This window comes from Mycolicibacterium sp. XJ879 (assembly GCF_053483935.1).
In genome coordinates, this window is the sequence record NZ_JBEFTH010000001.1 from 1 (window position 1) to 115,343 (window position 115,343).

A 115,343-nucleotide genomic window follows, 5' to 3' on the forward strand; every position below is an offset into this window, starting at 1 on the left:
CGTGCCGACCTTTCTGAGTTCCTTACCGTATGGGCAACAGTTTAGCCGCGACTACGTTGCCGCGACGGACAACGCCGTTGACCGGCGCCATGGTCGGCTCGTCGAGTACGACCGCAAGACACGACGGCGGATCGCCGTCGTCGCTGGCATGATGTCCTTTGCCAGATCTCGGTTAGCCGTGCAGGGGGACGAAGATGAGCGCCGACACCGCCAACTCCGATCTGGTCGGCGGCATCCCGCGTCGACGCATCGTCGTCGCCTCGATGGTGGGCACCACCATCGAGTTCTACGACTTCTATATCTATGCCACCGCAGCCGTCTCGGTCTTTCCGCACCTGTTCTTCCCGAAGGGGGATCCGACGACGGCGCTCTTGGCATCGCTGGCCACCTTTGGGCTCGCCTTTGTCGCCCGGCCGGTGGGTTCGGTCCTGTTCGGCCACTTCGGTGATCGCGTGGGACGCAAGGTGACGTTGGTGGCCTCCCTGCTGGTGATGGGAATTGCGACGTTTGTCATCGGGCTCTTACCGACCTACCACCAGGCGGGCATCTTCGCCCCCGCGTTGTTGGCGATCATGCGCTTCGCGCAGGGTCTGGCGCTGGGCGGCGAATGGAGCGGAGCGGCGCTGCTGGCCACCGAGACTGCCAAACCGGGTAAACGCGCTTGGGCCGCGATGTGGCCACAACTCGGAGCGCCCATCGGGTTTCTGTTGGCCAACGGCGCCTTCGTGTTGCTGCTGCTGTGGATTGGACACAGCAATGTCACGCCGGACCTTGACGGGCCGTTCTTGACGTGGGGCTGGCGAATTCCGTTCCTGCTGAGCGCGGTGATGGTGGCGATCGGACTCTATGTGCGGTTGCGCCTTATCGAGACGCCGGTCTTCACCCGCGCCATGGCCCGCGGTGAGAAGGTGAAAGTGCCTCTGGCCGAGCTGTTTAGAACCAGCTGGCGCCCGTTGATCATCGGCACTTTCGTGATGTTGGCGACCTACACGATGTTCTACCTGATGACGACGTGGGCGTTGAGCTATGGGACGGCGAAGCGACCACCGGACGGCAGCGGACTCGGGTTCGCTTACGTCGACTTTCTGCAACTACAGCTGATCGCCGTGTTGTTCTTCGCCGCGACGCTGCCGCTGTCGGGTGTGCTGTCCGATCGCTTCGGCCGCCGCCTACCCCTGCTGTGCGTCACCGCGGCGATCATGGTCTTCAGCGTGGTTTTCATTCCGGCGCTCGGCGCTAGTGACGCGTCACATGGCACCATGCTGCTGTTCTTAATAGTCGGAATGACGTTGATGGGTTTGACCTTTGGGCCGATGAGCGCGGTCCTGCCCGAACTGTTTCCGACGAATGTGCGCTACACCGGGTCAGGAGTTTCCTACAACGTCGCGAGCATTCTGGGTGCTGCGGTAGCGCCGTTCATCGCCACGTGGCTGGCGACGCAATACGGTGTTGCGTGGGTAGGGCTGTATCTGTTCATCGCGGCGTCGCTGAGCTTCATCGCGATACTGATCATGTCGGAGACCAAGGACACCTCGTTGGACAGTATCGAGGGGCCGACTCCGGACCGTTTGATCGGCTGACGTTTGCTCCCAAGTCATTCGGTGCGTTGATAGATGGCGCGCACGGTGTCCACGGTGTCGGCCTCGGCCGGGCCCTTGTCGTCGCGGTAGCGCAACACCCGGGCGAACCGCAGCGCCATCCCGGCTGGATACCGCGATGACGTCTGTACTCCGTCGAGCGCGATCTCGACGACCTGCTCGGGACGCACCTTGACGACGTAATCGTCGGTCGGGCCGTCGGCCAGTTCGAGAAACCGGTTGGTCTGCCACTGCAGCATTGCGTCAGTCATGCCCTTGAACGTCTTTCCGAGCATGACGAATCCGCCGGTCGCGGGATCTCTGGCGCCGAGATGGATGTTCGAGAGCTTGCCGGTGCGCCGGCCCGAGCCCCATTCCACAGCCAGCACCACCAGGTCGAGGGTGTGCACCGGTTTGACCTTCAGCCAGCCGGCGCCGCGGCGGCCGGCCTCATACGATGCCGTCGGCGACTTAGCCATGACGCCTTCGTGACCGGCGGCCAACGTCGCGTCGAGGAACTCCTGGGCGGTGTCGACGTCGTCGGTGACCAGACGATCGACCCGCTGGTCCTCGGGAACGATGGCGTCCAGCGCCGCGACGCGCTCGCTGGTCGGTCGGTCCAGCAGGTCGACGCCGTCGAGGTGCAGCACGTCGAACACGAAGACCGACAAGGGCTGTGCCGCGCGGGCGGCCTCGATGTCGACCGACTTCCCGAACCGCGACGCGGTGACCTGAAACCGGTGCGGGCGGTTGTTGTCCGGTCGCAGCGCGATCGCCTCGGCGTCGGCGATAAGGTCGGTCACCGGCCAGGCCAGTGCGGCGTCGACGACCTCGGGTAGGCGGGCGGTGACGTCGTCGAGGCTGCGGGTGTAGATCGACACCGTGTTGCCGGCACGGTGGATCTGCACCCGGGCGCCGTCGAGCTTGGCTTCGAAAACCGCTGCGCCGCTGAGGCGTTCGAGCGCCTCGGCGACACCGCTAGCGGTCTGTGCCAGCATCGGCCCGACCGGCCTGCCGACCTTGAGGGTGAACTGCGCCAACCCCGCCTCGCCGTCGGTCAGCGCGGCGGCCGCGACGGCGGGTAGTGCGCCGCCGAGCATGGCGGCGCGTCGCACCGCGGCCGCGGGTACGCCCGCGGCCTTGGCCACGGCGTCGGCCATCACCCCGATCAGGGCGCCCTGACGTAGCTCACCGCTGAGCAGCCGACGCAGGAAAGTCTGCTCGGCGTCGGTGGCGCGGCCGAACAGGTCGGCGAGCAGCCCGGCCCGTCGCGCTTGGGAACCCTTGCCGGCCACCTGCCCGATCTCGGTGAACCGCGCGTCGACCTCCAGCACCGTCAGCGACGGTTCTGCTGCCGGGGCCGGCACTGAACGCAGCGCCGCCCACCCCACGCCGATCTGGCGTTGCGGCAACACACCCGACAACCACGACACCGTCACCGCGACCAGTCGCGCGTCGCCGCCGTCGCTGGCGCGTCGTAGCAGCTCGGCGATCCGGGCGATCTTGGCCAGCCGCGACGACGAGGCGCCCACCTCGGCCGACGCGGCGGCGACGTCAGACAGCAGCACCAGACCAGCCTGTCACGGCCCTCACCACCGCGCGAGCGTGCGTGAACTCGGGTCAGTTCTCGGCGTGCCGCCCTCGCCGGAACTGCGGGGTGGTCTAGGTGACGGTGAACGACACCGCATGCCAGCCGGACGCGCCGTCGGGCACCGGAGGGGCCACGTCCGCGGTCTGCACCGCGCCGGTGTTGTCGATGGCCCGCACGGTGATCGTGTGCGGACCGGGTTCGCCTTGCCACGCAAAGCTCCAGAGCCGCCAGGTGTCGGCGGAGTAGCTCGCGCCGAGGTCGGCCGGTCGCCAGTCGCCGGTGCCGTCGGGGCCGTCGATGCGGACCTCGACGCCGCGCACGCCACGGGGTTGCGCCCACGCGACGCCGCCGAACGTCACCGGGCCTGCCGCGACGGCCGCTCCGCTGCGGGGCACGTCGATGCGCGACTGGGTCTTGATGGGTCCGCGCGCCGACCAACCCAGCTTGGTCCAGTACGCCTCGGCGCGGTCGAACCGGGTGACCTCGAGGTCGACGACCCATTTGGTGGCCGACACGTAGCCGTAGAGGCCGGGCACGACGAGGCGGGCGGGATATCCGTGTTCGGTGGGTAGCGGCTCGCCGTTCATCCCGACCGCCAACAACGCCTCGGCGTCCCCGGTGAGCGCCTCGACGGGCGTGCCCGCGGTGAACCCGTCGACCGACATTGACAGCACCATGTCGGCGTCCGCGTGAATCCCCGCCCCGGCCAACAGATCCCGCACCCGGTAGCCGATCCACGCGGCGTTGCCGATGAGGTCGCCGCCGACCGGGTTGGACACACACGTCAACGTCACGAGCTTCTCGACGGTCTCGAAACGTTCGAGATCCTCGAAACGGTAGGTGATTTCGCGGTCGACCATGCCGTGAATCCGAAGCTGCCAGTCCCCGCGGCTGAGCTGCGGCACCGTCAAGGCGGTGTCGATCCGGTAGAACTCGTCGTTGCCGGTGATAAACGACGTCAGGCCAACGTCTTTAGGCTGCACAGCGGGGTCGGCCGGTGGCGCGGCGACGTCAGGACGCGGCAGCGCGAACGCGTCGCGGTCCGACGCCACCGACGACGTCAGCCGCGACAGCACCACACCAACCACCCCGGTGGCCGCGCCCGCCGTCATCAACCCGAGCGCCAGCAGCGACAATCGCCTGCCGGGCTCGGCCCGGTCCTCGGGCGGCGGGTCCGTGACGCGCCCGGAGACGAGCAGGCGCAGCACGGCCACGCCACACGCGGTCCCGACCAGCGTGGGCACGACGTCGGCGAGCGTCGCACCCGCGCGCGACAACACTGCCGCGCACCCCGCGGTGCCGCCCAGCACGATCGCGATGCTTCCCACCGGGACCCGGCGCGTCTCCAGCGCCGCCGTCAACGCGGCGATGAGCGCGATCGCCCCCAACACCGCCACGGTGAGGAAGAGCTTGTCGGCCATGCCGAACGTCGCGATCGCCCATTCTTTGACCGGGCCCGGTGTCAGGTCGATGACCACCGAGCCGACGGCGGTGCGCGCGTCGGCCTGCGGGCCGAACGCGACGGCCAGCAGTTGCGTCACGCCCAGCGCTACCGCCGCGGCGGCAAGACCCGCCAGCATCCGCGTTTCCCGGGCGGGTACGGCCATGGTGCCAAGGTACTGCCCCGAACGGACCCGAACCGCCGACCGGACGAGGCCGTCGGCTAAGTTGCTTTACGATTCGACGAAATTTTGGAAAGGCGGCTAGATGGAGATCGAGGGCAAGAAGGCCATCATCGTCGGGGGGGCGTCCGGTTTCGGCAAGGCGACCGCCGAATTGCTGGCCAAGCGCGGCGCGAGCGTGGCAGTGCTGGACCGCCCGCAGTCCAAAGGCAAGGAAGTTGCCGACGCGATCGGCGGCTCCTTCTTCGAGGTCGACGTCACCGACTTCGAGGGCACCGAGAAGGTGCTGCAGCAGGCGATCGACGAGCTCGGCGGGCTGCACATCATCGTGACCACCGCCGGTGGCGGCGCGGCCGAGCGCACCGTCAAGAAGGACGGCCCGCACAGCCTGGAGACCTTCCGCAAGAGCGTGGACCTCAACCTCATCGGCACCTTCAACATCAGCAGGTTGGCGGGCTGGCAGATGAGCAAGCAGGAGCCGGTCGACGACGAGAAAGAAGAGCGCGGCGTCATCATCAACACCGCCTCGATCGCCGCGTTCGAGGGCCAGATCGGGCAGGTGGCCTACACGGCGTCCAAGGCCGCTATCGCCGGCATGTGCCTGACGATGGCGCGTGACATGGGCAGCCTGGGCATCCGCGCGCTCGCGATCGCCCCGAGCCTGTTCGCGACCGGCCTGACCGAGGGCATACCCGACGAGTTCGCCAAGGCGCTGACCAAGGATGCGGCGTTTCCCAAGCGGCTCGGCAAGCCCGAGGAATACGCGAAGCTGGTGGCCGCGATCGTCGAGATCCCGATGCTCAACGGCCAGTGCCTGCGCCTGGACGCCGGCCAGCGCTTCGCCCCCAAGTAAGTCCGTGATTTCGGCGCGCTTATGCCCCGTGAGGGTGCGTAAGCGCGCCGAAATCGCACTAGGGTGAGCGGGTGGCGACCGTCGCCGAACACCTCATCGACGCTCTGCGGGTCAGCGGCGTGCGCCGCGTGTACGGGCTGCCCGGCGACAGCCTCAACGGGTTCACCGACGCGATCCGCCGATCGGGCGAGATCAGCTGGGAACATGTCCGCCACGAAGAGACCGCGGCTTTCGCGGCGGCCGCCGACGCGGCACTCACCGGCGGGCTGGCGGTCTGCGCCGGCAGTTGCGGCCCCGGCAACCTGCATCTGATCAACGGCCTGTTCGACGCGCAACGCAGCCGGGTGCCCGTGCTCGCGATCGCCGCGCACATACCGCGCACCGAAATCGGTTCGGACTACTTCCAGGAGACCCATCCGCAGGAACTGTTCCGCGAGTGCAGCGTCTACTGCGAACTCATCAGCACCCCGGAGATGGCGCCGCGAATCCTCGAGATGGCGATGCGGGCCGCCGTCGAGGACAGCGGGGTAGCGGTGGTGGTCATCCCAGGGGAGATCTTTCTGCAACGCGCCGACGCGTCGGCCTGGAACGCGCGGCCGATCACCGCGACGCGCTCGGTCGTGCGCCCCGACGACGAGTCGCTGCGGCGCGCCGCCGCCATCCTCAACGACGCGCGCGCCGTAACGATCCTGGGCGGCGCCGGGGTGGCCGGCGCGCATGACGCGCTGATCGAGCTGGCCGGCACCCTCAACGCGCCGGTTGTACATGCGTTGCGCGGCAAGGAGTTCATCGAGTACGACAACCCGTTCGACGTCGGCATGACGGGCCTGCTCGGGTTCGCTTCCGGCTACAAAGCCATCAAAGAGGCCGACGCGTTGCTGATGCTGGGCACCGACTTCCCTTATCCGCAGTTCTATCCCGACGACGCGAAGGTCATCCAAGTCGACATCCGCGGCCGCCACCTCGGCCGGCGCACGCCGATCGATCTCGGGTTGGTGGGTACCGTCGCCGACACGGTCGCCGCGCTGCTTCCGCTGCTGCGGCCCAAGACCGACCGTGACCACCTCGACCGTTCGCTGCGTCACTACCGCAAGACCCGCAAGTCGATGGACGAGCTGGCCGTCAACGACCGCGACCGCACCCCCATCCGACCGGAATACGTTGCGGGCCTCACTGATCAGCTTGCCGCCGACGACGCGGTGTTCACCGTCGACGTCGGCTCACCGGTGGTGTGGGCGTCGCGCTACCTCACGATGAACGGCCGGCGCCGGCTGATCGGCTCGTTCAACCACGGCACGATGGCCTGCGCGCTACCGCACGCGATCGGTGCGCAGACCGCACAGCCCGACCGGCAGGTCGTCGCGCTGGCCGGTGACGGCGGGCTGACGATGCTGTTCGGTGAGCTGGTCACCCTGATCCAGAAGCAGCTGCCGGTCAAGGTGATCGTCTTCAACAACTCGTCGCTGAATTTCGTTGAGCTCGAAATGAAAGCCGCCGGAATCGTCAACTTCGGCACCGACCTCGTCAACCCAGACTTCGCCGCCGTCGCGCAGGCGATGGGCATCTTCGGCAGGCGAGTCGAGCAACCGGGCGATCTGCATCAGGCCCTCGTCGACGCGTTCGCCGTCGACGGGCCCGCCGTGATCGATGTGGTGACCGCCCGCCAGGTGCTGTCGATCCCGCCGGCCATCACCGTCGAACAAGCCAAAGGCTTCTCGCTGTACGCGATTCGAACGATCATGGCCGGGCGGGCCGACGAACTTCTCGATCTGGTCACCACCAACGTGGCGCGCCGCATCCTGGACTGAACGCTCACGCCGGCCGGGGTACCGCCGACAGCAGCGACTGGCCGATCCACGTCGGAACCGAGCGGCGCACCTCGGCCGGCCCGGACACCGCGACGCTGCCGTCGAGCAGCGCGTGTTGCCACGTCACGTCGCCGCGCCAGATCCGGGTGAGCGTTCGCAGGCTCGTTTCGACGGTGCCGGCCACCTCGTAGCCGGGATCGAAATCGCACACATCGGCCTGCCCGTCGGCGACCACCAGCCACCACCGCGCGGCTTTCGGCGCCACCTCGGTCAGCCGAAACGCCAACGTCGTCCGTTTGCGAGGCCATTCGGCGATCGGGATGGTGCGCCGGATATCCCACATCAGCAGGTGCGGGTCGAGGTCCTCCTCGCCGAGTTCGCCGATCCACCGCACGCCCCACGCGCCGAGCGCGTCGACCACCTCGGCGAGTTCCTTACCGCATGCGGTGAGCGTGTAGGTGGTGCGGCCGTCGACGTCGGCGCGTTCCACCACGCCGGCCCGTGCCAGCGACTTCAGCCGCTTGGACAACAGTGCCGGTGACATCTTCGGCACTCCGCGACGCAGATCGTTGAAGTGGCGGCTGCCGAGCAGCAGCTCACGCACGACGAGCATGGTCCATCGTTCGTCGAGCAGCTCCATCGCCTTGGCGACGGGACAGAACTGGCCGTATCCGGGCATGTGCGTACCTCCGGGCCGCAACGCGCAGTACAGATATCGAACCAGGGCGGGTACAGATTTGGAACTGGAATGCGGTGATTGGCGTGCGCGACGATATCCGCACCGAGCAGGAAGGAACTGCGATGAAGGACTCCGCCACCGCCGTCGACGACGGCCAGATCGCCGCCAAACACCGGGTCATGTGGGCCTCCGGCGACTATCCGAAGCTCGCGGCCGAGATCGTCTCACCGCTGGGTCCCATCCTGGTGCAGGCTGCCGGGATCGGCCCCGGCGACCGTGTGCTCGACATCGCTGCGGGCACCGGCAACGCGGCCATCCCGGCTGCGCTCGCGGGCGCCAGCGTCGTCGCCAGCGACCTGTGTCCGGAACTGCTCGAGCACGGCAGTCAGCGGGCTGTCGAGCGCGGTGTCACGCTTGAATGGCGCGAGGCCGACGCACACGAATTACCTTTCGGTGACGCCGAATTCGATGTAGTGATGTCTTGTATCGGGGTGATGTTCGCGCCGTTTCACCAACGTGCGGCCGACGAACTGGTGCGGGTGTGCAGACCGGGCGGCCGGGTCGCGCTGCTGAGCTGGACTCCGGAAGGCCAGATCGGTGAGCTGTTCGCCACCATGAAGCCCTACGTCGCGGCGCCGCCGCCCGGCGCTCAACCGCCGCCGCTGTGGGGCAGTGCGGACCATGTCCGCACCTTGCTCGGCGACCGCGTCACCGACGTCGTTACCGAACGACGCACGCTGAGCGTCGGGCACTTCGGGAACGGCGCCGCATTCCGCGACTACTTCAGGTCGATGTACGGGCCGACGATCGCGGCGTACCGCAACATCGAGGCCGATCCGGACCGGGTCGCCGAACTCGACGCCGACCTGGCCCGCCTCGGCGACGGCTTCTTGCGGGGCGGTTCCACGATGGATTGGGAGTACCTGCTGCTGACCGCGCGCAGAGCCTGACACCATGGCGGTATGTCCGATGCCGCACCGCAGCTACCCACCCTGTCCGCAGACGACCAGAAGGCGCTGCAGCGCTGGGTGCGAGAACAACGCCTGGGCTCGACCGTCACCGACGTCGAACCGCTGACCGGCGGCACCCAGAACATCGTCGTACGGATCCGGGTGGACGGGCGGCCGATGGTGTTGCGGCGGCCGCCTCTTCACCCGCGGCCGACAAGCGACAAGACGATGCTGCGCGAGATCGCGGCGCTGCGCACCCTGGCCGGAACCGACGTCCCGCACCCGGGGTTCATCGCCGGATGCGACGACCTCGAGGTGCTCGGGGTGGTCTTCTACTTGATGGAAGAGGTCGACGGGTTTAACCCCGGCAGCGAGGTCGATGAGGCCTACGTGCGCGATCCGGGCATGCGCCACCAGGTCGGCCTGTCCTACGCGGCCAGCCTGGCCCAACTCGGCAACGTGTCATGGGAAGGCAGTCCGCTCGCCGAACTCAAACGGCCGGGTTCCTTTCTGGAGCGCCAGGTTCCGCAGTTCTTGCGGCTGCTGGAAAGCTACCGTCACGACCGGTACGACCCCGCCTCGCTGGCCGTCACCGAGCTGGCCGAATGGCTGGAGACCAACCGCCCACCCGACGGGCAACCCGGAATCCTGCACGGCGACCCGCATTTGAGCAATGTGATGCTGCGCCGGGAGAAGCCGGAACTGGCGGCGTTCGTCGACTGGGAGATGTGCACGATCGGCGACCCGCTGCTCGACCTCGGTTGGATGCTGATCTGTTGGCCGCTGGAGACCAACACGATCACCGCGGGCGCAGCACTGGCCGACCTCGGCGGGCTCGCAAGCCGGCGTGAACTGCTGGATGCCTATCTCGGTGCCGGAGGCCGCGAAACCTCAAGGCTGGACTGGTATGTCGCGATGGCGTGCTTCAAGCTCGGGATCGTGATCGAAGGTACGTGGTCGCGATTCCTGGTCGGCCAGGCCAGCAGGGACGCGGGGGAGCGCTTGCACGCCAACGCGCAGAACCTGATCGACATCGGCACTCGAGTCGCCAAGGGCGACAGCCCGTTCGGGATCTGACACGTTCTCAGCCGTAGGTGTCGAGGGCGAGCTGGACCGTCACCGCCAGACCGGCCACGCCGATCAACACCCGCATCGGACCGGCGGGGGTGTGGCGGACCACGATGGGTCCCAGACGTGAGCCGATGAGGCAGCCGAGTCCGAGTGGCACCACGGCCCACCACTGCACCGGTGCGATAAGCGCGAACACCGCCGCGGCGACGACGTTGGCAATGCCGAGCAGGAAGTTTTTGCTCGCGTTGGCGCGCGCGAGCGTCGTGTGGCCGATACGCAACAGCAGCGCCAGCAGTAGCACGCCGGCGGCCGCGCCGAAGTAGCCGCCGTAGATAGCGATCAGGAAAATCGCCCCGGCTTCGAAAGCCGTCCTCGCGGTACGACGGCGCCCCTTCGCGGTCGCCACGTCTGCGTTGCTGCTCCGCGGAAGCAAGATCGCCAGCGACGCCACCCCCAACAGCACCGGCACCAACTGCTCGAAGCTCCCTGGCGGCGTCGACAGCAGTAGCAGCGCGCCCATCGCGCCGGCGAGCGCGGCCAGCGGCATCATCCGCAACAACCACCGGCCCTGGCCGCGAAGCTCGAGTCGGGAGCCGAGCACCGAGCCGACGCCGTTGAACACCAACGCCACCGTGTTGGTGACGTTGGCGGTGACGGGCGGTAACCCCGCGACGAGTAACGCCGGGTACGTGGCTACCGACGCGAGTCCCGCGATGCTGCCGGTGAGCCCGCCGATCACACCCGCCGCGAATAGCAACGCCCAGTTCATCGGCGGCTCACGTTACGTCCTGCGCGCGCTGCGGGCACATTGCAAGCCCCGACGCGCCCGCAGGAAAAAGCAATTGCACACCCGCTCGCCGAGCGGCTAGCATCGGCACCGTGCCAAGGCGACTCGTAGTAGTAACCCGCAGCGGGGTCTGATCGCGACCGACCCCTCGCTGTGGGTCGAAGCTGCTACTACGTCGGTCACTCCTTTAAGCAGAAGACCGGCACATGTCCCTTGCAGTCACCACACGACCCACCTTCACCGGGGCGGCGCCCTTCCATATCCCGTTGCCTCGCGGCCTACGTGAGGAGGCCGATGCAATGTCGTATGAATCATTTGTCAGCGAGTACGCGCCCAACTCCGGCCCGCTGCAGTTGCGCACCTGGTCCTGCGCCGACGGCCACCGTCGCGCGACGCGGCTGGGCCCGCAGGCCCGGTCCTACCAGGCGACCCTGGCCATCGGTGAGCGGATCAGCACGTCGTCGGCGGCGGCGTCAGGTCCGGTGGCCGCCTTGACGGCGATGCTGTACGACGACCTTGGCATCGCGGTCGAGACCACCGCGTTTCACCAGGTGCCTGCCGGTGAGCGCACGGCGACGTTCATCCGGGGTTCCGACGGCGCGCGCTCCGAGTGGGCGATGGGCCTGTCGGACGACCCGACCCGGTCGGCGCTCGACGCGGTGATCGCCTGCGCCAACCGGCTGATCACGGCCTGATTCGCGCGAGCTGCTTTCTTGCACGGCGTTACTCGTACTTTCGCCGCTGAAATGCAGTTTCTCGGCAGTAGTGCCTAGCTCAGCGGGCGCAACACGATCGGCATACCGTCCATCGGCATGGGCATACCGGCGTAGTCGTAGCGCGGCTTGTAGCCCGGCCGCGGCAGCTCGAGGCGGTACTTGCGCAGCAGCCGGTGCATCACGGTCTTGATCTCGAGCTGACCGAACACCATGCCGATGCACTTGTGCGCACCGCCGCCGAACGGGGCGAACGCATAACGGTGCTTCTTGTGCTCCGCGCGAGGTTCGGCGAACCGGTCGGGATCGAACTTCTCGGGGTTCGTCCACAGCTCCGGCAGCCGGTGGTTCATTCCCGGCCACGTCACGACGTTGGTGCCGGCCGGAATGTAGTGACCCAGCAGATCGGTGTCGCGCACGGTCTGGCGCACGTTGAACGGCAGCGGGGTAACCAGCCGCAGCGATTCGTTGATTACCAGGTCGAGGGTTTCCAGCTTCTCCAGCGCCTCGATGTCCAGCGGCCCGTCACCCAGCCGAGCCGACTCGTCGCGGCAGCGCTCCTGCCAGTCGGGGTTGGCGGCGAGGTGGTAGCCCATCGTGGTCAACGTCGATGTCGATGTGTCGTGGGCGGCCATCATCAAAAAGATCATGTGGTTGACGATGTCTTCGTCGGTGAAGCTGTTGCCGTCCTCATCCTCGGCATGGCACAGCACGGAGAGCATGTCGGTGCCCCCGGCGTGGCGGCGCTCCTTGACCCGCTCCTCGAAGTAGTCCTCGAGCACCTTGCGGGCGCGCAGCCCGCGCCACCACTTGAACGGCGGAACACTGGTGCGGATGATCGCACCACCTGCGCGGGTGGTGATGGTGAACGCCTCGTTGACCTTGGTGACCAGTTCCTGGTCGGTGCCGGGCTCATGTCCCATGAACACCACCGAGGCAATGTCGAGGGTGAGTTCCTTCAGCGCCGGATGCAGCAGGAACCGCGCGTCGTTGGCCACCCAGTCCTCGGCGACCACCTTTGACGCCACCTTGTCGATGTGTTCGACGTAGCCGGTCAACCGCGTGCGCGTGAACGCCTCCTGCATGATCCGGCGGTGGAACATGTGCTCTTCGAAATCGAGCATCATCAGGCCGCGGTTGAAGAACGGGCCGATGACCGGATGCCAGCCCTTCTGCGAGTAGTCCTTGTTCTTGTTGGAGAACACGGCCTGGGTGGCGTCGGGCCCCAACGCCGACACCGATGCCAGGGCCGGGGAGTGGGCGTAGTGCACCGGGCCGTATTTGCGGTAAACCTGCAGCACGTAGTCCGGTCCGCCGCGGAACGCCTCGATCATGTGCCCCAAGATCGGCAGGCCTGAATCACCCATTACCGGTTTGAGCCCGCTGCCCGCCGGCGGCTCCGCCAGCACGAACTGCGGCCACTCCCGGTTGTTCAGCCGCCGCTCGAGAGGACCGAGCGGCAGGTTGTTCAACGTCGGGGTCAACCGGCGTTTCGCCTGGTCGATGAGGTAATCCTTGGTGCTGATGGTCGGCATCGGACACTCCTGAAAACGGCAAGCTGTGGTGGATGTCACCTGGCACCCATCCTGGTATTCTCTCTTGACGCCTGTCAAGTTTGGGCATAGGTGCGTCGCGATGAAAAGGTCATAAGCCATGACGGCTGAAGTGAAGGAGACACGTCGGAGCCGCGGTGATCGTCAGCGCGATGCGATCGTGCGCGCGGTGCGCGAACTGCTTCAGGAACGATCGTTCGCCGACCTGTCGGTGAGCACCATCAGCGAGCGCGCCGGAGTGGCCAGGTCCGGCTTCTACTTCTACTTCGACTCCAAGTACGCGGTGCTGGCGGTGATCCTCGCCGACGCCGGCGAAGAACTCGACAAGCTCACGCACAACTTCGCGCCCCGGGAGCCGGGCGAGACCCTGTCGGATTACGCCAAGCGGATGGTCGGCAGCGCGGCGGCGGTCTATGCGACCAATGACCCGATCATGCACGCCTGCGCGGTGGCCAGAAACACCGACGCGCAGATCCGGGAAATGATGGACGATTTCGCCGACGGCATCATCGACAAGATCGTCAGCCTGGTCGAGCAGGACGCCGACGCGCGCCCCATTTCCGACGATCTGCCCGCCCTGGTGCGCACGCTGGCGGCGACGACGACGATGACGCTCACCCACGACAGCGCGTTCATCGGCCGCGGGCGCGATCCGGCGCGGGCCATCGAGATCGTCGAGCGATTGTGGCTGTACGGGCTGTGGGGCGGGTCGGACCTGCGCGAGAACCAGCGCGACGGGTAGGTATTCTCACCGCCATGGCGCAGCGAGGCGGCTTCACCGGTAAGCGTTGTTTTCTGACCGGGGCCGCCAGCGGCATCGGCCGTGCGACGGCGTTGAAACTGGCGGCCGAGGGCGCCGAGCTTTTCCTCACCGACCGTGACGCCAATGGCCTGGAGACCACTGTTGCCGACGCGAAGGCGCTGGGCGGCCACGTGGCCCAGTACCGGGCCGTGGACATCTCCGACTACGACGCGGTGGCAGCCTTCGCCGCCGATATCCACGCCGAGCATCCCGCGATGGACGTCGTGATGAACATCGCCGGGGTGTCGGCGTGGGGGACCGTGTCGACCCTGACGCATCAGCACTGGAAGTCGATGGTCGACATCAACCTGATGGGCCCGATTCACGTCATCGAGGAGTTCGTTCCGCCGATGGTCGCGGCGGGCCAGGGCGGGCATCTGGTCAACGTGTCCTCGGCGGCCGGACTGGTGGCGTTGCCGTGGCACGCGGCCTACAGCGCAAGCAAATACGGGCTGCGCGGCATGTCCGAGGTGTTGCGGTTCGACCTCGCCCGCCACCGCATCGGGGTGTCGGTGGTAGTGCCGGGTGCGGTGAAAACGCCTCTGGTGCAGACGGTTCAGATTGCCGGCGTGGATCGCGAGGATCCCCGCGTCAAGAAGTGGACCGACAGGTTCAGCGGGCATGCGGTGTCACCGGAACACGCCGCCGACAAGATCCTCAAGGGCGTGCGCCGCAACCGGTTCCTGATCTACACCTCGGCCGACATCCGGGCGCTGTACTTGTTCAAGCGGGTCGCGTGGTGGCCCTACAGCGTCGCGATGCGTCAGGCCAATGTGTTGTTCACCCGGGCATTGCGGCCCGACGCACGGCGCCGCTAGCGGTCGCCCCAGTCCCACGGCGGCGCGGTCAGCAGGCCGAGGCCTTCGACGCGGGTTTCACCGAGATCCTTGTACAGCCCGATCTCCACTGCGGCGCCGCTGCTCTCGTCCGCCTCGCCGACGGGCACGGTGCCCAGGAACTCCAGCAGCGCCTTCGAGTGCGTGACGACGACGACCTGGGTGGTGGTTGCCGCCGCGCGGATCAACGTCGCCAGCGGGCGCACCAACTCGGGGTGCAGCGAGGTCTCCGGTTCGTTGAGCACCATCAGCGAGGGCGGTCGTGGGCTCGACAGTGCGGCGGCCCACAGCAGGAACCGCAGTGTGCCGTCGGATAATTCGGCGGCACGCAGCGGTCGCAGCATGCCTTGTTGGTGTAGCTGAAGGTCGAACAGGCCGTCGTTCACGGCCACCGACACGGTGGCTCCTTCGAACGCCTCCGCGACGGCGCGCTGCAGATCGTCGAACCCGCCCTCGATGGCGGTCTGGATGGCCGCGGCCAGATCGGCACCGTCGTCGGACAGCACGGGCGTGCGGGTGCCGACCTGGCGCTGGCGCGACGGTGCGGCCGCGTCCACCCGGAAACCGTCATAGAACCGCCAGTCCCGCAGTCGGTCTCGTACGGCGGCGAGTTCGGGATGCGCGCCGGGATGGGCGTACTCGGCGAGCACACTGCGGTACGGCGGCAGCGCCTGCGACAGCTTGTCGAAACCCCGACCGGATTCCGCGCGCGCCTCGGCGTAGTCGCGGGTGCGACGCACCAGCGTCGAGGCGGTACGCATCACCGGGCCGACGAACACCGCCTCGCGTTTGATCTCCGGGTCCCGGGCGAACAGTGAGTTGTGTCCGGCCATCTGGGGCAGCCCGAGATCGACCAGATAGCCGAAATCATCTGAGGCAAAACCTAATTCCAGCGACACGGGCGCGGAGCGGGTGGTGCCCTCGACGCGTCCGCCGCGCCGCGCGGCGCCGAGCTGCTCGGGACCGGCCCACAGCACCGACTCCAGCCCACCCTCGCGGGCCAGCGAGCCGATCACCTCGCCGCGCCCGCAGTCGGCCAGCAGCCGAAGCGCACGGTACAGCGACGACTTGCCGGTGCCGTTGGCGCCGGTGACCACGGTGAGCGCGGCCAGCGGCAACACGATGTCGCGCAGGGACCGATAGCCGCGGATCGCGACGGTTTGCAGCACTTGTCAGTACCCGCCCGGCGGTGCGGTGGCACGGATCCCGGCAAGCACCACGTCGACGATGCGCTCCGCGTCCTCGCGAGTGAACGGGCGGGCGCCGCGATTGATGATGAGGCGTACCGGACCGGCCATCATCTCGCCGAGGAAAACGCTGTCAACTGCCGGCAGCTCACCACGGTCCTCGGCGAGGTCTACCCGATGTCGTAAGGCAGCTCCCCGCTCGTTCAGGATCATGGTCACAGTCTGTCGGACGGCAGGGTTATCGTCGGTGAGCTTCATTGCTTGCTCGAGTGCTCGGCCGAACGAGGTCTGCAGGCCAGATGCGATTCCCATCAGGTAGTCCACCAGATCTTTGCGGAGGTCACCGCTGTCGGTGATGGATGCGAGTTGCTCGGCGTATTGCAGCAGTGCGGCCGCGACCAGCTTCTCGCGGTCGGGCCAGTTGCGGTACACGCTGGTCCTGTGTACGCCGGCGAGCTCGGCGACTTCGTCGTAGCGAAAACCGGCAATTCCCTGGCGCGCGACGAGTTCGGCTGTCGCGCTGAGGATCTGATCGCGCACGCGGGCGTTGCGACCGCCGGGGCGTCGGCCCGACGACCCGTCTGCGGTGCCGTGGACCATTCTTCTGCCCCTGTCTTTGTGCGCGTCGGGTGTCGATTCTCGTCAGGTTCGATGTTGCGGTGCAAGCGTGTCTACGTCTAGTGTGCATTAAAGCGATGATTTGTCGATTTTAGAGTTCCCCGGATCGGCGGTTCGCCGCGACGAAAGACCCGTCATCTTCAGGTGCCGTAGCCGGTTCTTGCGCCGCGCAAGCCATTTGGGAGCTGCCTTCCGTTGCCGGAGCGCGATGTCGATGGAGTCCTGCGCAACCGACCATTGGGAGGACCGCTCTTGAACGACAGCTCAGATGCGCCAGCGTCGGCGTCGCGGGAACACAAGTGGAGTGGGCGGCTACTGCTGTGGACGATAGTCCTGGTCGGCGCCAACGTTCTCGCCGATGTCGTCGTCGGTTCGCCCATGATGGTGCTGCCGCAACTGCTCGATCATTTCGACACCGACCAGGCCGCTTGGTTGAACGCCAGCGCCATGCTGGCCGGAGCCATCTGGTCGCCACTGCTCGCCAAGAGTTCCGACGTCTTCGGCAAACGCCGAATCTTGATCGGCACCCTGCTATTGGCGTGCGCCGGGGCGCTGATCTGCCTTGCTGCCCCCACCGTCTGGATCTTCCTCGTAGGACGTTTTCTCCAAGGTGCGGCGTTCGGCGCGGTTTTCCTCACAGTGGCGCTCGTTCGCCAGATCTGCTCTCCCCGCACGGCGATGACTCTGGTCGGGCTCTTGACCTCAGGATCGGCGATCGTCGGAGTCGTCGAGCCCTTCCTGATGAAGCCGGTGATTCACGCGTTCGGTTTTCGGGGAGTGTTCTTCGTGGCGGCGCTGCTCGCCGCGACGGCCGCGCTGTGTGTCCGCACCTTCATTCCGGAGTCCCCGATCCGCGGCGCCGGACGCGTCGACGTGGCCGGCGCGCTTCTGCTCGGCGGCGGACTCGGCGCGGTCTTGGCGTACGCCAGCCTCGGACGAGACCTCGGCTGGTTGTCCGGGGGCATGCCCGCGCTGCTGGTCGTTGGTTGCGGTGCGTTGAGCTGCTGGGGGTTCAGGACGCTTCGCGTCGATGAACCGATCATCGACATCCGTGGCCTGACCCGGCCAATCCTGTTGACGCTGCTGGCTTTGGGACTGGCCGCGGGCGCCTTCAGGAGCATGCTGCAACTGATCGGTCTCGTCGCGCAGGTGCCACCCCACCTCGGGCTCGGCTACGGGCTCGGCAGCGGAGAGGCGGTCGCCATGCTGCTCGCCGCTCCCAACCTCGGCATCGTGATCGGCGGTGTCAGCGCCGGCTGGATCGCCGGGCGCTTCGGCCCTGAACTGACGCTGCTCGGCGGCGTGGCACTCGGCATAACGGGAACGTTCGCCATGTTGGCAGCGGTGTCAGTTGTCCCGCTCGCCGTCGTCTGCGGAGGCGTCCTCGGTATGGCCGCCGGGGCGATCGGTGCCTCCGGCTACAACCTGGCGACGAGCCTCGAAGCGCCGGAGAGGCAGGGTACGACCGCCGGTCTGGTCTCGGTCGTGCTCGCTCTGGGCTCGGTGATCTTCAATGTCGCCGGTGGCGAGATCCTCAGGGCCACTCCAGCGGGCGGGCGCTCTGGCGGAGACGCCGTGAGCACCGCGACCGGCGTCTACCTCTACATCCTCATGGCGGGCACCGTGATGGCGCTGGCAGCGGTGCCTACGACCGCACTGATCCGAAACCGATGGGCGCCATACAAGGGATACGCGCGGCAATAGCTCGGACCGCAACGGTTTACAGCGCTGTCAACACCCTCATTGACGCGTGGGTACCCTCAGCGATCGACAAGCACCACGTCGAGCCTGCGCGGGCCGTGCACCCCTTCTACTCGGTTCAGTTCAATGTCGCTTGTCGCGCTGGGCCCTGAGATCAAGGTAAGAGCGGCAGAAGGATTGAGCGCAGCGAACGCCTGCGGAACCGTGTCGACGACCTGGCGGGCGAACACCACGCAGATGTGGTGGTCCGGCACGAGGCTCAACGCACGTCTGCCCTGGGCCACTCCGGCGTCGAGCACTACGGTCCCAGTCGCTGCGATTCCCAGGGCGCATCCCGTCACCACTGCGCCGGCATGATCGAGCTGTTGCACCGTCAGGGGCGCTCCTCTCGCGTCGACCAAAGGGTGAATCTGGGCAATCCAGTGTTTCGGTACATCGGCGGGCACGACGACGCGTTCCCGCGTTTCGACCAGGTTCGCGATGGTCTCCGGAATCGTGGTCGCCTCGCCGATGCGATGCACACCGGCGCTGTATGCGGCGACCGCGTCGGCGAAGCGGTCCGCGTCGCCTGTGCCCGAAAACGGTGAGCGTTCATAGTCACGCGGCACCTCGACCGGCTCGGCCGGGGCCACGGCCAATGCCGAGCGGATTCGCGCCAGCATCGTGGTGCGGGCGTTCGGGCTACTCACCGCGCGCCTGCTCGTGTGTTCGCATCCACCACTGGCGAAACGTCTCGCCCGGCGGCCGCGGCACGTCCCGGCTCGAGGTCCATCGCGATCCCGGCCACGGCAGGGCACTGATCTGGCGATCCCTGCCCGTGAGTATTCGCGCTGTACCCAAGGCTTTTTCGGCGAACGCGAAGCGGCGGGGTGAGGTCATCATCCAGGCAGCGGCTTTCATCGCCAGATCCTGACCCCCGGGGAGTCCGCCGCGCGTCGAGTCCACGTGCGCGGCGCGAAGGTGCACCAGGATGCTCGGAATGTCGATGAGAACCGGGCACGCGTCGAAACACGCCCCGCATAGTGAAGATGCGTACGGCAGGGATGTATTGGGGTCGTGATGGCCTTGGCTGCCCGTGAGCTGGGGGCTGAGGATCGCGCCGATGGGTCCCGGATATGTCGACCCGTAGGCGTGACCGCCGGTGCGCTCGTAGACTGGGCAGACATTCAGGCAGGCGCTGCACCGAATGCAGTGCAACGCTGCGCGTCCGTCGGGATCGGCCAACACCCGGCTGCGCCCGTTGTCCAGCAGCACCAGGTGAAACCGCTGCGGTCCGTCGTCGGCGTGCACACCGGTCCACATCGACGTGTACGGGTTCATCCGCTCGGCGGTCGAGGACCGCGGAAGCAGCTGCATGAACACTTCGAGATCGGTGAACCGGGGGATGAGCTTTTCAATGCCCATTACCGTGATGAGTGTTTCGGGCAGGGTCAGGCACATCCGCCCGTTCCCTTCGGACTCGACCACCACCAGGGTCCCCGTGTCGGCGACGCCGAAGTTGGCACCGCTGACGGCCACTTTGGCGGACAGAAACTTGCGACGCAGGTGGGTTCGTGCGGCCATGGCGAGGTCGCGCGGGTCATCGCTCAACCGCCCTGCATCAGGCATCTCGCGCAGAAAGATCTCTCGGATTTCTGCTCTGTTGCGGTGGATCGCGGGTACCAGGATGTGGCTGGGCTTGTCTCGGCCCAGCTGGACGATCAGTTCGGCGAGGTCGGTTTCGACCGCGCAGATGCCGTGCGCCTCCAAATGCTCGTTGAGCCCGATCTCCTGCGTCGCCATGGACTTGACCTTGACGACCTCGTCGGTTCCGCAGCTGCGCACGATGGCGGTGATGATCTGGTTGGCCTCGGCCGCGTCGCGGGCCCAGTGCACTGTTCCGCCACGGGCGATGACGTTGCGCTCGAACTGCTCCAGCAGTTCTGGTAGGCGAGCCAGCACGTCGCGTTTGAGCGCGCTGCCCGCGGCGCGCAGTTCTTCCCAGTCTGCGCATTCCTGCACCGCGGCATCGCGTTTCGCCCTAATGGTTCTGGTCGCATGGCCGACATTGCGCCGCATCTGGGTACGCTGAAGCTCTCGGCGAGCGGCGGCAGGAAACGGGCGGGTTCCTCGGAGGTTGCCGAAGCCCGGTGTGCCCAGGAACGTCGTCATCGCGGCGCGAGCTCCCCACGGACGTCGGCTTCGGTTGATGCCAGGATTTCTGCGAGGTGCACGGTGCGTACCGATGCGCGCATCCGGCTGAGCCCGCCGGCGATGTGCATGAGGCACGAGGAATCACTTGCGGTGCAGACCTCTGCTCCAGTGCCGAGGATGCAGGCGAGCTTGTCGACCAGCATCGCCGTGGAGGTGTCGGCGTTCTTGAGCGCAAAGGTGCCGCCGAAACCGCAACAGGTATCGGCGTTGGGCAAGTCCACCACGGTCAAACCCCGTACATTGCGCAGTAATTCGAGCGGCTTGTCGCCCACCCGCAATGCGCGCAACGAGTGACATGTCGGATGGTAGGTGACTCGGTGTGGGTAATACGCGCCGACGTCTGATGTGCCGAGCACGTCGATCAACAACTCGGAGAGCTCGTATGTGCGCGCGGCCACCTGCTCGGCCCGCTGCGCCAACCGCTCGTCGCCTGCCCGGCGGGCGACCCAGGCGTGCTGGTGACGTATCGAACCCACGCACGATCCCGACGGCGCGACGATCACTTCACACTCGCAGCGCTCGAACACCTCGACGTGATGATGCACCAGCGCGGCGGCTTCTCCGAGATATCCGGTGTTGGTGTGCATTTGGCCGCAGCACGTCTGCTGTGCGGGGAAGACGACCTCATGGCCGAGGCGCTCGAGCAACTCGACGACCGCAATGGCCGCCCGCGGAAACAGCGCGTCGGCAAGGCAAGTCGCCAGCAGGGCGATACGCAATACGGCTCCAGACTTGTCGTCGACGGGCGCACCCGCGGTGCGCGCCCTCACTGGGAGTAACTGGTCCCCGAGGCAGAAAGCGTAGCTCCTGCACCGTCGACCGGTGATCCGTAAAGCTACGGATCACCCTGCGGCCGGCTGCACGGAATCGCCGCAAGCCAGACACAGTCCGTACGCCTACTGATGTAGCGAACCCCAATCGCTGTTACATCTGTGGGCGCGCCGCCTCGGCACTGGTGGCCGTACGCATGGTGTGAACCGAAGATGTTGTGCACGTGAGGATTGAGATACGAACTTGACCATCACAACTGGCTGGGCAGACCTGGAGAAGACTTCGTCGAGCGATCTGCGGCTTCAGGTTCGGCGTTGGCTCGACCGCGAACTTCCTCCTGAGCACCGCACTTGCCTGGGCATGTCTGGCGGTCACAACCCACAGTTCTCCAGACGCCTCGGCGAAGGGGGGTGGTTGGGGTTATCGGTGCCCTCGAAGTACGGTGGCCGCAACGGCACCGCCGTTCAACGCTTCATCGTGACCGAGGAACTGCTGGCGGCCCAAGCCCCCGTCGGAGCCCACTGGTTGGCCGATCGTCAAGTCGCGCCGTCGATCCTTCGAATCGGAACAGAAGAGCAGCGCGTTACCTTCCTCCCCAAAATCGTGCGGGGCGAGTGCTATTTCTCCATCGGCTTGAGCGAACCGGACGCCGGCAGCGATCTGGCGGCGGTACGAACACAGGCCCGCCGAGTGAAGGGAGGATGGCGCGTATCCGGCACGAAAATATGGACTACTTTCGCCCAGCACAACCACTATCTGCTGACGCTGTGCCGAACGCAGCCCCGCGGCGAGGACCGTCACGGCGGTCTGTCGCAACTGATTGTGTCGCTGAGATCAGACGGCGTACTGGTTCGTCCGATACGCACCATGGACGGTAACGAGGAGTTCTGCGAAGTCAGCATGGATGACGTGTTCGTGCCCGACCACCGGCTCCTTGGATCCGAAGGACATGGATGGGCCCAGGCGGGGGCCGAACTGGCACTGGAACGTTACGGGCCAGAACGCTGGCTGTCGGCATGGGGATGCCTGACCGGTGTGGTGGATCGGCTGAGCGGCACCCTTGACCGCTCCGTGTCGGCTGACATCGGCCGGCTGATGGCGAAGTACCGCACTGTCCGCCGAGTGTCCCTGAACGTCGCCCGTAGCATTGACGCCGGTTCAACGCCGACCGTACAAGCCGCCGTGGCAAAGGATCTTGCGACCGCGCTCGAGCAAGACACCGTCGAAGTGGTACGCCGTCTGTGGGCGAGCGAGCTGACGACGTCAACCTCGGATCGTTTCGAGTCGTCACTTGCCCGTGCCGTGCTCACGTCACCGACCTTCACCATCCGGGGCGGAGCCACCGAGGTGTTGCGAGGTCTCATCGCGCGCGCGGACCGTACGGCGCCGGCGGCCGGGTCTCCTGAACCCGCGAGCGTGCGGTGACCACGGGGCGCAGCGCGATTGCCGTGGCTGTCGCGAATCTCTTTTCGCGATCCAGCGATTCGGTCTTGGCTTCGTCGGTGAGTGACGAAGCATGGCACGCATTCGTAGCGGCCGGCTTCCCGTGGGCGGCGATACCCGAACAGCGCGGCGGTCCTGGCGGAACGGTGCACGACGCGGCCGACATCGTTCGTGAGATCGGGCGCGCCGCCGTCGCCGTTCCCGCCGGTGATTCGGACCTGTTGGGTGACTGGCTGCTACAACAGGCCAACCTGCCTGCAGTGTCCGATCTCATCGCCGTCGCGCCCGGCAACGCATCGGATGATCTGCGTCTGATTCGCGAGGGCGGCAAGACGATATTGACCGGCAGTGCGACCCGCGTGGCGTGGGCGTCACGAAGCGACCTCTTGGTGGCGTTGGTGAGCGACGGACACGCCAATCATGTTGTGTGCGTGCCCATCGAACAACTGACAACCACGCGGGGTGAGTCGCTGGCGGGTGAGTCGCGTGATGTCGTCACCGCCGATGGGATAACTCTCGCGGCCGAGCAGATCGGCGCTGCGCCAACACTGGACGTGGTTGGGGTTCGGGCGAGGGGAGCGGCGATACGCACCCTGTTGATCCAGGGCGCTGTGGAAGCCGTCGTCGAATTGACGATGTCGTACTGCTCAGTGCGCCGGCAGTTCGGGCGGTACCTGAGGGACTTTCAGGCGGTCGGCCAGCAGCTGGCGCTGATGCGCGAGTGGGCCACACTGGTAGGGGTCGCGGCAGATTTCGCCCTGTCTGTGTTGGAGGGCTGTGGTTCATCCGAGGACGCGGCAACGGCCAAGATCGTCGCCGGTGAGGTAGCGAGCAAGGTCGCGGCGACGGCTCATCAACTGCATGGAGCCATCGGGGTGTCGGAGGAGTACGTGCTGCACCGCTACACACGACGGCTGTGGGCGTGGAGGGACGAGTACGGCGCTGAGCACGAGTGGGCCACCCGACTCGGGTCTTCGCTCGTCGAACGCGGCCCCGGGGACCTGTGGCCGTGGATGACTTCGTCGTAGTCGACATTATGAGAATGCCTTGTCAAGCACGGTATGTCATGAAGACACCGCCGCGTCGGTGCGGCACGCCGTCTTACTGGAGAGTGGGGAGATGAACGTGAGCAGTGCGGCTGATGTCGGGTTGCTAGTCCTGCGCTGCGGCCTAGGTGTTGTGTTCATCGCGCATGGCTACAACCATATCTTCGGGTCCGGCAAGATTGCCGGCACGGCACGGTGGTTCGACAGTCTGGGCATGCGGCCCGGGATTGTGCACGCGTGGCTGGCGAGTTTGACCGAGCTCGGTGCCGGGGTATTGCTGGTTGCCGGTCTCGCAACGCCGTTGGCGTGTGCCGGCGTCGTCGCGACCATGGTCGTGGCCTGGATCACCAATCATCGCGGCAACGGATTCTTCATCTTCAGGCCGGGAGAAGGTTACGAGTACGTAATGATGCTGGCGTTGACCGGGGTTTGCCTTGCAGCAATCGGGCCCGGCAGATGGTCGCTCGACTATGTCATGCAACTGATCTATCCGCCCGGGTGGACGGGCTTGGCGATCACCGCGGTCGGCGGGCTGCTGACGAGTGCAGTGCTGCTGGCAGCGTGCTGGCGGCCCCGCGGGGAAGGACAGACACCTGTCGAATCCTCGCGCGCGGATCGGTAGCAGTACGGATCATCGAGTGCCGCCGCGGTGACATGATCTGCGGAATGGTGGAGGTCCAAACCAGAACCGGTGCGGTGCGGGGTGCCGTGCGCAACGGGATAGCGACGTTTCGCGGTGTGCCCTACGCCGCCCCGCCGATCGGCGCACTCCGCTTCTGTCCACCACAGCAGGCTGAGCCGTGGAGCGGAACCCTTGATGCCACAGGGCAAGCGGCCGCATGCCCTCAGCCGAAGCTTCCGCGGTTGTTCGACAAACTCGACTCGGTCGATTCTGCGACCAAGTTCGTCGAGAGATACGACGAGGACTGCCTGACTGTCAATGTCTTCACGCCAGGAGCGGATTCCGCCGATCGCCCCGTCATGGTGTGGCTGCACGGCGGGTGGTTCTCGGTCGGGTCAGGCAACGAGCCGTGCTACGACGGCAGCAATCTCTGCCGATTGGGTGACATCGTCGTCGTCACGGTCAACCACCGCCTTGGCGCTTTGGGGTTTCTCTCGTTGGCCGGGCACGGCGAAGGGTACGAATCCTCGGGCAACAACGGGCTTCTCGACATCGTCGCGGCGCTGCAGTGGGTTCGCGACAACATCGCCGCGTTCGGTGGCGATCCCCGCCGCGTCACGCTGTTCGGCGAGTCCGGCGGCGCCGCGAAGATCAGCATGCTGCTCGGAGTCGAGCTTGCCCGCGGCCTGTTTCATCGCGCCATCGTCCAAAGCGGACCGATGTTGCGTGCCGTCGAACCCGAGCGCGCCCGCGCGACAACGGCGGCTCTCTTCGCCGAGCTCGGTATCACCTCGATCCGGGAATTGTGTGAGGTGCCCGTATCGACTCTCAACGACGCGCAATGCGCTGTGCTCGGGGGACCCATGGGGGGAATGTACGGGGACGGGCACCGATTGGCGCCGACCGTCGATGGCCGGATCATCGAACAGCACCCTTTCGACCCGGTCGCGTCACCGCCCAACCATGGCGTGCCCCTGCTGATCGGATCGTGTCGCGACGAAGCCGGGATGCTGGTGGCCACCGTGCCCGGTATCCACACGCTGGCACCGGAACAGCAGGCAAAGGTGCTGGCCGACAATGTGTTCGGTCATGCGCTCGATGACCTCGCCGAGCATTACGCCACGACCAGGCCGGCGTCCTCGGCGGTGGAGTGTTTCCTGGCCGCTGCCAGCGATCAGATCCGCGTCGGCGGAATCACCATTGCCGAGCGGGCCACCGCCGCCGGCGCTGACGTCTATATGTACCGGGTCGACCACGTCCCCTCGGTGTATGGGGGAAAGCTGGGGGCACTACACACCATCGACGTCGGCTTTGCCTTCGCGAACACCGACGCGGGTGCAGGTGTCACGTCACCGAACCGCGGGCTGTACCAGGATCACCACGTGCCGCGGCTGACCGACGAGATCAGCGGGGCCTGGATCGCGTTCGCCCGCACCGGTGATCCGAGTCATCACGGAATCGGAAGCTGGCCGGCTTACGAGGTGAGCCGGCGTTCGACGATGATCTTCGGCCCGAAGTCGGGCATTGTCGACGACCCGGACGCTGAAGAACGACAGATCTGGCGTGGCCGAGACGGGGGAATGTAGGCGAACGATTGCGTACCGCTACGGATACCGCGCACATGCCGAGGCAATAACGTCCTGGCTGTGACCGTCCGCGGAGGTGGCGCGAAGTGAGCGCACCCATCATCGTCTCACGATCCGACGGTGTGGTTCGTGTGGCGTTGAACAGACCCGCCCGCAAGAACGCCATGCTTCCCGAGATGTGGAGCCAGCTCGCCGACATCATCATCGACGTCGAGAGCCGTTCCGGTGACCGCGTTCTCGTGCTGACCGGTGAAGGTGGCTGCTTTTGTTCGGGAGCCGACATCGCCGCACGCTCCGAATCCCCTGCCCGTGCGGCCACGTTGACTTCTGAGGCAGTGCTCGCCGACATCAAGCGGTGCGTGCTGACCCTGACCGGCATGTCGAAGCCGAGCGTGGCGGCTGTCGATGGCATGGCCGCTGGTGGGGGATGCAACCTCGCACTCGCCTGTGACCTCGTCATCGCCAGCGAACGGGCCCGGTTCAGTGAGATCTTCGTACGCCGGGGGCTCACCGTGGACACGGGCGGTTCCTGGATACTGCCACGTCTCGTCGGGTCGTCCATGGCGCGCCGTTTGGTGCTGCTCGGCGAGGTGATCGACGCCGACCTCGCTTACCAAATGGGTCTTGTGACGCACGTGGTCCCGGTTGACGGCTTCCCCGGCGAGGTCGAATCCGTCGCGAGACGGCTCTCAGAGGCTTCTGGGATCACGCTCGCCGCTGACAAGCGCCTACTCGCCGAGTCGCAGGCTCTGACGTTGGCCGAGGCCCTTGATCGCGAAACGGCAAGCCAACTCGACATGTTGAGCCGTCCGCACGTGGCAGACGCGCGCCGGGAATTCCTGGCACGGAAGCGTTCTGCCGGTTCGACCGCACGTCAATAGGAGGACCAAGAGTTCAGTGAGGCATAACGGGAAACTAGTCGGATCGCCATTAGTCACGCCGATTCGGCGCGGTACGCATCGAGATCGCTCATGAGCGCCGTGGTCGGCTACGGAGCCTATGTCCCGTATTGGCGCCTCACCGATGCCAGCATCCGCGCCGTGCTGGGCGACAGCGGCGGCAAGGGCACCCGCGCCGTCGCGGCCTTCGACGAAGACACCACCACGATGGGCGTTGAAGCCGCGCGCAACGCGTTGGCAGGGGCGCCCGAGGGCTACGTGCCCGAGGCGGTCTATTTCGCGACCACCAGTCCCGCCTACGTCGACAAGACCAACGCAGCCGCCATCCACGCCGCGCTCGGCCTGCCGCAACACATCGGTGCATACGATTTCGGCGGAGCGAGTCGATCCGGCTGCGGGGTACTGGATTTGGCGCAGGCAAGTAGCAGACCGGCAATCGTCGTCACGTCCGATATGCGCACCGGCCTGCCTGGAAGCGCTGACGAGGCGACCGGCGGAGACGGAGCCGCGTGCTTGCTCTTGGGAGACCCCGATGATGCGCTTGTCGAAGTGCTGGCGTCGGCGTCGGTGACCGAGGAATTCCTCGACCGCTGGCGCACGCCAGGACAGGATGCGTCCTGCGTATGGGAAGACCGCTTCGGTCAATCGGCATACGAACCCTTGGCACGTGCGTCCTTCACCGATGCGCTGAAGAAGGCTGGCCTCAGCGTCGATGACATCGACCACCTCACCGTCACCGGATCGCACACCCGCGCGGTCAAAGCGTTCAGGAAGTGGAGCGGAGTGCGCCCAGAGGCGCAGGCTGACGATCTGACACCGCGGATCGGAAACACCGGCGCGGCCGCCCATGGCATCGCTTTAGCGCATGTCCTCGACGCCGCCGAGCCCGGCGCGGTGATCGCGACCGTGGCGCTGGCCGACGGCGCCGACGTGATGGTGCTGCGGGCCACCGAGCGCGTCGCGTCAGCGCGTGCGCAGCGTCGGCGTGGCGTCGCGCAACAGATCGACGGTGCATCTGGACAGCTCAAGTACGGTTCGTTCTTGACGTGGCGGGGGCGGCTGGATCGCGAACCGCCACGACGGCCGAATCCGCCGTCCCCCGCGGCCGGTCCGTCGTTGCGGCGCAAAGATTGGAAATACGGGCTGACGGCCAGCCGCTGCGAGAACTGCGGCACTCGCCACCTGCCTGCGGCCCGGGTCTGCGTTCAGTGCCACGCCACTGATCACATGGTTGCCGAACGGGTTGCCGATGAACACGCAACCGTGGCCACCTACACCGTCGACCGGCTGGCGTACTCACCGTCACCTCCGCTGATCGCGGCGATGGTCGACTACGACGGCGGCGGACGCGCCGGCGTCGAAATCGCCGATGCCGGACCCGATGACATCGCGATCGGCACGCGAGTCGAAATGACCTTCCGCCGCTTGTACACCGCTGAAAACGGTGTGCGCAACTACTTCTGGAAAGCTCGTCCGATCCGAGAGGCAGGCGAATAGATGGGTTCGGTAGGAATCCGCGACCGGGTGGCGATCGTGGGCATGGGGTGCACACCATTCGGCGAGCATTGGGACAAGAGCGCCGACGACCTGCTAATCGACGCCGTCAACGAGGCATGTACCTCCAGCGGAATCAACAGGGAAGACATCGACGCGTACTGGCTCGGCACGATGCTGTCGGGGTTCGGCGGCACGACGTTGTCGGTGCCGCTCAAGCTCCCGTACAAGCCCGTGACGCGGGTCGAGAACTACTGTGCCACCGGCTCGGAATCATTCCGCAATGCCTGCTACGCGGTGGCTTCGGGTGCGTACGACCTGGTGATGGCCACCGGCGTCGAAAAGCTCAAGGACTCAGGCTATTCCGGCCTGGCCTACGCCAACCGCCCCGACGATGGAACCGAAGAGGCCATCTCCGCTCCCGCGGTGTTCTCGTATCTCGAGCCGGCTTACGCCGCCAAGTACGCGGTGTCCCGCGACGTGATGAAGGACGTCATGACCCACATCGCGTGGAAGAATCATCAGAACGGCGCGCTCAACCCGCGGGCGCAATTCCAATCGGGCGTGAGCAAGGAAACGATCTCTTCGGCACCCTTGATCGCGGGCTCCCTGGGCATCTTCGACTGCTCCGGTGTGTCCGACGGAGGGGCAGCGGCGATCTTGTGCCGCGCTGAGGACGCACACAAGTACACGGATCGCCCGTTGTATGTGAAGGGTCTTGCACTTGCGGCCGGGTCAGGTGCCGGGGTGTTGTCGCCGTCCTATGACTACACGAGCTTCGACGAGGTGACCCGGTCGGCCGCCGATGCCTACCAGCAGGCGGGTATTGGTGACCCCCGCGCGCAACTGGCGATGGCCGAGGTACATGACTGCTTCACGCCCACCGAATTGGTCTTGATGGAAGACTTGGGGTTCGCGCCACGCGGGCAGGCGTGGAAAGAGGTATTGGGTGGCACGTTCGACCGCGATGGGCAGCTGCCGGTGAATCCTGACGGCGGGTTGAAGTCGTTCGGGCACCCGATCGGAGCGTCTGGTTTACGAATGCTCTTCGAGTGTTGGCTACAACTACGCGGTGAAGCCGGAACTCGGCAGATTGACACCGATCGGACACTTGCGCTGACCCACAACCTCGGGGGCCGGCCCGGCCGCTGCGTGAGTTTCGTCAGTGTGGTCGGCAGCCAAGCCGATGAGTGAGGGGACACGAATGCCAAGCGACGTTTCTGGCGAGAGGTAGGCGATGAAGGCCGCGTTCTTTGCCGAACAGGGCAGCCCGACGTTGGTCGAAGAGGTAAGTCCCCGCCCGCCGGGACCACGCGACGTCGTGGTTCAGGTCCGCGCGGCCGGGGTATGCCACACCGACGTGTTCGTGGCGTCGGGTGGGACACCTTGTCCGCCAGCGATTCTCGGACACGAGGGATGTGGAATCGTGGACTGGGTGGGCTCGGAAGTGACCGACTTTCGGGTGGGTGACCGCGTGGTGGGTTTGACGATTCCGCGTTGTGGAGCGTGTGAGCAGTGCCGCCACGGCAGGTCGTTTCTGTGTGACGCCGCAGCCCTGTACGGTGCGCAACGCGCCGACCGCGCCGACGGCACTCCGTTGGTCGCCACCAATGGGTTGGGCACGTTCGCCGAGGCGATGACCGTCGACCGGGGGAGCGTTATCCGGGTCGACAGCGAGCTGCCCGATGATCACCTCGCGCTGGTCGGTTGCGCATTCACGACTGGATACGGCGCGGTCTTCAACACCGCGCAGGTCAGACCTGGCGCAACCGTGCTCGTCGTGGGATGCGGTGGCGTCGGCCAGGCCGTGATCCAGGCGGGTCGGGTCGCCGGGGCCGCACGGATCATCGCCGTCGATCCCATAGCGAAGAAGCGCGACGTGTCAGCGCAATTGGGTGCTACCGATGCCTACGATCCGGAAAGCGCCTCGTTGCGGGAAATCGTCGACGCGGCCGGGCTGGACGGCGTCGACTACGTTTTCGATACCGTCGGCGCACCCCAGACCATCCAGGATTCCTACCTGGCCCTGAAACGCGGGGGCACCGTCGTGGTGATCGGCGTCGGAGCTGTCCGATCCGAAATCCGGCTGCCGGGCATGCTGGTCGTCGACGCCAAGTGCGTGGTGGGGTGCGTTTTCGGCAGCGCCGAAGTCGATCGCGACTTCCCGCAGATCATAGAGCTGGCGCAGCGGGGGGAGCTCGACATCGCCTCCGTGATCACCGACACGGTCGCGCTCGACGACGTTGAGGCCGCGATGACTGCGTTGGAGGCCGGCGCGGCCTTACGCACGGTGATCACATTCGGGTGAGCGAAACGCATCGTCCCGGATGCAGGCGACCGGGTGCTATAGCGCGAATTCGACTGCGCGCCTGACAAGTTCGATGCGTGACCGGATACCGAGCTTCCGGTACCCGTTGCTGATGTGGGATTCCACGGTGCGCTCGCTGATGAACAGTTGTTGGCCGATCTCCCGCGCGGAGTCACCTCGACAGGCCATGGAGAGTACTTGCCGTTCGCGTTCGGTGAGCGGCTCGATGTATACCGGTCTGTGGGTGTCGCTGGAGATGTCGGTGCGGGCGTCCTGGCGACGGATGATCAACGTCTTGGACGAGTTCCACAGCTTTTCGCTGAGATTACTCCAGATATCGATGAGCAGGGCGGCAGGAAAATCGACGAGCACGATCGTCGACACGTCCGGGTTCGCGATGTGGTCGCACACCGCGGACAGGGCATCGTGTTGTCTGACGTGCAAGGGTGCTCGACGGAACTCAATCGGCGTCACCCAACCGACGCCACCGTCGATGCGCGTCTTATAGGAGCGGCTCTGCTCAACAGTCGTCATATGTCCACCTCGTTACACAAAGCGGGCTGCATGTGTAGTGGAGCCGAAGTTACACTAGTTTGCACATTTGTGTAAAGTATTCGTCGGTTTGTTGCAAAACCCCAGCTAGGACGTGAATGACATGGTGAACATCCCCGCCCGCGAGGAGGCGCGAGAGGCCGGGGTGCGCCGACGGATCCTGAATGTGGCCGCGGCGATCTTCGAGCAGCGTGGCTTGAACCGCGCCACCATGGAGGAGATAGCCGAGGCCGCAGGGGTCGCTCGCAAGACGGTGTACAACCATTTCGAGAACAAGCCCAAACTCCTCGGCGAGGTCATCGAAGAGGCGAGTGCGGCCGCTGCGGCGTCTGCATTGGAGTCATTGGACCTGACGGCGGCGCCCGAGGACCTCATCGTCGATGCGGTCATGGCACTGCTGGAGCACGCCCGCAACAGCCCGTACAAGAACGTGGTGGAGATGCTGCTGCGTCCCGACGCGCTGCCAATTGCTGCCGAGACCGTTGAGCAGTCCGAACGGATCGCCCGCGTGGAGCGTCGGTTCTGGGCGCCCATCTTGGAACCACTGCGTGATGCCGGGCGGTTGCGTGTGACCGATGTGGACGAGGCGGTTGAATGGCTGACCTTCATTCACTTGGTGTTTCTCATCCGTCCTGCCACGTTTGAGGGCGACCCCGAGGTAACGCGGCGGATGTTACACACGTATCTCGTACCCGCCCTTCTTCATCCAGCCGGTACAGCTGCGGGTACGGACTCGGGCACGACTTAGTACAAGTACCGAGGTAGGTTGAGCAGTCAGCCATTAGCGTAAGTCGCATAATGGATGTCGAGGTTCATCAGCACCGGTTGGTCAGGTCCCGTGGAATCTGATCTTGCCGTCTGGATCGCACAGCTTCCGGACTTCAAACTTCGCCGCCCTTGCGGGGGTGATGGTGGTGGCGACGGTTGCTTTCCGCTCGCAAATCCGAGTGAGCTCTCTGGTTCGGAGGTCACGGTCTTCGATCACCTGCGGCCCGACAGCTTTGTCCGCCTCGTCGAGTTCCCTGCGCTCGCGTGCCGCGACATGCCGGCTGTGGCCGCAGCGACCCAGGGCCAAGTAGTTGGCCGGGTGCTACGGTCCGACCCTGCGCGGCCGTGGCCACAGCCGCCGTGGCGGCGACGCACCAGAGGTTTCCGACTCAACCTTCTTGTCGCCGGTACCGCGTGGTTCGATCTGGATGGAATCGGCGAGGAGTCATTCAGTGCCAACGACTCTTGGTGCCTGCCAGGCGGTATCGACTACGCATTGCTGGAGGCATCCACGGACTTCGAGTTACTCGAAATCGAGTTTCTCGGCGCGCCCGGGTATCGCACAACGGCGATTCCTGAGATGGTGACGCTGTTCGCGACCTACAGCTATCGACAGCCAACAATTTTCGGCGAACGGACTGAGGTAACCGAGAGCCCCTCTGCTGCAGCTCCATTGGTCAAGCTCGATGACAGGGCCCACGACGGCTGGGCGCGCCCATGGCATCTGCAGGAACAAGGCATTCAATGTGCGTACCTCACCCGCGGTGCAGCGAAGCTCGAACTCAAAGGTCGCAGCGCCGTTGACGCGCGTGCCGGCACATTTTGGGTGCAGCAGGCGAGAAGCGCAGTCTCTGAGTCACGGCAGAAGATCAGCTGAAAACTCTTGTGGTAGCGGTAGTTGGCGATCAGGTCGCCCACATCTGTTCGCTCAGCCGGTGGTCGGCAATAACGAACGAAGCGCGCTACCGAGCAGCAAAACCCTGACAGCCGAGGTCTTTTCAGTGCAGCTGTGCGTCGAGAACCACGAGCGCGCCGGAAGCGCCCAACGACGAATCCGTACTGGTACTGACGCTGCAGGAGACGTCGGCTCGTAGCGTAGGCACCGTCACTTGACGGGCTTTGACCAATGGCATCGGTGCCGCCCTGTCCCAGGGTTTGGTGAGCAAGGCCCGCCGGAAGGAGCTGGGCTTCCATGACGGCTGCAGATGTTGCCGAAGGATTGATCGCCGACGCGGTGCGGTTCTTGTCCGATCCGGTATTTCGGGAGTCCCCCGAACGGTTCTACGAGCAATTGCTGGATGGTCACCGGGTGTTGCCCCTGGGTAACGGCACGTGGTTGGTGGCCGGACATGCCGAGGTGCGCAGCGTGTTGCGCGACACCCGCTTCAGCCGCGCGGCGCGCGCAGGTCTGGAGATGGAGTATCTGTCCGCCGATCCGCGGCCGCAGGTTCAACAGATGGCCGCCTGCCAGGCGGCGATGATGTTGTTCACCGATCCCCCCGAGCACACGCGTCTGCGCAAGTTCCATCGGCCACCCTTCATGCCGCGAGAAGTGGGTCGCTGGGCCGGCTATGTCGATGACCTGGCCGACGAGTTGGCTCGCGGCCTACCTCGTGGCGGCGAATTCGATCTGAAACAGTGCTTTGCGTTGCCGGTCCCGGAACGAGCGATCTGTCGCATTCTCGGTGTGCCGGCCGAAGATCACCAGAAGTGGGAACGTTGGAGCGATGCGGTGCTCAACATGGATCGCACCGGACATGGCGGAGGTAGCAGCGCCGCGGAAGCCGGCGAAGCGATGCGTTCGTTCGGGGAGTATTTCGCAGAGCTCATCGAAGCGCGGCGCGCCGATCCCGCCGACGACCTGATCAGCGAGTTGGTTACCGCAGACGACGAAGGTGACCACCTCAGCGACGCCGAACTCATCGGCAATCTGATCCTGCTGATCATGGCTGGCCATGAGACGACCGCCAATTCGATCGCCACCACGGTGGTGTTGTTGATGTCGCACCGCGACCAATGGGATCGCCTGATCGCCGACCCGTCACTGGCCGCGGGCGCGGTCGAAGAAGTGTTGCGTCTCGACGGTGCTCAGCGCTTCGTGGTTCCGCGCATTGCACTCGAAGACGTGCAGGTCGGAGAGCACCGCGTTACCGCGGGCGATCAGGTGATCTGTGTGTTACACGCCGCCAACCGCGATCCGCAGGTTTTCGATCACCCACAGCGTTTCGACATCACCCGCGACTCCTCGGCGCATTTGGCCTTCGGCCCTGGCACTCACCTGTGTCTGGGTATGCACTTGGCCAGGATGGAGATGGTTTCCGCTCTGACGGCACTCGTCCGCCATCACCCCCGGCTGCAACTCACGGTGCCGGTCGATCAATTGCCATCCGCTCCCTCGCCCACCGTTCGCGGATGGCGAGCACTGCCCTGTATCTCCCCTTAACCATCCGTGACCCTTAACCAACCCTGAAACGAAAGCACCCAGCATGCCAATCGATCTCAACGACCGTCTCGACGAGCAACACAATGCAGGCCGAGTGGTTCGCCGTCAGCGCACGCTCGTCCCGGACCCGGAGCCTCGAGCTGTCTACCTGCCGTTGATTTCTGTCGACGACCACCTCATGGAGCCGCGCGAAACGTTCGTCGGCCGGATGCCATCGAAGTTCACCGAGCAGACGCCCCGCGTCGTCGAAGGCGATGAAGGCATGGAGTGGTGGCAGTTCGAGGACGAGCGGGTGATGAACTCTGGTGCCAACGCAATGTCGAGCTGGCCCGCAGCTGAGCGCACCGGCGGGCCGGTACGTTTCGACGAGGTGCGGCCCGGCACCTACGATGTGCACGCTCGGGTGCAGGACATGAACGTCAACGGCGTCGCCGCGTCGCTGTGCTTCCCGTCGATGGTGTTCGGATTCTGCGGTCAGCGGTTCACCAAGTTCTCCGACCCCGAACTGGGATTCGCGGCCATGCGCGCGTACAACGACTGGATCATCGAAGATTGGGTCGGCGCCTACCCCGAACGATTCATCGCACAGCAGGTGACCTGGTTGCCCGATCCCCAAATCGCGGCCGACGAAATCCGGCGTAATGCCGAGCGCGGCTTCAAGGCTGTCAGCTTCAGCGAAAACCCCGAAGCGCTCGGCTTCGACTCGTTGTATTCGGGAAAATGGGATCCCTTCTTCGCCGCATGTGCCGAGACCAACACGGTGATCAACCTCCACGTCGGCTCGTCGTCACAGACCATGGTGCCGTCGAAGGATTCACCGCCACCCGTCATCGCGGCGCTGTTCGAAATCAACGCCTTCGCCGCCGCTACGGATTGGCTCTTCGCGGGGGTGGCGTCCAAATTCCCAGAACTAAAGATCGTGTTGTCGGAGAGCGGCATCGCATGGGTGCCCATGCTTGTCGACAGGCTCTCCTTCCTGGAGAGTCGGTTCAACAAAGACAACGATGGCGGCATGCACTCGACGTGGTCAGACACCTTGACACCCAAGGAAGTACTGGCCCGAAACTTCTGGTACACATCGTTCTTCGATCCGACCGCGTACCGACTTCTCGATGTCATCGGTGAGAGCCGCGTCATGATGGAGGTCGACTATCCACATTCGGACTCCACATGGCCCGACACCCAGGAGTTCATCGAGTACCAGATCGGCGGACTCGACATGAATGTGCAGAAGCGTCTCACATCGGGCACCGCGTCAGAGGTGTACCGCCATCCACTCGTGGCTCTGCCCGAAACCTGAGGCACGGTTCACATCAGGTCCGTCGGTCGACATACATCAGAGAATAAGGATGGTTGTGACATCACTTGAGGGGCGCGCGGCAATCGTGACCGGAGCCGGGCGTGGGCTGGGTAGAGCCCATGCATTGCTGCTTTCGGAGCTGGGTGCGTGTGTGGTCGTCAATGACACAGGCGGCGGACTGCGCGGCGATGGCAGCGAGAGCGGCACAGCCGACGAGGTCGTCGCCGAGATCGAGGCGGCAGGCGGTCGGGCGGTGGCGCACTGCGGAAGCGTCAGCGATTGGAACGCGGCCCATGACATGGTCGAGTTGGCGGTACAGACCTTCGGCGGCCTGGACATTCTGGTGAACAACGCCGGCATCCTCCGAGACCGCATGCTGGTCAACATGTCCGAGGCCGACTGGGATTCGGTGGTCGACGTACACCTGAAGGGCCATTTCTGTCCCTTGCACCATGCTGCGGTCTATTGGCGCTCCGAGACCAAGGCCGGCCGACCGGTAAACGCCTCGGTGATCAACACCTCCTCGGGATCTGGTCTACGCGGTAACCCCGGCCAGATCAACTACGCCTCGGCGAAAGCGGGTATCGCGGCGATGACCCTCGTGACGGCACGGGAATTGGCGCGATACGGCGTGCGGGTCAACGCGATCGCCCCTGTCGCACGCACCAGGTTGACCGAGAACACCCCTGGCCTGGGCGATCGTATCGGCCAAGAGGAGGGGTTCGACAAATGGGCTCCCGAGAACGTGTCTCCGATCGTCGCCTGGCTGGCCTCACCGGAATGCAAACTGTCCGGAGAGGTGTTCGGCGTCGTCGGCGGCCGCATCGCCCGCCAGCAGTGCTGGAGTGAACAAGAGGTGTTCGAGATCGACCGGCGTTGGGCCGTCGACGAGTTGGGTACTGCCCTTGGGCAGCTACCCGCCGGACCAGCCGAATTCGTGTTTTCGGCATGATCGCTGCTGCGACAGTCACACCGGAGGAGGTCGAATGATCCCGACACGCCCCTCTTGGGCCGTCGATGAATTCGCCGATCTTTACGACATGGCATGGGAATTTCTCTCCGCCGAGGTCGAGCAGCACAGCGAGAAGTGGATTCGTAACCACTGCGTGGACCGCGAGTTCTGGTTGCGCGCTGGAAAGCTTGGCTTACTCTGCGCCACGGTGCCCGAGAAGTACGGCGGGGGAGGAGGCGGGTTTCTGCACCATGCGGCGATCGCCTCGGCCTACGCCCGTACCGGGGACAAGTCATGGGGCAACGCGATTCACAGTGGCGTCGTGGCCGACTACCTCGTTTCGTACGGGACGGAAGAGCAGAAGCTGCAGTGGTTACCGCGGATGGCGACAGGCGAGGCTGTGGCGGCTCTAGGGATGTCAGAACCGGGAGCCGGTACCGATCTCAAGAGCATCCGGACTACCGCGGTACGCGACGGTGATCACTATGTCCTGAACGGTGCAAAGACCTTCATCACCAACGGGTCTACGGCCGACCTCGTGGTCGTGGCGGCCAAGACCGGCCCCTCCGCTGGTGGGCGCGGCATCTCGCTGTTGATCGTCGACACGACCGTTCCAGGCTTTTCCGTCGGACGGGTGTTGGACAAGATCGGCCAAGAGGGGTCCGACACCGCGGAGTTGTCCTTTGACAACGTCAGGGTCCCCGCTGATCAGCTGCTCGGTGTCGAGGGCCGCGGGTTCCCGCAGATGATGGCCCAACTGCCTCAAGAACGCCTGATCATCGGGATCAACGCCGTTGGCGCCACCGAACTCGCGGTCGAGTACACCGTGCGTTATGCCAAAGAACGGGAAGTGTTCGGCGCACCATTGATGGAGATGCAGAACACGAGGTTCGAACTCGCCGAATGCGCCACGTTGGCCCGTATCGCACGCGAGTTCCTCGACAACTGCATTGTGCGTCATGTCAATGAGGGTGTGGATACGGCCACCGCGGCCATGTGCAAATGGTGGCTTACCCATGTGCAATGCGAGGTCATCGATCGTTGCCTGCAATTGTTCGGTGGCTATGGCTACATGCGTGAGTACCCGATCGCCCGGCTGTACTGCGATGCGCGCGCTCAGAAAATATACGGCGGCTCCAACGAAATTCAGAAGGAGCTCATCGCCCGCTCGTTGTGAGCGGTGCGTCATCTCGACTCACCCGGAAGGTTTCCGATGTCCGACTACACCTGCCTCGCACCGCATGTCCTGGTTGAAGCGCATGACTCTGTTCGGGTGATCACCCTCAACGCACCCGATCGCTACAACTCTGTGGACGACGACATGCACCAGGCGCTGGTCAACGCGTGGCGATACCTGGATTCCGACGACGACGCCTGCGCAGTGGTGATCACCGGCGCCGGGACAGCCTTCAGTGCTGGGGGTGACATGACCCATTTGCGGAAGGTGCACAACGATCCGGTGCTGCGGCGACGCACGATTCGCACCGCTGAACGACTGATACATGCCGCCATTTCGTGTGAGCTGCCAGTCGTCGCGGCGGTGAACGGTCCGGCAGTGGGCATAGGCGCAACGCTGGCGGTGCTGTCTGACCTCGTTGTCATCGCCGATGACACCTATATTGCCGATCCTCATGTGTCTGTCGGTGTGGTCGCCGGTGACGGTGGGGCGTCGCTCTGGCCGTCCTACATGAGTATGCTCCGCGCCAAAGAGCATCTGCTCCTGGGAACCCGCGTGACGGCCGAGGAATGTCTGCGGTTGGGGATCGCCAACCGCGTCGTGCCAGGTTCGCAGGTCATGACGGTGGCACTCGAGCTTGGCTCACGGCTTGCCAGTCAACCTCGTCAAGCCGTCCGTGACACAAAGCGGGCACTGAATCTGCACCTACGCCAGGCCGTCGACCGCACAATAGATTTCGCGTTGGCGGCCGAGGGGGAATCGATGGCCGGCGAGGACGTCATGGCCACTGTTGAGAGGTTCACCGCTCGCGCACGGTGACGCGTGGCCCGATGGGCACCAGAAGTTGGCAGGGCCCCGGTCAGACCTGCGAGGTCAGACCTGCGGTTGCCTGTGGATGTCGGATGGATGGCGGATTTTCTTCTCAGCCAGCTGCGCGGCGAACACGGCCATTTCATTCGCATCGCGGAAGCCGAAGATGTGAGCCACCATGTCGAACTCACGGCGACTCCATTTCCGCGTCGCGTGTCTGCGCGTGTTGCACTGCGCGGATTGAGTCCGTGACGACCTGTCGGGGGAAGTGAGCTCTGAACAGTGCGAGCGCCGCTCATGAGGATTCGGTTCCATCATGGCCTTTCCGCCGTTTTCATCGGGATTGCCCTTCCGGCCCACGACCGCAGGATGCTGTCTTCGTCGGCATTGAGCCTCGGAGCTGCCGCGCCGTCGGCGCCCGGCCGCCAACTCTCGTCGGCGAAGCACACCGGGTCGGCGATGAACGGCAGAGACGTCTCCGGTGACGTTCCCACGAGCCGCCGGGCGGCAAGGTGGGGGTGCTCGAGCACCTGCTCTTCGGTCAGCAGCGCGCATCCCGCCACACCCCACTCGGTGAAGCGACGTGTCCACTCCGCACCGGGGGCACTGGCGATGATGGCTGCTATCTCCTCGCGCAGCTCCCTGTCGCCGGGCCACTCGGTCTCGTCGATGTAGTCACGCGGCTTCCAATTGTCGGCGAGGTCTTCGCGGCCCAAGGCGTTCCAGAAGTTTCGCCACAATCGCTGCTCGGTGGCCATGATCTGGACGAATGCGCCGTCCTGGGCCCGATAGATGCTCTGCATCGGCGAGTGCGAACCCGTCAAGCCGGGAATCGGCTGTCCGGACAGCATCGGGTACAGGTTCAGCCGGTGCGCTTCAACGCCTGCGTCCCAACAAGATACGTCCAGCCATGCACCTTGACCGGTAGCTTTAGCGCGAAGCAATGCGGCCAATACTGCGGCTGCGCCGTTCAGCGCACCAAGCTCGACGCCGTACGAAACGTCGGTCGTCAACCGGTAGTCGCCCTCGTCACCCGTCACAGCCAAGCTGGCAGAGAGAAAGTCGATGTTCAGTCCATGAGCCGGTAGATGGGCAAGCGGCCCCTCTTGGCCGAATCCGGAGATCGAGCACACCACCAGTTCGGGCCGCCGCGCCCGAGCCTTTTCAAGATCGACACCCAAAGCCGTCAGCGCGCCAACCCGGTAGCCCTCGACCACGACGTCGGCGACATCGACGAGGCGATCCAACTTCACGAGATCCTCCTTTTCCCGGAGGTCGAACACGACGCTGCGTTTTCCCCTGTTGACTGCCTCAAACATGACCGAGCGCTCGTTGACGATGGGCGGAAACAACCGCATCGGGTCTCCGCGGGGCGGTTCGACCTTGACGACTTGCGCCCCGAGATCGCCAAGCTTCCTGGCCAACAGGGGGCCCGGCAACAGTTGCGCGAGTTCGAGAACCTTAATGCCCGCGAGGGGAAGGTTGATCTGGGTGTTATCCATGCGCGTCGACGACCGGGCTGACAGGATGACGGAGGCCCAAAATGCGTGCGGCATTTCCGCTGAGGACCGCCGCCTTATCGGAATCGCTGAGTGAAGAGGCGAGAATCTCGGCCGACAGTTCCGAGACGGCGGGTATTCCGCTGGTACCGGAATGAAGGTCGCTGCCGTACATCACCCGGTCGGCCCCGCACCGCGAAATCAGGTACTGCACCACGCCGAACCCATGCGCCAGTGCGGTATCGAACATCAACTGCGGCCGTCGTTCAGCGACATGGGGTGCGAACAGCGATTGCTCAAACGTGGAGAACGCATCCAAGACGACGATCGGGAGATCCGGGAAGTCGCCGGCGAGTACATCGATCTTCCACAGGGATTCTGACGAGGACTCGCCAATCGCGTGCAAGAACGGAACCAGCCCCAACTCGCCCATGCGACTGAGGTATTCGCGCACCCATCTGCTGTCGAGCGATACACCCTGCAGCCTGGTGTGGAAGCTGATGCCGTGCAGACCGAGTTCGTTCTTGCACCGATCGAGTTCCTCCAGCCCACGGGACCCGTGGAGGGGTTCGACGATGCCGACTGCGGCGGGAAACAGGTCCGGTCGACGCGCGCGAACCATCGCGATGTCGTCGTTGACCCTGCGGTTATCGGCGATTCCGTCTGGCCGGAGGTAGTCGTGGCTCGCGATGGCCACCGCCTGGGTCACACCCCTATTGGCGAGGGTGGCGCACCGAGCCGCCAGCTCCTTGTCCATGTCGATGGTATCGCCACGGCTCGACGTCACCGACGGCGAGCCGATGTGATTGTGGACGTCGATTACATGCGGCCGATGCTGCATAACAGAACACGGTGCCACGTCGAGCGCGTCATGACCTCCGTACAGCTCCGGATGGCCGGCGAGCTGCACCGTGGTAGGCATGGGCAGACGACCAGGCGTTGATGGACCTGAAATGAGGAGAAATGGCGACTTTTCCACTCGGTGTCACCTACGAGATCGACCCCCTGCCGCTGGTGAAGGATGACACACAGTTCGTTTCGGCAGGCGCGGTAACCATCGGGGTCGAGTTCCGCCAGGTCGATCTCGAAACCCTCACGACGGGGTTCGGCGAAGACATTGTGGCTGCGGAGAAACCGACGATTGACGCAGAAGGGGTCTCGCTGCACGTACTCGGCTCGCAGGACAACAAGGAGTACCTGCGCTTTGACTGCTTCGACGACGATCCGCACTACCACTACATCGAATGGGGTGTGCGCCAGACGATCGTGCCTTTTGACGAGGCGGCCAGCGGGGACATGCTCACATGGGCGCTGGCTGCGATCGAAAACCGCGTCGATGCGATGCTGCAGCTCGCCGGGGCGGACGAGCTCGCGAAGGCGGTCGACATGGATGAGATCCGCAAGGCCATGGCCGAGGTCACCCCGCTGGCACGGGAAGCGCAGCGGGCACAACGCAAATCATCGGCCTGATCCCGCTCTCCGTACCGGTACGGAGTTCAGTTGGTGCCCGGGTGGATACTTTACCGGCAATTGACGACGAAGTCAGAAGGGGGCTTTTGCCGGATGAGGACACGACAGGTAATTTCGGGCGACGACCGCACTGCGCGAGCGCACACCGGTGATGAGTCGAGCGCTGTTTCGGATCGTCTCCGCCGCAGCATCGATGCGTGGGCGAGATCGCTTCGCGTAGGAACCGTTGCGTTCGGGCTGGGCGTGGCCCTCACGACGGGCCATGGAATCGCTTCCGCTGAGCCGTCGGATACCGGGTTCGGATCGTCTGATAGTTCGAATGCGGTCGACAGCGCTGAATCAAAAGGCTCCGATTCGGGCACCGCGAGTTCTGATTCGACCGTCGACCGTCCGACCTCGCGGGTGTCCGCACAGCAGGTCGACACATCTCGCACTGATGAGGAAAGTTCCGATCCCCCAGTCGATCTGGGTGACGAGTCCGAAGACGCAGCCGAGGACGTCGTCTCCGACGATGACGCCGAGGGTGCGGTTGAGGACCCCTCTTCCGGTGATGATGCCGACGGTGCAGTTGCGGGCGGCGACTCCGACGATGATGCCGAAGAGTCCCAAACCGACGCCGTGACACCAGAACCCGCGCGACGAGCACCCGCCACGGTGGCGTCGCAGCAGGACGGCGATTTCGGCGACATCCCAGAAAGCCCCGCGGCGCCGGCACCGGTTTCCTTGGCGTGGTCGGAACTTGACGGGAAGGCGGCCGCCGCCCTGATGGACTCGCTGACCGACTTGTCTTCGCTGGCGACGCATGATGTCAGCGCCGCAGCGAGGCGCGGCCCCTCACTGCCTCTGATCGGCAATGCGATGCTCGCACCGATCAACGCCATGTTCGCCGTCGGTGGGCGCTGCGGATTGATCTGTAACGGCGCCGACGGCAACGCGGGAAATCCCAACGGTGTCGGCGGGGGTTGGTTGTTCGGCAACGGCGGCGACGGCTGGTCGAGCGTCGTGGACGGTGTTGCCGGCGGTAACGGCGGCGTGGGGGGCCTGCTGTTCGGTAACGGCGGTGTCGGCGGTTCCGGCGGCGCCGGCGCGGCCGGCGGTGCGGGCGGCAACGCCGGTCTGCTGGTCGGCAACGGCGGCGCTGGAGGCGCCGGTGGCGCCGGGAGGAACGGCGGCGTCGGTGTGACAGGGGTCAACGGTGGCCGCGGTATCGACGGGATGGACGGCGGAGATGGTGGCGCCGGTGGCAACGCTGCGCTGTTGTTCGGCCGGGCCGGCTACGGCGGTGACGGTGGTGCCGGCGGTGCGGGCGGTGCCGGCGCGCACGGTGTCGACGCGGTCGTCGACAGTGATGAGGATGGCGGAGCCGGCGGTGGTGGTGGTGTCGGCGGTGACGGTGGCGCGGGTGGCGCCGGTGGTAAGGCTTCATTGTTCGGGCGTGGCGGCGACGGCGGTGCTGGTGGCGCGGCCGGTCTCGGTGGTGCCGGTGGCTACGGCGGCACTGGCGGCGCGTACGTGATCACGCTGCCCGACGGGGACCTGGTCGACAGCAACGCCGTCGGCGGCGCGGGTGGTGTCGGTGGCGCGGCCGGACAGCCCGGCATCGGCGGAAGCGGCGGTGCCGGTGGCTTGTTCGGTCAGGCCGGCAGCGACGGCGCCGCGGGCGCAGGTGCGACGAGCGGTGTGGACGGCGGCCAAGGCGGAGCCGGTGGGCTCAGTGGCCGGCTGCCGTACCTGGATATGGATTCCGCCAGCCCGCAGCAACAGGAACTCGCCGAGATAATGAAAATCCTTGCCGCCCAATATCAGGCGCAGACGGGTATCCGGTTCCTGGACGCGAACGGACAGCCGATCGGCCCGTTCAACCCCTACCTGTACAACCCGGTGATCGGAACGGCGCTCTTTGACCTCGCCAACGCCATCGCGTCATCAAGCCTTCCGCCGAGGATCAAGGAGATCACCACCCTCTCAGTTGGCGGGCTGTGGGGCTCCGAATACGAGCTGTACGCGCACAAGCGCATTGCCGAGCTGATCGGCGTGCCCGCCGACACCATCGAATCATTGGCCAACGGGCAAGCGCCGGTGGGAATCTCCGGTGACGAGCTGATCGCCGCCCAGTTCGCACAGGAGCTGGTATCGAGCCATCGCGTCAGCGACGCCACCTACCAGGCCGCTTTGGCGGCGTTCGGGCAGGACGGCCTCGTCGATATGGTCAACCTGATAGGCACTTATCTCGCGGGCTCAGCGATGTTCAACGCTTTCCAGATCCAAGGGCCAGAGCAGTTCTCGGCGCCGGTACCGCCGGAAGCCCCGGCCCCCGTTCCCGGCAGCCACGACTACGGTCTGGGCGGCCGCCTGCCGCTGCTCGATCTGGATACCGCAACACCCGAGCAAACCGAACTCGCCGCGGTGATGAAAGAGCTCGCTGTCCAATATCAGGCGCAGACGGGTATCCAGTTCCTCACCGAGGACGGGCAACTCATCGGCCCGTTCAACAACTACCTGTACAACCCGGTGGTGGGCACGGCGCTCTTCAAGCTTGCCAACGCCGTCGCCGGATCAAGCCTGTCACCCAGAATCAGGGAGGTCGCAACGCTCGCGGTCGGGGGACAGTGGGGTGCGGAGTACGAGAACTATGCGCACCGGATCATGGCGAGCCTGATCGGCCTTCCCGACGAAGCCATCGACTCGTTGGCCAACGGGCAGTCACCCGTCGGTCTCGAGGGTGACGAACTGGTTGCCGCCCAGTTCGTCCAGGAACTGGTCTCGACGTATCAAGTCAGCGATGAGACCTACCATGCCGCTGAAGCGGCATTCGGACGAGAAGGTGTGGTCGACCTCGTCAACCTTGTGGGTGCCTACCTCGGCGCGTCAGCGATGTTCAACGCGTTCGCAGTACCCGCACCGACGACCGGGCCATAGCCACCTCGAGGATCACCGAGTGTGCCCGGGTCGGTTCCGGCATGGCCGGCCGACCCGGGCAACTCGCCTGAGCGGTCGGCCGGCCGCTGCCTCGCAAAGATGTGTTTGCCCTTCGTAATTCCGCTTTCCCAGTGCACGGCCCGCTCGAGGCGTCGGCGGACGGTGTCACACGGTGGTGTGCGACCCATTCCGTACGGGTACGGAGGTCCGCGGTGGCCCCGACGCCTACGTTGGCTGGCAACAGAATTTAAGCCAGAAAGGTGCGTGTGACGTGAGGACTGATTGGTTGGTGTCGGTCGATGACCACATCGTTGAGGCACCGGACGTGTGGACCAAGCGGCTACCCGCCAAGTTCCAAGACACCGCGCCCAGAGTGATTCGTATGCCCGACGGTCAGGATGTCTGGGCGTACGAGGATGCCCGCTGGGGTGTCGCCGGCGTTTCGGCGGTCATCGGTCGTGAAAAGGAGGACTGGAGTTTAGCGCCGGTCAATTACGACTCGGTGCATCCCTCATGCTACGACCCGACCGCCCGGATCGAAGCGATGAACATCGCGGGCATCTTGACGCAGACGAATTTCCCGACCTTCCCGCGCTTTTGCGGTCAAGCGTTCGCCGAGGCCAAGGACAAAGAACTCGCGCTGCTGTGCGTGCAGGCCTGGAACGACCACATCCTCGAGGATTGGTGCGGGCAGTACCCGGGCCGGTTCCTGCCATTGGCGTTGATCCCGATGTGGGATGCCCACCTGGCCGCCGCAGAAGCGCGTCGCGCGATCGAGAAGGGCGCCCGCGGCATCATCTTCTCGGAGAACGCCGCCACACTCGGGCTGCCCTCCATCCACAACAAGGACGGATACTGGGAGCCGCTGTTCGAGGTGGCCAATGAGACCGGGCTGCCGATCTGTATGCACATCGGGTCGTCGTCGAAGATACCGACCACGGCTGATGATGCACCGTCGATCATTCAGGTCGGCGGTGGTCCGGTCATCAACGCCATTCAGTGTCTGTGGGATTGGATGTTCAGCGGCCTGTTCTTCCAGTACGACAACCTCAAGATCGTGTTGTCCGAAGGACAGGTCGGCTGGATGCCTTACATGCTCGAGTGGATGGACCACGCCCTCGATCGGCAGCGTTGGGCTCGCGAGGGTGATTACACCGCCGATTACGCTTCCGGCAAGTACACCAAGCGGGAAATGAGCCGCAAGATCGTCGACCCGGATGTGGAGCCTTCGGAGCTGTTCCGCAAGCACGTTTTCGGCTGCATCATGGACGATCCGGTCGGCATCGCCAACATCGACCGGATCGGTATCGACAACGTCATGATGGAAACCGATTTTCCGCATTCCGACGGCTCCTGGCCGGACTCACTAAAGCTTTGCCACAGTCAGCTCGCTCCGCTGGGTGAGGAGGGGATGTACAAGGTGATGGTGGGCAATGCCGCGCGGGTGTTCCAGTTCACGCCCGCGGAGCCGCCCGTCCTGACTGCCAACTGACGACAGTGGTTGAGGCTCCGCACCCGTTGCCACCACTGGACGGCCTCAAAGTTGTCGAGCTGTCGACCGGTATCGCCGGGGCCTATTGCACCAAACTCCTTGTCGATGCCGGCGCGCAGGTCGTCAAGCTCGAGGACCCCACCGGTGATCCGCTGCGGCGATGGTCGGCATCGGGAAAGCCGGTCGCCGAAGGTACGGACGGTGCACTGTTTCAGTACCTGTCGGCGTCCAAGGCCAGCGTCGCGCTTGATCCCGCCGCGAACAGCGACATCGATCGGGCCCGTGACATCATCGACAGCGCGGATGCGGTGGTGTGGTCACCCGGTTCCGGGCTGGCCGCGCACCCGCTGCTGACACCCAAGCGACTGCATGACGAGGCACCGCACCTCATCGTCACCGCGATCACCCCGTTCGGATTGGCTGGTCCGTGGGCTGATCGGCCGGCTTCGGACTTGACCCTGCAAGCATGGTCCGGCGGGATCTGGGCAAGGGGACTGCCGGAGCGACCACCGGTCTACGTCGGTGGCCGACAGGATCAATGGGCGGCCGGAATCGTCAGCGGGGTCGCGACTCTCGTTGCCAGGTTCACCCAGCTGCGTGCGGGTCACGGCCAACTCGTCGACGTGTCCACCCTGGAAGCGTTGTGCCAGTGGTTGTTCGGCTATGCACCGGTTACGTGGTTCGATGTCACGGGAACGCCGTTGAAGGCCAAGCGCTCGGTGCACGTCCCCGGCGTCGAGGAGACAAGCGACGGTTACGTGGGCACGATGGTCGGCACCGGCCAACAATGGCTCGACTTCTGCGCCATGGTCGAACATCCGGAGTGGGCCGACGATCCTTCCCTGTCTCGAGTGGACAATCGGTCCGAGAACGGATCCGCGATCTCGTCGTTGATCACCAAGTGGACCTCGGCTCGCACGACCGCTGAGGTACGAGAGCTTGCCAGCGCATTCCTGATACCGAACGCACCCGTCGGAAATGGCGCGACGATCCCGAAATTCGACCACTTTGTGGCGCGGCAAGCCTTCGTCGAGAATCCCACCGGTCGGTTTCTTCAGCCCGCACCGCCCTACACGCTGCACGGTGTCCCCATGCGGGACTTCAAAACGTCGCCGGCTCTCGGCGGGTGCGGGGCACCTGAATTCGCCTCCGGCCGACACGGTGACAAGCCGGCCCCGAAGAAGGATGCGCCCGCCGAGCTCCCATTGTCAGGTATCCGTGTTCTCGATCTCACATCACTTTTCGCCGGTCCGTTTTTCACCCGGCTGCTGGGAATGTTCGGCGCGGAAGTCATCCATTTGGAGTCGGTCGGTCGGCCCGACCTGTACCGGATGTACTCGACGCGGCAAGTCGGGAAAGAACCGCAATGGCAGGAATGGGTACCGCATTTCGCCGCCATCAACACCAACAAGCTGGGACTCACCCTGGACCTTCGCGCCGGCCGGGGACGCGAGCTCTTTCTCGATCTGGTGGCGACATGTGACGTGGTGGTCGAAAACTTCAGCGCCAGGGTCATGGACAACCTCGGCCTGGGCTACCAGGAATTGCGTTCGCGGTGCCCAGATCTGATCATGGTGCGCATGCCGGGGTTCGGGCTGACCGGACCGTGGCGCGACGTCCCGGCGTTCGCGCCCATCATCGAGGACGCCTCGGGGATAACCTGGCTGACGGGTTATCCCGACGACAGACCACAGGAGGCACAGTCTGTCGGCGATCCCAATGCCGCGCTACATGCGTTGGCGGGCACGCTCATAGCATTGCTCCACCGCGACCGTACAGGCGACGGGACGCTGGTCGAGGCGCCGATGATCGGCGCCGCACTCAATATCGCCGCCGAGCAGGTCATTGAGTACAGCGCAACCGGACACCTGATGATGCGCGATGGCAACCGCGGCATTACCGCCGCACCCCAAGGGCTTTACCGGAGTGCGAGCATCGACGAATTCGATCGCCCGGACTGCTGGGTGGCGATCTCCGTGGAGACCGACCAACAGTGGTGCGCACTGCGTGGGGTCATCCCGGACGTCGACCGTGCCGGCGAGTTCAATGATGTGTCAGCCCGACGGGAGAATCATGATGCCATCGACGCGGCGATCAGCAGCTGGTGTGCGACGCGCAGCTCGGATGACATCGTCGAGCAGCTGTGGGGTGTGGGGGTACCCGTCGGCAAGGTAATCCCTCCGCACCGCCAGCCGGAGCTGGAGCAGCTTCAGGCGCGTGACTTCTTCGAGACCATTGACCACCCGGTCATCGGGCGAGCGCGGTATGACACCTTCCCGGCGCGCTTCTCTGCCGGTCCCACGCAGTACAACCGTACGTCCGCGCCAACGCTCGGCCAGCACAACGCGGAGATTCTTTCGGCCATTGGATGCGCGTTCGATGAGCTGCACGACCTCGAAGAGCAGGGCGTGATCGGCTCAGAGCCGAAAATGGGCTGAACACGCTGGGACCGAGGTCGTGGTGATCTCGAGGCTTTTGCCCACGCGAGGCTCCTCAACGATTTAGATCAGTAGAACTACGGATTGTCCGCAGGTTTGCCGCTCGTAAGCTGCTCCTGCAACTGGCGAGTGGAGGGCAGATCGGATGACCGCTGTGAACATTGCTGAAGCTAAGGATCATTTTGATCAAACCGCTGCTGGCTTCTCCGAGCGGGCGCTGAGCACGTATCGCGTGCTGCGTGATAAGTGTCCGATCACCCGCTCAGACAAGCTGGGCGGATTCTGGGTGGTCAGCAAGTACGACACGATCGTCAAGATCCTGCGCCAGCCCGAAGTGTTTGCATCGGGTGACGGTGTCGTACTGCCGCCGTTGGCGTTTCCCGGACGCGGAATTCCGACGGAATCGGACCCACCCGAGCACACCGACTACCGAAGCGTGTTCATGCCGTTCCTGACCCCCAAGGCGGTAGCCGGCTATGAACCTCTCGTCCGGGAGCGGGTCGGTGCGCTCATCGACTCCTTCATCGCTGACGGCAAGGCCGATTTCGTCACCCAGTTCGCGGCCCGACTACCCGGCCAGGTTGTCGCGGAGTTCTTCGGGTTCGACCTGCACGACGGAGAACGGTGCTATGCGTGGCTGGACACCATGATGGCTCCCCCCGACGGAGACCCTGCAACGGCTGCATCTGCCGGCCAGGAATTGTTCGGGTTCATCGTCGGCGTCCTGGAAACGGCCAGGGCGGAGCCGAAGAACACCCTCATCTCATCGATCGCCACCCATGTGACGAAAGCGGGCACTCGCTTTTCCGATGAGGAGTGTATTGGCCTGGTGTTCACCGCAATCGGTGGCGCACTGGAGACCACGGTTGCCGCCCTCACCGCGAGTGTGGTGTTCCTGGACCAGTATCCCGCCGCGCGCGCCCAACTCGTCGCTGACCCGGGTCTTGTCGGTCACGCCACGCAAGAGGTCCTGCGTATGTCCTCGCCAGCACATTGCCCGGCCCGCACGGTGCGGCGTGAGGTGGAACTGGACGGAGTCACGTTCAAACCCGGGGACCGCGTGCTGTTGCTTTTTGGTTCTGCCAACAACGACGAAGAACGATTCACAGATCCCGAAACGTTCCGGTTGGACCGCGGCAGAAACCCTCACATCACGTTTGGTCACGGCATCCACAGGTGCGTCGGCGCGCCTCTCGCCGAACTCGAAATTCGGGTGACGATAGAGGAAATCATCAAGCGGATGCCCGACATCCGAGTCCTGCACCAGTCCGGACCCACGATCCGCAATGGCGGAACGTTGAGCTACGAATCATTGGGTGTGGAATTCACGCCCGGCAGCACCACTGCGACAACGGCCTAACGTGTCGCGAACACTCTCAAGGAGGCAATCGTGAAAGTCTGGCGCATCGCAGAGGACAACTACTGGCAGGTGGCTCCCGCCGGCACCTCGTGGGCGGCCACGGTCGTCGCGGCCGGTGAAGCGCAGGGGATGAGGACCGCGATACACGCTCTGGGAGATCCCGCCGACGAAAACACTGCCGTCGTCGTCGTCATCCAGTTCCCGCCAAACTATGTCCTGGCGCGGCACAGCCACCAAAGCGACCGGCTGGAACTTGTCGTCGCCGGCTCGGTCGAGGTCGACGGCTATTGGCTGGGGCCCGGCGACATCTGGAGCTCTCGAGCGGGCGAGTTCTACGGACCGCACAAGATGGGGCCCGAGGGTTGCACCACGATGGAACTGGCCACCATCGCCGGGGCTCACCAGCTCACCTTCGACGTGGACGGCGCTGAGATCCCTGTCGACTTCAGTGATCCTGGCGCGCTGGCCGGGCTCGCCGGCTTTCTGAAATGACGGGTTGATTACGTCGGTCGGGCTGGGGCTCCAACGTCGACGATCAGAAACCGAACTGTGTTGCACGCCTGATGAGTTCGATACGCGACCGGATGCCGAGTTTACGGTAGGCGTTGCTGACATGTGACTCGACGGTGCGCTCGCTGATGAACAAGCGCTCGCCGATTTCGCGAGCAGAGGCTCCCTCGCATGCCAACGCCAGGACTTCCAGTTCGCGTTCGGTGAGCGGTTCGATGTAGGCGGGTTGCTCACTCGTCGCGGTTGGGGCGGCACCCTCGACATGTCGGCGGATGACGAGGGTTTTCGACGAATTCCACAGCTGCCGGTCGATTTGACGGAACTTCTCCGCAAGATCGACATCCACCGAATCGGATTCGCCGTGCGGGCATCTGGTCAGTACCGCAAGTGGCAGGCCGGCGACGATGATCGTTCGGACCGCGGGATCGCCGAGAAGTTCGGCAAGCGCTTCCAAAGTGTCGCGCTGAACGATCTTCAGATCGCAACACCTGGCCACCGTCGAGGTCACCCATCCAACACCTGCTGCATCGACCCGCGTCTGCACAACGCTGCACCGGTCGGTGATGTTCACTGGCCACTCCTTGACGCACGTGCAGGTTCGGCACGGTCCTCGGCTCTCGGGGTCAGGCGGGACACGATATCGTCTGTAACTCAACATAATTCGTCAGCCCCTCCGGCCCAGCCTCGCGACCGACACCGCTTTGCTTGAAACCGCCGAACGGTGCGGTGATGTCGCTGCCGGCGCCATTGATGCTCATCTGTCCCGTGCGGACACGGCGGGCGAGTTCTGCCCCGCGGTCGACGTTGGATGTCCACACGCCGCCGCCGAGCCCGTAGCGTGAATCGTTCGCGAGCCGCACGGCGTGGTCGTCGTTCTCGTAGGCCAGCACGGCAACGACAGGACCGAAGATCTCTTCCTGGGCGATCGTCATGCGGTTGTCGACATCGCAGAACACTGTGGGTTCGATGAACCAGCCTGACGGCTGAGAGCTCGGCCGTCCGCCGCCACAGGCGATCGTGGCGCCCTGCTCTACGCCGATACCGATGTAGCGCTCGACACGGTCCCGCTGCCGTTGCGACACAAGCGGTCCGATCTCGGTGACCGGATCGAGCGGATCACCGACCGTCATCCCGGATACCATCTCGCACAGCGCGTCGACCACCTCGGTGTAGCGCCCCTTGGGCGCAAGTATCCGGGTCTGATTCGTGCAGACCTGACCGCTGTTGAGGAACGACGCGAACCGCAAACCCTGGGCCACGGAGGCCATGTCGGCATCGTCGAGAATGATCGCCGCCGACTTACCACCCAGTTCCAGCGAGAACCTGCGGATGGCCCCACCGCAGATTGCGCCGATGCGCATTCCCGCAGCCGTCGATCCGGTGAACGTGACCTTGTCGACCCCTGGGTGACTCACGAGGTGCTCACCCGACTCCGCGCCCGCCGGAACGACGTTGAGCACACCTTCGGGGATTTCGGCTTCAGCGAAGATCTCGGCGAGCACAAGACCGTCCAACGCTGTCTCCGGGGACGGCTTGGCGACCACCGTACAGCCGCTGAGAAGTGCCGGCGCCAACTTCACCATGAACGCGCTGTGCGGCGTGTTCCACGGCACGATTGCAGCCACCACACCGACCGGAACCTGGCGGACAGTCGAGTTGCCTCGTCGTTGCTCGAACTCCCAACCGTCCGCCAATTGGAGGTAGTAGTCGAGGATCTGCTGGGGATAGCCCACCTGGAGCAGTCCCGCAATCGAGGACGGACAGCCCATTTCAGCGGTTATCAGCGCGGCGATGTCATCGGCGCGGGCCGCATAGATCTTTCGGGCACGCTCGAGAGTCGAGATCCGTTGTCGGGTAGACATTCGCGGCCACGGGCCTTCGTCAAACGCCTTCCGGGCCGCGGCGACCGCCCGGTCGATGTCGGCAGCCGATGCCGCCGGCGCCGTACCCAGGTGGCGCTCGGTCATGGGGGAAATCTGTTCGATGACACCGTCGACCATCGGTGCGGTCCAGCGTCCACCGATATACAGGGCATCGAACTGGGGAATCGTCGGTTCCATCGCGTGTCGTTCCACCTTCTTGCAGTGTGATCCGGTTTTTTCTGCCGCTGTCTTCAGCCGGCAGGGGTTATTCGTAGCGCAGCACCCCGCGGATGTTGCTGCCCGCCCGCATCGCCTCATATCCCTCGTTGACGCCTTCCAGCGGATAGACGTTGGTGACGAGGGCGTCCAGTTCGATCTGGCCCTGGCGGTAGAGGTCTATCAGCTTGGGGATGTCAGAGCGCGGATTACCGGAGCCGAAAACCGCCCCCACCACCTGCTTTTCCATCAGCGTCAGGTCGAGCAGGCTCAACGCCGCCGAATACTCCGTCGCGGGATGGATGTTGGTGACCACGACCCGACCCCGCTTCGCCGCCAACGCCAACGCCGAACCGAGAACCTGGCCGGAACCGACACCCATCGTCATGATCACCTTGTTGGCCATTCGGCCCCTGGTCAGTTCCTGGACGGCGGGTATCGCTTCGTCGATCGAGCTGAAGACATGCCCCGCACCGAACTTCATCGCCATGTCCCTCTTGTAGTCGACAGGGTCTATGGCGACGATGTTGTGTGCGCCCGCAAGTTTTGCCCCCTGCAGCGCGTTCGCCCCGATTCCGCCGACCCCGACCACCACGACGGTGTCACCCGGCATCACCTCGGCGGCGTAGACGGCCGATCCCCACCCGGTGACCACACCACAGCCCAGCAGGCATGCGAGTTCGAGCGGAACGTCGGGATCGATCTTGACGCAACTCGCCTCGTTCACCACGGTGTGGTGGGCAAAGGAGCCGAGAAGACACATGATCTTCAGATCCTCACCCCGGGCGTGGTGCCGGCTTGTCCCGTCGCTGACCTGCATGCCGTCTCCGAGCAGCGCACCGAGGTCGCACAGATTCTGGTGTCCGGTCGAACAACTCGGGCACCGCCCGCATGCCGGAATGAAGCTGAAGACGACGTGGTCGCCGGCTTCTATCCAGCTGACGCCTTCGCCGACCTGTTCGACCACACCTGCGCCTTCGTGACCGCCGACGATCGGCAATGCGAACGGGATATCGCCTGTCACGAGGTGTTCGTCGCTGTGGCATAACCCGCTGGCGGCGAGTTTGACCAGCACCTCTCCGCGCCCCGGCGGGTCGAGCTCGATTTCTTCGATGCTCCAGGGGGTGTTCGGCTGCCACAAGACAGCGGCTTTTGTTTTCATGCCGGTTTCATCCTTGTCGGGTTGGGTGCAGGCGCTGGCATACGCCGTTGTCTGCGGAGAACAATCACTCGCTCCCAAGCAGGCTGATGGCTTGCTCGGGACAGCCTTCGACGGCCATCTGCGCTACGTGGATGAGCTCAGGGGGAACCTCGTCAACGGCAGGCGACGCGTGCCCATCGGTCTCGCTGAGAACGAATAGTTCCGGCGCCACCATGTGGCAGAGCGTGTGGCCCTGGCAGCGCTTTGAATCGACACTGAGTTTCATGATCGAAGCAATCCTCTTCTAGGTGTGAACTCGTTTTCCCGGGGCGAAGCTCACCGGTACCGAGATCCACCCGTTGATATCGCCGCAGTCGGGGTACCGCTGTGCCGCGGTGTGGTCAACCGTGTAGTCGGGGAGGCGGCGCAGTACTTCGCCGACGACGATTTCCCAGACCGTTCGCGCCATATTGGATCCGAGGCACCGGTGTGCACCCAAGCCAAATGACGTATGGCGGTTGGGGAATCGGTCGAGTCGGATCTCGTCGGGATCGTCGAATACGTTGGGGTCGCGGTTCGCCGAACCCCATGAGAACCAGACCCGGTCATCGCGACCGAACCGTTGCGTTCCGAACTCGTGCTCCGATGTGATTGTGCGAGCCATCCCGGGGACTGGTGGGTAGACACGCAAGAACTCCTCGCACGCCAGCTTTGTCCTACTTGGATCATCGAGCAGAAATTGGCGATCCGCAGGGAAGCGGTCGAGGTGTACGAACGTGTGCCCGATGAGGCTGGTGGTGGTGTCGATCCCGCCGGCGGCGAGCAACTGCAGGTTGCCTGCCGCGACGTCGATTGGAACGAGCCTGCCGTCGATCCGAAGATTCGCAAGCGCCGAGATGAGGTCGTCCCTCGGATCTTCGCGCCGTTGCTTGACGACGTCGAGTAGATGACCATAGACGCCGATCAACATCTCCTGGATGTGGCTCATGTTCTCTTCGGTGTGCGGCAGATAGGCGCCCCGGTGGAACACGTCGGCAAGGGATTCCCATTCCGAGAGGGGCAGACCCAGGAGGCGGACCGTCAATTGCGCGGGCACGGGGCTGGCAAGTTGCTCGACTAGGTCACCGCGGCCCTCTTCGATGAAGTCGTCTATACATCGGGTGGTCAACTCCACTACCTCGTGTCGCATGGCGGCGATGGCTGATGGTGAGAAGTAGGGGGCCAAAGCCCTTCGTATCGTGCGGAAATCGGGTGGGTCCATCTCAAGAATTCCCGAAGGATTGGGGATGGGCGGTATCAGCACCCCTTGCTTGGGGCCCTCGCGGTCGTGCTGCGAGGAGTAGGTGATGTCGTCCCGGACGATCGTTGCGAGGTCGTCGTAGTTCGTGACGACCCAATATCCGCCATGTGCCTCGGTCCACGCGACGGGGCAACGCTGTCGGAGCTCGGACAGAATTCCATTCGGCTCGTTTGCGAATTCTGCGGAGTGATGGTCAAACGAGACGACGGGTTTAGCTGACACGGGTGCTCCTCCTGGTGCCGCAAGTCACTCGGGTGCGCGCATAGGACGCTTGCACCGATCAATGTCGTTGTGTCCGAGGTCATGCGGGAAAGTTGGTTTCGGCGCAGACGTCATGACGGTACTGAGATCTCTGCCGGGCACGCAACGGATTGGGTTTCGTGACGGTGGTGGCGTTAGGTACCACCTTCACCACCCGGGCCGAAGCCTGTGGAGCTCCGGGGTTGTCGCCGACGATCAGCGCGCGTTCAGGAATTCTCCTCGCCGACGAGGTCCGCCAGAAGGCTTCGACTTTGGGCGTCGACGGGTTGGAACACCACGATGGTGATCGGATTCTCTTCGCGCAGTACGAACTCCAGGACTTTCACGTGGACCACGCCGACACCTCGCAGTTCGATCGCGGCGATCTCACCGAAGAACGGCCGTACATTCAACGTGTTCCAGGCCTGGCGAAAGTCGGGGTTCGACACCTTCATCTGATCGATGAGCTGACGAAGCCGATCACTGTGCGGGTGCGATGCAGCAACGACCCGCAACTCCGCGATCGCGGACTCGGCGACTTCGGCCCAGCTGGACACTCGTTCGCGAAATGACGGATTCTCGAAGCACATTCGAACAAGGTTGCGCTGCCCCCCAGGAATGGACACGGGATCGCCGACCACCCTCGCGAGCGCTGAATTCCAGCGCACCATGTCGTACGCCTCAGTGACAGCGCATGCCGGGGCGGGCAGGAGATCAGCAAGAAAGCGTTCAACGGCGGGATCCAGGGCGGGGTGGCCGGTCGGCGGCGCGGTCATCGGCTTACCTGCTAGTTGACGCACGTACCGTGACGCATGCTCGTCGAGTTGCAGTGCCCGGCAGATCGCGTCGAGAACTTCGGCACTCACCTGGATGTCGCGTCCCTGCTCGAGCCATGTGTACCAAGTCGGGCTCACGGATGCCAGCTCGGCGACTTCTGATCGACGCAATCCCCGTACTCGGCGCCGTCGGGCACGCGGGATGCCGAAATCTTCGGGGCGGACTTGCTCTCGACGCGCCCGGAGGTATCTACCGAGCTCCGCGCGGTGTTCCGCCACTTCGCTGCGATGTGAGCGGGGATCCTTCGAGCCCACGTGTGCATCGTATGGCTCACCGGGCCACGCCGTCACCGCATTGCGGAACTGACTCTCGCGACCTGCGCACTGTCGATGTCGCACGGGAAACTACAGCGAATACGTCAGCGCCTGGTACTCCAGGTAGTCATCCAATGCCCATTTTCCGACCTCCCGGCCGATTCCGCTTTGTTTGAATCCGCCACGGGGTGCGCGGATACCGTCCATCGCGCCGTTGATCGCCACGGCGCCGCACCGTAGCCGGGGTGCCAGCTGCAAACCCTCCTGTGTTGTGCGGCAGGTGATGTTGGCCTGAAGGCCGAAGATACTGTCGTTGGCGATGCTGACCGCTTCGTCGATCGAATCGTAGGCAATCACCGTCAGGACCGGGCCGAAGATCTCCTCTTGAGCGATGGTCATGCTGTTGTCGGCATCGGCGAAGATCGTGGGTTCGTAGAAGTAACCGCGATCCAGGTGCGGCGGTCGTCGCCCGCCGGTGACCAGGCGTGCGCCTTGGTCGAGCCCACTGGCCACATAGGCTTCGACGGCCGCACGCCGTTCTTCTCGAATGAGCGGGCCGACGACGGTCATGGGATCGAGCGGATCACCGACCGGTTGACTGGAGACGATCGCCGCCATCCGCTCAACGAGACCGTCCGCGAGCGCACGGGGGACCAGCACGCGCGACAGCATCGAGCACGCCTGGCCGGCCCCGAAACATGCGTGCATGGCAGCGACCTGAGCCGCCGTGTCGAGATCGACGTCATCGAGAATGATGTTGGCGGATTTCCCGCCGAGTTCGAGAACCACCCGCTTGACCGTTTCGGCCGCCTTCGCTTGAATCGCTCGGCCGGCGGTCAGACCACCGGTGAAGCTGACCATGTCCACGTCCGGGCTGGTGACGAGTTCCTCGGCGGCTTCGATGCCCTCGCCGGTCACCACGTTGAACACGCCCGGCGGAAGGTCTGATTCATCGATGATCTCAGCGAGCTTGAGCAGCGACAGCGGGGTTTGTGGAGGTGCTTTCAGCACCATCGTGCATCCCGCCGTCAACGCCGGCGCGATCTTGCGGATCGCAATCATGATGGGAGCGTTCCAGGTCGGCAGCAGTGCGCAGACACCGACTGGTTGGCGCAGCACCTGCGTTTGCAGCAACCTGCCGCCGAACTCCAACGGCTGTTGCGCTTCTGCGAAGGCCTCTGACAGCACAAGATCGGCTGCATCGCGCAAAATCTGGATCGGCCCGGATTGGCTTGCGAGATACGCCGTGGCGCCGGTTTCTTCGACGAGGATCTGGGAGAGCTCGTCCTGGCGCTTTTCCATCAGCGACGCGATCTGATGGATGATGCGATAACGCTCACCAAGCGGAAGCCGCGGCCATGGACCGGTATCGAACGCGGTGCGAGCGGCCGCGATGGCTTGTCGCATGTCGGTGACATTCGCGTGCGGAGCGGGACCGAGCGGCTTTTCGGTCGCGGGGTTGACGGTGGCATATGTGGTCCCCGTGGCGGCGTCGGTCCATTCACCACCGATGTACATCCGCCAGGGCGCAGATTTGCCGGAACTCAACTCGTCTTCTCCTCTGGTGCGGTGTCGAGCCGGACAGCATTGCGTGAACTGAGCTGTTGGAGAGCCGTTGCTGCCATCCCTAGACCGCTCAACACATCGGCGGTGTGTTCGCCCAAGCGCGGCGCGAGTCGGTGCGGCGGCAGCGTGCAGTGCGACATCCGCAGGTACTGGTCCGGTTCCCGGATGTGTCCTTCCTCGGGGTGCGCGACGACCGCGACGCGACGCGTGCGAATATTCTCCGGATCGCGCATGAACGCGCGGTTGTTGAACGGCTTTGGCTGCGCGGCGGGAACCCGCTTTTTATCGAGCCGATCCTGCCAATAGGACGTCGGTTGACCGGCGAAAATATCCGCGAGCGCCATGCCGAGTTCGTAGTCGATAGCCCGGCATGACTGCACGGTTGTGCACTCCGCGAGCAAGTCACAGCCGGTGGCCGAGCTCAGCGCCATGATCTCCTCGGGGGTCTCCACCGAGATGCACACCCAGCCATCGGACGTCTCATAGAGCCGATCAAGTGCGCTGATCCCGTACTGGAGGGGATCGAGCTTTCCCGCTCCCAACACTGTTCCGTCAACCGTGCGCACCACGTGTGCCATATGGGTCATGGTGGCGTTGAGTTGCGGATTCTCGAAGTAGAGGCCGTCGCCAGTCCGAATCCGGTGCAGCAGCGACATCAGCATTGTGATGGCGCCGATGAGGCCGTTGCCCGGATCCGCGTTCCCCAGTGGGTATACCGGACCGTTGAATTGGCCGGCCACCTCGAATTCGGCACCGACGTAGCCCGACAGCATCGGTTCAAAACTCTGCCGACGGGCATAGGGTCCGTCAGATCCCCATCCCGCGGCGTATCCGTAGATAGCGTCGGGATTGAGTTCGCGGACTTGCTCGCAACCCACACCCATGCGTTCGGCGGCGCCGGGGCGCATGTTGTGGTGCACGACGTCGGCCCACGCAATCAGCTGCGCTCTTACGGTTCCCAGAGCCGGATCTTTCAGGTCCACCGCAATGGCCCGCTTGCCGGCCTGGCAATTGCGGAAAAGGCTTGGCAGACCGCGGAACGGGTCACCGTGGACCGGCTCGACCTTGATGACATCGGCCCCGAGGTCGGCCATATGACGAGAAGCGCACGGGCCGGCGTACATAGCACCCAGGTCAAGGATCTTCACCCCGTGCAGGGGAGCGCTGTCATCGGGCGCATCGGAGCCCAGCCAAGGCCGGGGGGAGTGCGGCGCGGCCCACTCTGCGAGCACCTCGGCGGTGTGCTGGCCGGGGCTGGGGGCGGGTGACAGTGCAACCTTGCGCTCGCCGAAGAACCGGGCCGGCGGGGCAACTTGTTCGATCGGACCGAGCACGGGATCGTCGATCGTGACGACCATGCCGTTGTGGCGTGTCTGTGGCTCGTCGAACACCTCGGTCGGGTGCAGAACCGGAATTCCGCACACATCGGCCTGCGCCATGGCTTCGACCCATTCCGCCCGCGGCTTGCTTGCGAAGATGTCATGGATGCTGCCGTGCAGGATCTCCTGCTCCCGGGCCGTGAGAGGGATACCCATGTCGAGACCGTTGACGTCGGACGGTATCTGTGCATCCAGCCCAAGCAGTTTCATCAGCCGGCCGAAAGCCCCCACGGCACCGGTGTGTACGCCGATGTACTCGTCGTCGCCGCAGCGGAAGCTTCCGGTGATCAGACGCCCGCTGCCGGCCGGCATGAACGAGTCCTCGGTGTGACTGGTGTTCTGGTGCCCGGTGTCTGTGTCACCCCACAACATCGCCAGGTACACGAGAGCGCCGTCATACAGGGACGTTTCGACGTGTCGGCCGACCCCATCGCGGGCGCGTGCGAACAGTGCCGCGAGTGCGCCGAGCGCCCCGAGGTAGCCGGCCCCGATCGAGGCGAACGGCAGACCCTCGTAAATGGGACCCTCTCGGTGACCCACCTGCTCGCCCATGGAGCCGATCAGCGCGTGTACGAGCGACTCCCTGGCCGCGACGTCACGGTAGGGACCATCCGGTCCGAAGCCGGTGATCGAGCACTGGACGAGTGCCGGGTGGCGCGCATGCAACGTCTCGTAGTCGAGGCCGCGAACGACGACCTCGGAAGGTGGCGAGGTGTCGATCAAGACGTCGGCGGCCCCGAGCAGCCGCTCCAGTTCGACGCTGGGCGTTCGCACATCCAGCTCGACGCTGCGTTTGGCGCGGTTGAACACCGCGTACTCGACACGTAGTTCATCGCGACGCCGAGCCCCACCGGGCGGCTCGACCCACACCACGTCGGCCCCGTAATCCGCGAGCACGCTCGACGCGCGCACTCCAGCGAGGCTGGTCGACAGGTCGAGAACTCTGAGCCCTTCAAGTGGTCGGAACATGCTCAGCCCGCGAGAGTCGGGGTACGAACTCCGTAGAGCTCGGCGGCGTTGGCCCACAGGATCTTGTGCTTGGCTTCCTCCGAGATTCCCGCCATGCCATCCGTGAGCGCCCACGCAACATCGGCGGCGTCGAGCGAAGTGGAGTGCGGGTAGTCGGTTTCGAACATGATCTTGTCCTCGCCCACCGTCTCGACGTGGAACGGATCGATCTTCTCGAACCAGTAGGTCGTGTACACCTGGCGCTTGAAGTAGAAGCTCGGCGGCTCGGTGAACTCCGGGCAGTCTTCGCGCACCCCGTACCGGTCGAAATGATAATCGGCTGACTCCAGGCAGAAGTTCACCCAGCCGACGCCTGTCTCGACCATGACGAACTTCAGGTTCGGGTACTTCGGCAGAATCCCCGTCAGCAGAAGGTCATTCAGTGAGCACGCGTTGTCCAAGAACGCCTCGGTGACGGTCCGTGCGCCCATTCGGCGGGGTCCTTCGGCGGCCAACCGGTCGGCGTTGACGTACTTCTCCATGATCCCCTCGTTGGCGCCGACGTGGAAACCCACCGACATGCCGGTGTCTTCGGCTGCCTTCCACAACGGCGCCCAGTACTTGTCGGCCAGCGGCGGCTTGCCATGCAGTTGTGGCATACCGGTCATGACGAGCCCGCGATGCCCGAGTTCGCTGCAGCGGTGCACTTCCTGGGCGGCCACCTCTGCGTCGAAATAGGCGACCAGTGCCACTGGGATCAGGCGGTCGCGGTCGGCAGATGCCCACTCCTCCACGAGCCAGTCGTTGTAGGCGCGGATGATCTGAATCTTGTACTCGGGGTCGTCGACCTGTTCGTGAAGGTCGCTGACGACCAGATTGAGGTTGGGGTACAGCACTGACGCCTGCACGCCCAGCTCGTCCATGACCTCCAGTCGGGCACGCGGATCGTACGACGACGGATGCAGATCCCGGTATCCCGCGCGCGTCAGGAATTGATCGCTGGGCGGCTGACGCTTACGTGCGCCCGTCTCGGGGTCCAGCTGCATATAGCTCGAAGCGGCAACCGAACCCATTCTCTTGTCGCCGACGACCCAATACTCGACCCCGTCGGAGGCTTCCACGTGAGGGATGAGGTCACCCCATTTCGATGCCATCCGATCGCTCCAGATGTTCGCCGTTTCGGTCACGTGGCTGTCGACGTCGAAGATGAGTTGTGAGTTCATGTTTTCCTCTCAAGATCGCTATCGCTGTGGATTAGCTGAATCAGGTTGTCGGGTTGTTGAACGGTTCCGCGGGGGCCGATGCCATCGGCCGCAGGCTGTGTAGCGCCTCGGCCACGTTGCCGGGCACGGCGACGGCGCTTCGTGACTTCTCGTCCACGACAACGAAAGCCGCGCTGCCGTGCGCTATGAGGGTGCGACCTTGCGCGGTCCACACGCCGGTCTTGAGCGCAAAGGAGCGTTGCGACAGTGATCCCAATGTGGCGCCGACGAAGACGGGTGCTCCTGGCGTCAGGGCTGCATCGAAGACCGCGGTGATTTCGCGCAGAACCGGCCGGATTGCCAGTGCGGAAAGCGATTCGAGGTCGGGCACTCCGAAAACTTCCGCGACGAGATCATTGGCGGCGTCGTGCAGCATGGCTGCCAACTCGATGCCCGGTACGACATCGCCTTCGCCCGCAGTCGACGCGCCACGTCTGCGCTTCCACGTGAAGTCCTCGACGGCCAGTGCGATCAGATCCTCCTGCTTTGTCACCACATCACACCCTTGCCATCACTTCGTCACGGAACCGCAGCGCCCAGTCCCTGAAGGCGGCCGGGTCACGAGCGCGGCCAGCGCCGATCGCAGGCAGCGCAACGATGCGGGATACACCCAGGTCTGCGAGACGCCGATAGTCGTCGAGCGTGTCGTATCGGACGGCGGTGGTGGTGATCTCGAAGGGCAGGCCGGCGCGTCCGGCATCGGCGCGCGCGCGGTTCACGATGGACAGCATGTCGGTGAACTCCTCGATGCCGCGCGATCCGATTTCGATCCAACCGTCTCCCAAGCGGCCCGCGCGCCTCAGCGCGGCGGGTGACGACCCACCGACATGAATGGCGATTGCGTTACGATTGAACGGTTTTGGATTGAACCGGATGGGGCCGAACCGGTAAAACTCGTCCTGATAGTCGATGACTTCCTCGGTCCACAACCGGTGAAGAATTCTGATGATGCTGTCGGTGCGTCGGCCGCGATTGTGGAATCCGGCGCCGACCGCGTCGAATTCGGCAGCCAGCCAGCCGACTCCGAGTCCGAGTTCAATTCGGCCACCGGACATGCGGTCAACGGTCGCGAGCGATCGGGCCAGTGCCAGTGGGTGGTAAAGGGGGGCGATGCATACGGTCGGGATCAAGCGCACAGTTTGCGTACATGCGGCAAGGAACCCGAGCTGGACGAACGGGTCGTAGCAGGCGAGATTGTCCGAGAGAAGTTCGACACCGTCGAGCCGGAGCACACCGTCGTCGGCGTAGGGGTAAGCCGCTGGAATACGATCCGGGTAGACGAGATGATCGGGCACATGGAGGCTGGTGAAGCCGGCCTCCTCCGCGATAGCCCCAACTTGTGCGTAGTGGCGCGTGCCGACCACCATCTGCAGACCGAACTGCAGACCGGTCGATCTATCGTTCGGGGCTGTGTGCGCTTCCACCGGATTGCTGACGGACATCCTCAGACCCCCAGCACTCGGCGGCCGATGAGTTCCTTCATGATTTCGGTTGTGCCCCCGGCGATCCGGAAGAGACGTGAATCTCGCCAGTGGTGAGCGATCGGGTACTCATCCATGTAGCCCCAGCCGCCATGCAACTGCAGGCACGAGTCGATCAACCTGAAGCTCAACTCCGTCGTCCACCATTTGGCCGCGGCGGCATCTTCGCCGGTGAGCTCACCGGCGACATGAGCCGCGAGTTGACGGTCGACGTAGACGCGTGCGATATCGACCTCTGTGCGCAGGGACGCGAGCACGAACCTGCTGTTTTGGAACGACCCGATCGGTTGGCCGAAAGCGTAGCGGTCCTTGACGTAGGTGAGTGTTTCTTCAAGCGCGGCCTCGGCCTGCGCGACCGCTCCCACGGCGATCGACAATCGCTCCTGGGCAAGGCCGTCCATGAGGTAGTAGAACCCCTTGTTCTCCTCGCCCAGTCGGTTGGCTGCCGGGACGCGCACATCTTCGAAGAACAGCTCGGCTGTGTCCTGGGAGTGCAGCCCGATCTTCTTGAGATTGCGCCCGCGCGTGAACCCGGCAGCACCACGCTCCACGACGATGAGGCTGAGCCCGTTACTTCCGCTTCCGCCGGTGCGGCATACGACCACTACGAGGTCGCACAGAATGCCATTCGAAATGAACGTCTTGGCTCCGTTGATGACATAGTCATCGCCGTCACGCACTGCGCGGGTTGTCAGGCCCGCAAGGTCTGAGCCGGCAGCAGGTTCGCTCATCGCAACTGCGGCGATGAGTTCGCCGCTGCACAGGCCCGGTAGCCACCGTTGCTTTTGTTCAGGGTTGGTGAATTTCATGAAGTACGGCAGGGCGACATCGGTGTGCATGCCGATGCCCTGGCCAGCTGTCAACGCGCCGGCACGAGCGAACTCTTCGATCCGTACGGCGTTGTAGCGGAAGTCGGGTTCTCCACCGCCGCCGAATTCCACAGGTGCCGCAGTGCCGAGGAGCCCAACGTTGCCCGCCTTCTCGAACAACGACCTGTCAACGATTCCCGCCTCATCCCAGCGATCGCGGTTAGGCGTCAGCTCATGGTCGGCGAAGCTGCGCGCGAGCTTCCGGAAAAGGTCGTGCGACTCGTCGAAGCAGGTGCGACTCAACGGCATTGACATCGTCCCAGTGGTCGTCGGGGCGGACGGCAGCTACTACTCGCAACAGAGCCGAAGCGGCCCGCATGGTGATTACGACGCTATGGTGACCCAGGAGTTCAGTCGTCCGTACCGGTACTGATTCCGCGACGAAGCGATCGACGCACACTCAATGCGGGCACCCAGGAGCTGTTGGGTGAACCGTGGCGCGTCAGCATGACGCTCGAGGTGAAGGTTCAGCTGACTTCGCCCGGCTTGCCGTCGTCACCGCGCCGTTAGTTAGGTCTGCAACTCACGAGGAGAAGCCACAAGGTGGAGTTCAGAGCAGGGATGCGCCTGCAAAGTGCGGTGTGCGACACCGGAATCATTATTGTCAAGCCGCCGAAGAGACCAGGGGACATCCGGTGCGGCGGAGTGCCGATGCTCGGCCTTGACCAGACTGCTTCGTCCGGTGTGGTGCTCAGTGAGAACGCGAACGGGGGGACCCTGCTGGGTAAGCGTTACGTCTGCGAGGACGCCGGATTGGAGGTGCTGTGCACCAAGTCGGGCACCGGATCGCTGGCCTTCGACGACGTACCGCTGGTCGAGCAGGGCGCCAAGCCGCTGCCCCCGTCGGACTGAGCGGCCCATGAATATCGCAACACTGCTCGAGATGAGCGCCGACGGGTTCGGGGATCGGATCGCCTACGGGTCCGCAGGCGACGGCCTGTCATTCCGGCGTCTGCTTGAGTTGGCCACGGAGGCCTCCCGTAGATTTCGCGCGGACTCGGTGAGCCACGTAGCGCTCATCGACGAGAACAGTCCCGCGGTGCCCGTGACGTTGTTCGGCGCCGCACTGGCCGGTGTGCCCTACGCGCCGATCAACTATCGCCTTGCCGAAGACGTGGTCGCGGAACTGCTGAAACGGCTCGGCGACACAGTGCTGGTGGCCGGCGTCGACTACCGAAACCTGGCCAGGGGTGGGCCGGTGATTGTCGCGGAGGAGTTGCTCGCCAAGCCATCGGAATGCGGCGATCCGGTCGTGGCGCCCGGTGACCCCGATGACGTCGCGGTTCGGTTGTTCACCAGCGGAACGACGGGCACACCCAAGGCCGCAGTGCTGCGACACCGAAACCTGAGCTCCTATGTGTTGGGGACCGTGGAGTTCGACGGTGCCGACGAGAGTGAGGCGGCTCTTGTCAGCGTCCCGCCGTACCACGTCGCTGGTGTCGCCTCGGTGCTGTCCGCCGTGTACGCGGGACGACGAGTGGTACAACTAGCGAATTTCACGGCGCAGAAATGGGTTTCGACCGTGGCCCACGAAAAGATCACCCACGCGATGGTGGTACCGACGATGCTCACGCGGATCGTCGACCTTCTCACTCGCGAGCAGATGGCCTTGCCGAGCCTCCGCCATCTGTCGTATGGCGGCGGCCGGATGCCGGTGCCGGTGATCGAGCAGGCGATGCGTCTGCTGCCCGACGTGTCGTTCGTCAACGCCTACGGGCTGACCGAGACCAGTTCAACAATCGCCCTACTCGGCCCCGACGATCACCGCGATGCCTTCAGGTCGAACGACGACGCTGTCCGTCGCCGACTCGGCTCGGTGGGCCGGCCGATCGGCGGGGTCGAGATCGAGATCAGGGACCTCGACGGCGATAGCGTCGGTCCGGAGGTCAGCGGGGAGGTCTGGGTGCGTGGGGCGCAGGTCGCCGGGGAGTACTCCGGGGCCGCACCGAACGTGACCGACGACGGCTGGTTTCCCACCAACGACGGCGGATACCTCGATTCCGACGGCTATCTCTTTCTCGAGGGCCGCCTCGACGACGTGATCGTGCGTGGGGGCGAAAACATGTCCCCGGGAGAAATCGAAGATGTGCTCCTGCAACATGAGGCAATCGCGGACGCTGCGGTGATCGGCGCTCCGGATGTGGAATGGGGCGAGAAGGTGGTGGCTTTCGTCGTTGCCGCCGGGGCCACCCTGTTCGCCGACGATGTCCGTGATTGGGTGAAGAGTCGGCTGCGCTCGTCACGAACTCCTCATGACGTGCACTTCGTCGATGAGCTGCCATACTCCGACACCGGCAAGCTCTTGCGTCGTGAACTTCGGCGACGACTCAACGGCTCTGGCGGCTGATTCAGTAGTGGTACGGATGACGCGCCACCGCGGACCGGGCATGCTGCTGCCACACGACACCGAATTCGGATGTACGCGCTCGACGCGTTGGCCGGAATGGAACACATGCGGTTGATCAAACGAAGGTTGCTGCTGACGCTGGCCGTGGTGTGGTTGACAGGTCCGTTGTGGCCGGGCGGCTCACCGGTTGTGGGGGCTGAGCCGTTGGTGCCACCGACCCCGGCCGAAATCGACTACCTCGACCAACTGCGCAAGATACTTCCGGGCACCGGTGATCCCGTGGCTTTCAACAACGATGCCGAGTTACTCGCGAAAGGTCGCTACGTCTGCTACATGCGCGACGCCAACGAACTCGTGGGCTACGAGGCCACCTTGGTATCGGCCACCGTGACGCAACTCGCATTCATATATCTATGTCCGAACTGAGTATTCAGGTACTCGATGGCGCGTACTGAGTGCCAGAAACGTCTCCACGCGAGGAGAACCGGGATGCGCCGGCTTGTCCTGAGGATTACAAGCGCCACGATGACGGCAGCGTTGATACTGATGGGAAGTCCTGCGGCACAAGCAGACAACGCGACCTTCGTCGCTGATGCCCGTGCTCTCGGATTCCCGCAGTGGGACGATGTGCTGATCAGGATGGGCCTGTCCGCCTGCCGCTTCCTTCAACCGCATCTGCGTAGAACACCAGCAGACGTAGCGCAGCACATAAGGCGATTCGCGAATGTCGGACCCGACCAGGCACACCAGTTCATGACCTTGGCCGTGCACGAATACTGTCCGCAGCTCGCCGGCAGGCTCAGCTCCTGAGGTCCGAGTGTCCGATCAGATGATGTGGACATCGGTCACGGCGGGCTGAGCCACGTCCGGGTGGGGCTGATGAGGAACCTGAACGGGCCGCGCGCGCAGTAGGTGCTGGTGTCCGCCATCGTTGCGCAAGTCGTTCCGTTGTAGGTGACGTAGCTACGTGGCGGCAGGGTGCGTTCTGCCCGCGCAGAGGGAAACTGGAAGTCCAAGAGCGGGTCATACCGGTCGTACCGGGTCACGATGTTTCCGTTGACCCAACCGATGTGGCTGGTTCCCGGTGGCGCACCGCGAATGTCGCCTGTGCAGCCGAAGCTTCCCCTGTCCCAGATACCGCAGTTCAGCCCGAGCGGGGACAGGAACCACACGCCGGCGCCGCTGGCAGTGAAGAATTCGCTGGGATCGCGACGATCGTAGGACGTCAGAATCAGGTCGTGGTCCGGGTATGGACTGGGCGGGGGGTCGCTCAACGTGTCCGCGTTGGCTGGGTGCAGGGTTCCGGCCAGCAATCCGAATGCCAACATCGGTAGCAGCCACTGAGAAACCCGGCCACGTCGGCGTCGTCGGCCCGTCACGGCAGGAACCCGCTCTGCTCGGGGAACAGCGGTCCTCGGTCGTACGACGAGATGGTGTCCGGTGTATGCGGCACACTGCCGTAGCAGCTCGCATTGCCCACGTCCAGCGTACTTTCGCAAATAACTCTGTCTCCGGAGGAAATACGCACTGTCACGAACTGACCCTGCAGTACCCGGCCCACGGTCGCTGCCGTTCTGAACTTCGGTCGCCAGTCGGCACGTAGTTCGGCACCGCTATCTGTGGGACTGAACGCGTCCGCCACGGGGACGGTGATGTGAAATGGCAGGCCTACTTCATACAGCGATTGCTTGCCTGAGCGGTCGCGGTACTCGATCTTTGCCACTGTCGGAACCACATGCGAAAACACCTCGTAGGTAACGCTGTCTTCGGCGTGCGCTGCGGGAGCCGCTACCGCCGTCATCAGCCCGGACGTCATGCAGACGGCGAAGACGAGGAGACCTGCATCTGGGCGTTTAAGCACCGGCCAACACCACCGTGGTCAGGTAGTGCCCGGTGCGCTCATTCTGAATCAGGCTCACGCCGTAATCGGTGTAGGAGCAGTCGGGAAGGATGTCGGATCCGATGATCAACAGACCCGCGATCGCTTGGGCATCGGTGTCGCCCGCGCCCTCGATCTGAACGGCCCTGCCGCCCCCGTAACCGAGATCTTTCAGTATTGGCAGCGGTTCTGGCACTGGAACGGCCCGACCCGTGTGGTCAAGCCACTTGTCGGTCGAGCGATTCACGATCTCGGCCGCCTGCTCGACCAGCGGATCGGACCGAAGCGGCGCACAGGACGGCCGCGCCGCCATCACCGCGGCTCGCAGATTCTCCGCCGAGTTCGCGACCGCCGACGGTGCCAACGAAACAGCCGCACTAACAAGGGTTATCGCTGTCATCGCCGAGGTCGCGGTGCGGCGGTAACCGGATGGGACTGACCGTCCGATAGACCAGCGGCCGCCCAGTGAAGTATCGACCTGCACAGTGGTCCTCACCCGCATACGTGTGATCGGTGGATGTCGCTGCCCCAGCGCTTCGCCTTCTGGACCGAAGGTCCGGTGAACCAGGCCGGCTGATGGGCCTTGATGCCGTTGTTCACGTTGGAGAGTTGCTCCCAGAGTTTGTAGAACGCTTCTCCCTCATAGATGGGGAAGTAGGTATCGCCGAATGTGTTTCGAGCTTGCGTCAGCGATTGGACGCGTGGACCCAGGAAGGCCAACGATTTGTCGAGGTTGCCGGTGATGATGTCGACCTGCTGCTGGATATTGCCCCGGCTGTAGTCGAAGTCCTTACCATCCGGTCCGATCCGGTTGTACTGGACTCGGTCGATCTGGTCCCTGAGGGTGGCGTATTGCCGGTTGTACCACTGGCACAGTTCGCTCATCGCAACGATGTCCGCGTCGGTGACGCGGTGCCTGGTTTGATCGTAAGGGAACGGAAACTTCGGCTCCCAGCTCGACGGGGTCGGTGTGACAATGGGAAATGATCGGATCAAGTCGCTGTCAGAGGGTGGATCGGGTGGCGAGGGCGGGTCTGGTGGCCGGGCATCGGCCGCCGAACCCAGCAGCACAGCCGAGATTGCCAACACTATTGCCACACTTGCTGTCCCGGCGACGGCCTGGCGAAGTCTGTCTCGGACCGTCTCGTACCCTCGAGGCATTTTTCCCTCACGTATCTCCGGATCGATGGCGAACTACTTTGGACCCACGACCTTGCCGACTCCACCGACATCGGTGATCTGCCAGCCGTTGTTGCTGTCGATTGTCACGCTGTATGTCGCGGTCGACTGCAGCGCTTCAGGCGCCTGAACTGTCTTGGTTTGGACGCTGACAAAGCAGTCGACGACGAATATTCCGTCAGCATCGGAGCGAACCTTGGCGACGAGTGGCTCGGCAGTCGACGTCCACTCCAGCGGAACGACGATCTGTTCCATGGAATCTGCTGCTTCTGTCAACCTGTCGTTGAGCTCCGGGCTGGTCCCGGCCACCAGTGCAGCCTTCCAAGGCTCGAGGTTTTGGAAGTCCATCGTCGCAGCTTTCACCGCGTAATCGAGTGCTGTTTTTTCGGCGCGCGCACTGTTGGCCGATTCGGTGGCCTGCGCGTCGAGTCGTTGCTGCGCACCGATGTACAGCCACGTCACGGCCGCCACCGCGGCGATCAAGACGGTGATTACCGCCCCGATCGCCAGGCTTCGGACACCGATGTGGATCGATCGAGGCCGCCGTGGCGACGACGTGTCTTCGACGCGCCCTTCATCGGTTGACGCATCGTCTGGGTCGGTAGGGGTTGCGACGGAGTTCTCAGTGTCCCGATGCAACGGATCCGGTTCGGTTGCAGCGGGTCTTTCAGTGTTGGTGAGGCTTTGTGCCATGGCCGTTCCTTTCCGGTCGAGTCAACACGTGATGCGTTCGTCTCATCGTGTTCAGGGCGGGAGCACTCGCAGGGTGATCGTTCCGTCGGGCGGTACTGCCGCCAACATGTTGTCCAATATCTGGCCGGTGTCGAAGTTCATCAGTGCGGCGGAGATGGCATTCAGTTTCGGCAGCATGGCCTCGCCAAGAATTTTCAGATCGCCGCCGGCGATATCGAGAAAGTTCTGGACTCGTGCGATGAGGTTGTTGAAGTTGGTGATGTTCTCCGGCTCCCCGCGATGCAGGAAGGCCGGAATCCCCTTGAACATGTCCTGCGACCATCTGAAGATTTCCTCGATCGAAGGCGTCAGGCCATCAAGTACTGGACCGACCCATTCGGCGTTCTGCAGCAGTGCTTGGAAGTTGTCGAGCAGGATGCGGCCGCGGCCGCGCATATCCGCAGCGGTGTTTCTCAGCAGCATGCTGGTGCGCGACAGGTTGGGCAGCACTGTGGTCGGGTCCGGCCACGCGGTGTCGAGCTGATCGACGATGCGCTCGACAGCTCCGACGTCAAGCTGGTCGAGGACTCGTACCACGCTTGTCGCCAGCTCCGAAACAGAGGGTGGCTGTGTGACCGCTTCCGTGTCGATGCGCTGCCCGTCTTGAAAAGTCGGCCCACCCTCACTGCGAGGTATCAGAGCGATGTACGACTCTCCGAGTGCCGACAGGTTCTCGATTCGTATCTCGCTGTCGACTGGAATTCGGTAGCGGCGATCAATCCAGAAGGCGACGGTTGCCGCTTCCAGTGCTGTGCTGGTGTCGAGGACCTTGCCTACGGGCACGCCTCGCAGCAGTACGTTCGAACCGGCAACGAGGCCGTTGATCTCGGCTACGGCCATGGATAGGTTGGTTCGTTCGGCCGGTGGCTTCACACGGAGGCCAAGCGATCCGAAGTAGCCGAGGACAAGCACAACGATCAGGGCGAACGCGCTGAACGACACGACATCTCGCAGCCTCATGGCATCGCCCCCAACATCCGCAGCACGTCTTGCACATTGCCTGACAGTTCCCGCCCGTCAGGTCCCACGATCGACGTGATGTTGATCGCCGGGTACTTGTCTTGCGGGATGAAGAAGTCGGTGAACAGCCGCCGGTATTTTGGTATTTCCTCTTCGACGTTGATCTTGGAGCGCTGAAGCGCACCGACGACTTCTGCCTGCGAGTTCAAGAACGGGACCAGCCAGAATCCGCCGGCCGCCACGCTGCCGACACCCGGAAGGAGCCTACTGATCGTGTTGGCCGGAATCACGACGCGCTCCAGGCTCAGTTGGCCTCTGGGCGAGAGCACGAGATCGATTTGGGTGTTGCGGGTACGCCACACCTCACCCATCTCCGACATGCCCGCAAGCAACTCGTCGACTTGAGCGATGTTGTCCGACAGGTCCGAAAGGTCGTCGACCACCCGGGAACTGAGCCGACGCACTTCATCGCTCGGCGGCGTTAATCGATTGATACGGACCACCGTGTTCTGCGCACGCTGGATAGACCCGCTTCCGACGAAGGTCGCAAGGCTTGCCAGGGTGTCTTCCAACTGCGGTGGCGACGTTGTCTGCGCGAGTGGAAGCCGACCGCCGGGGCTCACCCTGGGCGCCGGCGAATCACCTGTCACGGGTCGATCGATGGCCACGTAGATGTCGCCTAGCACGGTGGCCTGCTCCAGTGACGCGTGAGCGTTCGATGGCACCGAGACGTCGGACGCGATGCGCGCGGTGACGTCGACGTGACGGGGCGTCATGGTCACCTGGGTGACGACACCGACGGTTACGCCGTTCAATGCGACCCTTGCGTGGTCGGGCAGGTTGAGGACATCCTCGAATTCGAGGGTGATGTCATATCCGTCGCGGTAGGAATTGCCCGGTTGCGGTAACGAGTTGACGTCGAGTTGCGCGCACGACGACAAGATGGCGACGCCGGCCAGGAGTGCGGTAAGGCTGCGAATTCGGCGCTTCATCGGTTGGCCGCCTGGGTCAGGACATACTGCAGCAGGGCTACGTCGACTGCGTAGGGCATGCCGGCGACGTTCGCGCAACTACCGGGCATCGCCGCGTTCATGTACCCGCACTGCGCCCATCCGTCTGGAGTGCGCACCCGGTACAGCGGTGGTCGGTAGCGGATGGTGAATGCGGCGGCGCCGGAGTTTCCGCGACTTTCGGCGAAGTTCGCGATTCCGTTGATCAACCGCGGCGCGACGTTCAACAGGCTGGCATAGAACGGCGCACGTGGCGAGATCTTGCGCACAACAACAGAAACCGAGTCGAGCGTTTGCTGAACTTCACCGCCGAGTTGGGTTTCCAAGTCGGCGACCATGGTGATCAGCGGGATGAGCCCGTGGAACAATTTGTCCGCGCCCAGCACTGTCGATGCGACTTCCGGCCCGACTTGCTCCAGCTCTTCGAGCGTGCTTTTCACCGTGGGCTCGATCGCCCTGATCGCCGAGGTCAGCTGGGAGAGGTTCTTCATGATGGCACCGATGTCGCCGATGGCCTGATCGGGGGAATCAAGCAGTGCCGACGCCTTGGTCAGCGCCGAATTGATGTCGGCGCCCTGCCCCCGCAGCGCCTGATCGATTCCGTCGACGACGTCACCGACGTTCGTCGATCCGTCCGGGTTGATCGCATTGGTGAACTCGGTCGAAGCACCAATCACCTGAGACAGGCTTTTCGGGGTGAATGATCGGCCAAGCGGTATGCAGCCGGCCTCCGGCAGCGGGGTGCCGCCTTCATAGTTGCCGACGAGTTCGAGTGAGCGGTCCGCGAGAAGCGAGGTCGATCTGATGACCGCCTTGACGTCTTTCGAAAGCAGCCGCTGTTCGTCTACCACGAAGGTCACCCGCACGCTCAGGTTCTCAGGGGTGATGGCGGTGACCTTTCCGATCCGCATACCCATCTGCGTCACCGGGTTGTTGATGTACAGGCCCACGGTGTCGGGCATGATGGCGCAGTACTCGGCCGACCGAGCCTGGGTGCCGATCGGCGCACACGAGCCGCACAGCAGAACCAGAGCCAACGCGCCCAGTGCGCTCGCGGTCGCCCGAGCGGCCCGCCACAGAGTCGATGTACCCATCAGCATGGGCTCCCTGGTACCGGAATGCACAGGTCGGTGGCCAACAACGCAGGCCGTGCGTTCTGCGCGTCCAGGATTCGGTCGAGCAGGTTCTGCGCCCGCTGCAGGGTGCGCACCGTCAACCCGTTGCGTTCCACGAACAATCGGAACCTGTGCTGATATTGCCGAATCTTTTCGATGAACTCGAGACGGTGGACTTCGTACGCGTCGGCGACCGGTTTGATCGCCAGTAGTGCCTCCCCGAGGCCGGTGATCTGCGCCTCGAGCCCTTTGCCGTATAGCACAAGGGTCTGTGTCACGATGGACAACTTTTTCACCAATTCGACAAGCTCGTCGCGGTGATTGTTCAGGGCTCGCATGTACTGCTCGGTCACGTCCAAGATTGCGGATACCTGCCCTTGTTGCCTTTCTATGGTCGACATGAGGGAGTTGCCGGCATCGATTGCCGCCGACAGTGCTTCCACATTGGTTCCGGTGAGCCCTTCTTGAATCTCGTTGAGGGACTGGTTGATCGGCTTCGGGTCGACGTTCTGGGTGACCTTCGTCGTATCGCTGAGAGCTTGCATCAGGTTGTAGGGCATCTTCACGCGTTCCAGCGGAATGGGATCGGCGCTAAGCGGGGTGTCACCGATGGAGTTGAGGTTGACGTAGTACCCGCCGACCACCGTGAGCATGCGGACGTCAACTTGGGACTCGTCGCCGACAAAGGCGTTGTTGTCGATGCGTAGCTGGACGCGGACACGATCCGGTTCCAGTGAGAGTTCGTCGACCGTCCCCACTTTGATGCCTGCCATCCGCACTTCGTCACCGGACTGAATCGATGCGGCGTCGACGGTGTAGAAGCTGACCAGCTTGTTTCGTCCGGGCGGGTGGTAATAGACGTAGGCCAGCACGAGCGCCACCACGGCGGCGAAAACCAGCGCACCGATGCCCACCGCCAGGGAGTTTCGCAGCATCTTCATCGGTTGCATAGGACCACCCGTCGACCATTCAGCAGTACGTCCATCGTTTCCGGCAACTGCGCTGCACCGCGACTGCACGGTTCCGGGTCGCCCTCGCGGACCGGTGGCGGGACGTTCTCGTACATGACCGGCACCAGTTCGAATGCCTCGAAGAAGTTGTCCAGGTTGCTGAATGCGCGGTCGAGAGCTTCGTCGACATGGATGCCCGGCTTGAGGCCGGCGTTGTGCAGCAGTTGGACTGCAGGGGTGAAGAAGGCCTCGCCGTATAGCCACGCCTTCCGAAACTCGTCGCGTACGGCCAGAACCGAGTCGACTGGCTGTTCGACCAGATCGATCAGTGCGATCAGCGTTTTCGATCTGCCGTCGATCGTGTCTGCCAATTGCTTGAGGTTGCGCATCAGTGTCGCCACGACCTCTTGGCGGTTCGAGACGAACTCCGTGAGCTTTCGAAAGCTTTCCAGCAGTGGTCCCAGACCGTCGCCATCGCCGGACAAGAAGGACGCCGCATTGGCCGTGAAGACGTCGATCTCTTCAGGACTCAGTGTGGCGAGAACGGGTTGTAGACCGTTGAACAATGCGGTGATGTCAAAAGAGGGCTGCGTCATGGTCGTCGGCACTCTGGTCATCGTTAGGGCATCGGAATTGCCCTCGGCAGGATTCAACACATCGAGATATCGCGCACCGGTGAGAGCCTGGTACTTGATGGCAATCCGCGTAATCGGCACGACACCGTAGCGCCGGTCAAGGGTGAACTTCACCGCCGCGAGGTTCTGCTCGTCGCGCCGCATCAGGTCGATCGATTCCACCTTGCCGACACGGACTCCGCGCACACGCACGTCGTCGTCTTCATGTAGCCCAGACGCGTCGGTGAATTCTGCGACGTACGTGTGAGTTTCGGTCGCTACAGGGTTGATGAGGATATTCGCGAGCACGATCAGTAGCGTGACCGCCACAGCGAAGCTGATGGCAAGGCGCCACAATGCGGAGGCAGGTTTCATCACCATCAGCCCGGGCTCCCCTCGGCGCTTGCCGGCGGCGGCGCAGCGGGAGGCGGTGGCATCACCCCGAGTGGTGCGGCCACACCGGGCAGACTGTCCAACAGGATCCGCACTTGAAGAGCACGTTGCTCGCCATTGCCCTGGTAAAGGGTTTCGAACCGAGAGCGGATCTCCGCCAGGGTCTGCGCGACATCGTCGGGACGCAGCAGAGCGGGCACGGTGTCCGTCACCGATTTGAGCCCGTCGATCATCGGCAGCAAGTCATCGACGTGGCTTGACTCCAGCTTGCCGACGGCGGCGAAGAGACCATCCGCTGCGATGTCGAGATACGTTTTCATCACATTGTTTACGTAGTCTTCGGATTCGTCCGCGAAGTCCTTGATCGACACCCATTCAACGAAGGGCGGTTCCAGTTTGGGGCCCGTCGTCGCCGGTGGCGGCGGCGCCGAACTCCGCTCGGGGTAGTAGTCGAAGTCGACATGCCGTGCGGCGCCGTCGACGAACGCCTGGACAAGAGGCGGCAAGGCGGTCAGGGACGACGTCGTATTGGCCAACAGATGCGCTGTGGAAACCGTTTGGACGTCGGCGACCGCCGTCGTGGCGATCAAGAGGGTTTCGAGCAGCGGGTTCAACCCGTCGGTGTACCGGGTCACCCGGTCGACGACATTGATGAGCTGGGGAGTGAGCGCGGCGTCCGACACCGAACCCAGTTGAGTCAACAACTGCGACAACGTGAAGTTTCCCTTGGGCACCAGGCTGATCTGGCTTCCGTCGCGCAGTGGCTGGCCGTCCGGACTCGGAATGACGTTGATTCCGGGCACACCGAAGTAGTTGATCGGCCGGAAGTCGATCTGCATGGTGTCGGTCAGGCCGGCGATCGGTCGTTTCTGCAGGTCGGTGACGAGTCGAACGTCCCCGTCGCGCATGATGGCCACGTCGGTGACCTCGCCGACTTCGACTCCGTGCATCACCATTGCCGATCCGGGTTCGATTCCTTGGCCGACATAGGGGGTCGTTATCGCGACCGATATCCGCTCAGGCGAGCGCTGCGCCAAGGGATTCGCGGCGGCGATGAGCACAGCGACGACGGCGCAGAGCACCACGGCGGTGCCAATGAGCGCCAGGATCCGCTCCTGTGTTTCCTCTGGCTTGTGCAACATTTGCGCGCCACTACCCCTTGAAAATGTATTCGGGCTGCAGACCCCACAGCATCACGGTCGTGGTGAGATCGAGAATCATGATCGTTACGAGACTTGCGCGAACCGCGCGACCGGATGCCTGGCCGACTCCGACCGGCCCGCCGGAGGCGAAATAGCCGTAGTAGCAATGGATCAACGTCGCAGCCATGCAATAGGTGACGGCCTTGATCAGTGAGTAGGTGAGATCAGTCGGTGTCAGGAACTGGACGAAGTAGTGGTCGTAGGTTCCGCCGGGTTCGTTGTGGAAGACAGTGACCACAGTGTCCAGCACGAGAAAGGTGGTGACGAGCGTCAGCAGATAGCCCGGTATCACACACAACATGCCGCCGATCAGCCGAGTACCAACGACGAACGGAATCGGTCTGATCCCCATTGCATCGAGGGCGTCGATCTCATCCGAGATACGCATGGCACCGATTTCGGCCGTCATTCGTGTGCCCGCCTGCGCGGTGAACGCGATGCCGGCCACCAGTGGCCCGATCACGCGGACCGCCGTTATCCCACCGATCAGGCCGGCGAGCCCTTCGAAGCCGATGATGTTCAACACCGCGAGCGCTTCGATAGCGACCGACCCACCGACGGCGATACCGAGGATCAGCAACACGCTGATCGTTCCGCCGTCCACGATGAGCGAGCCCCGACCCCAGGAGAGGTTGATGGTCGCCCGCAGTGTTTCTTGGGTGTATCGACGAACGGTCAGTGGCAGAAACCAAAGCGTCTGACCGAGGAACAGAACCCATTGGCCGATCTCGCGAATCGGTCGACGGATTACCCGCATCGAAGCGACGCGGGTGTGTAGAAGGGTGGATGGAGCCATCAGGCGATCGCCATCGGAAAGAACATCGTCTGGATCTGGGTGATCGCGAGGTTCGCGAACACGATGCACACGACGTTGATCACCACCGCTGCGCTGACACCATCTGCGACGCCGCGGGGGCCGCCCTTTGCCTCCATTCCTCTCAGCGCCGAAACAATCGCAACGATCGCACCGAATACGGCGGTCTTCGCGATGGCGAACCATACGTCGGTCATCTTCGCGAACGACCCGAACGACATCCAGAAGCTTCCCGGGGCCACGTCGTTGACCGCTATCGACAGAACGAACGCGGCAGCCGTCCCGGCCCCGATGATGAGCAGGCACAAGATCGGGGAGATCACGATCAACGCCACGAACCGAGGTACCACCAGTCGGCGCACCGGATCGATGCCCAGTACCCGCATCGCGTCGAGTTCCTCGCGTATCGCACGCGCGCCGAAGTCGGAAGCGATGGCCGACGCCGCCGCCCCTCCCATCAGAAACCCCGCCGTGATGGGCGCTCCCTGCCGAACGACGCCCACCCCGCTGGCCGCACCCAGCAGTGCGGTTGCCCCGATCTGAGCGACCAACCCGGATGTCACCACGGTGACCATCGCACCGAATGGAATAGCCATCAGCAGTGCCGGCGTCGCGGTCACCTTCAGCAGCACCCATGCCTGCCAAAGAACTTCGGCTACCGGGAGCCGCAACGTGAGCGTGTCGGTGATCGTGTAGCGCACCACGTCGACAGCGAGACGTACGCCGCGGCCGGTCGTGTCTACAGCACGGACTGGAATCCTTCCCGCCGCCAGCGTCTTCCGGCCCGCTACCGCGAGCCGAGGTGACGGCGATGGTTGCTGCCGGCCAACGTCATTGATGCGAGTGGCCACCCGGGATTCCTCACTTTGTTGTCATTGAGGGAACGCTTTATCGGAAGACACGAACCAGCGCATCACGGCTGTGAAGCGGATAGCGATGTGCACGGCTGGAGAGTAGAACGGGGCCGTGACGGTATGGCTCCGTACAAGTACGGAGTTGCAGCTGAATGGCGGCCTCGGAAGTTCGAAGACTACCTAGCTATGTTCAGACGGTTTGGCCACCGATCGGTCAGTACCCGCCTTCCGGCGGCGCCAGTTCCAGCCGCACCCCCAACAGCCGGACGGGCCGATCCAGATCGAAATCGGCCAGCAGGTCGAGCGCTGTTGCGGTGATCGTCTCGGCGTCCACCGACGGTGCTCGCAGTTTCCGAATCTTGGTTCTGGTGTAGAAGGTTTTGGTGCGCATCGTCACGGCGACCCGGGTGACGATGCGGTTCTGCTCGACGACCTCGGTCAGCGTCTGCCGCGCCAGGTCGACGACGGCGGCCTCCATCTCGCCGCGGTCGGTGAGATCGGTGGGGAAGGTGACGACGTGGCTGCGTGATCGGGGTACCCACGGTGTCGCGCTGACGTCGGTGTCGCCACCGCCCTTGGCCAACAACAGGATCCACAGGCCGGTCGTGGGCCCGAACGTCGATGTCAGCGTGGTGGCGTCGGTGGCGGCCAGATCGGCGACGGTGGTGATGCCGATCATGGCAAGCCTTTTGGTGGTCTTGGGCCCGACGCCCCACAATGCGTCGACCCCGCGGTCACCCATCACCGCCATCCAGTTCTCGTCGGTCAGCACGAAGACACCCGCCGGCTTGCCGAACCCGGTGGCGACCTTGGCCCGCTGCTTGTTGTCGCTGACGCCGACCGAACACGACAGGCCCGTCTCGGTGGCGATGACCTCGCGGATCCGGTCGGCCAGATCGACGGCGTCGGCCACGGCGGTGAGTTCGGCACCGACATAGGCCTCATCCCAACCCCATACCTCCACCGGGTGGCCGAAATTGCGCAGCAGCCCCATCACTTCCTCGGAGGCTGTGTCGTAGGCGTCGGTGTCCAACGGCAAAAACGTTGCATCCGGGCACTTTCGGGCCGCGGTGCGCAGCGGCATGCCTGCGTGCACCCCGAACTCGCGCGCCGGATACGACGCGCACGTGACGACCTTGCGGGGCTCGTCGGGAATACCGTTGCCGCCGACGATGATCGGCAGGCCGTCGAGTTCGGGGCGGCGACGCACTTCGACGGCGGCCTGGAACTGGTCGAGATCGACGTGCAGGACCCAGCGCGTCATTGCCCGCACAGTTTGCGCGCCACCGACTCCCACGCATCGCCGAGGCTCGGCAACGTCGCGCCGCGCTCGGCGAGGTGATGGTGCACGTAGTCGGCGTCGAGCAGCGCGAGCAGCGCGGCGGCCTGCGCGTCGAGGTCTCCGGAAGTGCCCGCGTCTTCGAGCAGCACGCGGAGGTGGCGGTGATGCAGGGTGGCCGGCGGGCTGAACCGCGTCTGCGGATCGCGATTGGCGTCTGCCATCAGGGCGTGGTGGGTATGGACGAACTCGAGTCGGCTGCGCCCGTAGGCCAGCAGCCGGTCCAGGGGCGGCGCGCCGGGGCCGAGCGGGGGAGGGCCGAACAGGAAGGCTTCCTGTGCGACCTTCTCGTCCTCGTCGAGCAGCACGATCATCAGGCCCGCCCGGCTGCCGAACCGGCGAAACAGCGTGCCTTTGCCCACGCCGGCCGCCGCGGCGATGTCATCGGTGCTGACGGCGTCGGCGCCGCGTTCGGCGATCAGGCGATGTGCGGCGTCGAGAAGCAGCATGCGATTGCGCGCGGCGTCGCCTCGCTCCTGAGGCTCTTGGTCGGTGACCGGCAGCTCGGTGAGCGGACGAGGTGCGGCCATCGCACCAGTCTAGGACAGCCGGAATTAATCGGACTACAGTCCGGTTCTGCTGGGAGAAGAGTGTCAAACAGACCGAAGAGGAACGCGAAATGGTGGACATCAACGTGCTGGTGCTGGTGGGCAGCTTGCGGGCGGGCTCCATCAACCGTCATCTGGCCGAGTTGGCGGCCGAAACCGCTCCGGCCGGGGTGACGCTGCGGCTCTTCGACCGACTTGGGGAGCTGCCCTTCTACAACGAAGACCTCGACAACGAAGACCTCGACAACGACGCCCGTGGCGTTGCCGAACCGGTTGCGGCGCTGCGTCAGGCGGCCGCCGAGGCCGACGCGGCCTTGGTCGTCACACCCGAGTACAACGGCTCCATTCCGGGCGTGCTCAAGAACGCGATCGACTGGCTCTCGCGGCCGTTCGGCGCCGGTGCGCTCCAGGACAAGCCGTTGGCCGTGATCGGCGCCGCGCTGGGTCGCTACGGCGGTGTGTGGGCGCACGACGAGACACGCAAATCCTTCGGGGTCGCTGGCCCGCGGGTGGTCGAGGATCTGCAGCTGTCGGTGCAGAGCACCGTTTTCGACGGTAAGCATCCCCGCGAGAACGCCGAAGTGGCCGCCAACCTGCGCGACATCGTCGGCAAGTTGGCCGCCGAGGTCGGTTAGCCGGCATCGACCGGTGGCCTCCAACGGGGCCACCGATTAGTTTGCTGGCGCGGGTATGCACCCGGGCGGGCAGCCAGGTTTTGTCGGCGCGGGATGGTAAACCGAGCGGTGTCGGGCGCCACACGCGACGGTGTGATGTGCGACACGCCGGGAGTGTCGGACCAGAAGGCTTACGACCTGCGAATTTCAGAAATGTTATTCAGAACATCTGGTATCCCTTCGCAATGTCGGACACTAGGTGTAGTGTTTCGAGCACCGACAGACCACCGCGGTACGTGTACCGCTTCAGGGTCAGCCGGAGCCCCCGAATCCGGCGCGGTCGGTTTCCGACCCTCCGAAGAGGGAGTGCCGGCAGCCAGGAATTTCGGAGGTCTTCGGGCCGCTGAAGTAGAGCGGGATGTAGTAACCGACGAGTTGCCAGTCTCAGTGCAGTGACAGTTGTAGAGGAGCCGTACCGAAGATGAGCCAGCCATCGATCACCGTGTACACCAAACCCGCCTGCGTGCAGTGCAACGCCACGTACAAGGCGCTCGACAAGCAGGGCATCGCCTACGAGACGGTCGACATCAGCCTCGACACCGAGGCCCGTGACTACGTGATGGCGCTGGGCTACCTGCAGGCGCCGGTCGTGGTGGCCGGTAACGAGCACTGGTCGGGCTTTCGGCCCGATCGCATCAAGGCGCTGGCAGGCGCGGTCGCGGTAACGGCATAGCGGCCGCATCCGCGGCGCAACACATAGAGGAATCGGATAGCCGACGACATCAGGAAGGAGTCGATGATGAGCAGCCTCGTCTACTTCTCCAGCGTGTCGGAAAACACCCACCGCTTCGTCGCGAAGCTGGGGCTGCCGGCCATCCGGATCCCGCTGCACGGACGCATCGAGGTCGACGAACCTTATGTGCTGGTGCTGCCCACCTACGGCGGTGGGCGCGCCACACCGGACATCAACGACGGTGGCTATGTCCCCAAACAGGTCATCGCGTTCTTGAACAACGAACACAACCGGTCGTTGCTCCGCGGCGTCATCGCCGCGGGCAATAACAACTTCGGCGCGGAATTTGCCTACGCGGGCAACGTGGTGTCCCGCAAGTGCGGCGTGCCGTACCTCTACCGCTTTGAACTCATGGGAACTCCCGACGACGTGCAAGCCGTTCGTGCGGGCTTGGAAGACTTTTGGAAGGACCAGACGTGCCACCAACCGTCACAGATGCAGAGCCTGTAACCGCCGCGACCACCACCACCGGCGGTGGTCATACGCTGCCCGGCGAAACGGATTACCACGCGCTCAACGCGATGCTGAATCTGTACGACGCCGACGGAAAGATCCAGTTCGACAAGGACCGGGAAGCCGCGCATCAGTTCTTCCGCGAGCACGTCAACCAGAACACGGTGTTCTTCCATGACATCGACGAGAAGCTCGACTATCTGATCCAGCAGAACTACTACGAGCGTGAGGTGCTCGACCAGTACTCGCGCAACTTCGTCAAGACGCTGCTCGACCATGCGTATGCGAAGAAGTTCCGGTTCCCGACGTTCGTCGGCGCGTTCAAGTACTACACCAGCTACACGCTGAAAACGTTCGACGGCAAGCGCTACCTGGAGCGCTTCGAGGACCGCGTGGTGATGGTGTCGCTGACGCTGGCGGCCGGCGACACCAAGCTGGCCGAGCAACTGGTCGACGAGATCATGGACGGCCGATTCCAGCCTGCCACCCCGACGTTCCTCAATTCGGGTAAGAAGCAGCGCGGTGAGCCAGTTAGCTGCTTCCCGGCGGGGACCCCGGTGGATACTCCCGACGGACCCAAAGCGATCGAGACGCTGCAGGCCGGCGACCGGGTGCTCTCCCACGACGGATCCTTTTCCGTGGTCGAGTCGGTTGTCGAGAATCCCAACGATCAAGCGCTGGTGTCGATATCGCACTTCGGACACAAAGAGCCCATCCACTGCACGCCCGAGCATCCGATCCTGGTTTGGACGACGCGGGACGTGCAGACACTCATCGACGGCGATGGCGCCGATCCGTTCAACGGATTCGTGTGGCTGGCCGCCAAAGACGTTCATCCCAGCGACTTCATCGTCACGGCGGTGCCGCTGGAGCGACGGCAGCGGCGGGTCTATGACCTGATGGAACACGTCGGCTCAGGTGAGTACGAAGAGGTCGACGGGCTGATCCGCAAGGTGAACTGCGATAAGAAGCACCGCAACAAGCAGCGTCACCGGATCGGATTCGTATCGGTGAACCGATATGTCGAGGAGTCCTACGACTTAGGCTTGATCTTGGGCTGGTACGTCGCTGAAGGACATGTCTCCAAGCGGTCGGGTCCAGATGGCGTTAAGACGCCTAACGGCATTCATTTCACGATAGGTACTCACGAACTCGAATACCAGCAGGAGTTGGCGGCCGCCTTCAAGCGGGTGTTCGCAGCGGATCTCGCCGTTAACCAAAGTGTCTCGGACCAGTCGGTGCGCATGATCTGTAACAGCAAAGTCGTTGCGTCGCTGTTCCTTTCCACGGTCGGTACGGGATACCACTGCAAGCGGTTGTCCCACGACGTATTGACAGCCGACGAGGAGTTCCAGCGTGGACTTCTGGCGGGCTTGTTCCGCGGGGATGGGTGCAGCACCAACGGTGGTGTGGTGCTCGACCTCGTGAATCCGGAACTGATTGACCAGGTGCAGCTTCTTCTGCGCCGCCTGGGAATCGTGTCCAGGGTTCGCCAGTACGTCAATCGGTCAGGCAATGTGACAGGTCAGGTATTCGTTCCCGGTTTGCCCGGCGCCAACGAAGAGTTCATTTTCGATGTCGGAAAGAACCTGCACAACTACGTCGGCGCGAAGGGTACGTCGCGCACCACGTACCAGGTCGTGCACGGGCGGCATGTGTACGGCGTTCGGGAACTGAAGCACACGCAGGATGTCCCAGAGAAGGTCTACAACCTTCACGTCGAAGGCACGCATACCTACACGATTCGTGGCACGGTCGTACACAATTGCTTTTTGCTTCGCATCGAGGACAACATGGAGTCGATTGGTCGCTCGATCAACTCGGCATTGCAGCTGTCCAAGCGCGGCGGCGGGGTCGCGTTGCTGCTGAGCAACATTCGCGAGCACGGCGCGCCGATCAAGAACATCGAGAACCAGTCCTCGGGCGTCATCCCCATCATGAAGCTGCTGGAGGACTCGTTCTCCTACGCCAACCAGCTGGGTGCGCGCCAGGGTGCGGGTGCGGTCTATCTGCACGCCCACCATCCCGACATCTACCGGTTCCTGGACACCAAGCGCGAGAACGCCGACGAGAAGATCCGCATCAAGACGCTGTCGTTGGGTGTGGTGATTCCCGACATCACGTTCGAGTTGGCCAAGAAGAACGAGGACATGTACCTGTTCTCGCCGTACGACGTCGAGCGCGTCTACGGCCTGCCGTTCGCCGACATCAACGTCACCGAGAAGTACTACGAGATGCTCGACGACGCGCGCATCCGCAAGACCAAGATCAAGGCACGCGAGTTTTTCCAGACGCTGGCCGAGTTGCAGTTCGAGTCGGGCTATCCGTACGTCATGTTCGAGGACACCGTGAACCGGTCGAACCCGATCGACGGCAAGATCACCCACTCGAACCTGTGCTCGGAGATCCTGCAGGTCTCCACACCGTCGCTGTTCAACGAGGACCTGAGCTACGCCCATGTGGGCAAGGACATTTCGTGCAACCTGGGGTCGCTGAACATCGCCAAGGCGATGGACTCGCCGGACTTCGCGCAGAGCGTCGAGGTGGCGATCCGGGCGTTGACCGCGGTGTCTGATCAGACCCACATCTACTCGGTGCCGTCGATCGAGCAGGGCAACAACGACTCGCACGCGATCGGGCTGGGGCAGATGAACCTGCACGGGTACCTGGCGCGCGAGCGGATCTTCTACGGCTCCGAAGAGGGCATCGATTTCACCAACATCTACTTCTACTGCGTGCTGTATCACGCGCTGCGGGCGTCGAACCGGATCGCGATCGAACGTGGTTCGGCGTTCAAGGGATTCGAGCGCTCCAAGTACGCCTCGGGCGAGTTCTTCGACAAGTACACCGAGCAGGTGTGGGAGCCCAAGACCGCCAAGGTGCGTGCATTGTTCGACGATGCGGGCATCCGCATTCCGAACCAGGATGACTGGCTGCGGCTCAAGGAGTCGGTGCAGAAGCACGGCATCTACAACCAGAACCTGCAGGCGGTACCGCCGACGGGGTCAATCTCCTACATCAACCACTCGACGTCGTCGATCCACCCGATCGCCAGCAAGGTCGAGATCCGCAAGGAGGGCAAGATCGGGCGGGTGTACTACCCGGCGCCGTACATGACCAACGACAACCTGGAGTACTTCCAGGACGCCTACGAAATCGGCTACGAGAAGGTCATCGACACCTACGCCGCGGCCACCCAGCACGTCGACCAGGGCCTGTCGTTGACGTTGTTCTTCAAGGACACCGCCACCACGCGTGATGTCAACAAGGCCCAGATCTACGCTTGGCGCAAGGGCATCAAGACGCTGTACTACATCCGGTTGCGCCAGATGGCGTTGGAAGGCACCGAGGTGGAGGGCTGCGTCAGCTGCATGTTGTAGGGCGCCTCGATGCGCCGCGTGTGTTGAGCGTGCATTACGCCAACACCCGGCGCTGACGCGTTGCATACTGCGACATGCGCTACGACGCCTTCGTCTCCTACTCGCACGCGGCCGACGGCCGGCTGGCGCCGGAGTTGCAGCGTGCGCTTCAGCGCCTGGCCAAACCGTGGTACCGGCGCCGGTCGCTGGAGGTTTTCCGAGACGAGACCGGGCTGGCCGTGGACCCGCATCTGTGGAATGCGATCGTGCGGGCGCTGGATGAGGCCGAATGGTTCCTGCTGCTCACCTCGCCGCAGGCCGCCGCATCGGTGTGGGTCAATCGCGAGATCGAACACTGGAAAGCGCACCGGCCCGTCGACCGGATCCTGCCCGTCCTCACCGACGGCTACTGGGAGTGGGACCCGGAGAAGGGCGACTTCACCGACGACTCCGACGCGGTGCCGCCCGCGCTGCGCGGCGTCTTCACCGACGAGCCCCGACACCTGGATCTGCGCTGGGCACACGAAGAAGACCAACTCGACCTGCGCAACAGCCGATTTCGCAATGCGGTCGCGGAGGTGGCCGCGCCCCTGCACGGCCGCACCAAAGACGAGATCGAAGGTGAGGACGTCCGCCAGCACCGCCGCACCAAGCGCATCGCCTGGTCGGCGGTCTCGGCATTGGCCGTATTGACCATCGCCGCCGTCGCGGGTGCCGGCATCGCGGTCTACAACGCCAACCAAGCCGAACAACGCCGCCTCCAGGCCGAAGCTCAGCGGCTGGCCGCGCAGAGCAGAACCGAACTCGAACGGCCCGACCTCGCGTTTCTGCTCGCCGCGCACGGCTACCGGATGCACCCCAGCCTGCAGACCGAAGGCGCGCTGCTCACCGCCGTCGCCAACCTGCCCGAGTTCAAACAACGCATCCCCGTCGACGCGCCGGTGACCGCAGTCGCCGTATCCGATGCCGCCGACCGGGTGTGGATCGGCACGGCAGACGGCAAGGTCACAGCGCACAGTTTCACCACCGGCGCCGAAATCGGCCGAGCCGAGGACCAATTCGACCGCGAGGTCGTCGCGATGGCCCCCGCCGCAGCCGGCGCCGACGCGGTCGTCGTCACCGACGGCACCGTCGTCACCACCCTCGACAGCGCACTACGACCCGCCGTCGTGCGCACACCGGACACGGCGGTCAGCGCGCTGGCCGTGCAACCCACCACGGGCCGCATCGCGGCCGGCACCAGCGCAGGCGGCGTCCTGGTGTGGGACGCCGACAGTTCCGCGCCCACAACGATGTTCCCGGCGCTACCCAACGCTGCCGGGCGCATGTCCGCGGTCACCGCGCTCGCCTGGACGCCCGACGGCGGGCTGGTGGTCGCCGGGCAGGACGGTGCGGTTCGACGGTTCGACGTCACCAGACCTGACCGGCCCGTATGGGAGCAGGTCGAGGCCGGGAGTTCGGCCGACGACGGACCGGTGAGTTGGGTGTCGGCACTGACCGTCGTCGGCGACGGCACCGTCGTCACCGGCGGCAGCGACGGAACGGTGGGGTTCTGGAACGGCGCGGACGGAATGCCGACGGCCGCCGGCCGCAACGAAATTCACGCCGATGCGGTGACCGGGCTCGTCGCCACCGGTGACGGTCCCGAGGCCGGGTCGGTGGCATCGGTGTCGGAGGACGGCTTCGTCATCTACTGGAACCACCTGACCGGTTCGCCGCCGCTGCCGCCGGTCAAGGTCGACGAGCAGGCCGGCACCGCCGTGGCATGGGACCCGGCAGATCCCGCCCAGGGCGTCACCGGCGGAACCGCGGGCGGCGCTTTACTTCTCGACTATGGCGACGACCGCCGCCGCCCCCTGGCCCGACCCGTCGAAGGTTGGACCGATGCGGTGGCGGTCGCCATCTCACCCGCAGCCGACCGGTTGGCCGTGGTGCGCGCGACCGTCGAACCCTCGGGCTCCGGCGAAAGCGCACAGGGGCAACTGATCACCGAGTTGACGCTCACCGATGTCGCCGAACCCGATCCCGCAGGCCCATCGGTGACGATCGACGGCATGGTGGACGAGGTCGTCTTCTCGTCCGACGGCTCCCGGGTGTTGGCCAGCACCACCGAAGGCGAGGTGGTGGTGTGGGACGGCGTCGCAGAGGCGCCCACCGCCACCCGGGTCGCGCCCGGGGAGCCGGCGAGCCAGCTGGCCGTCTCACCCGACGGCGTCACAGTGGCCACCAGGTGGATGAACACAGCGTCCCAGTCGTTCGAGGCAGCGCCCGTGCGGCTGTGGCGGTTGGAGGGCGACGAACTCGTCGAGCAGGGCCAGATCGCGGGTCCGCCACTGGCGTTCGGTCTCGCGTTCACCCCGGACCGATCGCGTCTGGTGATCGGCGGCACCGGTGAACTGGTCATCCATCGGCTGGCAGACGGAACAACCACCACCGTGGAACTGGACAACGATGAAACGCGTTCGTTGGCGGTCGCACCCGACGGCAACACCATCGCGGTCAGCCTGTGGAGCGGCCCGATCCGGCTGTTCGACACCCAGACCGGCAGGCCGACCGGCGACGACCTTCGGGTCGCCAAACGGGTGACCGACGTCGCGTTCCGGGGTAACAGCGAACTGGCCACCGTCTCGGAGGACGGCAGCATCATCTTCTGGGATCTGACCAGTCGGACCAGGCTCTCCGACCGACCGCTGACGGCTGTGGACCGCAACGCGGGCGCGGGTTTCGCGCTGGCACCCAGCCTTGCGCTCGCACAAGATGTGGCCTTGACGGCCTCGGTGGCGGATCGCCGCCTGATCCGCTGGTCGCTGAACCCGACGGACTGGATCGCCGAGGGGTGCGCTGTCCATCAGCGCGACCTGACCGACGCCGAGAAGGACCGCTATGACCTCGAGGACGCCGACCCGATCTGCGAAGAAACTCAGAAGAACCGGTAGCCCTGTCGGCTGATCGAAAAGCCGCGGCCGGTCTCGACGTCGCGGCACGTCATGCCCGACATCGCGCTTTCGCACCGCAACACGCCCGCGCTGGTGGATTGTCCGTATCCAAGCGGCCCGCCGCCGGCCAGCGCGGTGTCACCGGCGCAGACGAACCGGGGTGACGCACCGGCGTCGAGAACCAGTCCCTGGCCGTAGTTGTACGGGCAGTCCGACGGCGGAGGCGGCGGCGCCCAATCGCGTTCGCGGATATCGCATCGCACCTGCGACGAGTCCATCATGCAACCGATGTTGTCCGACGGCGACGTGAAACCGAACAGGTCATCGGCGGCGTGCGCGTCGGGCGGCGCAACGGTCAGCAGCGCACCAGCCGCCGCGGCGGCGACGATGCCCATGGTGACCCGTGTATGGCGCGGCAGTGTCCGATGTGATGTCACGTGTGGCCCTTCGATGGTGTCAGTGTGAGAATCCCACGCCGACCGTTGTTTCGGTGAGTGGTCCGTCATATCGCCGGGTGAACTGCTCGCCGGGCATCACCCACTGTTCGCCCTGCTCGCCCTGCACCACCCAGTCACCGTAGGCGGCGCGCGCGGGACCTTCGAGTGTGGTGACGGTTTCGCCGTCTTCGGCTCGCCTGGCCTTGACGACACCGCGCCGCTGCCACCGGTCGCCGCCGATGTGCTGGTAGGTGTCGCGGAAGATGTCGTCGCGCACCGACCACCAATCGCCGCCTTCGGCGTCGCGCACGGCCCAGTCGCCCGCCTCGGCGCGCATGATTTCCCCCGAGCCCGTCGTCCAGGTCCACGCGCTGTCGCGCTGTTCGGCGACTACCTGGCCGGTGCGGCGAAAGTGCTTCCATCTATTGTCATTTCGCGGCGGACGGGACCGGTAGCCGAGCTCCCGCAGCTTCGACAGGGTGGCGGCCAGGCTGGCCAGCGCCGCCTTCAGCAGATCCGGATCCGCTTCGATGCGCGACCAATCCACCAGTTTGTCGTGGATTTTGCGGACATCGTCACGCTGCGGGCCGTAGCGCCAGCCCGCGGCACGGTAATAGCGGCACCAGTCCTCGTGTTCGGCGCGTGCCATGGCGATCGCCTTGTCGCGCTCAAAACCCAACAGCCGCAACTGTTCGAGTGGCTGCAAACCGCGAAGGTTGGGCGCTTCGACCTCATCGGTCGTGTCGTTCCACGCGTTCCAGGTGTGCCCGCCGATCTGCTCGACCATCCACAGGGCGTTGCGGACCTGACGTCGATTGGACCCGCGGTAGAACTCGTCGAGCTCGGCCCACGGCCGGCTCGCGGCGCTGCGATGGCCGGCCTCGGCGGCGTAGCGATCGTGGATCAGCCGGGCAGCGCGCTCCCACGCGTCTTGTGCCTGACCATCGGGCAGGTCCATGCTCAGCCGGTAGGTCCGCAACCTGCCGACCAGCGACAGCCGATCTTCGGTGACCCGGGCAGTCGCATCCCACGCGTAGATCGGTGTGGTGGGAAACCGGGCGGCCAGCCGGGTGCCGGTCGTGGTGTCGACAGACGAGGCGGTGGAACTGTCGCGGTCGACGAAAACCACTGCGGTGCCGTCGGCGTCGTCGGCGAGCAACGACGCCAGCAGCGGCACCGATGCCGTCTCGGTTACCGCCTTGACCCGCATGCTGCGTGTCGACAAACCCAGCCGCCGCCGCGACAGCGCGAAATCCTGCTGGTACTCCTCGGCGTTCTCGGCGACGAGGACCAGGCGAGGCAGCGCCTTGGCGTCCGGAGCGGCGTAATAGTCACGCTCCAACTGGCGCTGCGCCATGTTCGAGCACAACGCCAGCGTCAGCGGGGACGTACCACAGATCAGGATCCGCCCGACCCCGTCGGTTGAGATGATCCTGTCCAGCAACCGCCGTGCGGTGACCTCGTACTTGCCGACGGCGTCGGCGGCCCACCGGGTGTCCGAACCGCCGAAATGCTTTGCCCGCCACGCCTCGGCCTGCCACGGGTCATCGATGCGAACGATCAACGGCAGACGCTGTTTTCGGCTGGTCGCGGCCAGCCGATCCGCAATGACCTTCAGCCGCAACAGATTACTCGACGGATCGGACGAGAGTAGATACAGCCGGTCGAGTTTGCGCCACAGGGACAACGCCCGCAGGGTCTCCGGCCGGTCGAAGTCCACCGCGATGACCCGTGCGCCGTGGTTGCGGACCTCGGGCACGCAGGGATGGTCAAGGCTGGTGGTGATCAACACCAGGGTGCTACGTCCCTCCATCGTCCGCGCGATGGCGCTGACCATCGACAGCGTGTCATCGTCGACGTCCACCACCGCGGTGACCGACCGGGCGAAATGCACGCGAAGCCGGTCCGCTCGCGACCGAAACAGCGCCGCCGCCACGCCGACGACGCTGAGGAAGATCGCCGCCAGGGCCGACAGCCGCGCGATCTCCAGCGCCACCGGGGTGGGCGAGGGGCAGGTCTGGCCGCTCAGCGATTGATCGGCCGTGCCGCCCTTGACCACGTAAGCGGTGAACATCAGGGGCCGGAAAAAGCGGGGATGCGCGTCGTCGTGGCAGTCCCAGTACGACGCCAGCCCCAGTGCGGTGCTGATCAGCGCCAGCCCAGCCACGATCGCCACCGGAGCGCCGGGGCGTCGCACCCCCTGCGAACGGACGAGCAGAACTCCGAGCACCACCAGCGCCGTCACCGCGATGGCGATCGTCGGCACCGACCCCGGTTCCCCGAACCACTGCAGCGACGCCGGTGCCCGGTTTCTGAGCTGCGGATCCAGTGCCAGCGCGACGAGATAGCCGAGCAGCAGCGACACGACCACCGCCACGGCGCGTACGGCGGCGACGGCGACGGTGCTGCGCAATGCGACCTCCCCCTCCGGACCTTGGGTAAGTGTCGCCCGAGCCCGCCGCGGACGCTGGAGATTGCGACGAGCGGGCGCGCACCTTAATCGAACAGGTAAGCCTTGCCTAATTGAATACCACGCCTTACATTAGCCGCAAAGATGTCCTCTAAATGGGAGCCGGTGGATGTTGAAAGGTCTCCGCGTCACGGTGGTGTCGGCGCTCGCCGCCGCCACGGTCCTGGCGGGTGTTGTCCCGGTGGCAAATGCTCAACCGGGTTTCGACCAGGATTACGCGATCACCTCCGAGGTGCCGTCGCTGGCCGAGCTCGATGCCCAGATCAGGCTGCTGGTGGCCACGCCGGCGCCGGACTGGGTCAAGGCCGCCCAGCTCGAAGGCGGCGACCGCGCTGTGGTGGTGCCGAAGATGGTCTACCGCGTTGGGTTCTTCCGCCCGCCGCGGGGATCGAGCGTGGTGACCGGCCCGGAGACGCACGAGGGTGATCGCCACACCGCCGTCATCAACGCCAGCAGGCAGGGCGCCCCGACGATCCAGGTACCCGCCGAGTGGCGACGCATCGACGGCCGTTGGAAGCTCGCGAGCAAGTCCCTGTGCAACGGGATCAAGACGCTGGGCCTGCCGATCCCGTGCAACTTCGAGTGACCGAGCGATGATCCAAACCCAGGGATTGGCAAAGGCTTTCGGTGGCCGGCGCGCCATCGACAATGTCGGAGCCGATTTTCCCGCGGGTACCGTCACCGCCCTGCTCGGCCTCAACGGCGCGGGCAAGACGACGCTGCTGCGTCTGATCGCCGGTCTGGACCGGCCCGATGCCGGCTCGGTCGTCGTATGCGGTCGACACCGCCGCGACGAGCCGGGTCTGCTGGGGGTACACCTCGGTCCCGAAGCGATGGACCCCCGCCACACCGTGCTGCGTCACCTGTCCTGGTTGGCCGCGTTGTCCGGGGTGCAGACGGCCCGCGTCGAGCACGCGCTGGCGGAGGTGGGTCTGCAGGACCAACGCTGCGAACGCATCGGCGCCTTGTCGCTGGGGGCGCGGCAGCGGCTGGCGATCGGCTCCGCACTGCTCGGTGAGCCGCGGGCGCTGTTGTTCGACGAGCCCCTCAACGGTCTGGACGTGCCCGGCATCGTCTGGTTCCGGGGGCTTCTGCGCCGCCTCGCCGATGCGGGATGCGCGGTGGTGGTGGCCACGCATCTGCTCGGCGAGGTGACGCTGACCGCGGATCGGATCGCGTTGCTGGTCGACGGACGGTTACGGGCGGTCGGCGAGCTGCAGCAACTGGCTCCCGTCGATGCCGACATCCGGGAATGGCTGGAGGCCACCTTGCTGGAGTGCGCGTGAGCACCGCGCCCACCCTGGTCAGGCGCAGCATGCGGGCGGAGTACATCCGCACCGGCGGACGCAGCCGGCTGTGGGCCGTCGTGATGCCTGCGGCCGCGGCGATACCGATGGCGATCACCTTCGGCATCGCCGCGGTGGCCGAGTCGTTCGCGCGCATCCCCGGACAGATCTCGGTGTTGCAGGTGTCGACCTCGAACGCGGCCTACTGGGTGATCACCATCACCGTTGTGCTGGCCGCTGTCGCCGGTGCCGACGGGCAGGCGACGGAGAACCGGTACCGCACAGGGCAATACGTTCGGCTCGCGATACGACCGGCCTGGCCGGTGCTGGTCGGGCGCTGGCTGTTCTACGGAGCGGTGGCCGCGGCCGCCGCCGCGGTGACCCTGGTCGTGGTGCTGACGCTGTTGCCGCTTATCTCACCGCTGGTGTACGGGAAGGTGTCGGTCACCGATCCGGTCGGGACACGGCTGTTGTGGACAGTGCCTTTGCTGGCGTTTTTCGCGGCGGGCGCCGGGGTGGGCGTCGGTGGGCTCATCCGCTCACCGATCGGTGCGGTGGGCGCGATCCTGCTGTGGGCCTACGCGTTTGAATCCGCCGCGGCGTACCTGCCCAGCGGGGCCTCGCTGCAACGGTTCATGCCGCTGCTCAACGCGGTGTACGGGACGGGCCAGGACAGCGTGCTCACCCCGCCGTGGGGCCAGACCATCGCGCTGCTGTATGCATGCGCTGTGTTCACGGCGATCTTCGTGATCGCCGCCGTCGAAAGGACAATCCGAAATGACTGACAGGCAAACGCTTCCGCTCGCCCAGCGGTCCGACGCCGATCTACCGGGGCACTGGCTGCTCGCGCGCCTGGGCAAGCGGGTGTTGCGCCCCGGCGGCTTGGAACTGACGACGCGGATGCTGGCCGCGGCGCGAGTCGGCGGCGTTGACGTCGTCGAACTCGGCCCCGGGCTGGGGCGCACCGCGCGCGACATCGTCGCCCTCGAGCCGCGGTCCTACGTCGGCGTGGACGACACCGCGGCAGCCACCGAATCGGTGCGCGAGGTGGTCGCGCCGGTCGACGGCACGGTGGTGGTCGCCGATGCCTCGGAGACCGGGCTGCCGGACGCCAGCGCCGATGTGGTGATCGGCGAGGCCATGCTGACCATGCAGGGCGACAAGGCCAAGAGGGCGATCGTCGACGAGGCGTTCCGGGTGCTGCGCCCCGGCGGCCGGTACGCGATCCACGAACTCGGTCTTCAACCGGACACCATCGCACAGGAGGCCAAGGACGAGATCCGGCGCGGCATGTCGCGCGCGATCAAGGTCAACGCCCGCCCGCTCACCGCGGGGGAGTGGGTGCGACTGCTCACCGATGCCGGGTTCACCGACGTCACCGTCGACTACGCCCCGATGGCGCTGCTCAACCCGACCCGGGTGCTTGCGGACGAAGGCCCGCTCGGCGCGTTGCGAATCGTCGGCAACCTGATCCGGAGGCCGGCGGCTCGCCGTCGGGTCCTCGGAATGCGTCGCACCTTCCAGAAGTACCGGGACTCGTTGACCGCGGTATCGGTGGTCGGCGTCGTGCCGACACGGTGAGAGACTGACGTGATGGCAGTGCAGCACCACGGAATCGGTGCACCCTCGCTGCGCGCGGCAGGCCAACAGCGACAGCGGGTTCTGGGCCTGCTGCGGTCCGCGCCCGGACCGGTGGATGTGCGCCACATCGCCGAGGAACTACGCATTCACGTCACCACCGCCCGGTTTCACCTGACCGCCTTGGAGTCTCAGGGCGTCGTCCGGCGCGGCGAAGTCAAGGGCGGACGCGCCGGGCGGCCGCGGCTCACCTATGAACTGGCCCCCCGGCTTGACTACGCCGACATTGTCTCGCTGTTCGCCGCACACCTCGGCGGTACGGCCGAGGAACGCGAACAGCGCGCGCTGCAGATCGGTGCGGATCTCGCGCATCGGGTGCGGGTGGCGCGCAGGTGGGAGGAGACGACGGTGGTCGAGCTGGTGGTTGCGACGCTGGGGGAGTTGGGGTTTCAGGTGCGTTCGGTGCTTGACTCGTTCGGCGAATTGACGGTGCAGATCTGTACCTGCCCGCTGGCCGAGGTCGCCGTGACGGCACCAGAGGTGGTGCGCGGTATCCAACAGGGCTTGATCCAGGAGGTCATCGAGTGCAACGCAGAGGTGATCGGCGAGCGCTACCGTGTGGCCGTCACCCCGGATCCTCACGCGGGTTCGTGCGAGGTCAGCCTGGTGCTTCGCCCGGGGTGATGGTCAACGTGCCGTCGTCGTTGATGGTCCACTGCGGGTTGACGGCGGCCTCCCAGACGTGCCCGTCGAGGTCGGCGAAGTAGCCGGAATACCCGCCCCAGAACACCTTTTCGGCTGGTTTGAGGATGGTGCCTCCGGCAGCCTGCGCCTGAGCGAGCACCGCGTCGACATCGGCCTCGGTGCGCTGGTTGATCGCGATCGTGATACCGCTGAACCTGCCGTCGATGCGATGGTGGGCGTCTTCGGCGAGGTCGTCGCGACCGAACAGAGCCAGCGCGACACCCGGCAACTGGTAGAAGACCACACCCTCGGCCGACTGGGTGGGCGTCCACCCCAGGCCCTCTTCGTAGAAGCGGCGGGCCCGCGCCAGATTGTCGACTCCGAGCGTGATCAGGCTGATGCGTTGTTCCACACCGGGCACGTTACGCGCGGCCGGTGACAAGTCGTGGGGCTACTTGACGGTGTGCTGCGGGCCCTGGGCCTTCTTGTAGAGCGCCTTGAGCATCCGGTCACGGAACGCGACGTTGTCGATGAGCTTGATACCGGCGTTGGCGACCTTCGGGTAGCCCAGCATCTTGTGGAAGTAGCGGCCCCGCCGGTACTCCCGGCCCCACGCCGCTTCCATCCGCTGCGCATAGTTGGTGAAGTCGTCAGGCCCGCTGTTGGTCAGCGCGGCGATCGCGCATTCGCCTGCGGCCAAACCGGATTCGAGCGCCTTGGAGATACCGGCACCCGAGGCCGGCTTGCCCGCGCCCAGCGAATCCCCGGTGAACAGCACCCCGGGACGCCACGGCGGCCAGGCGGTGAAGCCCATGGGCAGCCGCCAGGCGCGCACGCTCTTGTTCTTCTTGAGTTCCTCGATCGGCGGCAGTTCCCACTCCGGCGGCAGCGTGCGCAGGAACTCGCCGAGGAACTTCGTCGCGTTGATCGACTGCCAGTTCTTGTAGCTGTTGACATAACCGAGCCCGATGTTGAACACGCCGTTACCCATCGGGAACACCCAGCCGTAGCCCGGCAACTGGTCACCTTCGAAGGCCAGCTTCAGGTAGATGTCGAGGCTGTCGGAGTCGGGCCGGTTGGCGGGCATCTCCGAGCGGATCGCGATCGCCGAATAGCCGTTGTACTCCGAATCGATCTTCAGCGCCCGCTTGATCGGGGAGTAGGCGCCATCGGCGGCGATCACCGCGTCGCCGTAGACCTTCTCGCCGCTCTTGAGCGTGACGCCGACCACCCGTCCGTTCTCCACGATCGGGGCGCTCACCTCTGCGCCCTGGCGCACCTCGGCGCCGGCAGATTCGGCGTGTTTGAGCAGCACCGTGTCCAGGTGTGTGCGGCTCACGGTGTGACCGTGGTCGGGCATGCCGGGACGCCGGGGAAACGACAGCTCCCACTGGCTGGGGCTGAACACCGTGACGCGGTTGACGCGATGAAAGGTGGCGACCTCGTCGGCCAGACCCATTTTCTGCAGGTAGCTGACCGCGCGGGCGGTCAGGCCGTCGCCGCACGGCTTGTCGCGGGGAAACTCGGCCTTGTCCAAGACCACTACCTTCGCGCCGGTCTGCGCGGCCTGCCACGCCGCCGCCGAGCCCGACGGCCCGCCACCGGCAATGACCAGGTCGTATCGCTGCGTCATGAATCTCGTCTCGTCGATCGGTTGTCGCCGCGATATTACCCGCGTCGGCGCCGTCCTTCTCGGCGGAGGACCGGGGCGCTACGCCGCTGCACCGGTGCCGTTTCGTGGTCGTCCCCGGCATGGTCTGAGCAGGTCAGCCGGTGCGAGCGGTACAGTGATCGGGTGCGACGAGGGGCGAGGCCGCGCGCGGCCGGCGAAGCGGGTGTCAAGGTCGACGCCCGCAGCGAACGCTGGCGTGAGCACCGCAAAAAGGTGCGAGCCGAGATCGTCGACGCCGCGTTCCGCGCCATCGACCGCCTCGGACCCAATGTGAGCGTGCGGGAGATCGCCGAGGAGGCCGGGACGGCCAAGCCCAAGATCTACCGCCATTTCGTCGACAAGTCCGACATGTTCGCCCAGATCGGCGAGCGGATGCGCGACATGTTGTGGGCGGCGATCATCCCGTCGATCAACGTGGAGACCGACTCCGCCCGCGAGATCGTCGGCCGCGGTGTGCAGCACTACGTCGAACTGGTCGACCAGCACCCCAACGTCGTGCGGTTTCTGCTGCAGGGCCGCTTCGCCGACCAGTCCGCGGCCGCGATGACGACCGTCAACAAGGGCCGCGACATCACGCTGGCTGTCGCCGACATCATCAGCAGCGAGCTCGAGGAGATGGCCCTGGACCCGGCCGCGTTCGAGTTGGCGGCGTTCGCGATCTTCGGAACCGCGGCCTCGGCGACCGACTGGTGGCTGGGTGCCGACGACGCCAGCCCGCGTCGCATGCCCGCCGATGAGTTCATCGCGCACATGACGACGATCATGATGGGCGCGATCAACGGCACCGCGGAGTTGCTCGGCGTCAAAATCGACGTCAACGAGCCGCTGCACACTGCGGTGCGCCAGCAACCCGTCGCCTGACTCACCCCTCCCGCCGAACGTGGGTTACCCGCACGCCTCTGGCCGCTGGAGCGTGCGTCAATCCCACTCTCGACCCGCCCTCGACGATTGACACCCGGGCCCGCGGCCCGGAAACTTGAGGTAAGTACCCGGTACCGGCGTTCCCAGGAAAGAGGTCAATGATGACGGTGGCCGAGCAGGCGGACCAGACAACGGCCGCTAAACCCGTGCACACCCGCACGTTGATCATCGGTACCGGATTCTCCGGTCTGGGGATGGGCATCGAACTGCAGAAGCAAGGTGTGGAGTTCCTGATCCTGGAGAAGGCCGACGAGATCGGGGGCACCTGGCGCGACAACACCTATCCGGGATGCGCGTGTGACATCCCGTCGCACATGTACTCGTTCTCGTTTGAGCCCAAGCCCGACTGGAACCACATGTGGTCCTACCAGCCCGAGATCTTCGACTACCTCAAGGGAGTGGCCGATAAGTACGGGCTGCGTCGGCATATCCGATTCAACCAACACGTCGACCGCGCACACTGGGACGACGCGGAAATGCGCTGGCATGTGTTCACCAAGGACGGCCGGGAGTACGTCGCGCAGTTCGTGGTGTCCGGTGCCGGCGGATTGCACATCCCGATGATCCCCGACTTCGAGGGACTCGACGAATACCAAGGTGCGGCTTTTCATTCCGCGGAGTGGGACCACAGCGTCGACCTCACCGGTAAACGCGTCGCGGTGATCGGCACCGGCGCCAGCGCGATCCAGATCGTGCCCGAGATCGTCAAAGATGTTGCCGCGCTGCAGCTGTATCAGCGCACCCCGGCGTGGGTGATGCCGCGCCCGAACAACCCCATCCCGGAGTGGATGCAGCGGATGTTCACCAAGGTTCCGGGCACCCGCCAACTGCTGCGCGCGGCCATCTACTGGGGCCACGAAGCCGTCGGTTTCGCGATGACGCGCCAGCCCCGGCTGCTGAAAATTGGTGAGCTGCTGGGTAAATGGAACATCAACCGGTCGATCAAGGACCCTGAGTTGCGCCGCAAACTGACTCCGGACTACCGGGCCGGCTGTAAGCGGATCCTCAACTCTGACACCTATTACCGCGGTATCGCCAACCCGAAGACCGAGGTGATCACCGACGGTATCGCGCGGTTCACGCCACGGGGCATCGCCACGGCCGACGGCACCGAAAGGGAAGCTGACGTCGTCGTCTTCGGCACCGGCTTTCATGTGACCGACTCGTACACCTACGTCAACATCAAGGGTCCTGGCGGCGAGGACCTGGTGGACCGGTGGACTAGGGAGGGCATCGCGGCGCTGCGCGGCATCACGGTCGCCGACATGCCCAACGTGTTTTTCCTGCTCGGCCCGAACACTGCGCTGGGGCATAACTCGGTGGTGTTCATGATCGAGTCGCAGATCCGGTACGCCGCCCAGGCCATCGCCGCCGTCGACCGGGCCGGCGCGCAGGCGTTGGCGCCGACCCGCGAAGCGCAGGACCGCTACAACGACAAGCTGCAGGACGAGCTGGCGGACACGGTGTGGAGCACCGGCGGTTGCAGCAGCTGGTATCTCGACGAGCACGGCGTCAACCGGACGCTGTGGAGCGGGATGACGTGGCAATACTGGCTGGCCACCCGCCGATTCGACCCGTCGGAGTACCGCTTCTTGGACCGGCCGCGCGACACGCCAACACAAGATGTCGCGGTCCCAAACGTTATCGCCCCCCAGGGGTAGTGTCCGGGGCATAGATTTCTAACGGGTTTCCAACGTTGCTAGGTGGGTGCTGTGAGCGAAGGCGTGAAGCTGATCGATCGGGTCTCGGCGATCAACTGGAACCGAGTGCAAGATGAGAAGGATGCCGAGGTCTGGCACCGGCTGACCGGTAACTTCTGGCTGCCGGAAAAGGTGCCGGTGTCCAACGACATCCCGTCGTGGAACACGCTGACGCCCCCCGAAAAGCAACTCACCATGCGGGTGTTCACCGGTCTGACGCTGCTGGACACGATCCAGGGCACCGTAGGCGCGGTCAGCCTGATCGCCGACGCGATGACCCCGCACGAGGAAGCGGTCTACACCAACATCGCGTTCATGGAGTCGGTGCACGCCAAGAGCTACAGCAACATCTTCTCCACGCTGTGCTCGACGGCTGAGATCGACGATGCGTTCCGCTGGTCGGAGGAGAACCCGAACCTGCAGCGCAAGGCCGAGATCGTCATGCAGTACTACAAGGGTGACGAGCCGCTCAAGCGCAAGGTGGCCTCCACGCTGCTGGAGAGCTTCCTGTTCTACTCGGGCTTCTATCTGCCGATGTACTGGTCCAGCCGCGCCAAGCTGACCAACACCGCCGACATGATCCGGCTGATTATCCGCGACGAGGCCGTGCACGGCTACTACATCGGCTACAAGTACCAGCGTGGTCTGGCCGCCGAGGACGCCGCCAAGCAGCAGGAGCTCAAGGACTACACCTACGAGTTGCTGTTCGAGCTCTACGACAACGAGGTCGAGTACACCCAGGACCTCTACGACGAGGTCGGCTTGACCGAGGACGTCAAGAAGTTCTTGCGCTACAACGCCAACAAGGCGCTGATGAACCTCGGCTACGAGGCGCTGTTCCCGCGCGACGAGACCGACGTCAACCCGGCGATCCTGTCGGCGCTGAGCCCCAACGCCGATGAGAACCACGACTTCTTCTCGGGCTCGGGGTCCAGCTACGTGATCGGCAAGGCGGTCAACACCGAAGACGAGGACTGGGACTTTTAAGGTTCAGCCGTTCTTGTGCGGCATGAACTCCTGCGCCTTGGTCTTGAGGCCGGTCACGATGAAACCCCAGCGGTCTTCGTCACCCTTCAGCACCGCCGTGGCGGCCGCCTTGGCTTGATCCCACTCCGCGTGCGGCGGAATCGGCGGCATGTCCGGGTCGGTGAACACGTCGAGAACCGTCGGCCGGTCCGCGGACAACGCATCGCGCCAGGCATCGGGTAGTTCTTCGGGGTCTTTGATCACCATCGCGTTCAACCCGAGGCCGGCCGCGAATGCGGCGTAGTCGACATCCGGAAGCGACTGGGACTCAACGAACTTGGGCGCACCGGCCATCGCGCGCATTTCCCACGTCACCTGGTTCAGGTCGTTGTTGTGCAGGATCGCGACGATCAGCCGGGGATCGCCCCACTCCTGCCAGTACCGCTTGACCGTGATCAGTTCGGCCAACCCGTTCATCTGCATGGCGCCGTCGCCCTCGAACACGATGACGGGCCGTCCGGGTTCGGCGAATTTGGCACCGATGCCGTAGGGCACCCCGGGCCCCATCGTCGCGAGCGTGCCCGACAACGACCCGCGGATGTCGTCGCGGAAACGCAACATCCGCGCATACCAGTTGGCCGCGGAGCCGGAGTCTGCGGTGACGATCGCGTTGCCGGGAAGCTGCGGGGACAACTCGGCGAAAAGCCGCAACGGGTTGATCGCGTCCGTGGAGACCATGGCCTCCTTGTGCATGGTCTCCCACCACCGCGCCACCGTCGACTCGACCGTTTCCCGCCACGACCGGTCCTGTTTGCGCTCCAGATGCGGGATCAGCGCGCGCAACGCGGCCTTGGCGTCGGCCACCACATTGACCTCATACGGGTACCGCATGCCGATCAGCTTGGGGTCGATGTCGATCTGCACGGCGCGGGCCTGGTCGAACGCCGGCAGGAACTGCGAATAGGGGAAGCTTGAACCGATGGTCAGCAGCGTGTCGCAGTCGCGCATCAACTCATAGGACGGCCGAGTGCCCAGCAGCCCGATTGCGCCTGTGACCCAAGGCAATTCGTCGGAGAGCACGTCCTTACCCAGCAACGCCTTCGCCGCGCCCGCGCCCAGCAAGTCGGCCACCGCCGCGACCTCCTCGTGCGCTCCGCGCGCACCCGCGCCGACCAGGATCGCCACCTTCTCACCCGCGTTGAGCACTTCGGCCGCACGCGCGATCGCCGCATCGTCGGGCGCCGGCATCGGCCACTCGATACCGAGGCTCGACGGCACCATCTTGAACTTGTGCGTCGGCGGCGAGTACTCGAGTTCCTGCACGTCGCCGGGAATGATCACCGCGGTGGGCGCCTGCTCGCTGAGTGCGACGCGGATCGCGCGGTCCAACACGTTGGGCAACTGTTCGGGCACCGTCACCATCTGGACGTAGTCGCTGGCGACGTCCTTGTAGAGGCTGAGCAGGTCGACCTCCTGCTGATAGGAGCCACCGATCGCGGTGCGGTCGGTCTGACCGACGATGGCGACGACGGGAACATGGTCGAGTTTCGCGTCGTAGAGCCCGTTGAGCAGATGGATGGCGCCCGGCCCCGACGTCGCCATGCAGACGCCGACCTTGTGGCCGAACTTCGCGTAGCCGACGGCCTCGAACGCGCTCATCTCCTCATGTCGGGACTGGATGAACCGCGGGTTGTTGTCGGCGCGGCCGAACGCCGCCAAAATCCCATTGATCCCGTCGCCGGGGTAGCCGAAGACGTGCTCGACGTTCCACGCGCGCAACCGGTCGAGCAGGAAATCGGCGACATTCTGGTTGGCCATGAAGTCTCCCTTCGATTCGGGCGTATTTCATCGACCGCTGCGCGCCACGCGCGCGACGGGCCGGGTCACCCTCGCTCATCTCGTACCCCTTCGGCGCTGGCCCATACCCGAGGATTTCTGTGCACCGGCTGGGAACCAGCTGAGGGTGTCTTCTGGCCGATGGTTGCGATGGCGCAAATTCTGTGAAGACCGTGCCTCACAACGCAGTTCAGCTGTCGAGCGAAGGCGACCCGGATTGTGCGCGAGACACGCCGGCCAGCCGTGTTTAGAGATAGATCTGCCGGTCTACAGAAGAAGTACGCGGCGATCGAGGAGTGGCTGATGCCTGAAGTGGAATTGCATCACGACGGACATCCGGAGTTTCGGCGCAAAGTTCGCTTCGACTGGTCGAATCTGCCCGTGCACTGGGTACCGGGCAACCCCTTCTGCACGCACATGGTCAACGTCCTGCACCTGCTGCTGCCCGAGGGGGAGCGCCACTTCATCAAGGCGGTGCTGGAAGCGTCGTCGCAGGTCGACGATCCCGAACTGGAAGCCGCTATCAAACCGTTCATCCAGCAGGAGTCCTGGCATGCGTGGGCGCACCAGGTGGTGTTGGACCGGCTGGCCGAACAGGGCATCGACACCGCGGGCTACACCGACCGCCTGGGACGGACGTTGTCGGTGACGCTCGGCGATCCGCCGAGGTTCTTCCCGGCCCCGCTGAAACGGTGGTGGTTGTATCGGCGCTTGGCCGACGTGGCGGCCCTCGAACACTTCACCGCGGTGCTGGGCCAGTGGATCCTGCAGAACAAGGGCCTGGAGAACGCGGGCGCGCACCCGGAGATGCTCGATTTGCTGCGCTGGCACGGCGCCGAGGAGGTCGAGCACCGTTCACTGGTGTTCGACGTCTACCAAAACGTGTGCGGGAGCTATTGGATCAGGGCGTTTTCCATGATGATGACCGCGCCGCTGTTCGTCGGTTGGTGGATTGCCGGCGCACGCTATCTCATGGCCCACGACGAATCGATCGATACGAAATGGCGCTGGCGGGACTGGCGGCGCGCCGCGCGCAAGGACCTGCTGCCGGACCCGTGGCACTTCCTGGTGGCTGTCCCGCTGCGATACATGCGTCGCGGGCACCACCCCGGTCCCGAGGCCGACACCCAGATGGCGCTGGATTACCTCGCGTACTCGCCGGCGGCGCGGGACGCCCGTGAACGCGCCTCAGCACACGAGCGGAAGGCCGCGGTGCAGGCGGCCCACAGCTAGATAGGAGCGACGGATGAAGGTTTATGTCGACCTCGACACCTGCGACGGCAACGGGGTCTGCATGAGCATCTGCCGCGAGGTGTTCGACGTCCGCGAGGACGGTCTTCACCTCCTGCAGGAGCAGCCAGACGAGGACCTGCAACAGAAGCTGGTCGGCGCGCAAGTGTCGTGTCCCACCCGTGCGATCACGGTGCAGGACTGACCCGTGTCGCCGGATCGTTCGCTGCGCAAGGTGGCCGTCGTCGGCGCCGGAGTCGCCGGCGCCATGGCGGCGCAAACACTGCGGACCGAGGGCTACGACGGTGAGCTGACGCTGATCGGCGCCGAACGGTACGCGCCCTACCACCGGCCGCCGCTATCGAAGAAGCTGCTCACCGGCGAGGTGCACCGGGCGGGTATCGACATGGCGCCGCAGAACGAGTTCAGCGCGCGGGTGCTGCGCGGCGCCAGCGCCGTCGGAGTCGACATGGCGTCGCGCACTGTCGCGGTGCGCGACGACGGCCAGGAGCGGTCCGTAAAGTTCGACGGCCTCGTGATCACCAGCGGTGCCGACGCCCGCCGCTGGCCCGGTGGCCCAGTGCCCGACGGCGTGCTGGCGCTGCGCACAGTCGACGACTGCCTGGCGATTCGCTCCAAACTCGGCAAGCGCTCCCGCGTCGTGGTGATCGGCGGCGGGTTCATCGGCACCGAGGTCGCGGCGAGCCTGAACTCGTTGGAGCACAAAATCACTCTGCTTTCCCGAACCGAATCGCTGCTGCAGGCGGCACTCGGTGTGGAGATGGGAAACTGCTGGACCGATCTGCATCGCCGGCACGGCGTGGACGTGCGCGTCGGCGTCGACGTCGACGGGTTCATCGGCGACGAGCATGTGAAGGCTGTCCGGCTGAGCGACAAGTCGAAGATCAAGGCCGACCTGGTGCTCATCGGGCTCGGGGTCGAGCCGGTCACCGACTGGCTACAGGGCTCCGGCATCAAAATCGACAACGGTGTGGTGTGCGACGCCACCGGCGCCGCGCAGGGCGTGACCGGCGTCGTGGCCGCAGGCGATGTCGCGCGCTGGTGGCATCCGCTCTACCAGCAGCATCTGCGGATCGAGCACTGGGACCACGCCTCCCGCCAAGGGATCACTGCGGCACGGAATCTGCTGGTCGGGCCCGGCGACGCCCAGGAGTACGACGCAGTCCCGTACTTCTGGTCCGACCAATACGATGTCAAGCTCCAAATAGTAGGTGTGCCAACAGGATACGATTCCGTCGCGGTCGTCGAGGGTGATTTGGGCGCCCGGCAGTTCGTTGCCGCATACGGTAAGCAGGGACGCACGATCGCGGTGCTCGGCACCATCCCGGACCGGGTGCACGAGTACCGAGAAGTCATCGCCGACGGTGCCGCCTTTCCCCCGCGCTGTCAGATGCAGTCCGCCTAGCGGCCCGCCCGGACGAGTTCACGGGAAACCGGCCTGTGGTGATCGGCGCCGTGAGAATATTCCCGGCTGAAGGTGATCGCGCGGACGGGAGGTGGAGACGGACATGATTCGGCAGGCAGTGACGGCTCTGGTCGCGGCTCTTGTGGGTGCGCTGATGATGACGCCGCACGCGGCGGCCGACACCGGGCACCAGGTGACGCTCGATTCCGGTGCGGTGCGATGCGACCTGAGCGCCGACAACCCCACATTCGGGACAGGGCCGGTGGCCGTATGCGCGTTGACCAACGGCCAACCCTGGGGTATGGCGCCCTTCGAGACATCCAAGTGGAACCAGCGGCTGAACCTCGCCGTCGTGCAGGGCACCGGGCAGTTCTATTGGGACCGAGGCGATCTCCCTGAGCCAGTCTCGGCGCCGGTGACCGTCGACGGCGGGGAGTATCAGGTCAACGGTTGGGCAGTGCAACCGGAGGGGCTGCGCACCAAGCTCACCTACCTGCCCACCGGTCACGGCATCTACATCAACGCGGGCAACATCCGTAAGTTCTGATCAGTTGATCGGCGCGTTGATCCAGCGCAGGTCATCCAGCACGCCGCGCGCGGCGACGATTCCTTCACCGGTGTGCCACACCTCGTTGTTGACCGCGAACACGCGGTTATCGCGGTTGGCCGACAACCTCTTCCACGCCTCGCTTTCCATCACGGTGGTGGCGTGCTCCTTGGCTTCGGTCGTGGTGAACGAGAGGTAGACGATGTCGCCGTCGGCGGCGGACAGATCGGGGGAGTCCGACAGGTCGGCGTCGGTGATGCCGATCTCGATGTAGGGCTTATCGGTAAACCGTTGGGCCGCAGGACGGTCCACACCGACATCGGCCAGCACGCTGGCCGGGAAGTTGTTCGCGCCGTAGACCCGCATCGTGGTGTCGGTGAACTGCACCACCGACGCCTGGAAATGGGTCGCGTCGTTTTCGGCTCCGGTCTCCTCGGCGGCCCGCTCGAAGCCCTCGATCAGCCCGCCGGCGGCGTCGGCTCGTCCGGTCGCCGCGCCCACCGTGCGCAGGTGGTCTTGCCAGGCCGGGCCCGGCGCGCCGGTGAACACCGTCGGCGCGATCTGCGATAACGCACCGAACGCCTCGGGTGTCAGCGCTTCGGATCCCAGGATCAGGTCGGGCTCCGCGGCCCGGATGCCCTCCAGATCCGGTGTGCTGCGCGTGCCGACATCCGGCACGTCGTGGATCACCGAACCGAGGTAGGACGGCTGTTCGGCGTAGCCGTCCGGCAGCGCCGCGGCCACGATGCGCGACTGCAACCCCAGCGCGCACAGGGCGTCGAGCTGATCGCCGGAGAGCACCACGATGCGCTGCGGATCCGCGCGCACCTCCGTCTCGCCTGCCGCGTGGCGTACGAGGCGATCCGGCGGCCCCGGGTCGACGGCAGCGGGTTCGGGGGCACACGACTCGTCAGGGCGGCGTTGGTTGCCGAGCACGCCGGCGCCAGCAATCTTTGTGGTGCTGGTGATCACCGACCCGGCTTCGGGTCCCGGGGCGTCGCCGCCGCCCTGACCGCACCCGCTGACCAGCGCCACCGTCGCTGCGGCGGTGATGAGCGGCGTCGCCGACCGGGCAGCCCACACGCCTATGCGCGCTCTGCTGATCAGCACGTCGCCGACGGTAACATCCGGGGCGCTCCACGCTGGTCAATCACCGTTACGGGCGAAGTACGACGTTATGTAGGACCACCCCGAGCCCCGTCTTTTAGGGAAGCTAGGATTCATCGTTGATGACTGGGGGTGTAGCCCCGACCAGACGTATGGAGGACCTGTTGGTAGCGCAAGCGCCCCCAATCGGACAGCTCGAAGCTCGCCGCCCTTTTCCCGAGCGGATGGGGCCCAAGGGCAACCTGCTCTACAACCTGATCACGACCACCGATCACAAGCTGATCGGCATGATGTACTGCGTCGTTTGCTTCATCTTCTTCTTCATCGGCGGGCTGATGGCGCTGTTCATGCGCACCGAGCTGACGGCGCCGGGACTGCAGTTCCTGTCCAACGAACAGTTCAACCAGCTGTTCACCATGCACGGCACGGTGATGTTGCTGTTCTACGCGACCCCGATCGTGTTCGGGTTCGCCAACCTGGTGCTGCCGCTGCAGATCGGCGCACCCGACGTGGCCTTCCCGCGGCTCAACGCCTTCTCGTTCTGGCTGTTCCTGTTCGGCGGGTTGATCACCATTTCAGGGTTCATCACCCCAGGCGGGGCCGCGGATTTTGGCTGGACCGCCTACGCCCCGCTGTCCAACGCCATGCACTCGCCGGGCGCGGGTGGTGACCTGTGGATCTTCGGCCTGGGTGTGGCCGGTCTGGGCACCATCCTGGGTGCGGTCAACATGATCACGACGGTGGTGTGCATGCGCGCCCCCGGTATGACGATGTTCCGGATGCCGGTGTTCACCTGGAACATCCTGGTCACGTCGATCCTGGTGTTGATTGCGTTCCCGCTGCTTACGGCTGCGCTGTTCGCGCTGGCCTATGACCGCCACCTCGGCGCGCACGTCTACGACCCAGCCAACGGCGGTGTGCTGTTGTATCAGCACTTGTTCTGGTTCTTCGGCCATCCCGAGGTGTACATCATCGCGTTGCCGTTCTTCGGCATAGTCAGCGAGATCTTCCCGGTGTTCTCCCGTAAGCCGATCTTCGGCTACACCACGCTGGTCTACGCCACCATTGGTATCGCGGCGCTGTCGATCGCGGTGTGGGCGCACCACATGTACGCCACCGGGGCGGTGCTGCTGCCGTTCTTCTCGTTCATGACGTTCCTGATCGCCGTGCCGACCGGTATCAAGTTCTTCAACTGGATCGGCACGATGTGGAAGGGCCAGTTGACGTTTGAGTCACCGATGCTGTTCTCCGTCGGCTTCCTGCTGACGTTCTTGCTCGGCGGCGTCACGGGTGTGCTGCTGGCCAGCCCGCCGCTGGACTTCCATGTCACCGACTCGTATTTCGTGGTTGCGCACTTCCACTATGTGCTGTTCGGCACCATCGTGTTCGCTACCTATGCCGGCATCTACTTCTGGTTCCCGAAGATGACCGGGCGGATGCTCGACGAGCGGCTGGGCAAGCTGCACTTCTGGCTGACGTTCATCGGCTTCCACACCACGTTTTTGGTGCAGCACTGGCTCGGCGACCAGGGCATGCCGCGGCGCTACGCCGACTACCTGCCCACCGACGGGTTCACCACACTGAACGTGGTGTCGACGGTTGGCGCCTTCATCCTCGGTGTGTCGGTGCTGCCGTTCACCTGGAACATCTTCAAGAGCTGGCGTTACGGCGAACCGGTTCTGGTGGATGACCCGTGGGGTTACGGCAACTCGCTGGAGTGGGCGACGTCCTGTCCGCCGCCGCGGCACAACTTCACCGAACTGCCGCGCATCCGCTCCGAGCGGCCCGCTTTCGAGCTGCACTACCCGCATATGGTGGAGCGGATGCGTGCCGAAGCTCACATCGGACGTTCCCATGTACCTGCGGACAGCCCGCTCGTCGACCAATCCAGTTAGCGGATACGGCGTCGGCGATGAGCATGCCGAGAGCGTGGCCGCCGGTCGAGCCTCCCGGTGAGTGCTCGTGACCGGCAAGAAACGCAACCGCTCATCGCTGTTGATCACCGTCACCGGACGCGATCAACCGGGTGTCACCTCGGCATTGTTCGGGGTGCTGTCCCGGCACAAGGTCGAGTTGCTGAACGTCGAACAGGTGGTCATCCGCGGCAGGTTGACGTTGGGCGTGTTGGTGGCCGCCGCGGCGGACGTCGCCGGCGGTCACCAGTTGCGCGACGAGGTGACGACCGCGATCCGCGGCGTCGGCCTGGACGTGACCATCGAACCCAGCGACACCCTGCCCGTGCTGCGCGCACCGTCGACGCACACCATCGTCGTGCTGGGGCGGCCGATCACGGCGGAGGCATTCGGCGTGGTGGCCCGCGAACTGGCCGGGCTGGGTGTCAACATCGACACCATCCGCGGCGTGTCCGACTATCCGGTAACGGGTTTGGAGCTGCGGGTGTCGGTGCCGGCGGACGGCGACGTGGGGCAGGTGCAGAGGGCGCTGGCCCGCGTCGCGGTCGACGAACGCATCGACATCGCGCTCGAGGACTACAGCCTGTCGCGACGAGCCAAGAGGCTCATCGTCTTTGACGTCGACTCCACGCTGATCCAGGGCGAGGTCATCGAGATGCTGGCCGAGCGCGTGGGCGCGGCGGCCGCGGTCGCCGAGGTCACCGAGGCCGCGATGCGCGGGGAACTCGACTTCACCGAGTCGCTGAACCGTCGCGTCGCGACGCTGGAGGGTCTGCCCGCGTCGGTGCTTGAGGACGTCGGCGAACAGATCGAGTTGACCCCGGGTGCCCGGACCACGTTGCGCACGCTGCGCCGCCTTGGCTATCACTGCGGCATCGTGTCCGGCGGCTTCCGTCAGGTGATCGCGCCGCTCGCGCACGAGTTGATGATGGACTTCGTCGCGGCCAACGAACTTGAGATCGTCGACGGCAAGCTCACCGGCCGGGTGGTCGGGCCGATCATCGACCGGGCCGGAAAAGCCAAGGCGTTGCGCGATTTCGCCCAGCAGGCCGGGGTGCCGATGAAACAGACGGTGGCCGTCGGCGACGGCGCCAACGACATCGACATGCTCGCCGCCGCCGGGTTGGGTGTCGCGTTCAACGCCAAACCCGCGCTGAAGGAAGTCGCCGACGCCTCGTTGAGCTATCCGTATCTGGACACGCTGCTGTTCATTCTCGGCATCACCCGCAGCGAGATCGAGGCGGCCGACGCCCGCGACGGGGTGATGCGTCGCGTCGAAATCCCCGACGACGAATAGCTATCTCCGCCGCGAGCAGACGCAGACTGTTGTCTTTTCGGCCCGTTTCGTACGCTTTTGCGTCTGCTCGCGCCGGGGAAGCTAGACCACCACGGTCGTCGGCTCGGGGGACGCCGACCCGGTGACGCTGTGCCATGCACGGGCCAGCAACTCGACAGCCGCACTCAACTGAGCCTCGGGCAGCGTGTAGGGCACCCGAACGAACCGCTCGAGCGTGCCATTGACGCCGAACCGGGGGCCCGCGGGCAGGTCGAGGCCCAGGCGCGAGGCCGCGGCCGACAGCGCGGTGCTCATCGGCGCGGGCAGCTGAACCCACAGCGACATGCCGCCGATGCCCGGTCCCGCCTCCCAGTCGGGCAGATGATGCCGCAACAGCCCCAACAGGTGCGCGCGACGGACGCGCAGCATTTCCCGGCGTTCGGGCAGCAGTTCGTCGTGGCGCACGAGAAGCCGTGCGGCAGCGCACTGTTCGAGAACCGCGGTGCCCATGTCGATGGATGGACGCATCGCCGCGATGGTCGCGATCGTGGAGCGCTCGGCGCGAATCCAGCCCACCCGCAGCCCGCCCCAGAACGACTTCGACATCGACCCGACCGTGAGCACCAGATCACGCCGTGAGCGCATCTCCGCGCCCAGTGGGGCGGGCGGCGGCCGATCCAGCCACATGTCCAGGATCGACTCGTCGATGATGGTGCGCGTGCGGGTTTCGGCGATGATGCCCGCCAACCGCTTGCGGTCCCGCACGGGCATCGTCAACCCGGTCGGGTTGTGGTTGTCCGGAATCAGGTAGGCCAGGCTCGGCGACATCTGATGCAGCGAGGCGGCCAACGCGTCGAGGTCCCAGCCATCCTCGATCATGGCGACCGGAACGGGTCGCGCCCCCGCGGCGGTGATTGACGACAGCGCACCGTGATACGTGGGCTGTTCGACCAGCACGCGGTCGCCGGGTTGGACGTAGGTGGTGAGGATCAGGCCGATCGCGTGCAATGCGCCCGTGGTGACCATGACCTCGTCGGGGGCGGTGGGAAGCCCACGCTCACAGTACCTTTCGGCGATGGCTGTGCGCAGCGCGGTGACGCCGACGAGTTCGTGACCCGGTTCATGCAAGTACGGGATCACGTCGTGGGTGGCCTGGGCGAACGCATCGACGACGGCGGCGGCGGGCGCGGACAGCGCCGCGGCGGCCAGGCTCACCGACGGTGGTGCGGCCTCGGCGCGCACCTCGGGGGCGACCGGCAACGCGGTGGTGCTGCGCGCACCCCGTCGCGCGTTGAGATAGCCGTCGTCGCGCAACTGGCTGTAGGCGGCGGTGACTGTGGTGCGCGACACCCGCAGCGCATCGGCGAGCGCCCGTTCACTGGGCAGTTGCGCACCGACGGGTAGGCGGCCGTCGACGATCAGCAACCGGATGGCATCGGCCAGTGCCCGGTACGCGGGTCCGCTGCGGCTGGATGTGCGCCAGTTCCCCAGTTCACGGGCCAAAAGGCCGACACTGAGGGCACGTCCGGGCAGATCGACTGTCATATGCATGCCAGTATGTGATAACTGGCTATTGAATGACAAGCCAGTTCCCAGCCACCATCGCAGGATGAGAACGAAGTGGACATGGCGCCTGGGCCGGGAGCTGAGCAGGCTGTTCAGTTGGCAGGCGCCGAGCGGGTGCGTTGAATTCGCCGATCGTGACGCCGAACGGATGGCCCGTGAACTCGAGCTCATCCGGATGCGCTTTCCGCACCACTCCTGAGCGGCTTCGGCGTGGCCCGTCACGGTGAGCGTGACCGAATGCGCCGAACTCACTTGACTACGATGGGCGCGTGCCAGTCGCCGACGATCCAGCCGATCCCGACCTGCTGATCGATTTCACCGAGGTCACCTTGCGGCGCGGCGGCCGAATCCTCGTCGGCCCGATCACGTGGTCGGTCGAGCTCGACGAACGCTGGGTAATCATCGGCCCCAACGGGGCAGGCAAGACGTCGCTGCTGCGCATCGCCGCCGCGATGGAACATCCGTCGTCGGGCGCGGCGTACGTGCTCGGGGAGCGGCTCGGCCGGGTCGACGTGTCCGAGCTGCGTTCGCGGGTCGGCCTGAGCAGCTCGGCGCTGTCGCAGCGGGTGCCCGAAGCCGAGCTGGTGCGCGACCTGGTGGTCTCGGCCGGCTACGCGGTGATGGGCCGGTGGCGCGAGCGCTACGACGAGGTCGACTACCACCAGGCCGTCGACATCCTGGAGAGCGTGGGCGCCGAGCACCTGGCCGACCGCACCTACGGCACGCTGTCGGAGGGCGAACGCAAGCGGGTCCTCATCGCCCGGTCGATGATGACCGACCCCGAGTTGCTGCTGCTCGACGAACCGGCCGCCGGGCTCGACCTCGGCGGGCGCGAGGAACTGGTGGCCCGCCTGGCGGATCTGGCCGCCGACCCCGATTCACCGGCGCTGGTGCTGGTGACCCACCATGTCGAGGAGATCCCGCCGGGCTTCACGCACTGTCTGCTGCTGTCCGAAGGACAAACCATCGGTTCCGGGCTGCTGCCCGACGTGTTGACAGCGGAGAACCTGTCGACGGCGTTCGGCCAGTCGATCGCCGTCGATGTCATCGACGGGCGCTACTTCGCCCGCCGCACCCGCTCGAGGGCGGCCCATAGGAGACGTGCATGACCGAAGAACCCCTGATCCCGCGGCCCGCCGCAACCGTGATGCTGATCCGCGACAAGCAGCCCGACGCTGGCAGGGGAGTCGAGGTCTTTCTGATGCGGCGGCATTCGGCGATGGAGTTCGTCGGCGGCGTCATGGTGTTTCCCGGCGGCGGTGTCGACGACCGCGACCGCAACGCCGACGTCGCGTGGATGGGCCCGGAGCCGTCGTGGTGGGCGCAGCGGCTCGGTGTGGACGGCGAACTGGCCGAGGCGTTGGTGTGCGCGGCGGCCCGCGAGACGTTCGAGGAGTCCGGTGTGCTGTTCGCCGGTGCCGCCGACGATTCCGACGTGCTCGTCGACGATGCGTCGGTGTACCGCGACGAACGCCAGGCGCTGGTGGACCGGTCGCTGTCGTTCGCCGACTTCCTGCGCACCGAGAAGCTGGTGCTGCGCGCCGATCTGCTTCGGCCGTGGGCGAACTGGGTGACGCCGAAGGAAGAGCGCACCCGCCGCTACGACACCTACTTCTTCGTCGCGGCGCTGCCCGACGGTCAGCGCGCCGACGGTGAGAACACCGAGACCGACGCGGCCGACTGGATCACCCCCGAGGAAGCCCTTCAGGACTTCGCGGAGTCGAAGACGTTTTTGCTGCCGCCGACGTGGACACAGCTGGACGCGCTGGCCGGGCGGACGGTCGCCGAAGTGCTTGCGGTGGAACGTCAGATCACCGCGATCGAACCGCATCTGGCCGCCAAGAACGGCAACTGGGAGATCGAGTTCTTCGACAGCGACCGCTACAACGCCGCCCGCAACCAGCGCGCACCCGACAACTACACCCCGGGCGCCCCGCTGGCATGAACGAGTTCGTCGCCGTGCACACCGGCGAACAACAGCCCGGCATCGCCACGCTGCTGCTGTCGCGCCCCCCGACCAATGCGCTGACTCGCCAGATGTACCGCGAGATCCGCGCCGCGGCCGCCGACGTCGGCAGCCGCGGTGACGTGCGCGCCGTCATCGTCTTCGGCGGGCACGAGATCTTCTCGGCAGGCGACGACGTCACCGAGCGGCGGACGCTGAACACCGCAGAAGCCGCCGTCGCCGCCGAGGACTGCCGGGCGGCCGTCAACGCGCTGGCCGCCGTCCCCAAACCCACCGTCGCCGCCATCACCGGCTACGCGCTGGGCGGTGGGCTCACGCTGGCGCTGGGCTGTGACTGGCGGGTCGCCGGCGACAACGTCAAGTTCGGTGCGACGGAAATCCTCGCCGGGCTGGTGCCTGCGGGCGGCACGGCACGGCTGGCCCGCGCCGTCGGCCCGAGCAAGGCCAAGGATCTGGTGTTCAGCGGCCGCTTCGCCGGTGCCAAGGAGGCGCTGGCCCTGGGGCTGATCGACGAGATGGTCGCCCCCGACGGTGTCTATGACGCGGCGGTGGCGTGGGCCGAACGGTTTGTCGAGCATCCGGCCCAGGTACTGGCTGCGGCCAAGGCCAGCTTCGACGTCTAGGCTGCCAGCCATGAGCCTTGACGAATCCGGTGTGTGCGAGCCGGCTCCTAATCCGCATGCCACCGCGGAGCAGGTAGAGGCGGCCCGTCACGACTCCAAGCTGGCACAGGTGCTGTACCACGACTGGGAAGCCGAGAGCTACGACGACAAGTGGTCGATCTCCTATGACAAACGTTGTGTGGACTACGCACGTGACCTCTTCGATGCGACGGTGCCCGAACACGAGCTGCGCCACCTGCCCTACGACCGGGCACTGGAGCTCGGCTGCGGCAGCGGGTTCTTTCTGCTGAACCTGATCCAGGCAGGCGTGGCGCGGCGCGGCTCGGTCACCGACCTGTCGCCGGGCATGGTCAAGGTCGCCACCCGCAACGGCGAGAACCTCGGGCTACAGATCGACGGCCGGGTGGCCGACGCCGAGGGCATCCCCTACGACGACAACACCTTCGACCTGGTCGTCGGCCACGCCGTGCTACACCACATCCCCGACGTCGAACTGTCGCTGCGCGAGGTGGTCCGGGTGCTCAAGCCCGGTGGCCGGTTCGTGTTCGCCGGCGAGCCGACCAACGCGGGCGAAACCTACGCGCGGCCCCTGTCGACGTTGACGTGGCGGACCGTGACGAACGTGACCCGGCTGCCGGGACTGGGCGGCTGGCGGCGACCGCAGGCCGAGCTCGACGAGTCCTCACGCGCGGCGGCGCTGGAGGCGGTCGTCGATCTGCACACGTTCGACCCGGCCGATCTGGAACGGATGGCCAGAAACGCCGGCGCCACCGAAGTCTCCACCGCCACAACGGAGTTCACCGCCGCAATGTTGGGCTGGCCGCTTCGCACCCTCGAGGCCGCGGTGCCGCCCGGCCGGTTGGGTTGGAACTACGCCAAGTTCGCGTTCAACAGTTGGATCACGTTGAGCTGGGTCGACGACAACGTGTGGCGTCGCTTCGTGCCGAAGAGCTGGTTTTACAACGTGATGGTGACCGGGGTCAAACCGTCCTGAACTTCGGCCTCGACCACGTCGGCTACCTGCGCAGCGACGCCGGCGCGCAGGCGTTGCGCGAGATCGCCGGGCTTCCGTTGACCGATTCCACCCTGGTCGCCGATATCGCTTGGGCGCGTAGGCGGTTCGGTGAGCACGCCGCCGTGCTGGTGGAGACGATGTTGCTGCGCCGCAAGGCCGCGACCAAATTTCCCTGCGCCGACGACTGGTTGTTCACCGGCGAGGCGTTGCAACAGGCCACCGCCGAACCGGTGGCGCGCCACCGCGCACAACGCCTGGCGGACGTGCGCGTGCATGATGCCACCTGCTCGATCGGTACCGAGCTTGCCGCACTTGTGGATTCGGCCGATGTCATCCTCGGCAGCGATATCGATCCGGTCCGGCTGGCGATGGCCCAGCACAACGTGCGGACTGTCGATTTGTGTCGAGCCGATGCGCTGCGCCCGATCACCCGAGGTGCCGTCGTCCTGCTCGATCCGGCGCGGCGCCGGGGCGGACGACGCCGGTTCGATCCGCGCGACTACACACCGGCGCTCGATGCCCTGCTGACGGTGTACCGCGATCACGATTTCGTCGTGAAGTGCGCCCCCGGAATCGATTTCAGCGCGGTGCGCCGGCTCGGTTTCACCGGCGAGATCGAGGTGACCTCGCTGGCGGGCAGTGTGCGCGAGGCCTGCCTGTGGTCGGGCGCGCTGGCCGAGGCGGCAGTCACCCGACGCGCCACGATCCTGGACACGGGTGAGCAGCTCACCGACGCCGAGCCCGACGACTGCGTGGTGGCGCCGGCGGGCCGCTGGATCGTCGACCCCGACGGCGCCGTCGTACGCGCCGGTCTGGTGCGCCACTACGCCGCCCGGCACGGGCTGTGGCAGCTCGACCGTGACATCGCCTATCTGTCGGGGGACCGGTTGCCCGACGGCGTGCGCGGTTTCGAAGTGCTGGAGCAAATCGACTACAGCGAACGGCGACTGCGCCAGGCGCTTTCGGCGCGCGGCGTCGTCGGTCTGGAAATCCTGGTACGCGGGGTCGATGTGGACCCCGACAGGCTGCGGTCGCGGTTACGGTTGCGCGGATCGACACGTGCTTCGGCAATCATCACCCGGATCGGAACCGGTCCGGCAAGCTGGGCAACGGCATTCATTTGCCGTCCGTCGCGGTGAACGGTTACGTACCCTGTCCCTGACGCGCCGGTGTGGTTGCCGGCGCCGACTGCAAGGATGTCCGACGATGCGCATGCTCACAGGAACTGCCCTACTGGCAGCAGGTGTGGTTGTCGGCTCCCTCGGCGCTCCGGCGGCG

General features: G+C 65.0%; 107 protein-coding genes and 4 pseudogenes (1 of these 111 running past the window's edge). 62 read left to right on the forward strand and 49 right to left on the reverse strand.

All coding sequences use genetic code 11. From position 1 onward, the window contains the following. Positions 1-194: 194 nt before the first annotated feature. Complete coding sequence (locus ABQF13_RS00005) at positions 195-1,580, forward strand: MFS transporter (RefSeq protein WP_448390612.1); 1,386 nt, start codon at positions 195-197, stop codon at positions 1,578-1,580. A 14-nt stretch (positions 1,581-1,594) separates the two neighbouring features. On the opposite strand, the gene ABQF13_RS00010 is transcribed toward ABQF13_RS00005, so the two are convergent. Further along, positions 1,595-3,145 (reverse strand): ATP-dependent DNA ligase, encoded by a 1,551-nt coding sequence (locus ABQF13_RS00010; protein ID WP_448390613.1) that lies wholly within the window; start codon positions 3,143-3,145, stop codon positions 1,595-1,597. A 94-nt stretch (positions 3,146-3,239) separates the two neighbouring features. Continuing rightward, positions 3,240-4,775 (reverse strand): molybdopterin-dependent oxidoreductase, encoded by a 1,536-nt coding sequence (locus ABQF13_RS00015; protein ID WP_448390614.1) that lies wholly within the window; start codon positions 4,773-4,775, stop codon positions 3,240-3,242. A gap of 100 nt (positions 4,776-4,875) precedes the next feature. Here ABQF13_RS00015 and ABQF13_RS00020 point away from each other — a divergent pair, with 100 nt between their 5' ends. Together ABQF13_RS00020 and poxB are read left to right on the forward strand one after the other, a co-directional pair. Beyond that, complete coding sequence (locus tag ABQF13_RS00020; protein ID WP_448390615.1) at positions 4,876-5,643, forward strand: SDR family NAD(P)-dependent oxidoreductase; 768 nt, start codon at positions 4,876-4,878, stop codon at positions 5,641-5,643. Positions 5,644-5,714: 71 nt separating this feature from the next. Then, on the forward strand, positions 5,715-7,451 hold the full coding sequence (gene poxB / locus ABQF13_RS00025) for a ubiquinone-dependent pyruvate dehydrogenase (protein WP_448390616.1): 1,737 nt from the start codon (positions 5,715-5,717) through the stop codon (positions 7,449-7,451). A gap of 4 nt (positions 7,452-7,455) precedes the next feature. Here the strand turns inward: poxB and ABQF13_RS00030 are convergent, their stop codons facing one another. After that, positions 7,456-8,130 (reverse strand): winged helix-turn-helix transcriptional regulator, encoded by a 675-nt coding sequence (locus ABQF13_RS00030; RefSeq protein WP_448390617.1) that lies wholly within the window; start codon positions 8,128-8,130, stop codon positions 7,456-7,458. Between the two features lie 122 nt (positions 8,131-8,252). On the opposite strand from ABQF13_RS00030, the gene ABQF13_RS00035 reads away from it, so the two are divergent. After that, on the forward strand, positions 8,253-9,080 hold the full coding sequence (locus tag ABQF13_RS00035) for a class I SAM-dependent methyltransferase (protein WP_448391345.1): 828 nt from the start codon (positions 8,253-8,255) through the stop codon (positions 9,078-9,080). 12 nt (positions 9,081-9,092) lie between these two features. Further along, on the forward strand, positions 9,093-10,157 hold the full coding sequence (locus ABQF13_RS00040; protein WP_448390618.1) for a phosphotransferase family protein: 1,065 nt from the start codon (positions 9,093-9,095) through the stop codon (positions 10,155-10,157). 7 nt (positions 10,158-10,164) lie between these two features. On the opposite strand, the gene ABQF13_RS00045 is transcribed toward ABQF13_RS00040, so the two are convergent. Next, the gene (locus tag ABQF13_RS00045) at positions 10,165-10,920 is read right to left on the reverse strand and encodes a sulfite exporter TauE/SafE family protein (RefSeq protein WP_448390619.1); all 756 of its coding nucleotides are present in this window, start codon (positions 10,918-10,920) and stop codon (positions 10,165-10,167) included. A 224-nt stretch (positions 10,921-11,144) separates the two neighbouring features. On the opposite strand from ABQF13_RS00045, the gene ABQF13_RS00050 reads away from it, so the two are divergent. Beyond that, positions 11,145-11,633 carry a 2-isopropylmalate synthase gene (locus ABQF13_RS00050; protein WP_448390620.1) on the forward strand — a complete coding sequence of 163 codons (489 nt, stop codon included), beginning with the start codon at positions 11,145-11,147 and terminating at the stop codon, positions 11,631-11,633. A gap of 74 nt (positions 11,634-11,707) precedes the next feature. Here ABQF13_RS00050 and ABQF13_RS00055 read toward each other — a convergent pair whose 3' ends face one another. Continuing rightward, positions 11,708-13,186, reverse strand: coding sequence for a cytochrome P450 (locus tag ABQF13_RS00055; protein WP_448390621.1), 1,479 nt, complete (start codon positions 13,184-13,186; stop codon positions 11,708-11,710). 118 nt (positions 13,187-13,304) lie between these two features. Here ABQF13_RS00055 and ABQF13_RS00060 point away from each other — a divergent pair, with 118 nt between their 5' ends. Both ABQF13_RS00060 and ABQF13_RS00065 read left to right on the forward strand, forming a co-directional pair. Beyond that, complete coding sequence (locus ABQF13_RS00060; RefSeq protein WP_448390622.1) at positions 13,305-13,946, forward strand: TetR/AcrR family transcriptional regulator; 642 nt, start codon at positions 13,305-13,307, stop codon at positions 13,944-13,946. A gap of 14 nt (positions 13,947-13,960) precedes the next feature. Then, positions 13,961-14,824 (forward strand): SDR family oxidoreductase, encoded by an 864-nt coding sequence (locus ABQF13_RS00065; RefSeq protein ID WP_448390623.1) that lies wholly within the window; start codon positions 13,961-13,963, stop codon positions 14,822-14,824. On the opposite strand, the gene ABQF13_RS00070 is transcribed toward ABQF13_RS00065, so the two are convergent. Together ABQF13_RS00070 and ABQF13_RS00075 are read right to left on the reverse strand one after the other, a co-directional pair. Then, positions 14,821-16,011 carry an AAA family ATPase gene (locus tag ABQF13_RS00070; protein ID WP_448390624.1) on the reverse strand — a complete coding sequence of 397 codons (1,191 nt, stop codon included), beginning with the start codon at positions 16,009-16,011 and terminating at the stop codon, positions 14,821-14,823. The genes ABQF13_RS00065 and ABQF13_RS00070 overlap by 4 nt on opposite strands. A 3-nt stretch (positions 16,012-16,014) precedes the next feature. After that, positions 16,015-16,569 (reverse strand): TetR/AcrR family transcriptional regulator, encoded by a 555-nt coding sequence (locus tag ABQF13_RS00075; RefSeq protein ID WP_448390625.1) that lies wholly within the window; start codon positions 16,567-16,569, stop codon positions 16,015-16,017. A 330-nt stretch (positions 16,570-16,899) separates the two neighbouring features. Here ABQF13_RS00075 and ABQF13_RS00080 point away from each other — a divergent pair, with 330 nt between their 5' ends. Beyond that, positions 16,900-18,351: an MFS transporter gene (locus ABQF13_RS00080; protein WP_448390626.1), complete on the forward strand. Its 1,452-nt coding sequence runs from the start codon at positions 16,900-16,902 to the stop codon at positions 18,349-18,351. A 56-nt stretch (positions 18,352-18,407) separates the two neighbouring features. On the opposite strand, the gene ABQF13_RS00085 is transcribed toward ABQF13_RS00080, so the two are convergent. Genes ABQF13_RS00085 through ABQF13_RS00095 form a run of 3 tightly spaced genes read right to left on the reverse strand, consistent with a single transcriptional unit; the run spans position 18,408 to position 21,260 of the window. After that, positions 18,408-19,010, reverse strand: a complete 603-nt coding sequence (locus ABQF13_RS00085) for a LutC/YkgG family protein (RefSeq protein WP_448391346.1) — start codon at positions 19,008-19,010, stop codon at positions 18,408-18,410. A 19-nt stretch (positions 19,011-19,029) separates the two neighbouring features. Beyond that, positions 19,030-20,499: a lactate utilization protein B gene (locus ABQF13_RS00090; protein ID WP_448390627.1), complete on the reverse strand. Its 1,470-nt coding sequence runs from the start codon at positions 20,497-20,499 to the stop codon at positions 19,030-19,032. Beyond that, positions 20,496-21,260 (reverse strand): (Fe-S)-binding protein, encoded by a 765-nt coding sequence (locus ABQF13_RS00095; RefSeq protein WP_448391347.1) that lies wholly within the window; start codon positions 21,258-21,260, stop codon positions 20,496-20,498. The genes ABQF13_RS00090 and ABQF13_RS00095 overlap by 4 nt, the downstream gene beginning before the upstream one ends. A 295-nt stretch (positions 21,261-21,555) precedes the next feature. Here ABQF13_RS00095 and ABQF13_RS00100 point away from each other — a divergent pair, with 295 nt between their 5' ends. The 8 genes from ABQF13_RS00100 (at position 21,556) to ABQF13_RS00135 (ending at position 30,710) form a co-directional block, all read left to right on the forward strand. Next, complete coding sequence (locus tag ABQF13_RS00100; protein WP_448390628.1) at positions 21,556-22,737, forward strand: acyl-CoA dehydrogenase family protein; 1,182 nt, start codon at positions 21,556-21,558, stop codon at positions 22,735-22,737. 77 nt (positions 22,738-22,814) lie between these two features. Continuing rightward, positions 22,815-23,783 carry an acyl-CoA dehydrogenase family protein gene (locus ABQF13_RS00105; RefSeq protein ID WP_448390629.1) on the forward strand — a complete coding sequence of 323 codons (969 nt, stop codon included), beginning with the start codon at positions 22,815-22,817 and terminating at the stop codon, positions 23,781-23,783. A gap of 19 nt (positions 23,784-23,802) precedes the next feature. Next, entirely contained in the window at positions 23,803-24,423 is a 621-nt protein-coding gene (locus ABQF13_RS00110) for a DoxX family protein (protein WP_448390630.1), read from the forward strand. A gap of 44 nt (positions 24,424-24,467) precedes the next feature. Next, complete coding sequence (locus ABQF13_RS00115) at positions 24,468-26,009, forward strand: carboxylesterase/lipase family protein (RefSeq protein ID WP_448390631.1); 1,542 nt, start codon at positions 24,468-24,470, stop codon at positions 26,007-26,009. Between the two features lie 86 nt (positions 26,010-26,095). After that, the gene (locus ABQF13_RS00120) at positions 26,096-26,890 is read left to right on the forward strand and encodes an enoyl-CoA hydratase/isomerase family protein (RefSeq protein ID WP_448390632.1); all 795 of its coding nucleotides are present in this window, start codon (positions 26,096-26,098) and stop codon (positions 26,888-26,890) included. A 90-nt stretch (positions 26,891-26,980) separates the two neighbouring features. After that, complete coding sequence (locus ABQF13_RS00125) at positions 26,981-28,405, forward strand: 3-oxoacyl-[acyl-carrier-protein] synthase III C-terminal domain-containing protein (protein ID WP_448390633.1); 1,425 nt, start codon at positions 26,981-26,983, stop codon at positions 28,403-28,405. Beyond that, complete coding sequence (locus tag ABQF13_RS00130; protein ID WP_448390634.1) at positions 28,406-29,596, forward strand: acetyl-CoA acetyltransferase; 1,191 nt, start codon at positions 28,406-28,408, stop codon at positions 29,594-29,596. It begins immediately after the preceding gene. Between the two features lie 43 nt (positions 29,597-29,639). Then, positions 29,640-30,710: a zinc-binding dehydrogenase gene (locus ABQF13_RS00135; RefSeq protein ID WP_448390635.1), complete on the forward strand. Its 1,071-nt coding sequence runs from the start codon at positions 29,640-29,642 to the stop codon at positions 30,708-30,710. 36 nt (positions 30,711-30,746) lie between these two features. On the opposite strand, the gene ABQF13_RS00140 is transcribed toward ABQF13_RS00135, so the two are convergent. Beyond that, entirely contained in the window at positions 30,747-31,244 is a 498-nt protein-coding gene (locus ABQF13_RS00140; protein WP_448390636.1) for a helix-turn-helix transcriptional regulator, read from the reverse strand. Between the two features lie 121 nt (positions 31,245-31,365). Here ABQF13_RS00140 and ABQF13_RS00145 point away from each other — a divergent pair, with 121 nt between their 5' ends. The 7 genes from ABQF13_RS00145 to ABQF13_RS00175 all read left to right on the forward strand — a co-directional run bounded on the left by ABQF13_RS00145 (position 31,366) and on the right by ABQF13_RS00175 (position 38,721). Further along, a complete protein-coding gene (locus tag ABQF13_RS00145) occupies positions 31,366-32,010 on the forward strand; it encodes a TetR/AcrR family transcriptional regulator (protein ID WP_448390637.1) in 645 nt (214 codons plus the stop codon). Between the two features lie 90 nt (positions 32,011-32,100). After that, positions 32,101-32,907: a cupin domain-containing protein gene (locus tag ABQF13_RS00150; protein ID WP_448390638.1), complete on the forward strand. Its 807-nt coding sequence runs from the start codon at positions 32,101-32,103 to the stop codon at positions 32,905-32,907. Between the two features lie 315 nt (positions 32,908-33,222). Then, entirely contained in the window at positions 33,223-34,473 is a 1,251-nt protein-coding gene (locus ABQF13_RS00155; RefSeq protein WP_448390639.1) for a cytochrome P450 family protein, read from the forward strand. 43 nt (positions 34,474-34,516) lie between these two features. Further along, positions 34,517-35,773, forward strand: a complete 1,257-nt coding sequence (locus ABQF13_RS00160) for an amidohydrolase family protein (protein WP_448390640.1) — start codon at positions 34,517-34,519, stop codon at positions 35,771-35,773. A 55-nt stretch (positions 35,774-35,828) separates the two neighbouring features. Further along, positions 35,829-36,725 carry an SDR family oxidoreductase gene (locus ABQF13_RS00165; RefSeq protein ID WP_448390641.1) on the forward strand — a complete coding sequence of 299 codons (897 nt, stop codon included), beginning with the start codon at positions 35,829-35,831 and terminating at the stop codon, positions 36,723-36,725. A gap of 34 nt (positions 36,726-36,759) precedes the next feature. Continuing rightward, positions 36,760-37,902, forward strand: a complete 1,143-nt coding sequence (locus ABQF13_RS00170; protein WP_448390642.1) for an acyl-CoA dehydrogenase family protein — start codon at positions 36,760-36,762, stop codon at positions 37,900-37,902. A gap of 36 nt (positions 37,903-37,938) precedes the next feature. Next, positions 37,939-38,721 carry an enoyl-CoA hydratase/isomerase family protein gene (locus ABQF13_RS00175; RefSeq protein ID WP_448390643.1) on the forward strand — a complete coding sequence of 261 codons (783 nt, stop codon included), beginning with the start codon at positions 37,939-37,941 and terminating at the stop codon, positions 38,719-38,721. Between the two features lie 54 nt (positions 38,722-38,775). Here the strand turns inward: ABQF13_RS00175 and ABQF13_RS00180 are convergent, their stop codons facing one another. From ABQF13_RS00180 to ABQF13_RS00190, 3 genes are read right to left on the reverse strand one after another with little or no spacing between them, the layout of a single operon-like run. Beyond that, the gene (locus tag ABQF13_RS00180) at positions 38,776-39,072 is read right to left on the reverse strand and encodes a hypothetical protein (protein WP_448391396.1); all 297 of its coding nucleotides are present in this window, start codon (positions 39,070-39,072) and stop codon (positions 38,776-38,778) included. Continuing rightward, positions 39,027-40,214: a CaiB/BaiF CoA transferase family protein gene (locus tag ABQF13_RS00185; protein ID WP_448390644.1), complete on the reverse strand. Its 1,188-nt coding sequence runs from the start codon at positions 40,212-40,214 to the stop codon at positions 39,027-39,029. Before ABQF13_RS00185 ends, ABQF13_RS00180 begins: the two co-directional genes overlap by 46 nt. Next, on the reverse strand, positions 40,207-41,190 hold the full coding sequence (locus ABQF13_RS00190) for an amidohydrolase family protein (RefSeq protein ID WP_448390645.1): 984 nt from the start codon (positions 41,188-41,190) through the stop codon (positions 40,207-40,209). The genes ABQF13_RS00185 and ABQF13_RS00190 overlap by 8 nt, the downstream gene beginning before the upstream one ends. Between ABQF13_RS00190 and ABQF13_RS00195 the strand changes: the two genes are divergently transcribed. The 6 genes from ABQF13_RS00195 (at position 41,175) to ABQF13_RS00220 (ending at position 50,382) form a co-directional block, all read left to right on the forward strand. Then, positions 41,175-41,681: a DUF7700 domain-containing protein gene (locus tag ABQF13_RS00195; RefSeq protein WP_448390646.1), complete on the forward strand. Its 507-nt coding sequence runs from the start codon at positions 41,175-41,177 to the stop codon at positions 41,679-41,681. The genes ABQF13_RS00190 and ABQF13_RS00195 overlap by 16 nt on opposite strands. 402 nt (positions 41,682-42,083) lie before the next feature. Next, complete coding sequence (locus ABQF13_RS00200) at positions 42,084-44,600, forward strand: carboxymuconolactone decarboxylase family protein (protein ID WP_448390647.1); 2,517 nt, start codon at positions 42,084-42,086, stop codon at positions 44,598-44,600. A gap of 271 nt (positions 44,601-44,871) precedes the next feature. Continuing rightward, the gene (locus ABQF13_RS00205) at positions 44,872-46,092 is read left to right on the forward strand and encodes an amidohydrolase family protein (RefSeq protein ID WP_448390648.1); all 1,221 of its coding nucleotides are present in this window, start codon (positions 44,872-44,874) and stop codon (positions 46,090-46,092) included. A 5-nt stretch (positions 46,093-46,097) separates the two neighbouring features. After that, positions 46,098-48,530, forward strand: coding sequence for a CaiB/BaiF CoA transferase family protein (locus ABQF13_RS00210; protein WP_448390649.1), 2,433 nt, complete (start codon positions 46,098-46,100; stop codon positions 48,528-48,530). 145 nt (positions 48,531-48,675) lie between these two features. After that, positions 48,676-49,890 carry a cytochrome P450 gene (locus ABQF13_RS00215; protein ID WP_448390650.1) on the forward strand — a complete coding sequence of 405 codons (1,215 nt, stop codon included), beginning with the start codon at positions 48,676-48,678 and terminating at the stop codon, positions 49,888-49,890. Between the two features lie 30 nt (positions 49,891-49,920). Further along, on the forward strand, positions 49,921-50,382 hold the full coding sequence (locus ABQF13_RS00220; protein WP_448390651.1) for a hypothetical protein: 462 nt from the start codon (positions 49,921-49,923) through the stop codon (positions 50,380-50,382). A gap of 43 nt (positions 50,383-50,425) precedes the next feature. Here the strand turns inward: ABQF13_RS00220 and ABQF13_RS00225 are convergent, their stop codons facing one another. The 13 genes and pseudogenes from ABQF13_RS00225 to ABQF13_RS00285 all read right to left on the reverse strand — a co-directional run bounded on the left by ABQF13_RS00225 (position 50,426) and on the right by ABQF13_RS00285 (position 63,998). After that, a complete protein-coding gene (locus tag ABQF13_RS00225) occupies positions 50,426-50,971 on the reverse strand; it encodes a helix-turn-helix transcriptional regulator (protein WP_448390652.1) in 546 nt (181 codons plus the stop codon). Positions 50,972-51,023: 52 nt separating this feature from the next. Beyond that, positions 51,024-52,448 (reverse strand): aldehyde dehydrogenase, encoded by a 1,425-nt coding sequence (locus ABQF13_RS00230; RefSeq protein ID WP_448391348.1) that lies wholly within the window; start codon positions 52,446-52,448, stop codon positions 51,024-51,026. A 79-nt stretch (positions 52,449-52,527) separates the two neighbouring features. Next, positions 52,528-53,640 (reverse strand): NDMA-dependent alcohol dehydrogenase, encoded by a 1,113-nt coding sequence (locus tag ABQF13_RS00235; protein ID WP_448390653.1) that lies wholly within the window; start codon positions 53,638-53,640, stop codon positions 52,528-52,530. A gap of 64 nt (positions 53,641-53,704) precedes the next feature. Next, positions 53,705-53,905, reverse strand: a complete 201-nt coding sequence (locus tag ABQF13_RS00240; RefSeq protein WP_448390654.1) for a ferredoxin — start codon at positions 53,903-53,905, stop codon at positions 53,705-53,707. 18 nt (positions 53,906-53,923) lie between these two features. After that, positions 53,924-55,141, reverse strand: coding sequence for a cytochrome P450 (locus tag ABQF13_RS00245; protein ID WP_448390655.1), 1,218 nt, complete (start codon positions 55,139-55,141; stop codon positions 53,924-53,926). A gap of 245 nt (positions 55,142-55,386) precedes the next feature. Beyond that, positions 55,387-55,935, reverse strand: a complete 549-nt coding sequence (locus tag ABQF13_RS00250) for an MmyB family transcriptional regulator (protein WP_448391349.1) — start codon at positions 55,933-55,935, stop codon at positions 55,387-55,389. A gap of 48 nt (positions 55,936-55,983) precedes the next feature. Further along, positions 55,984-56,334, reverse strand: a pseudogene (locus tag ABQF13_RS00255) (helix-turn-helix domain-containing protein); the annotation flags it as partial. Between the two features lie 6 nt (positions 56,335-56,340). Beyond that, positions 56,341-57,798, reverse strand: coding sequence for an aldehyde dehydrogenase family protein (locus ABQF13_RS00260; protein WP_448390656.1), 1,458 nt, complete (start codon positions 57,796-57,798; stop codon positions 56,341-56,343). Continuing rightward, a complete protein-coding gene (locus tag ABQF13_RS00265; protein ID WP_448390657.1) occupies positions 57,795-60,164 on the reverse strand; it encodes a CaiB/BaiF CoA transferase family protein in 2,370 nt (789 codons plus the stop codon). Before ABQF13_RS00265 ends, ABQF13_RS00260 begins: the two co-directional genes overlap by 4 nt. A 2-nt stretch (positions 60,165-60,166) precedes the next feature. Beyond that, positions 60,167-61,366, reverse strand: coding sequence for an amidohydrolase family protein (locus ABQF13_RS00270; protein ID WP_448390658.1), 1,200 nt, complete (start codon positions 61,364-61,366; stop codon positions 60,167-60,169). A 40-nt stretch (positions 61,367-61,406) separates the two neighbouring features. Further along, positions 61,407-61,898 (reverse strand): acyl-CoA thioesterase, encoded by a 492-nt coding sequence (locus tag ABQF13_RS00275; RefSeq protein WP_448390659.1) that lies wholly within the window; start codon positions 61,896-61,898, stop codon positions 61,407-61,409. Between the two features lie 4 nt (positions 61,899-61,902). Further along, positions 61,903-62,847: a TIGR03619 family F420-dependent LLM class oxidoreductase gene (locus ABQF13_RS00280; protein ID WP_448390660.1), complete on the reverse strand. Its 945-nt coding sequence runs from the start codon at positions 62,845-62,847 to the stop codon at positions 61,903-61,905. A 2-nt stretch (positions 62,848-62,849) separates the two neighbouring features. After that, positions 62,850-63,998 (reverse strand): acyl-CoA dehydrogenase family protein, encoded by a 1,149-nt coding sequence (locus ABQF13_RS00285; RefSeq protein ID WP_448391350.1) that lies wholly within the window; start codon positions 63,996-63,998, stop codon positions 62,850-62,852. A 408-nt stretch (positions 63,999-64,406) separates the two neighbouring features. Between ABQF13_RS00285 and ABQF13_RS00290 the strand changes: the two genes are divergently transcribed. The 4 genes from ABQF13_RS00290 (at position 64,407) to ABQF13_RS00305 (ending at position 66,912) form a co-directional block, all read left to right on the forward strand. Continuing rightward, positions 64,407-64,607, forward strand: coding sequence for a hypothetical protein (locus ABQF13_RS00290; protein ID WP_448390661.1), 201 nt, complete (start codon positions 64,407-64,409; stop codon positions 64,605-64,607). A gap of 7 nt (positions 64,608-64,614) precedes the next feature. Further along, complete coding sequence (locus tag ABQF13_RS00295) at positions 64,615-66,102, forward strand: class I adenylate-forming enzyme family protein (RefSeq protein WP_448390662.1); 1,488 nt, start codon at positions 64,615-64,617, stop codon at positions 66,100-66,102. Between the two features lie 69 nt (positions 66,103-66,171). Continuing rightward, positions 66,172-66,528, forward strand: a complete 357-nt coding sequence (locus tag ABQF13_RS00300) for a hypothetical protein (RefSeq protein WP_448390663.1) — start codon at positions 66,172-66,174, stop codon at positions 66,526-66,528. A gap of 99 nt (positions 66,529-66,627) precedes the next feature. Further along, positions 66,628-66,912 (forward strand): DUF732 domain-containing protein, encoded by a 285-nt coding sequence (locus tag ABQF13_RS00305; RefSeq protein ID WP_448390664.1) that lies wholly within the window; start codon positions 66,628-66,630, stop codon positions 66,910-66,912. Positions 66,913-66,947: 35 nt separating this feature from the next. On the opposite strand, the gene ABQF13_RS00310 is transcribed toward ABQF13_RS00305, so the two are convergent. The 15 genes from ABQF13_RS00310 to ABQF13_RS00380 form a co-directional block, all read right to left on the reverse strand. After that, positions 66,948-67,430 (reverse strand): hypothetical protein, encoded by a 483-nt coding sequence (locus ABQF13_RS00310; RefSeq protein WP_448390665.1) that lies wholly within the window; start codon positions 67,428-67,430, stop codon positions 66,948-66,950. 47 nt (positions 67,431-67,477) lie between these two features. Continuing rightward, positions 67,478-67,918, reverse strand: a complete 441-nt coding sequence (locus tag ABQF13_RS00315; protein ID WP_448390666.1) for a hypothetical protein — start codon at positions 67,916-67,918, stop codon at positions 67,478-67,480. A 37-nt stretch (positions 67,919-67,955) separates the two neighbouring features. After that, positions 67,956-68,294 carry a hypothetical protein gene (locus tag ABQF13_RS00320; RefSeq protein ID WP_448390667.1) on the reverse strand — a complete coding sequence of 113 codons (339 nt, stop codon included), beginning with the start codon at positions 68,292-68,294 and terminating at the stop codon, positions 67,956-67,958. Positions 68,295-68,473: 179 nt separating this feature from the next. Further along, positions 68,474-69,052 carry a hypothetical protein gene (locus tag ABQF13_RS00325; protein WP_448390668.1) on the reverse strand — a complete coding sequence of 193 codons (579 nt, stop codon included), beginning with the start codon at positions 69,050-69,052 and terminating at the stop codon, positions 68,474-68,476. Between the two features lie 123 nt (positions 69,053-69,175). Then, on the reverse strand, positions 69,176-69,853 hold the full coding sequence (locus ABQF13_RS00330; RefSeq protein WP_448390669.1) for a hypothetical protein: 678 nt from the start codon (positions 69,851-69,853) through the stop codon (positions 69,176-69,178). Positions 69,854-69,904: 51 nt separating this feature from the next. Beyond that, a complete protein-coding gene (locus tag ABQF13_RS00335) occupies positions 69,905-70,834 on the reverse strand; it encodes an MlaD family protein (RefSeq protein ID WP_448390670.1) in 930 nt (309 codons plus the stop codon). A 14-nt stretch (positions 70,835-70,848) separates the two neighbouring features. After that, positions 70,849-71,844, reverse strand: a complete 996-nt coding sequence (locus ABQF13_RS00340; protein ID WP_448390671.1) for an MlaD family protein — start codon at positions 71,842-71,844, stop codon at positions 70,849-70,851. Next, positions 71,841-72,956, reverse strand: coding sequence for an MlaD family protein (locus ABQF13_RS00345; protein ID WP_448390672.1), 1,116 nt, complete (start codon positions 72,954-72,956; stop codon positions 71,841-71,843). The genes ABQF13_RS00340 and ABQF13_RS00345 overlap by 4 nt, the downstream gene beginning before the upstream one ends. After that, complete coding sequence (locus ABQF13_RS00350) at positions 72,956-73,918, reverse strand: MlaD family protein (protein WP_448390673.1); 963 nt, start codon at positions 73,916-73,918, stop codon at positions 72,956-72,958. The genes ABQF13_RS00345 and ABQF13_RS00350 overlap by 1 nt, the downstream gene beginning before the upstream one ends. Next, entirely contained in the window at positions 73,915-74,919 is a 1,005-nt protein-coding gene (locus tag ABQF13_RS00355) for an MlaD family protein (protein ID WP_448391351.1), read from the reverse strand. Before ABQF13_RS00355 ends, ABQF13_RS00350 begins: the two co-directional genes overlap by 4 nt. Positions 74,920-74,921: 2 nt before the next feature. Continuing rightward, positions 74,922-76,076, reverse strand: a complete 1,155-nt coding sequence (locus ABQF13_RS00360) for an MlaD family protein (protein ID WP_448390674.1) — start codon at positions 76,074-76,076, stop codon at positions 74,922-74,924. Between the two features lie 10 nt (positions 76,077-76,086). After that, positions 76,087-76,893 (reverse strand): MlaE family ABC transporter permease, encoded by an 807-nt coding sequence (locus ABQF13_RS00365; protein WP_448391352.1) that lies wholly within the window; start codon positions 76,891-76,893, stop codon positions 76,087-76,089. A gap of 38 nt (positions 76,894-76,931) precedes the next feature. Further along, positions 76,932-77,723 (reverse strand): ABC transporter permease, encoded by a 792-nt coding sequence (locus ABQF13_RS00370; protein WP_448391353.1) that lies wholly within the window; start codon positions 77,721-77,723, stop codon positions 76,932-76,934. 295 nt (positions 77,724-78,018) lie between these two features. Further along, positions 78,019-79,068, reverse strand: a complete 1,050-nt coding sequence (locus tag ABQF13_RS00375; protein ID WP_448390675.1) for a DNA polymerase IV — start codon at positions 79,066-79,068, stop codon at positions 78,019-78,021. Next, positions 79,065-79,673, reverse strand: a complete 609-nt coding sequence (locus tag ABQF13_RS00380) for a TetR/AcrR family transcriptional regulator (protein WP_448390676.1) — start codon at positions 79,671-79,673, stop codon at positions 79,065-79,067. Before ABQF13_RS00380 ends, ABQF13_RS00375 begins: the two co-directional genes overlap by 4 nt. Before the next feature lie 89 nt (positions 79,674-79,762). On the opposite strand from ABQF13_RS00380, the gene ABQF13_RS00385 reads away from it, so the two are divergent. From ABQF13_RS00385 to ABQF13_RS00415, 7 genes and pseudogenes are all read left to right on the forward strand, one after another. Further along, entirely contained in the window at positions 79,763-80,326 is a 564-nt protein-coding gene (locus ABQF13_RS00385; RefSeq protein WP_448390677.1) for an NAD(P)H-dependent oxidoreductase, read from the forward strand. 460 nt (positions 80,327-80,786) lie between these two features. Beyond that, positions 80,787-81,038: a redoxin NrdH gene (locus ABQF13_RS00390; RefSeq protein ID WP_448390678.1), complete on the forward strand. Its 252-nt coding sequence runs from the start codon at positions 80,787-80,789 to the stop codon at positions 81,036-81,038. Positions 81,039-81,104: 66 nt separating this feature from the next. After that, positions 81,105-81,548 (forward strand): class Ib ribonucleoside-diphosphate reductase assembly flavoprotein NrdI, encoded by a 444-nt coding sequence (gene nrdI / locus ABQF13_RS00395; RefSeq protein WP_448390679.1) that lies wholly within the window; start codon positions 81,105-81,107, stop codon positions 81,546-81,548. A 35-nt stretch (positions 81,549-81,583) separates the two neighbouring features. Next, positions 81,584-82,093: pseudogene (locus ABQF13_RS00400) on the forward strand (ribonucleotide reductase N-terminal alpha domain-containing protein); the annotation flags it as partial. 6 nt (positions 82,094-82,099) lie between these two features. Beyond that, positions 82,100-83,290 (forward strand): annotated as a pseudogene (locus ABQF13_RS00405) (LAGLIDADG family homing endonuclease); the annotation flags it as partial. 24 nt (positions 83,291-83,314) lie between these two features. After that, positions 83,315-84,931 (forward strand): annotated as a pseudogene (nrdE, locus tag ABQF13_RS00410) (class 1b ribonucleoside-diphosphate reductase subunit alpha); the annotation flags it as partial. Positions 84,932-85,005: 74 nt separating this feature from the next. Beyond that, positions 85,006-87,846 carry a toll/interleukin-1 receptor and WD40 repeat domain-containing protein gene (locus ABQF13_RS00415; RefSeq protein ID WP_448390680.1) on the forward strand — a complete coding sequence of 947 codons (2,841 nt, stop codon included), beginning with the start codon at positions 85,006-85,008 and terminating at the stop codon, positions 87,844-87,846. On the opposite strand, the gene ABQF13_RS00420 is transcribed toward ABQF13_RS00415, so the two are convergent. Beyond that, on the reverse strand, positions 87,831-88,241 hold the full coding sequence (locus tag ABQF13_RS00420; protein WP_448390681.1) for a DUF6636 domain-containing protein: 411 nt from the start codon (positions 88,239-88,241) through the stop codon (positions 87,831-87,833). The two genes, ABQF13_RS00415 and ABQF13_RS00420, sit on opposite strands and share 16 nt — an antisense overlap. A 61-nt stretch (positions 88,242-88,302) precedes the next feature. Beyond that, entirely contained in the window at positions 88,303-90,696 is a 2,394-nt protein-coding gene (locus ABQF13_RS00425) for a hypothetical protein (protein ID WP_448390682.1), read from the reverse strand. A gap of 166 nt (positions 90,697-90,862) precedes the next feature. On the opposite strand from ABQF13_RS00425, the gene ABQF13_RS00430 reads away from it, so the two are divergent. Genes ABQF13_RS00430 through ABQF13_RS00450 form a run of 5 tightly spaced genes read left to right on the forward strand, consistent with a single transcriptional unit; the run spans position 90,863 to position 94,301 of the window. Further along, entirely contained in the window at positions 90,863-91,339 is a 477-nt protein-coding gene (locus ABQF13_RS00430; RefSeq protein WP_448390683.1) for an MTB12 C-terminal domain-containing protein, read from the forward strand. Between the two features lie 7 nt (positions 91,340-91,346). After that, entirely contained in the window at positions 91,347-92,039 is a 693-nt protein-coding gene (locus tag ABQF13_RS00435) for an ABC transporter ATP-binding protein (RefSeq protein WP_448390684.1), read from the forward strand. A gap of 29 nt (positions 92,040-92,068) precedes the next feature. Beyond that, positions 92,069-92,824 (forward strand): ABC transporter permease, encoded by a 756-nt coding sequence (locus ABQF13_RS00440; RefSeq protein ID WP_448391354.1) that lies wholly within the window; start codon positions 92,069-92,071, stop codon positions 92,822-92,824. Continuing rightward, the gene (locus ABQF13_RS00445) at positions 92,817-93,620 is read left to right on the forward strand and encodes a class I SAM-dependent methyltransferase (RefSeq protein WP_448390685.1); all 804 of its coding nucleotides are present in this window, start codon (positions 92,817-92,819) and stop codon (positions 93,618-93,620) included. The genes ABQF13_RS00440 and ABQF13_RS00445 overlap by 8 nt, the downstream gene beginning before the upstream one ends. 12 nt (positions 93,621-93,632) lie before the next feature. Further along, positions 93,633-94,301, forward strand: a complete 669-nt coding sequence (locus ABQF13_RS00450; protein ID WP_448390686.1) for a helix-turn-helix transcriptional regulator — start codon at positions 93,633-93,635, stop codon at positions 94,299-94,301. On the opposite strand, the gene ABQF13_RS00455 is transcribed toward ABQF13_RS00450, so the two are convergent. Both ABQF13_RS00455 and ABQF13_RS00460 read right to left on the reverse strand, forming a co-directional pair. Beyond that, complete coding sequence (locus tag ABQF13_RS00455) at positions 94,276-94,713, reverse strand: VOC family protein (RefSeq protein ID WP_448390687.1); 438 nt, start codon at positions 94,711-94,713, stop codon at positions 94,276-94,278. The genes ABQF13_RS00450 and ABQF13_RS00455 overlap by 26 nt on opposite strands. A 39-nt stretch (positions 94,714-94,752) precedes the next feature. After that, positions 94,753-95,934, reverse strand: coding sequence for a geranylgeranyl reductase family protein (locus tag ABQF13_RS00460; protein ID WP_448390688.1), 1,182 nt, complete (start codon positions 95,932-95,934; stop codon positions 94,753-94,755). 162 nt (positions 95,935-96,096) lie between these two features. Between ABQF13_RS00460 and ABQF13_RS00465 the strand changes: the two genes are divergently transcribed. From ABQF13_RS00465 to nrdF, 3 genes are all read left to right on the forward strand, one after another. Continuing rightward, positions 96,097-96,834: a TetR/AcrR family transcriptional regulator gene (locus tag ABQF13_RS00465; RefSeq protein WP_448390689.1), complete on the forward strand. Its 738-nt coding sequence runs from the start codon at positions 96,097-96,099 to the stop codon at positions 96,832-96,834. A gap of 161 nt (positions 96,835-96,995) precedes the next feature. Beyond that, positions 96,996-98,555, forward strand: coding sequence for a flavin-containing monooxygenase (locus tag ABQF13_RS00470; RefSeq protein ID WP_448390690.1), 1,560 nt, complete (start codon positions 96,996-96,998; stop codon positions 98,553-98,555). Positions 98,556-98,606: 51 nt separating this feature from the next. Then, positions 98,607-99,581 carry a class 1b ribonucleoside-diphosphate reductase subunit beta gene (gene nrdF / locus ABQF13_RS00475; protein ID WP_448390691.1) on the forward strand — a complete coding sequence of 325 codons (975 nt, stop codon included), beginning with the start codon at positions 98,607-98,609 and terminating at the stop codon, positions 99,579-99,581. 3 nt (positions 99,582-99,584) lie between these two features. Here the strand turns inward: nrdF and ABQF13_RS00480 are convergent, their stop codons facing one another. Beyond that, positions 99,585-101,378, reverse strand: a complete 1,794-nt coding sequence (locus ABQF13_RS00480) for a thiamine pyrophosphate-requiring protein (protein WP_448390692.1) — start codon at positions 101,376-101,378, stop codon at positions 99,585-99,587. A 321-nt stretch (positions 101,379-101,699) separates the two neighbouring features. Here ABQF13_RS00480 and ABQF13_RS00485 point away from each other — a divergent pair, with 321 nt between their 5' ends. From ABQF13_RS00485 to ABQF13_RS00500, 4 genes are all read left to right on the forward strand, one after another. Next, positions 101,700-102,629 carry a metal-dependent hydrolase gene (locus ABQF13_RS00485; protein WP_448390693.1) on the forward strand — a complete coding sequence of 310 codons (930 nt, stop codon included), beginning with the start codon at positions 101,700-101,702 and terminating at the stop codon, positions 102,627-102,629. 13 nt (positions 102,630-102,642) lie between these two features. Then, positions 102,643-102,831: a ferredoxin gene (locus tag ABQF13_RS00490; RefSeq protein ID WP_448390694.1), complete on the forward strand. Its 189-nt coding sequence runs from the start codon at positions 102,643-102,645 to the stop codon at positions 102,829-102,831. Positions 102,832-102,834: 3 nt separating this feature from the next. Further along, positions 102,835-104,052, forward strand: a complete 1,218-nt coding sequence (locus ABQF13_RS00495; RefSeq protein WP_448390695.1) for an NAD(P)/FAD-dependent oxidoreductase — start codon at positions 102,835-102,837, stop codon at positions 104,050-104,052. Between the two features lie 103 nt (positions 104,053-104,155). Next, positions 104,156-104,599: a hypothetical protein gene (locus ABQF13_RS00500; protein ID WP_448390696.1), complete on the forward strand. Its 444-nt coding sequence runs from the start codon at positions 104,156-104,158 to the stop codon at positions 104,597-104,599. Here ABQF13_RS00500 and ABQF13_RS00505 read toward each other — a convergent pair whose 3' ends face one another. Next, entirely contained in the window at positions 104,600-105,709 is a 1,110-nt protein-coding gene (locus ABQF13_RS00505) for an iron-siderophore ABC transporter substrate-binding protein (protein ID WP_448390697.1), read from the reverse strand. It lies immediately after the preceding gene. A 161-nt stretch (positions 105,710-105,870) separates the two neighbouring features. Between ABQF13_RS00505 and ctaD the strand changes: the two genes are divergently transcribed. Both ctaD and serB read left to right on the forward strand, forming a co-directional pair. Beyond that, a complete protein-coding gene (gene ctaD / locus ABQF13_RS00510) occupies positions 105,871-107,601 on the forward strand; it encodes an aa3-type cytochrome oxidase subunit I (protein ID WP_448391355.1) in 1,731 nt (576 codons plus the stop codon). A gap of 67 nt (positions 107,602-107,668) precedes the next feature. Next, a complete protein-coding gene (gene serB / locus ABQF13_RS00515; protein ID WP_448390698.1) occupies positions 107,669-108,916 on the forward strand; it encodes a phosphoserine phosphatase SerB in 1,248 nt (415 codons plus the stop codon). Between the two features lie 81 nt (positions 108,917-108,997). On the opposite strand, the gene yczR is transcribed toward serB, so the two are convergent. Further along, on the reverse strand, positions 108,998-110,440 hold the full coding sequence (gene yczR / locus ABQF13_RS00520) for a MocR-like transcription factor YczR (RefSeq protein ID WP_448391356.1): 1,443 nt from the start codon (positions 110,438-110,440) through the stop codon (positions 108,998-109,000). Between the two features lie 64 nt (positions 110,441-110,504). Here yczR and ABQF13_RS00525 point away from each other — a divergent pair, with 64 nt between their 5' ends. From ABQF13_RS00525 to ABQF13_RS00555, 7 genes are all read left to right on the forward strand, one after another. After that, the gene (locus ABQF13_RS00525) at positions 110,505-110,660 is read left to right on the forward strand and encodes a hypothetical protein (protein ID WP_448390699.1); all 156 of its coding nucleotides are present in this window, start codon (positions 110,505-110,507) and stop codon (positions 110,658-110,660) included. Positions 110,661-110,730: 70 nt separating this feature from the next. Beyond that, positions 110,731-111,570 (forward strand): ABC transporter ATP-binding protein, encoded by an 840-nt coding sequence (locus ABQF13_RS00530; protein ID WP_448390700.1) that lies wholly within the window; start codon positions 110,731-110,733, stop codon positions 111,568-111,570. After that, positions 111,567-112,406, forward strand: a complete 840-nt coding sequence (locus ABQF13_RS00535) for an NUDIX hydrolase (RefSeq protein ID WP_448390701.1) — start codon at positions 111,567-111,569, stop codon at positions 112,404-112,406. Before ABQF13_RS00530 ends, ABQF13_RS00535 begins: the two co-directional genes overlap by 4 nt. Further along, a complete protein-coding gene (locus ABQF13_RS00540; protein ID WP_448390702.1) occupies positions 112,403-113,050 on the forward strand; it encodes an enoyl-CoA hydratase in 648 nt (215 codons plus the stop codon). The genes ABQF13_RS00535 and ABQF13_RS00540 overlap by 4 nt, the downstream gene beginning before the upstream one ends. Before the next feature lie 10 nt (positions 113,051-113,060). Next, complete coding sequence (locus ABQF13_RS00545) at positions 113,061-114,044, forward strand: class I SAM-dependent methyltransferase (RefSeq protein WP_448390703.1); 984 nt, start codon at positions 113,061-113,063, stop codon at positions 114,042-114,044. Continuing rightward, positions 114,002-115,204, forward strand: a complete 1,203-nt coding sequence (locus tag ABQF13_RS00550) for a THUMP-like domain-containing protein (RefSeq protein WP_448391357.1) — start codon at positions 114,002-114,004, stop codon at positions 115,202-115,204. Before ABQF13_RS00545 ends, ABQF13_RS00550 begins: the two co-directional genes overlap by 43 nt. Before the next feature lie 67 nt (positions 115,205-115,271). Further along, a protein-coding gene (locus tag ABQF13_RS00555) for an esterase (protein WP_448390704.1) crosses the window boundary here: on the forward strand, positions 115,272-115,343 show its 5' end (the start). It continues 624 nt past the right edge of the window; only the first 72 of its 696 coding nucleotides appear in the window; its start codon is at positions 115,272-115,274; its stop codon lies beyond the right edge, outside the window.

Excerpts from the sequence above, each read along its gene's own strand:
- ABQF13_RS00360 (WP_448390674.1), bottom strand. The coding sequence starts at position 76,076 with ATGTTGCACAAGCCAGAGGAAACACAGGAGCGGATCCTGGCGCTCATT.
- ABQF13_RS00340 (WP_448390671.1), bottom strand. The coding sequence starts at position 71,844 with ATGAAGCGCCGAATTCGCAGCCTTACCGCACTCCTGGCCGGCGTCGCC.
- ABQF13_RS00300 (WP_448390663.1), top strand. The coding sequence starts at position 66,172 with ATGTACGCGCTCGACGCGTTGGCCGGAATGGAACACATGCGGTTGATC.
- ABQF13_RS00185 (WP_448390644.1), bottom strand. The coding sequence starts at position 40,214 with ATGGATAACACCCAGATCAACCTTCCCCTCGCGGGCATTAAGGTTCTC.
- ABQF13_RS00290 (WP_448390661.1), top strand. The coding sequence starts at position 64,407 with ATGCTCGGCCTTGACCAGACTGCTTCGTCCGGTGTGGTGCTCAGTGAG.
- ABQF13_RS00115 (WP_448390631.1), top strand. The coding sequence starts at position 24,468 with ATGGTGGAGGTCCAAACCAGAACCGGTGCGGTGCGGGGTGCCGTGCGC.
- ABQF13_RS00155 (WP_448390639.1), top strand. The coding sequence starts at position 33,223 with ATGACGGCTGCAGATGTTGCCGAAGGATTGATCGCCGACGCGGTGCGG.
- ABQF13_RS00195 (WP_448390646.1), top strand. The coding sequence starts at position 41,175 with ATGGCGACTTTTCCACTCGGTGTCACCTACGAGATCGACCCCCTGCCG.
- ABQF13_RS00090 (WP_448390627.1), bottom strand. The coding sequence starts at position 20,499 with ATGACGACGTTCCTGGGCACACCGGGCTTCGGCAACCTCCGAGGAACC.
- ABQF13_RS00160 (WP_448390640.1), top strand. The coding sequence starts at position 34,517 with ATGCCAATCGATCTCAACGACCGTCTCGACGAGCAACACAATGCAGGC.
- ABQF13_RS00545 (WP_448390703.1), top strand. The coding sequence starts at position 113,061 with ATGAGCCTTGACGAATCCGGTGTGTGCGAGCCGGCTCCTAATCCGCAT.
- ABQF13_RS00435 (WP_448390684.1), top strand. The coding sequence starts at position 91,347 with ATGATCCAAACCCAGGGATTGGCAAAGGCTTTCGGTGGCCGGCGCGCC.
- ABQF13_RS00540 (WP_448390702.1), top strand. The coding sequence starts at position 112,403 with ATGAACGAGTTCGTCGCCGTGCACACCGGCGAACAACAGCCCGGCATC.
- nrdI (WP_448390679.1), top strand. The coding sequence starts at position 81,105 with ATGAGCAGCCTCGTCTACTTCTCCAGCGTGTCGGAAAACACCCACCGC.
- ABQF13_RS00040 (WP_448390618.1), top strand. The coding sequence starts at position 9,093 with ATGTCCGATGCCGCACCGCAGCTACCCACCCTGTCCGCAGACGACCAG.
- ABQF13_RS00235 (WP_448390653.1), bottom strand. The coding sequence starts at position 53,640 with ATGAAAACAAAAGCCGCTGTCTTGTGGCAGCCGAACACCCCCTGGAGC.
- ABQF13_RS00375 (WP_448390675.1), bottom strand. The coding sequence starts at position 79,068 with ATGACGCGCTGGGTCCTGCACGTCGATCTCGACCAGTTCCAGGCCGCC.
- ABQF13_RS00315 (WP_448390666.1), bottom strand. The coding sequence starts at position 67,918 with ATGACGTCCGGGCTGATGACGGCGGTAGCGGCTCCCGCAGCGCACGCC.
- ABQF13_RS00060 (WP_448390622.1), top strand. The coding sequence starts at position 13,305 with ATGACGGCTGAAGTGAAGGAGACACGTCGGAGCCGCGGTGATCGTCAG.
- ABQF13_RS00175 (WP_448390643.1), top strand. The coding sequence starts at position 37,939 with ATGTCCGACTACACCTGCCTCGCACCGCATGTCCTGGTTGAAGCGCAT.
- ABQF13_RS00065 (WP_448390623.1), top strand. The coding sequence starts at position 13,961 with ATGGCGCAGCGAGGCGGCTTCACCGGTAAGCGTTGTTTTCTGACCGGG.
- ABQF13_RS00280 (WP_448390660.1), bottom strand. The coding sequence starts at position 62,847 with ATGTCCGTCAGCAATCCGGTGGAAGCGCACACAGCCCCGAACGATAGA.
- ABQF13_RS00420 (WP_448390681.1), bottom strand. The coding sequence starts at position 88,241 with ATGGGCATCGTCGCCGCCGCGGCGGCTGGTGCGCTGCTGACCGTTGCG.
- ABQF13_RS00135 (WP_448390635.1), top strand. The coding sequence starts at position 29,640 with ATGAAGGCCGCGTTCTTTGCCGAACAGGGCAGCCCGACGTTGGTCGAA.
- ABQF13_RS00140 (WP_448390636.1), bottom strand. The coding sequence starts at position 31,244 with ATGACGACTGTTGAGCAGAGCCGCTCCTATAAGACGCGCATCGACGGT.
- yczR (WP_448391356.1), bottom strand. The coding sequence starts at position 110,440 with ATGACAGTCGATCTGCCCGGACGTGCCCTCAGTGTCGGCCTTTTGGCC.
- ABQF13_RS00270 (WP_448390658.1), bottom strand. The coding sequence starts at position 61,366 with ATGAACTCACAACTCATCTTCGACGTCGACAGCCACGTGACCGAAACG.
- ABQF13_RS00145 (WP_448390637.1), top strand. The coding sequence starts at position 31,366 with ATGGTGAACATCCCCGCCCGCGAGGAGGCGCGAGAGGCCGGGGTGCGC.
- ABQF13_RS00390 (WP_448390678.1), top strand. The coding sequence starts at position 80,787 with ATGAGCCAGCCATCGATCACCGTGTACACCAAACCCGCCTGCGTGCAG.
- ABQF13_RS00490 (WP_448390694.1), top strand. The coding sequence starts at position 102,643 with ATGAAGGTTTATGTCGACCTCGACACCTGCGACGGCAACGGGGTCTGC.
- ABQF13_RS00085 (WP_448391346.1), bottom strand. The coding sequence starts at position 19,010 with ATGCTGGCGCGAATCCGCTCGGCATTGGCCGTGGCCCCGGCCGAGCCG.
- ABQF13_RS00415 (WP_448390680.1), top strand. The coding sequence starts at position 85,006 with ATGCGCTACGACGCCTTCGTCTCCTACTCGCACGCGGCCGACGGCCGG.
- ABQF13_RS00250 (WP_448391349.1), bottom strand. The coding sequence starts at position 55,935 with ATGACCGCGCCGCCGACCGGCCACCCCGCCCTGGATCCCGCCGTTGAA.
- ABQF13_RS00485 (WP_448390693.1), top strand. The coding sequence starts at position 101,700 with ATGCCTGAAGTGGAATTGCATCACGACGGACATCCGGAGTTTCGGCGC.
- ABQF13_RS00020 (WP_448390615.1), top strand. The coding sequence starts at position 4,876 with ATGGAGATCGAGGGCAAGAAGGCCATCATCGTCGGGGGGGCGTCCGGT.
- ABQF13_RS00480 (WP_448390692.1), bottom strand. The coding sequence starts at position 101,378 with ATGGCCAACCAGAATGTCGCCGATTTCCTGCTCGACCGGTTGCGCGCG.
- ABQF13_RS00450 (WP_448390686.1), top strand. The coding sequence starts at position 93,633 with ATGGCAGTGCAGCACCACGGAATCGGTGCACCCTCGCTGCGCGCGGCA.
- ABQF13_RS00500 (WP_448390696.1), top strand. The coding sequence starts at position 104,156 with ATGATTCGGCAGGCAGTGACGGCTCTGGTCGCGGCTCTTGTGGGTGCG.
- ABQF13_RS00265 (WP_448390657.1), bottom strand. The coding sequence starts at position 60,164 with ATGTTCCGACCACTTGAAGGGCTCAGAGTTCTCGACCTGTCGACCAGC.
- ABQF13_RS00015 (WP_448390614.1), bottom strand. The coding sequence starts at position 4,775 with ATGGCCGTACCCGCCCGGGAAACGCGGATGCTGGCGGGTCTTGCCGCC.
- ABQF13_RS00035 (WP_448391345.1), top strand. The coding sequence starts at position 8,253 with ATGAAGGACTCCGCCACCGCCGTCGACGACGGCCAGATCGCCGCCAAA.
- ABQF13_RS00460 (WP_448390688.1), bottom strand. The coding sequence starts at position 95,934 with ATGACGCAGCGATACGACCTGGTCATTGCCGGTGGCGGGCCGTCGGGC.
- ABQF13_RS00215 (WP_448390650.1), top strand. The coding sequence starts at position 48,676 with ATGACCGCTGTGAACATTGCTGAAGCTAAGGATCATTTTGATCAAACC.
- ABQF13_RS00295 (WP_448390662.1), top strand. The coding sequence starts at position 64,615 with ATGAATATCGCAACACTGCTCGAGATGAGCGCCGACGGGTTCGGGGAT.
- ABQF13_RS00350 (WP_448390673.1), bottom strand. The coding sequence starts at position 73,918 with ATGAAGATGCTGCGAAACTCCCTGGCGGTGGGCATCGGTGCGCTGGTT.
- ABQF13_RS00535 (WP_448390701.1), top strand. The coding sequence starts at position 111,567 with ATGACCGAAGAACCCCTGATCCCGCGGCCCGCCGCAACCGTGATGCTG.
- ABQF13_RS00045 (WP_448390619.1), bottom strand. The coding sequence starts at position 10,920 with ATGAACTGGGCGTTGCTATTCGCGGCGGGTGTGATCGGCGGGCTCACC.
- ABQF13_RS00050 (WP_448390620.1), top strand. The coding sequence starts at position 11,145 with ATGTCCCTTGCAGTCACCACACGACCCACCTTCACCGGGGCGGCGCCC.
- ABQF13_RS00055 (WP_448390621.1), bottom strand. The coding sequence starts at position 13,186 with ATGCCGACCATCAGCACCAAGGATTACCTCATCGACCAGGCGAAACGC.
- ABQF13_RS00305 (WP_448390664.1), top strand. The coding sequence starts at position 66,628 with ATGACGGCAGCGTTGATACTGATGGGAAGTCCTGCGGCACAAGCAGAC.
- ABQF13_RS00470 (WP_448390690.1), top strand. The coding sequence starts at position 96,996 with ATGACGGTGGCCGAGCAGGCGGACCAGACAACGGCCGCTAAACCCGTG.
- ABQF13_RS00345 (WP_448390672.1), bottom strand. The coding sequence starts at position 72,956 with ATGGGTACATCGACTCTGTGGCGGGCCGCTCGGGCGACCGCGAGCGCA.
- ABQF13_RS00380 (WP_448390676.1), bottom strand. The coding sequence starts at position 79,673 with ATGGCCGCACCTCGTCCGCTCACCGAGCTGCCGGTCACCGACCAAGAG.
- ABQF13_RS00320 (WP_448390667.1), bottom strand. The coding sequence starts at position 68,294 with ATGGCGGCGCGGCCGTCCTGTGCGCCGCTTCGGTCCGATCCGCTGGTC.
- ABQF13_RS00365 (WP_448391352.1), bottom strand. The coding sequence starts at position 76,893 with ATGCGGGTAATCCGTCGACCGATTCGCGAGATCGGCCAATGGGTTCTG.
- ABQF13_RS00445 (WP_448390685.1), top strand. The coding sequence starts at position 92,817 with ATGACTGACAGGCAAACGCTTCCGCTCGCCCAGCGGTCCGACGCCGAT.
- ABQF13_RS00310 (WP_448390665.1), bottom strand. The coding sequence starts at position 67,430 with ATGTTGGCATTCGGATTGCTGGCCGGAACCCTGCACCCAGCCAACGCG.
- ABQF13_RS00170 (WP_448390642.1), top strand. The coding sequence starts at position 36,760 with ATGATCCCGACACGCCCCTCTTGGGCCGTCGATGAATTCGCCGATCTT.
- ABQF13_RS00430 (WP_448390683.1), top strand. The coding sequence starts at position 90,863 with ATGTTGAAAGGTCTCCGCGTCACGGTGGTGTCGGCGCTCGCCGCCGCC.
- ABQF13_RS00125 (WP_448390633.1), top strand. The coding sequence starts at position 26,981 with ATGAGCGCCGTGGTCGGCTACGGAGCCTATGTCCCGTATTGGCGCCTC.
- ABQF13_RS00525 (WP_448390699.1), top strand. The coding sequence starts at position 110,505 with ATGAGAACGAAGTGGACATGGCGCCTGGGCCGGGAGCTGAGCAGGCTG.
- ABQF13_RS00030 (WP_448390617.1), bottom strand. The coding sequence starts at position 8,130 with ATGCCCGGATACGGCCAGTTCTGTCCCGTCGCCAAGGCGATGGAGCTG.
- ABQF13_RS00005 (WP_448390612.1), top strand. The coding sequence starts at position 195 with ATGAGCGCCGACACCGCCAACTCCGATCTGGTCGGCGGCATCCCGCGT.
- ABQF13_RS00130 (WP_448390634.1), top strand. The coding sequence starts at position 28,406 with ATGGGTTCGGTAGGAATCCGCGACCGGGTGGCGATCGTGGGCATGGGG.
- ABQF13_RS00330 (WP_448390669.1), bottom strand. The coding sequence starts at position 69,853 with ATGGCACAAAGCCTCACCAACACTGAAAGACCCGCTGCAACCGAACCG.
- ABQF13_RS00440 (WP_448391354.1), top strand. The coding sequence starts at position 92,069 with ATGCGGGCGGAGTACATCCGCACCGGCGGACGCAGCCGGCTGTGGGCC.
- ABQF13_RS00240 (WP_448390654.1), bottom strand. The coding sequence starts at position 53,905 with ATGAAACTCAGTGTCGATTCAAAGCGCTGCCAGGGCCACACGCTCTGC.
- ABQF13_RS00385 (WP_448390677.1), top strand. The coding sequence starts at position 79,763 with ATGGTGGACATCAACGTGCTGGTGCTGGTGGGCAGCTTGCGGGCGGGC.